Below are 87,776 nucleotides of genomic sequence, written 5' to 3' on the forward strand. Positions count from 1 at the left end.
GGAAATAGATAAAAACTATTCACCAACTGATTTTGAAGATGATGTGTTTAATGTTCTCAAGGATATTTTTCCTAACGCTGATAAATGGGGAAGTAGTATGACAGGAAAAGAAGTGCCTGAGGGTATCTTCACTATTAACTATAATGTTCACGGCCCCGCTGAAAACAGAGAAAAATATGTTTACTCATATGATTGTAAATTAAATAAAAACCATAAAGGATATGATTTAGCAAAGGATGAACAAAGAAAAGCCTTTGACTATGTGGAAATGCTAAATCAAGTATCACATATTACCAGATATAGTACGAAAAAACAATTGAGCTCACATATCTTTATATCAAATAATTTTAATGAAAATAATTTCCATACAATGTCAGAATACTTTTATAAAAAACTTCCTATAGGTTACGATACTAGACCTATATTCTTACCAGTAGATGTTTTGGTATATTTCCATTCTGAATATAGAAAGAATTATTTTAGATTACGTAATTCACGAAATACCTTTATGCAGTTGGTTCATAAAGCATTAATAACAGATAAAATGGTGATTGATAAATATACTGTCGATGATATAATCTCTGAATCGCTTGATGAAGATCTTGCGGATTTCAAAGATATTAACATAATAAAAGTAAAGAAAGGTGTATTAGACAAAATAAAGAAGAGGGGATAGATAATGGGTTACTACATTAATTCCTCCGCAGTTGAAGATTTTGAAAATATTTTTATCGAAAGTATTAAAGATTCTATTCTTCAAATGGTTAATAAAAGCTTTTTACTGAAAAATCAACATCGCGAATTAAGTATTTCTTTTTATGAACACTACATTGTATTAATGAAAATTGAAAATAATACAGTCCTAGAACTAACCAGGATTAGTTATGAATACTTTATTCCGGACATGTTTCTAAGTGAAGTTTCAACCTTTCCCAACTTACCGCCAAGGTTAAAAAGATATAAAAACATGGGGGATTGCCGGTTTAGAAATGAAATAAAGGACTCATTAAAAGACGGCAAAATTATTGTTCAAAACAACAAAGTGCTTTGGCCAGACTATGGCATTATATTAAGAATTAGCCCTAATATTGCACTTGAAGGTATTGAAAATTAATTAAAACAGTTAAAGTTTTCTATCCATTTATATGTTAGTAAAATAACGTATAAATTAAAGCTCTCACTATTGTGGGAGCTTTTTATAAAAGATGAGATCAAAAGCATTACCAGTATCAAGAAGTTCCATTTCCAAATGGACCCTACTCTAATTAAAAAGTTTATAATAAACATTTGCACTAAGCACGCACTTTAAACCATATACTCATTACCCTTCAAAGCTATTATGAAGGGTAATATGAATGACAAAATTGGAACCGTTTCTACAAACATATTATTCCTTCCAAATCCTATCTTTCCATTCAAAGCCTCTATCGTGATCCCCATACAAATAACTACTCAAATATAAACAACCACTTGAAGGGAAACGAATGTTCGTGTATAATTAATGAAAACAAACGTTCTGTGGAGGAGGTTTAATTATGAAAAGATTATTCCTAAGCTCCATCGATAATAAGGAGAAAATCATAATCTTTTACATTGATAGTAAAAATAATGTTACGCAACGATATGTTCGTGTGATTAGCATGAATGATGATTCTGTCATCGCTTATTGTCTTTGGCGAAAAAAGATAAGAACCTTTAAATTAGAAAACATCCTTTCAGCTGGACCAATCAGAAAGAAGGTAGGCGCGTAGTATGACTGTAAATGATCGCGGAAATATCAAATGGACCGCAATGATGATGCCGGAGCATCACCAATTGCTACATCAAATGTGGGCGCAACAGGAACGTGAGGAAAAACCAGAACTTGATGAACAACAAGTGGAAGAGATAAATATGAAGCTGCAAGTCGCAATACACAACGATCTATTTGTTATTATTAAATACTTTAGTAATCACAATTTTAAGACAATTAGAGGTAAGCTTGAAAAAGTAGTATCACCACAGAACTATTTAGTGCTACGTGATGGAACTAAAATACAGTTAGACAATATTATTGATTTACAAATTGATTAAAGCCCCTCAAAGTGAGAGGCTTTTTTAATGTATTACTTATCGTAATTCTCATAATACTTTCTTAACATAGGATCCTTTCTATCAAGATATTCAAATGTGTCTTGTTCACTTTGTGTAGCTAATGGGTATATGATTCTTCTCCCGTCAAAATAAGGTTGAAATTCCTCTTTTTCTTTTTCCAATTAAATCACTCCTTAATTATCTTAGTATTATAATTCGATAATTTATAGGAGTAACCCTGCATTAAAAAGGAGAATTCAAGTTTTTCCTGAATTGGTTATTTTTTGATTGATTATAGTTGATTTTAGGAAAGTTTTCCTAGAAAGATGCCCAAACATATAAAAAATCCCCACTATAAAAAAGCGGAGATAAGTAGTGTTATTCTTTCTTGAATAGATCATCTACTTTACAGTTTAATATTTCTGCAAGTTTAAACGCATTCTCCAGTGACGGTTTACTATGGCCATTAATCCACCTCGATAAAACTGTCTGGCTGACTCCCATTCTTTCAGCTACTTCTTTTTTATTCATTTCTTTTTTTGCAATCCATAAGTTTATATAACTTTTCATTTTATCATCACCTAATATGTATATTCTTTGTAGTAATATAAAAACCCTTCATACTTTTAGTTAAAATATTTGAACTAATTTGTAATCAAGACAAACATACCCACATATGATTTATTAAACAGCTTCAAAAATTGCAATTCACTATTCATCACTTCGCTCTGTCATGTTCATTTGTATGTTAAGAAATATTTGCTTGTTTACATCTATCAAACTACTGATATAACAACAACGGAATATACCAAACAGAATACCAGGCCGGAAGTTTAAAAGGAAGTGAGAACGGAATATAGAACGGAAGGGAGGTCGGAAGGAATTGAAACTTGTTATTGGATCTAAAGTTCCTGATTGGTGGATTGACCCTAAGCCAAGAACAATAGATCAGTGGTGGAATGGGTTAGAGTGGCAAGATCATGTGCCGAAAGCAGAAATGTTGTATTTCAATGGATGCAATAGTGATAGTCTCACACAAGAGCTAATTTGTAATGCAGATGTATTAGCTTGGAGAATATCAGATTTAATTGGAATTGAATCGTTATATAAAATGGCAGCACATTCTGGAGAGAAGATGCGATTGGGGTTTGTGAATGAGTATAACAACATTGTGGAGTTGGTGAGTTCATGGACGTTATATTAGGTGGCGGAATTGCTGCAGTAACCATGTATGCATCTGCTAGATGGAATCCAACTGTAAGTGAAAAAAAGAAGATCATTCAGACATTAATCAATATTGGTTTTACAGTTAAAGACCAGGGACCAAAGCTATTTAAAATTAATAAAAAAGAGTACTGGATTGACTACATCTATAATGTACCGTTTGGAAAGATTGATGATGAGGACACACAACCCATTCTTGAAAAGACCTTGGGTAAACCGGTTAAAGTTCATTTTAAACAAAAATTATTTATTCGAGTGTATAATGATCAACTTCAAAAGAAAGTTCAATACAAAGATTTCCCAGCACTGGAAGGTTGGAGTATACCTGTTGGTAAAACTCAGGAGGAAATACTTTATCATGACTTTGATGAGATACCTCATTTAACAATTGCTGGAGCAACTAGGTGGGGAAAAACCGTATTTATGAAAGCAATGATCACACACTTAATCGAAAATCATCCTGACGATGTAGAGTTTTATATTCTTGATTTAAAAAGCGGTCTTGCTTTCCATAGGTACAATAATTTAAAACAAGTAAAGGTAGTAGCTGATGATTATAAAAGTTCAGCTGCAGCCCTAAAAGAAGTTGAAAGAGATATAAAGAAAACTATGCAGGAATTTAAACCTAAGTATTATGAGAACATTACTGAAACAGATATACCAATACGTAAATTTATTATCATTGATGAAGCTGGCGAGTTAATGCCTGATAAAAGTATGAGTGAGGCAGACAAAGAACATGCAAGAACCTGTAGAAGGATAATGAGCCACATAGCGCGAGTTTCTGGTGGGTTAGGCTATCGAATGATATTCGGTACACAATACCCAACTAAGGAAGTTATGGATAATCAGATAAAAGCAAATGCTTCAGCAAAAATATCTTTCAGACTCCAAACAGGTGTTCAATCGAAAGTGGCCATTGATGAGACTGGTGCAGAAAAGTTAGAGTACCCAGGTAGAGCGATTTATAAAACTGTTGATAATCATATTGTGCAAACACCATTCATTAGCAATGCAGAAATGTGGAAGAGACTAAGGAGGTATGAAGAAAAGAATGTTGCAGCAAGAGAGGAGACTGAAAAGAGAGGAACAGATACTATCAGCTTTGGAGAGTCTAACATATTCCACTAGGGAACAACTACAGGCTATTGAACAATTAGGGGGTGAGCGAAACGCCAGAAGGATATTGCTTGAGATGGAACAGAAAAAGCTAATTAATAGTGTTCGATATGATAAAAAGATTTATTATCTTTCCAATAAGGGGAGTGACCGAATAGGTAAAGGTGGTGTGAATTTAAAACGGTCATGGATCCAACACACATTAATGAGAAATGATTTATTCATTCTATTAGAACAGCCAAGCGATTGGAAAAAAGAATTTCCCGTAAAACGTAATGGAGAAACCTATCTTATACCAGATGCAATGTTTAAACAACATGAGATATATCACTTTGTAGAAATTGATAATACCCAAACAATGAAAACTAATCTTGAAAAAATTAAAAAATATAAGGATCTATTTAAGGATATAGAAAAACAATTTAAGCATAAGCCTGTGTTAATTTGGTATTCCCTGTCTCCGATACGAAAGGAAAAGTTAAGGGATGTATGCAAGAAGTCTGGTATTAATTTCAAAATATATTAAGGGGAGATTGCAATGGAAAAGATTTGGAAGGTTACTGAGACATTAATAAAGGTGATTGATGAAGAGGAAAACGCTGAAAGGAAAATACGTTTAATTGGTGTAGTAAAAGAACTGAAAAGTATCCATCAGAGTTGTATGGATGAATTAGTCGAGGTGATAGAATGAGTTATTTAACAGTAGCTGGGTTGTTGTGGGCTATTGTCGCAACCGAAAGAGCCTTTTATTATCGCTTTGAATGGCAATATAAAGAATGCGATTACTGCGAAAAGATTTCATAAAAGAAGGAATTCGACAATAAATGTAGAATAAATATAGTAAAAAGATACTAGGGGGAAGAATGTTGAATAAAATCGCATCAGCTATCAAAGTAATAGGGTGGCTAGCTATAGTAGGTGGAATTGTATTAGGAATTAATGCAGCAAGTTTTGAAGATTCTTTTTGGGTATTTGTAATTCATGCGCTATACGGAATTGGAATAGCCATTTTAGTATTTGGATTTGCAGAGATAATTAATTTGCTTCAAAAGAAAAGAGAATATGTGGAAATGCAGCATGATGTTTTAAAAGATATTCGATACGAATTAAAGTTAATAAAGGAAAATACTAAAAGAGCAGATTAATTTCTGCTCTGCATAATTTAAGTATTCATTTTCCGTTACTTGTGGTGCAGGAAAAACTGAAATGCTTTTCCAGGGTATAGAAGCGGGCCTTAAGTTAGGAAAACGAATATGTATTGCAACTCCACGAGCAGATGTTGTCCGTGAGCTAAAGCCCCGAATTCAAGATGCTTTTGAAGATGTTCCTATCCAAGCCCTTTATGGTGGAAGTGAAGATAAAGAGGGACCCTCCCAGTTAATTATTGCAACAACCCATCAACTACTTCGTTTTTATAATACCTTTGACATTGTAATTATTGATGAAATAGATGCTTTTCCATACCACAATGATGAATCCCTTCCATTCGCAGTGAATCGAGCAAAAAAAGAAAAGAACACAACAATCTATCTAACAGCAACACCAAGACAAGATTTGCGTCTACGAATAGCATTAAAACAACTTCCTCATATATTTGTCCCTGTTCGTTATCATGGAAATCCTTTGCCCGTTCCAACTTTAAGAATAAGTTACACGCTTAAGAAGTCTTTGAAGGAGAAAAAAATTCCGAAATCTTTACTTGAGTGGCTTGTGGAAAGAAAAAACAAAAAAAGACAACTACTTATTTTCGTCCCATCTATTAAATTAGCAGAGGAATTTAAAACCAATCTGCAAAAAGACCCTACTGCTCATCTAGGGAATATTGTTTCCGTGCATTCAGAAGATGAACAGAGAGTCGAGAAGATTAATCAGTTTAGAAAAAAGGAAATTAATGTCTTAGTAACAACGACCATATTAGAACGAGGGGTGACATTCCCATCTGTTGATGTTGTGGTGTTAGATGCGGGACATGCTGTATTTGATGAAGCAGCATTAGTTCAAATTGCTGGACGTGCAGGGCGAAGTGCGGATGATCCAACTGGAGAAGTTATTTTTCTTCATGATGGAAAAACAGAGGCAATGATTCGAGCAACACAATCCATAAGAATAATGAACAGAAGAGGAGGTTTTTAGTCGTGAACTGCCTCTGGTGTCACGAAGAAGTTTTATTGGAAGTTAATTGGACCACGATTACACTTCCAGCAAAAGCTAAACGTATCTGTGATAAGTGTGAGAACAGTCTAAAGGAACTTTCTGGAAATCGATGCCAACGATGTAGTCGCGAGGCCGATACGGAAATTTGTGATGACTGTATTTGGTGGGGGAATTATCATCATGGGGAGGATGTAATTGATTATAATTACTCCGTCTTTCCTTATAATGCGCATATGCAAGATATTATTGCAAAATGGAAATATCGTGGAGATTATCAGCTTGGACATCTATTCGAAAACCAATTTATTAATCACTTCTACAAAAAGTTCAACTGGATAAAAGAAGTTATAGCAGTACCGATTCCCTTGAGTAGTGAGAGATTGCAAGAGAGATGTTTTAACCAAGCTGAGATGCTTTGCTCCTTTTTACCAATTCAATCAATGGATATGTTAACCCGTGTTCATGGAGAAAAACAATCAAAAAAAACACGGAAAGAAAGAATCTCCTCTGAAAACCCTTTTTATCTAGTGCAAAAACTAAACAAACCTGTTATTCTTGTCGATGATATATATACAACGGGTACTACTTTACGTCATGCAGCTAGGCTGTTAAAAACAGCTGGTTGTCCTAATGTTTATACGTACACATTAGTTCGTGGATAATTTGGTATGATAAGATAATGTAGTAAGGAGATAATCAGATGGCAGAATTAGCAAATTGCTCACAATGTGGAAAAGTTTATGTGAAAGATTTAAAAGATATTTGTCGTGATTGTTATAAGAAGGAAGAAGCAGCTTTTAAGATTGTATATGAATTTTTAAAACAACAGAAAAATAGGGAAGCTACTTTAATTGAAGTTGTGGAAGCAACAGGGATTGAAGAAACAGTAATTACCAAATTTATTAAGGAAAAAAGATTACGTACATCCATGTTTCCAAAACTTGGGTATCCATGTGAACGTTGTGGCGATATGATTGTATCAGGGAAATTATGTATGAAATGTTCGGAAGAGATAAGGAATGACTTATTTCAATTTGAAGCAATTGAAAAGGTCGTAGAACGGAATAAAGAAACAAAGAAAAGTCCTGAAGTTTATTATACAATTGATAAACATCGTAGATAATGCTTTAGATTTGATAAAACAAACCGATAATATAGTTAAAGACATGTTCGATGTATGATTGTTTGAAAAATGATGGGGTGATGTAATGAAGGTTAATGGACCAAATCAAACTAATTTTAATCCATATAAAAACCAAATCCAAAAACAGATGGAAATGAAAAAAGTCGGGAAGCAACAAGACCAATTAGAAATTTCATCTGAAGCAATGAAATTGCAAGAAAATATAAAAGTAAATGCGAAGCGAGAAGCTTACGTCGAAGAAATTAAGAACCGTGTTGAATCTGGCCAATATGAAATTAATTATGAGAAGACTGCACATAAAATGATCGATTTTTGGTCGAAACAATAAGAGGAGGACGGCATCTGTGTCCGTACAATCAATTATTGAAAAATTAGACAGTTTAACTAACATTCATCATCAGCTATTAGCACTTTCTGAAGAGAAAACGAAAGTCGTAAAAAATGGTAATGTACAAGGATTGCAAGCTATTTTAGTGAAAGAACGTAAACTAGTCCAACAATTAGAACAGCTTGAGGAAAGCCGTCAAAAAGAAGTGGTAGAATGGTTTTCTAATCAAAGAGTATCCATAGATGATGCGACTGTAACAAATATGTTGAATCAGCTTAGTGATGATAATGAAAAGAAAAAACTTGAAGATAGTGTAATACGGTTAACCGAATCAGTGGTGAAATTAAAACAACAAGAACAATTGAATATTGCATTGATTCAACAATCGATGCAATTTGTTCAACTGTCCATCGATTTGATGAGTCCTACATTAAAGAATATGAACTATGGCAAAACCAATGATCAACCATCCTTGAATCGTTCAGTATTCGATTCAAAAGCATAATCAAACTGTTATGAAGGAGAAATACAATGAGTACATTCCACGGATTGGAAATGGCGAAACGTGCGCTATTTACACAACAATCAGCTTTATATACAACTGGTCATAATATTTCAAATGCAAATACGGAGGGTTATACAAGACAACGCGTCAATTTTGAAACGCTACCAGCCTACCCAAATGGTGCACGAAATCGCCCTCAAATTCCAGGACAACTTGGACAAGGTGTTCAAGCTGGTTCTGTGGAACGTATTCGTGATAGCTTCCTAGATTTACAGTATCGAGCAGAAAATAGTAAATCTAGCTATTGGGAAACGATGTCAAATTCGCTTTATCGTATGGAGAGCCTAATAAATGAACCTTCAAAAAGTGGTTTATCTAATACGATGGATCAGTTTTGGCAGTCTTTACAAGATCTATCTGTAAGCCCTGAAAATAGTGGAGCAAGATCTGTTGTTGTTCAGCGAGGGATTGCGGTTGCAGATACATTTAATTATTTACGAGAAAACTTGCAGAAAATGCAAAATGATGTTGGTACTCAAATTGATGTCACGATTGACAGTGCTAACTCATACTTAACTCAGATCAATCGAATTAATAATCAAATTAAAGAAGTTGAACCACATGGATACTTGGCAAATGACTTATATGATGAACGTGACCGACTAATCGATCAATTATCTGGTATTATGAATATCAAGGTTCATCGCGTAGAAAGTTCTGAGAGTGCGCCAGATATTGCTGCTGGATTAACTGACATAGAGCTTGTCCAAGATAATGGAAAGTCCTATGAACCTAAAGTTTATTTGTTACAAGCTAACCAGGAGCCGGCTGAAATTAGTATAAGTGAAGACAATGAAATAATGATTGATGGAACAATTTTTACTGGGAAATTTCCAAGCGGATCGTTACAAGCACTTATTGATGTCCATGGTGGTGGAAATGCAGCAGATGGTGACACGGTTTCATTTGAGCAAATGATTAAAGACCTTGATAACATGGCAAAAACTTTAGTAGATAAGTTTAATACCCAACATAGAAACGGACAAGATTTCAATCAAAACGGGGGCTTAGACTTCTTCCAATATAGTGATGGTGTCATGACCGTTAACGAATTAATTGTGGAGGATTCAAACCTAGTTGCTGCCAGTTTGACTGGTAGTAAAGGTGATGGTGATAACGCTCTTGAACTTGGGAAAATATTTGATACTATTTTTTCGGATGATCCTGCGATTGGTAATGGAAACTCTGTTAAAGGTTTCTATGAAGGGATGATTGGAAGTCTTGGTGTTGCTGCCCAAGAAGCAAACCGTATGGCAGCCAATACTGCAGCACTAAAATCTCAAGTTGAGACACAACGTATGTCTACAAGCTCTGTATCACTAGATGAAGAAATGACAAATATGATAAAATTCCAACATGCTTATAATGCTGCCGCAAGAAATCTGACAGCAATGGATGAAATCTTAGACCGTATTATTAATAATTTAGGAATAGTAGGAAGGTAGGAAATATATATGCGCGTAACACAATCGATGTTATCGAACAATATGCTACGTAATTTATCCAATAGTTATTCCAACATGGGTACTTATATGGAACAGCTAACAACTGGAAAAAAAATTAATCGACCTTCTGATGATCCCGTTGTTGCTGTTAAAGGGATGGATTATCGTAGTCAGTTAATCGAAGTGGAACAATATAAACGAAATACAGGTGAAGTGCACAATTGGATGGATAACTCTGATGATGCACTGGATCAAGCAACAAAAGCGTTGCAACGTTTACGTGAATTAGCTGTGCAAGCTAGTAATGATACGTATGACATAGAAGAACGTAAAAATATCATGGAAGAAGTAGAACAACTTAAAAGCCATTTAATCGATATTTCAAATACGAAAGTTAATGGGAAATATATCTTTAATGGGAATAATACAGATACTAAACCTGTAGCTGATGGCAATTTTCCAACAAACGTAACGGATGTTAACATTGAAGTTTCAAATGGTATTAAGATAAAAGTAAACGTTGATTCTGAGGAAATATTTGGCTCAGATGCATTTGGAAAAATTGATACATTTATTGCTGCACTGGAATCAGGAGACCAAGCTGAAATCGAAGGAAGTATTGGTCTTCTCGATGAAAATATTGATAATGTATTAAATGCTCGTGCAGATCTTGGTGCGAGAATGAATCGTCTTGATTTAATTGAAAACCGTTTAGGTTCACAAGAAATCTCCGCAACAAAAATGATGTCAGACAATGAAGATATTGATTACGAAAAAGTAATTACTAATCTAATTACTCAGGAAAGTATTCATCGTGCAGCACTTTCTGCAGGTTCAAGAATTATTCAACCGACATTACTTGATTTTCTACGGTAAAAAATTGCCCTAGCCCGAATAAGGGGTTAGGGTTTTATTCTTTTTAGTAGTTAGGGAAGTATAAAAAACTTTCCGCACGTATAAGAAAAACTAACACATTCGCTTGGGACTGAGCGAATGCGAGTTTTTCTAATAGGATTAGGAGGATTTAGCATGGAGTTACCACAAATACGAATGCAATCACAAATGGCAAAGATTAGTATGGCTACACAACCTGCACGGCAAGAAATACATCAACCAAAAGCAGATTTGTCCATTCAACAGCCACATGCAACGATAACTATGCAAACAACTCCTTCGAGACTAACAATTGATCAATCCCAAGCATGGGAAGATATGAATCTAATAGGTGTACTTAGATCAACCGAGAAACTAGCGCAAGAAGGAAAACAAGCTGCAAGTGAGGGAACTGGTAGAAGGGCATCTCAAGGAACAGAACTTATGAAAATTGAAAACAAGGGGAATCCTTTAGTAAGTCAAGCATTTCAAAATGCTCATGAACCGCCGAAATCTCTTGGGATAAAGTTTATCCCATCACTAAATGCGGTTAAAATTAATTACGAACCATCTAAGTTAGATATTAATGTGACGCCAAATAAACCGATTATTGAATCTAATGTAAACAAACCAGAAATAAATTATATCCCAGGTTCTGTTGATATTTCATTAGAACAACATCAAAGTTTAGAAATTGACTTTGTAAATTTATTTACTAATTAGGAAAGGGTGACATACATGAATATACAAACAAAATATGTAGGTGAAGTAGAGATTAATGAAAAACAAATTATTCAATTCCCATCTGGCTTGCCTGGGTTTATAGAAGAAAAAGAATTTGTGTTACTAGATATACCCGGTAATCCTGTTTTTCAATTTCTTCAGTCGGTAAAATCTGAGGAGTTAGCCTTCGTAGTTGCCAGTCCGTATCATTTTTATAAGGATTACAGCTTTAAAATAGATGATGCCACTATTGAGGCATTACAAATACAGAGTGAAAAAGATGTCATGGTATTAACTATTGTGACATTAAAGGATCCGTTCGATTCTAGTACAATCAATCTAAAAGCTCCTTTGATAATTAACCCAAATAAATTGTTCGGAAAACAATACATACTTAATTCCGATGAGTATGAGAGTAAAGCTTTCATTCAACCTACTTCTGTGCGGAAAGGGGTATAGCCATGTTAGTACTTACAAGAAAACTTAATGAGGCTATTCAAATTGGTGATGATATCGAAATTAAGGTGTTGGCAATTGAAGGGGATCAAATTAAATTAGGAATTGGAGCTCCAAAGTCGGTTGATATTTATCGTAAAGAAATTTATTTAGACATACAAAATCAAAATAATGAAGCGGCAAACATGTCGGTAGATTTATTAAAATTACTACATCCAAAAAGTGAATAACAAATGAGGTAAAGATTTAACTTTTTCCTCTTTCTATCCGATATAAAAGAAAAAGTTTACGAGGAGTTGCATGGGGATGCGCGTAGAATCTGTTTCGGTTACACCACAACCCTTGCAATACAGTGACAATAGTAGACCTACAACTGAGACTAAACCTGTAATGCAAGAAAATCTTATGATGAAGCAAAATCAAGAACCAACTGGTAATGAAATTAAGACGGCAGTAAATAAATTAAATGATTTTATTGAACCACTAAGAACAAATCTTAAGTTCGAATTACATGATGAGCTTGACGAATATTATGTTACAGTCGTTGATCCAAATACAAATGAGGTTATAAAGGAAATTCCATCTAAGAAGATCCTAGATATGTACGCGGCAATGGGAGAGTACATGGGGTTCTTAGTGGACAAGAAGATATAAAAGAGGTGTTTTAAAATGGTAATGCGTATTGGTGGTTTGGCATCTGGTATCAACACAGATGAAATTATTCAAAAATTAATGACAGCAGAAAGAATGCCATTAGACCGTATGGAACAAGACCGTACATTATTAGAATGGCAACGTGATGGTTATCGAGACATCTATCAAAAACTCTATGAGATGGATAATGATTTAATTTTAGATATGAAGATGAGTAGTACGTATAAGTCGAAAATGGTAAGTTCTTCGAATGAGGGTGCCGTAACGGCTACTGCTACTTCTAGTGCTCTGAATGGTTCTTATAATATTGAAGTAACAAAGCTGGCAACATCTGCAATAAAAGTTGGAGGTTCGATTTCATTTGATCCTAATACACCATTAGACGAACTTGATCCTCAGGTAGCGCTAGGAATTGCTACTTTTCAAACCTATGATGAGTCAAAAGGTGAAATGGTTCAACATGAGGTATCAATTGATGCTGGTGATACGTTAAATGACGTTCTAAAGGAAATAAATGGTGATAAGAGTAATAATGTAAGAGCCTTCTATGATGAACAGTCGAAGAAAGTTATTTTTGAAACTACAAGGACTGGAAATTTTAATGAAGGTGAAGAAATAATATTTGATAGTGATTTTTTTAATAATACATTGAACTTTAATGGAGTAACTGAAAACGGTGGAACTGATGCAGTGTTTAAGTATAATGGCGTAGATTTTACATCAAAGTCTAACACTTATACATTGGGTGGAGTTTCTTTTGATTTTAAGAATGTTACTGAGGCTGGACAAAGTGTTAGCTTAACCGTTAACAACGACGTAGATGCTGCATTCGACTCTATCATGAAGTTTGTCGACAAATATAATGAGATTGTCGAACTAATTAACGATTCACAAAATGAAAAACGATATCGTGATTATAAGCCACTTACGGAGTCCCAAAAAAAGGAGATGGAGGATAGAGAAATCGAGCTTTGGGAAGAAAAAGCTAAAAGCGGTATTCTCCGAGGCGATTCCATTCTAACTGGTGGTTTATTTGATTTACGACAAACATGGTATTCTAATGTTGACACTGGTGGAGATATAAAAACTTTAACACAAATAGGTATTTCAACAACAGCAGACTATATGAATGGTGGAAAGCTTAAAGTTGATGAGGAAGCACTGAAGGAAGCATTACGAGAAAATCCAGATGAAGTACACAAACTATTTTCGAATGCTACGGAATCAAAAAGTGATTCAAGTCGTGGATTAATTAATAGACTGGAAGATTCTGTTGAATCCATGATGAAAAAAGTTGAAGAACGTGCCGGTAAAACGACAAGTACACTGGATAATTATACACTAGGAAAAAGAATAAAGGATTTAGATACAAGAATTTCAAATTTTGAGGATAGATTGATAGGCATTGAAACTCGCTATTGGAACCAATTTAATGCGATGGAACAAGCAATATCACGATTAAATAACCAATCTTCACAACTTCTTTCGCAGTTTGGCTAAATGTAATCCAATTATTCTATAAAGGAGTTTTACCTTATGGCTTTAAATAAACCATATCAAGCATACCAAAATAATGCTGTTAATACTGCATCTGGCGGTGAATTAACGCTAATGCTTTATAATGGGTGTAATAAGTTTATCAAACAAGCAATTCGAGATATTCAAGAGAAAAATATGGAAGCAAAAAATACAAATATCCAAAAAGCTCAAGCGATCATTCAAGAGCTAATGATTACATTAGATCTGGAAGTGGAGATTTCCAAGCATATAATGCCATTGTATGACTATATGAATCGTCGTTTAATGGAAGCAAACTTAAAGAATGATATAGAGATTTTAGCGGAAGTACAAGGTTTTGTGGTGGATTTTCGAGATACTTGGAAGCAAGTAATTCTAAAAACAAGACAAAAACAATATGCTCAAGGTGAACACGTCTAATGAATCGAGTACAGCCAGTATTTGAGATTACTGAGAAAATGGAACAAATCCTTCGAGAAAATATTTCAAGTAATAATCGCCAGCGTATTGTGGAAGAAATCGATGCATTATTAATCCAAAGAGAAAAGTATATGGAAAATATCTCTGAACCTTACACAAATGAAGAATTAGAATTAGGTAAAAAGTTACTACCAATCAATCAGTATATTCAGCAAAAAATGAATCTATTATTTACTGAATTAAAAATAGAAATGAAGCAAATGAAGAAACAAAAGAATTCAAATCGTAAATATACAAATCCATATGAAAATGTCCAAACCGTTGATGGGATGTTTATGGATAAACGAAAATAGTAAAAAGGGATGTCCTAATAAATAGGAACATCCCTTTTGTAAATATATTGTTAATCCATTGTAAAGCCCTCTGTATCATGCGGTATCAGTGTTTTCTCTGCTTTTAGACAAATAAATTTAATAAATTATCATTGTTTATGCAGGATTTTTATAGGGAAACATAGTATACTATATATAAAGATAGATAAAGGAGGACACTTTAATGAAATTCAACATTCGTGGTGAGAATCTAAAGGTTACAGAAGCAATTAGAGAGTACGTAGAAAAGAAGATTGGTAAACTCGAAAAATACTTTGAGAGCCCAATAACCTCAGATGTACATGTGAATTTAAGTGTCTATAATGGTAAGCAGCGTATCGAGGTAACGATACCAATGTCAGGTCTTTTATTACGCGCTGAGGAAGAACATGCAGATTTGTATGCAGCAATTGACTTAGTCGTAGACAAATTAGAAAGACAGATTAGAAAATATAAAACAAAAGTTAATCGTAAACCTCGTCAAAATAATTTACCTAGGTTCGTAACAACGAATGTAGCGGTAGATTTAGACGAAGAATCTGATGATATAGAAATTGTAAGAACAAAACAATTTGAACTAAAACCAATGGACTCCGAAGAAGCAGTATTACAAATGGACATGTTAGGCCATGCATTCTTTGTCTTTGAAAATGCAGTATCCGGTGATACTAACGTTGTTTACCGTCGTAAAGATGGAAAATATGGTTTAATTGAACCAAAATAATAAAGTGTAATGAATTAAATGCTACCGGCGATCTCATAAATGGGGTCGCCTTTGACTTTTCAATATGTAGTTGATAATATTCAGCGCATTTATGTAGTTGGCATATAGAATTAAGTAGTGTTATTATTTAATATATAATTAAGTAAATAGTATAGTTATAAGTATAAAGAAAATGGATAGTGAACCTATTATCATACCTGTATACATAAGTATGTAAGAGGTGAGGATTAAAGATAATCCTCAATATTTCACTATTGGATCCGAGGAGCGTAAAGATGGCAGGTTTTCTTAAGAAATTATTCGATAGTAATAAAAAAGATTTAAACCGGGCACAAAGCACTGTGGAACAGATAGAATCAATGGAACCAGATATTGAAAAATTAACGGATGAACAGTTAAGAGAAAAAACGGCAGAGTTTAAATCCCGCTATGCAAATGGGGAAAGCTTGGATGATTTACTGGTTGAAGCTTATGCAGTTGTGCGCGAAGCATCTAAAAGGGTGTTAGGTATGCGTCCATTCCCAGTACAGTTAATGGGAGCTATCGTTCTTCATGGCGGTAATATTGCAGAAATGAAAACAGGGGAAGGTAAAACATTAGCTTCCACCATGCCTGCATATTTAAATGCCCTTGCAGGTGAGGGTGTACATGTAATTACCGTTAACGAATACTTAGCAGACCGTGATTCTAAAGAAATGGGAAAATTATTTGAATTCTTAGGTCTAACGGTTGGATTAAATACGAACGGGATGTCTAAGGATGAAAAGCGTGAGGCTTATCAAGCGGATATTACATATGGCACGAATAATGAATTCGGTTTTGATTACTTGCGTGACAACATGGTTCTGTACAAGGAACAAATGGTTCAACGACCTTTAAACTTTGCAATTATTGATGAGGTTGACTCTATTTTAATTGACGAAGCGAGAACACCATTAATTATCTCTGGTTCTGCACAAAAGTCAGCTTCATTATATACCCAAGCAAATTCATTTGTAACGACATTAAAACGTGAAGCAGACTATACCTATGATGAAAAAACAAAAGGTGTACAGTTAACGGAAGAGGGAATCAATAAGGCTGAAAAGTATTTCAACATCGAGAACCTTTTTGATTTAGATCATGTTACATTGACACATCATATTGGTCAGGCATTACGTGCACAGGTTTCCATGCATCGTGATACCGATTATGTGGTAGAAGAAGGAGAAGTTGTCATCGTTGACCAATTTACTGGACGTTTGATGAAAGGCCGTCGTTACAGTGATGGTTTACACCAAGCGATTGAAGCTAAGGAAGGCTTGAAAATCCAGAATGAAAGCATGACACTTGCTTCGATTACATTCCAAAATTTATTCCGTATGTATAAAAAACTTGCCGGTATGACAGGTACTGCGAAGACCGAAGAAGAAGAATTCCGTAGCATTTATAATATGAATGTTGTCGTCATTCCAACTAATAATCCGATTGCTCGTGATGATCAACCAGATAAAATCTACAGCACTGTTAATGGGAAGTTTAAAGCGGTTGTTGAAGATATTAAGGAACGTAATAATTTAGGGCAGCCTGTATTAGTTGGTACAGTAGCGGTTGAAACATCAGAATTAATTTCCCAGTATTTGAAAAAAGCTGGAGTTAAGCATGATGTATTAAACGCTAAAAATCACTACCGTGAAGCTGAAATTATTGAACACGCTGGTCAAAAAGGTGCTGTAACTATTGCAACGAACATGGCTGGACGTGGTACAGACATTAAGCTTGGCGAAGGAGTTCTTGAACTTGGTGGTTTAGCAGTAATAGGTACCGAACGTCATGAATCAAGACGTATCGATAACCAGTTACGTGGACGTTCAGGACGTCAAGGTGACCCGGGTATGTCCCAATTCTATCTATCGATGGAAGATGAATTAATGCGTCGTTTTGGCTCTGACAATTTAAAAGCCATGATGGAAAAAATGGGAATGGATGATTCGCAACCAATCGTAAATAAATTTGTTTCACGTGCAGTTGAATCTGCTCAAAAACGTGTAGAAGGAAATAACTATGATGCACGTAAGAATGTTTTAGCATATGATGATGTATTACGTGAACAGCGTGAAATTATTTATAAACAGCGATTTGAAGTAATTGATGCAGAGGGTAACGAACTTCGCGTAATAATAGAAAATATGATTAACTCCACACTTCAACGTGTTATTAGTACACATACACAAGATGATGATGAGGATAAGTGGGACCTACAGGCCATTGTGGACTATGTTAATGGAAACTTGTTAGAACAAGATTCTTTATCTGCAGATAACCTAAAAGGAAAAGAAACAGAGGAAATACAAGAGCTCGTTATCGAAAAAGTTCGAGTGAAGTATAATGAAAAAGAAGAAGAACTTTCTGAAGAGCAAATGCGTGAATTTGAAAAAGTTATCCTGTTAAGAACAGTTGATACAAAATGGATGGACCATATTGATCAAATGGATCAACTTCGTCAAGGTATCCATTTACGTGCCTATGGACAAAATGATCCTTTACGTGAGTATCAATTTGAAGGGTTTGCGATGTTTGAAGGCATGGTTGAGAATATCGAGGAGGAAGTTTCCAGGTATATCATGAAAGCGCAAATTCGCGATAACTTAAAACGTCAAGAAGTAGTGAAGAATACACAAGCTGTTTCTGGTGGCGGAGAAGAAAAGAAAAAGGTTCGTAAACCGTATGTGAAGAAGGAAACGGTTGGTAGAAATGATCCTTGTCCATGTGGTAGTGGCAAGAAATATAAGAATTGTCATGGACAGTAATGGTTAATATAACACTCCCAGCATGCTGGGAGTGTTTTCATGCGGGTGTGTCTGGTTTTTGAGTTGCTATAAGTTTCTGCAAATATATTTATGCAAGTCACATAAGAAAGCTTGCGCACTGGTCAGGAAGATACTCGTGCTATCCATATAATCAAATTAAAATTTATAATAATACTTAGAGGTGACATGATGGAATTTAGTGAAATTAGACATGAATTAGATAATATGAATAACCGCATTGCGGAATTTAGGGGGTCTCTTTGACTTAGATTCCAAGAAAGCTCGTATTCAGGAATTAGAGCATGATATGACAGCTCCTGGGTTCTGGGATGACCAAAACGGTGCGCAAACCGTTATTAATGAAGCGAATGGCTTAAAAGGGTTTGTAAATAGCTTTGATGAAATTTTTACTCGTCATGAGGATTTAGAAGTAACCTATGAACTGGCTAAAGAAGAAAATGATGCAGAGCTACTAGTTGATTTAGAAAATGAACTTGATTCATTAAAGAAAGTAATTAATGATTTTGAGTTACAAATGTTATTGAGTGAACCATATGATGCAAATAATGCAATGTTAGAATTACACCCTGGTGCAGGTGGTACGGAGTCACAAGATTGGGCAAGTATGTTACTTCGAATGTACCAACGCTGGGCAGATCAACATGATTTTTCCTGTGAAACACTCGACTACTTACCAGGTGAAGAAGCTGGCGTGAAAAGTGTTACATTATTAATAAAAGGACATAATGCTTATGGGTATTTAAAAGCAGAAAAGGGTGTTCATCGGTTAGTTCGTATATCACCATTTGATTCATCTGGCCGTAGACACACGTCCTTTGTATCCTGTGATGTGACTCCAGAAATGTCGGATGATGTAGATATTGAAATTCGAAGTGAAGATATTAAAGTCGACACATATCGTGCAAGCGGTGCTGGTGGACAGCACGTCAATACGACTGACTCTGCCGTACGAATTACGCACATCCCTACAAGTATTGTAGTTACATGCCAAAATGAACGTTCTCAAATTAAGAACAGAGAAGCAGCTATGAAGATGTTAAAATCAAAACTTTATCAATTAGAAATCGAAAAGCAACAACAAGAGCTAGCAGCACTTCGTGGAGAACAAAAAGAAATCGGTTGGGGAAGTCAAATACGATCCTATGTATTCCATCCATATTCTATGGTAAAAGATCACCGTACAAATGTTGAAATTGGGAATACAGGCTCAGTTATGGATGGTGAAATAGATCCATTCATCGACGCTTATTTACGCTCACAACTATAATGCAAATGAATCAAAATACCCGTGCCAATAATGGTTGCGGGTATTTTTTGATGAAAGGGTGAAAATCTTCCTCTGAATACGGAGAATAAGAGTGGTTCATACATCATTTCATGCAGAGATTCCGGTTGAAATGAACAATGAAACTCCCATTATTTTGCAATTCACTCCAATATGTTTAACCTTGTCCTCAATTGGGAAAAGCTATAGAAGAATTACTAATTTTGTCAAAAAGTGCCACAAAACTAGTTAACTCTTCATGTTTAGCCAGAATATGGCAACTTTGTGACTGGTATATTTATTTTTATAGGATATACTAAAAATTGAAAAGTAATTCTAAAATTGGATTGGGGGATTTTCTCAATGAAAAAATGGTTAGTAGCTATGCTATTCGGATCTGCATTAGTACTAGGTGCTTGTGGTGGAGACGATGGCGATGACAATGGTGCAACAAGTGATACAGGTAATGAGAGTGGCGAAACAGCTTCAGCAGTAGAAGATGTATATGAATCAAGCTGTGCAGCGTGTCACGGTGCTGACTTATCTGGTGGTGCAGGTCCAAATCTTGCAGCAATTGGAGCAGACTATTCTGTTGATGAGCTAAAAGACATTATTGCAAATGGAACTGACGGTAATATGCCGGCATTCAGTGGTAAACTATCTGATGATGAAATTCAACAATTAGCAGATTGGTTAGGCGCTAAAAAATAATTAAGAGTTAAAAGGCTTAAACTGAGTTAATCAGTTTAAGCCTTTTTTATTTTGTGAAAACAAAAATACAACCTAACCCAATAGGGAAAATGGTATATTATATGAGACTTAATTCCTATATTTCCTTGGATTTCGCCATATTTCAACAAGATTCTACAACATTTTTACCTTTGAAATATAAATGTAATAAATTTATGTCTAAAAAAGTTGTTGAAAGATGGTATAATGGTTAAGAATCTCGAGCAAAATAAGTCTTTTTGACTAATTTTATGTAAAGGTGATTAAATATGATTTTAATGAATGACATATATAAAACATATGGAAATGGTGTAACAGCCCTGAATGGTATTAATGTTGAAATTGAACAAGGTGAATTTGTTTATATTGTCGGACCAAGTGGTGCCGGCAAATCATCGTTTATTAAATTAATGTACCGTGAAATTAAACCTACACGTGGATCCCTACTTATCAATAATAAGGATATTAGTGAAATAAAAGAAAAAGACGTTCCTTTGCTACGTAGAAATATTGGAGTTATCTTTCAAGACTTCCGCCTTCTACCAAAGCTATCAGTCTATGAGAATGTTGCCTTTGCTCTTGAAGTAATTGAAGAGTCTCCACGTAATATTCGTAAACGTGTTATGGATGTATTGGATTTAGTAGGACTGAAAAATAAATCACGTTTTTTTCCTAATGAGCTTTCTGGTGGTGAACAGCAACGTGTATCTATTGCACGTGCCATTGTAAACCGTCCTAAAATTGTTATTGCCGATGAGCCAACTGGTAACCTGGATCCAGATACATCATGGGAGATTATGCGTGTTTTTGAAGAGATTAATAATAGTGGGACAACCATTATTATGGCTACCCACAGTAAAGAAATCGTAAACACAATTAAAAAGCGCGTAATTGCAATTGAGGATGGCTTAATTGTAAGAGATGAACAGCGAGGTGATTACGGTTATGAAAGCTAGAACAATAAAAAGACATTTACGGGAAGGTCTAAAAAACATTGTACGTAATGGTTGGATGACTGTAGCATCAGTTGGTGCAGTAACCATGACATTACTGCTTGTTGGTGCTTTCCTTGGGTTAATACTGAACTTAAATCATATGGCAGAGAAAATTGAGGATGATGTCGTTATAAAAGTTCTCATTGATTTAGCTGCAAATGATGAAGATGTTATTGCACTTGGGAAGGATTTAGAGAAAGTTTCCGGTGTTGAAACGGTTATTTTTTCATCTAAAGATGAAGAGTTAAATAGCTTAATAGATAGCATGGGTGAAGGTGGAGAAGTTTGGGAGTTGTATGAACAAGAAAACCCATTAAACCACGCTTATATAATAAAAGCGACAGATCCACATAATACAGAGGCTATTGCTGCAGAAGTTAAGAAACTAAACGCTGTTGATTCTGTTTCCTTTGGTCAGGAAGTTGCTCAAAACTTATTCAAGTTTACGGATTATGCAAGAACAGTTGGGATTATTCTGATAGCTGGTCTCGTATTAACAGCGATTTTCCTAATTTCAAATACGATTAAATTAACGATTATGGCAAGAAGTACAGAGATTGGAATTATGAAATTAGTAGGTGCAACTAATAGTTTCATCCGTGGGCCGTTCTTTGTTGAAGGTTTATTATTAGGAGTACTTGGCTCAATTATCCCAATTACAGTTGTATTAGCAGGCTATAAAATAATTGAAACTAGTGTTGGTGGTATTTCCTCCATTGGTTTCGTGGAAATGCTTCCGTTCAACCCGTTTGCATGGCAGCTAGCAGGTATTATTCTAATTGTTGGTGCTGGTATCGGAATTTGGGGTAGTTTGATGAGTGTTCGTAAATTCTTAAAAGTATAAAGACAATTCATGAACTAGTACTATATGCCCACTTGCTTTTTTGATAAAAAGGCATTAGGGAATTTAGTACTAGTTACATAGTTGAAAGAGATAGATTACCAGATTACTTGGAGGGCAGGGGAAATAATGAAGAAAAAGATTGGAATATGTTTTTTAGTTGCCCTAACGGCATTCGGAACGGTCTCCTTTGATTGGAACATTGTTTCTGCTCAAACAGAAGATGAGATTAAAAAGGAAATCAAGGACTTAGAAAAAGAACAATTGCAACTAGGTGAGGAAAAGGAAGATATTCAAAATAATAAAAGTGAAACAGAAGAAAAGATTGAAGAGAATTTAAATGAACAAGCTTCTGTTCAAAGTCAGATTGATTCACTTGATCAAAAGTTAAATGATACAAAGGCAACTATCACTGCTAAACAAGGGGAAATAGATGCAACAAATAAAGAAATTGAAGAATTAACTTCTAAAATTGAGGACTTAAAAAATGAAATTAAGCAGTTAAAAGAAGAAATAGAAGTATTGCTTGAACGTATTGCTGAACGTGAAGAATTACTTTCGGAACGTCTACGAACCATTCAAAGAAGTGGTGGGGCAATGAGATACCTAGAAGTACTTCTTGGTTCAAAAAGCTTCTCTGACTTTATTTCTAGAACGGCAGCAGTTAATATTATGATGGATCAGGATAAGGCAATCCTTGAATCTTTAGCAAATGATAAAAAAGAAGTAGAGAACAAGAAATCAACTGTCGAAAGTAATAAAAAAGATGTTGAGTCAAAACGTCAAGAAGTCGAAGATAATAAAGTAGCTTTAGAAGGACAGAAGAATGAATTAGTTGCACTTGAAAAACAATTAGATGAGCAAATGGCAGAAAGACAGATTTTACTTGCTAAGCTTGAGGAAGAACATCATCATTTAGAGCAATATGTCATTACATTAGAAGATGAGCAACGATTCCTAGCACAACAAGAAGAAGCTGCAAAGAAAGCTCAGCAAATAGCAGAACAGCAATTAGCGGCATTAGCGCAAAAGAATGAAAGTTCAAATTCGAATAATAATGCAAGTAGTCCAAATGCTGGAACAGGTAAATTTATTTGGCCAGCTTCTGGATCAAGAACATCTAATTTTGGTTGGAGAGTACATCCTATATACTTTACGAAGAACTATCATGGTGGAGTAGATATAGGTGCTCCAAAAGGTACCCCAATCTATTCATCCGGTGCTGGGGTTGGAGTAGTTAGTACAGCAGAATATCACAGTTCCTACGGTAACCATGTCATGGTTGTAAATATTATAGATGGTCAAACATACGTGACCAATTATGCTCATATGTCCAGTATTGCTGTTAGTCCGGGTCAACAAGTTGAACAAGGACAAGTAATTGGCTATGTCGGTTCAACCGGTGATTCTACTGGTCCACACCTTCATTTTGAAATTCATCTAAATCGTTATGTTGGTGTAAATCCTAATACTACAAATGCAGTAAACCCAGTAAATTATTTACCATAAATAATGAAGACATTACATAAAGTTATGTAATGTCTTTTTTAGTGGACAAATAACTTTATCATCATAAAATGAAAAAAGTTTGGCGTCATTAACCATTTTCCTATATGATAATAGAATAAGTAGTTTGACTCTTAACAAAAAGTTTGTGTTTACTAAATTTATTAGTGTTTAAGATAGCTACCTTACATATAACTATTACTGGGGTGATAAAATGAAGTTGAATAAAATACATATTGTACTTATCTTGGTTGGTGCATTACTTCTCGGATTCATTGGTGCTTATGCTGGGGTTTCTATTGCAACTCCTGATCAAGCAGAGCAAAACGTAGCAGATAATAGTAATAAAGAGAAAAATCAAACGAACCAACAAGATGATGAACAAAATACGCAAGTACCTGCTGAATGGCAGAAAGTTGCACAAGCGTACAATATTATTAAAGAAAATTACTTAGAAGGCGCCGAGGAACAACAGTTAATTGCAGGTGCGATTGAAGGGATGCTAGCTACATTAGGTGATCCGTATAGCACATACATGGACCTTGAGACGATGGAAAGCTTTAATGAGCAAATTGAGGCATCTTTTGAAGGTATTGGTGCTGAAGTAAGTATGGTTAATGGATTAGTAACCATTGTTGCCCCAATAAAGGATTCCCCAGCAGAGAAGGTAGGTCTTAGACCAAATGACCAAGTTCTTGAAGTAGATGGTGAGACTCTGGAAGGCCTTAACTTGAACGAAGCGGTAGCGTTAATTCGTGGGGAAAAAGGTTCTGAAGTAGTGTTAACAATCCTACGAGCGGGAACTGCTGAGCCATTTGAGGTTTCTATCACTCGTGATACGATTCCAATTGAAACCGTCTATTCTGAAATGAAAACCCAGGAAGGTAAGAAAACGGGTGTAATTGAGATTACTAATTTTGCCGAAACAACTTCAAAGGATTTTAATACACAGCTAAAAGCATTAGAAGATGAAGGAATGGAAGGCTTAGTTATTGATGTTCGTGGTAATCCAGGTGGTTTATTGAATTCAGTAGAGGAAATACTAATGAATTTTATTCCGAAAGATAAACCATATATTCAAATTGAAGATCAAAAAGGAAATAAACAACCATATTTTACAAAGCTGAAAGAGAAAAAAGATTATCCAATTACTGTCTTAGTGGATGAAGGTAGTGCTTCAGCTTCAGAAATTCTTGCTGTAGCAATGAAGGAAGTTGGCTATGAAGTTGTAGGACATACAACCTTTGGAAAAGGTACCGTGCAGCAAGCTGTTCCATTAGGAGATGGTAGTACGATTAAACTAACTTTCTTTAAGTGGTTGTCTCCAGAAGGTAATTGGGTACATGATGACGGAGTTGAACCGACAGTCGCTATAGACCAACCAAAATACTTCTACACAAACCCAGTACAAATTGAAGAACCATTAGAGTATGATAATACTGGAACTAATGTAGAGAATATCCAACTAATGCTGGAGGGTCTAGGATATACCATAGATCGAACCGATGGGTATTTTGATAAAGTAACGGAAGAAGCAGTAAAAGCTTTTCAGGATGCTAATGATTTAGAAATGACTGGAAAAGTGGATCAAGATACTGTTGGAATGCTGGAAGCAAAATTAATTGAAAAAATTCGTAGTGGTGAAGATGATCTACAAATGGACCGAGCATTAGAAGTGGTCTATCAATAATAGTAGAAAGGAATCCAGATATGGGTTCCTTTTCTGCTTTTGACTATTTAAAACAACAGAGAAAATCAATAATAATTGAGATTTTTCCTTTATCTAAAAGAACCACGATGCTTTTAAAATTGTTTTTATGAAAAAGCAGGAAAAAAATCGACAAATGACGAATATATAAGGTTATAATTAGTTTTGATGGGATTGTAGTTGGAAGGTGATTATGAATGTTACAAGATTGGTTAATTGAAGTAGCAAAAGGGATTGGAAAGCTGTTTCTAAATCCGCTTTTCTATTGGGCAATTATTTTCATCATTTTAGTTGGTATAAAAAGAATCAAACTAGAAAGAAAATATTTTGGCACAAAGGTATTTGATGTGTTATCAGAGTGGAAAGATACTTGGGGATTCTCAGTAATAATAGGTATCTTTTACTCTATAGTAGTAGTAGGAATCGGTATGGTTATCTCGTATGAAGCAATTATTATATTGAGTATCGTTACTATTTTGCTAACCTTAACATTCCGTTTTACTATGCTTTCTCCAAGTTATACGATTGGGATTACGATAATTATTTTATTGCTATCACCATTATTATCAGAATATCTTCCAGTTCAAGGAGAGATAAATTTATCAACACTTGCCATATTACTAGCATTATTTTTATTTGTGGAAGCCCACTTTCTTAGTAGAATTAGGCAAAATGAAACATATCCTTCATTAATTGCAGGGGATAGAGGTAGTTGGATAGGAAGACATTGGATTAAAAAGTTCTCCATTATTCCTTTATTTACATTAGTTCCATCGGGTTTAATAGAACCTTTTGCTGCCTATTGGCCATTCCTTTCTGTTGGCGGTGAAGAATATGCATTAGTTCTTATTCCATTTGTTTTAGGTTTTGAATTTCCTGTACGAGGTAGCATGCCATATGAAGTTGCCAATCGAAAAGCAATAAACCTCTTAGGACTAGCTGTTATTGTTTTGGCTATAGCAATTGGAAGTATTTTTATGCCATGGCTAGTAATCATTACTGTAGTAATTGCTATTTTTGGCAGAGAATTTATTAATTATCGATTCCGGATTGCGGATCATGCAAGAAGTCCATTTTTTAATCATACGAATGAAGGATTAAAAGTACTAAGTGTTATCCCTGGTTCACCAGCAGACAGATTGAATATATTAATTGGGGAAACGATTACAAAGGTAAATGGTCAGAAAATACATAGTGAAGATGAATTGTATGAAGCACTTCAACAAACAGGGTCATTCTTTAAAGTGGATTTACTCGATAATAATGGAGAAATTCGATTTATCCAAAGTGCCTTGTATGAAGGGGATCATCATGAACTAGGGCTAATTTTTACCCGTGAACCATATAGAAAAATTAAATAATTAACAGCAAATCCGTATCACAATGGTGGTGCGGATTTTTTATTATGGTTTTATTGAAGGAAAGTATGCGGAAACTTGTTTTAGGATTATGATAATGTTCTATACATCTAACTGGCTTCAAAATAACTTATAACGAGGTCCTATACTTCATTTTAGCCAAATGTATGCTTCAAAATGATGAATAGCGAGTTCCTATACGTCATTTCAGCTAAATGTATGCTTCAAAATGATGAATAGCGAGTTCCTATACGTCATTTCAACCAAATGTCTGCTTCCAAATGATGTATAACAAGGTCTTATACGTCATTTCAACCAAATGTCTGCTTCCAAATGATGTATAACGAGGTCTTATACGTCATTTCAACCAAATGTCTGCTTCCAAATGATGTATAACGAGGTCTTATACGTCATTTCAACCAAATATCTACTTCAAAATGATGTATAACGAGGTCCTATACGTCATTTCAGGCAAATATCTGCTTCAAAATGATGTATAGCAATGTATTTCCTAATGTAGTTACCGCACAATTATACAAACTACAAAGTAATCACATCTAAGTATTAGCAAGAAAAGAATAGCTCGGGCTAAGTTCGCTAATATTTTTCCGTTTTTCATGCAAACTAATAGTGCAATTATTTTCGGAAGGAAGATTATATGGATGAAAAGTTATTTATTAGGGGTATGGACTACATTTGATCCAGTATATTATTCATTTTCTAGATTGAGGTATGTTAAAGATTTTGAAAAAAATCGTACATTATTCCGTGTTAGACTTACTAGATACAAAGGAAGAACTACTGTATTAAAGGATGGAACGGTTATTCATAAAAATGACTTACTTCTAAAAATCCACCTTCATAATGTAAAAATTATGAATGAGTTGTATGCAGTGACAAGTGATACAAAACGTGCAGTTTATATTTATCATATGATAAAACGGTCAATGCCAATGCTTGCTGAGTATGTGAAAAAACATGAACGCTTTAATGATATTAAAGGGATTATCGGTATAACGAGCCTTTATAAAGGATCCAAACGCCTTGGGTTTGATAATATTACAATACAAAATGCAGTTTACCGGACTTATAAACGATGGACTTTTTCTCCAATTAATTATATTGCTAGCTCATCCAGACAGGAAGATCCAAAGTATTTATTTATGTCGAAGGATGAGCTAGTTAATAGATATGGTTGCTGAGAATTATATTGCTATATCGTGAAAGGTGATTTCGGGGCGACTTCCAACCCGAATATTGACCCCTGTTTGGCCTAACCCCTCGCTAATATAAAAGGGTGAATTATTATGTGAATGTAATCCTTTAATCATATTAAGACGTGGGAGTTTTCCCATTTTTACAAGGTGAAAAGCCTTTGGATAGCGGATTTGTCCTCCATGGAAATGACCGGCTAATAAATAATCAAACGGATAATCGTCCATATGAAGCACGATATTTGGGTCATGTGTTAGTACAATGTTTATACCCTCTTTAATTTGTTGATAGGATTTCTTAAGGTCACTTCGATTTGTACTGTAATCGTCAATACCAATAATATTTATATTTTGATTATTTACTTCAATGGTATGGCTAGTATTCTGCATTACCATACAATCATATTGTGTTAACAGTTCCGTTAATCTAGTTAAATTTGCATCGCGTAAAACATAATCATGATTACCTAGGACAGCGTAAATACCATGTTTAGGCTTCATTTTTTGGAATACTTCAAGATAAGCTTCTAACTTTGGAATGGTTCGTTTTCGGTCAAGAAAGTCACCAGTTAAAGCAATCATATCAGGATTTTCATTTTCAAGTTTTTTTGCTAGTTCTTCAGGTGTTATTGAAATATTTTCAAGGTGTAAGTCAGATAAGTGTAGGATAGATAGGCTAGATTGTTTGATTTGTTGTTTAGAAGAGATTTGGATTTTGTTAATTTGAACGTCCTTTGTGTTTTGATTTGCTTTATATATGAGAAAGCTAATTAGTATTAGCATAATAGCAAAAATGATATACATCTTTTAAATTCCTCCCCGTAAAGGATTATATCATGCCTAAAGCTTCCTAAGCATTGGTAAATGAAGGGATTATATTGAAGGTGATGGGGTGAGAAATTGAATACCGAACAAAATGATGAAGCACTTTTTCTACCATTTATGCAAATTCCTACGGGCCATCATCATGTTGCTGATGCAGTAATGGAAGAATTACAACGAACTGTCAAAAGAATGAGTTGTGACAAAGTGGATATTCTTTCTTATAGTTATGGAAAAATAGAAAAACTCGTATCTGCGACCTATATAAATTGGATTAAAGTGATGCCAAAAGCATATGACTTCCTTTATAATACTTTAGCCGTTAAAAACCAAACAAAGCGTTCTAGACAATTATTGTACGAGGCAATGTTTACATCATTTTTTATGAAGTTAATTAAGGAAAATAACCCTAGTATTGTGTTTTGTACCCATTGCCTTCCCTCCAATATTGCAAGTATTTTAAAAGAAAAAGGAAAGCTGCAAGCAATTACCGTTAATGTCTACACGGATTATTTCATTAATAGAGTATGGGGGATAAGGGGAATCGACTACCATTTTGTCCCTTCGATTAGGGTAAAACAGTTTTTAGAGAAATTAGGGGTGGAAAAGGAAAGAATCTTTTTGACTGGCATCCCGGTACATCCTGTTTTTCGAAAACAATCGGAAAGAACACGTAATACACAACTTCGGGTTTTAGTAACGGGGGGAAGTTTAGGTGTTGGGGCCATTGAAAAAATAATTCCACCTAATCCAGAGATAAGATATAAGGTTCTCTGTGGACAAAATAAAAAACTTTTATATAAGCTGAACTCACTAAAAAATCCACTTATTGAACCCGTCGCTTATGTAACAAAAAAAGAAGATATAAATAAACTATACAATGAAGTAGATGCAGTCATTACAAAGCCAGGAGGAGTTACTGTAAGTGAATGTTTAATGAAACGAATACCAATCTTCACCACAAACGCCCTCCCAGGCCAAGAAAAAATAAACGAAATGGAATTATTACAATTAGGAGTAGCCAACCCACTTGACCCATTCAAAAATATCGAACATCAAGTAATAAATTTTTTCCAGAGTAAAGAAAAGCAAGAACAATATTATAAAAACCTAAATGTGTATCATACTCATTTAGATAAAAAATCATTAGCAGATATATTGTTAGAGCTTTGCAATTAAATACATAAATACAACTGCACATAGAGGCAGTTGTTTTCTTTGTTTTAACTGTTTTTTAATAGAAGGTAAATACTGCATGAAAATGAATAGTAACAACTGTTAACATTTAATTAGCTAAATTCTTGAACACAAAGCAAAAAATAGTTACTATGTAATTATACAAAAAACGAATGTTAGTTCGTATTTATGTTAAACTAGTGGTATATTATGGTACACTATAAAAGTAGGTTTTTAGGATGGAGGGAAGGCTATGGAAAATAATACGTTTGAACTGGTTTCAAATTATGAACCGCGTGGAGATCAGCCTAAAGCAATTGAAGAATTAGTCGAAAAAATACTTACTGGACAACGACACCAAACATTACTAGGTGCCACTGGTACAGGTAAGACCTTTACAGTTTCGAATGTTGTAAAGGAAATTAACCGGCCAACATTGGTTATTGCCCACAACAAAACTTTGGCAGGTCAATTATATAGTGAGTTTAAAGAATTCTTCCCGAATAATGCAGTAGAATATTTTGTCAGTTATTATGATTATTACCAGCCAGAGGCATATGTCCCTTCCACCGACACATTTATAGAAAAAGATGCGAGTATTAATGATGAAATAGATAAGTTACGACATTCGGCAACATCGGCATTGTTTGAACGGAATGATGTATTAATCGTTGCGAGTGTATCTTGTATATATGGTTTAGGTAACCCAGAAGAATACGGTGCACAAGTGTTGTCACTAAGAATGGGAATGGAAAAAGATCGTGACCAACTATTACGTGATTTAGTTGATATTCAATATGCACGTAATGATATTGATTTTCAACGTGGTACTTTTCGAGTTCGTGGGGATTCGGTTGAAATTATTCCTGCATCTCGTGAAGAACATTGTATTCGTGTTGAGTTTTTCGGAGATGAAATAGATAGAATTCGAGAAGTGGATGCTTTAACTGGAGAGATTATCGGTGATCGTGATCATGTTGCTATTTTCCCAGCTTCCCACTTCGTAACCCGTGAAGAAAAAATGAAACTAGCAATTGCAAATATAGAAAAAGAGTTAGAAGAACGATTAGAAGAGCTTCGTAGTAACAATAAATTACTAGAAGCGCAACGTTTGGAACAAAGAACTAATTATGATCTAGAAATGATGAAAGAGATGGGATTTTGCTCTGGAATCGAAAACTATTCTAGACATTTAACATTAAGAGAATCTGGTGCAACACCATATACATTAATAGACTATTTTCCAAAAGATTTCCTCGTAGTTGTGGATGAGTCCCATGTTACATTACCACAAATTCGTGGAATGTATAATGGGGACCAAGCAAGAAAACAAGTCCTTGTGGATCATGGCTTCCGATTGCCATCTGCACTGGATAATAGACCACTTAAGTTTGATGAATTTGATGAAAAAGTTCACCAGATTATCTTTGTATCTGCAACCCCGGGCCCGTACGAGTTGGAGCACACCCCAGTTATGACCGAGCAAATCATTCGTCCAACTGGCTTACTGGATCCTATTGTTGAAGTTCGTCCGATCGAAGGTCAAATTGATGATTTAATTGGTGAAATTAATGCACGGACTGAGAAGAATGAACGTGTCCTTGTTACCACATTAACGAAGAAAATGTCTGAGGATTTAACCGATTACTTGAAAGAAATAGGGATGAAGGTTGCTTATCTTCATAGTGAAATTAAAACGCTGGAGCGAATTGAAATTATTCGAGACCTACGGGTTGGAAAATATGATGTTCTTATTGGGATTAACTTACTACGTGAAGGGCTTGATATACCAGAGGTTTCACTTGTTACCATACTTGATGCAGACAAGGAAGGATTTCTACGTTCCGAGCGCTCTTTAATTCAGACGATGGGGCGTGCAGCTCGTAATGCGAATGGTCGAGTTATCATGTATGCAGATAAAATAACCGATTCTATGCAAAAAGCCATTGAGGAAACAGAACGACGTCGTGAGAAACAAATAGCTTATAATAAAGAACATAATATTACACCTCAAACGATTCAGAAAAAAGTTCGTGATGTCATACGCGCAACTGTTGCTGCAGAAGATAAAGTGGAGTACCAAGAAAAGGCAAAGAGTTTGTCAAAATTAACGAAGAAAGAACGAGAAAAGGTTCTTCAAAATATCGAAAACGAAATGAAGGAAGCTGCAAAAGCGCTTGATTTTGAAAAAGCGGCAGAACTTCGTGATATCCTGTTTGAACTTAAAGCGGAAGGATGACCTGCATGCCAAGTAAAGAGATTAATATAAAAGGTGCTAGGGCACATAATTTAAAAAATATCGATATATCCATCCCAAAAAATAAGCTAGTAGTTGTAACTGGGCTTTCCGGTTCAGGGAAATCCTCGTTAGCATTTGATACGATCTACGCGGAAGGTCAAAGACGTTATGTGGAGTCGTTATCTGCGTACGCTCGCCAATTTCTAGGTAATATGGATAAGCCTGATGTAGATACCATAGATGGATTATCCCCTGCGATTGCCATTGACCAGAAGACAACAAGTAGGAACCCGCGTTCAACGGTTGGAACTGTGACAGAAATATATGATTACTTACGATTATTATATGCTAGAATTGGGCATCCAGTATGCCCTACTCATGGTATTGAAATATCATCTCAAACGGTTCAGCAGATGGTTGATCGGGTCATGGATTATCCGGAACGTACGAAGATGCAACTACTTGCTCCCGTGATTTCTGGTAAAAAGGGAGAGCATGTAAAAGTTTTAGAAAACCTTAAAAAAGAAGGCTTTGTTCGTATTCGTGTGGATAATGAGATGCGCGAGGTTTCCGAAGAAATTAAATTAGAGAAAAATAAAAAACATACGATTGAAGTAGTGGTAGACCGTGTGATGGTTAAGCATGGGATAGAAGGACGTTTAAGTGACTCCCTTGAGACAGCATTAAGACTTGGTGAAGGAAGAGTAATAGTTGACGTAATCGGAGAAGAGGAGTTGGTTTTCAGTGAAAACCATTCTTGTCCTATTTGTGGATTTTCCATTGGTGAACTTGAACCACGATTGTTTTCCTTCAATAGTCCATTTGGAGCTTGTCCTAGCTGTGATGGCCTAGGAACTAATTTAGTAGTTGATGTTGACTTAGTTATTCCGGATTGGGATAAGACCTTAAATGAACATGCTATTACAGCATGGGAGCCTGTGAGTTCACAATATTACCCACAGCTTTTGAAAGCTGTTTGTGATCATTATCAAATTGATATGGATATCCCGGTGAAGGATATTCCTAAAGAACAAATGGACAAAATCCTCTTTGGTAGTGGAAAAGATAAAATTCATTTTTACTATAAGAGTGAATTCGGGCAAACTCGTGATAGCATGATCAATTTCGAAGGTGTACTAAATAATATTGCTCGTCGTTATAAGGAGTCCTCATCTGACTATATTCGTGAGAGCTTAGAAAAATATATGCGGAATAAAAACTGTCCGACATGTAAAGGACATCGTTTGAAAGAAGAAGCTTTAGCGGTAAAAGTTAATGATATGCACATTAGTAGCATTACAGATTTTTCTATTACAGAAGCAATGACCTTCTTCCAACAATTAAACCTTAGTGAAAAAGAAAAACAGATTGCTAAGTTGTTAATTAAGGAAATTAATAATCGACTTGAATTTTTAAATAACGTTGGACTGGATTATCTAACCCTATCTCGAACAGCGGGCACATTATCTGGCGGAGAGGCACAACGTATTCGCTTAGCAACACAAATTGGTTCAGCATTAACAGGAGTTCTTTATGTTCTAGATGAACCTTCTATCGGACTCCACCAACGTGATAATGATAAGCTGATTGGAACCCTAAAAGAAATGCGTGATCTAGATAACTCTCTTATTGTTGTAGAACATGATGAGGACACGATGCTAGCAGCAGATTGGTTAATCGATATTGGTCCTGGTGCTGGTGAACATGGTGGACAAATCATCGCGAGTGGAACACCTGAGGAAGTAATGAAAAATAAGAAATCCTTAACAGGTCAATACTTAGCTGGTAAAAAATATATACCTATTCCGGCTGAACGGAGAAAGCACGATAAGAGATATATAGAAGTTATTGGGGCAAAGGCAAATAATTTAAAGAATGTATCCGTTAAAATTCCAGTTGGTTTATTTAATGTCGTTACAGGTGTGTCAGGATCAGGAAAAAGCTCACTCGTTAATGAGATTATTTATAAAACACTTTCCAGAGATTTAAACCGAAGTAAGCAAATACCGGGTCAACATAAGGAACTTAGAGGACTAGAGCATCTGGAAAAAGTAATCAATATCGATCAATCTCCAATTGGACGTACACCAAGATCAAACCCTGCAACGTATACAGGAGTGTTTGATGATGTTCGTGATGTATATGCTTCTACCAATGAGGCAAAGGTACGTGGCTATAAAAAAGGACGTTTTAGTTTTAATGTAAAAGGTGGACGTTGTGAAGCTTGTAAAGGTGACGGAATCATTAAAATAGAAATGCACTTTTTACCGGATGTATATGTGCCTTGTGAAGTATGCCATGGTCAACGATACAATCGAGAGACATTGGAAGTGAAATATAAAGGTAAGAGCATTGCAGAAGTATTAAATATGACGATTGAAGAAGCATTAGAGTTTTTTGCAAACATACCAAAAATTAAGCGAAAGATTCAAACCATTGTGGATGTTGGATTAGGGTATGTAAAGCTTGGTCAACCTGCAACAACATTGTCAGGTGGAGAAGCACAGCGTGTGAAGCTTGCTAGCGAATTACATCGTCGTACTAATGGTAAAACGATGTACATTTTAGATGAACCTACAACCGGTCTTCATGTGGATGATATCAGTCGGTTATTGAAAGTTCTTCAGCGCCTCGTTGATAATGGGGATACGGTTCTAATTATTGAACATAATCTTGATGTAATTAAAACAGCTGACCATATCATTGATATTGGACCAGAAGGCGGTGCACGTGGCGGTCAAATCATTGCAACTGGGACTCCTGAAAAGATTTCTGAACAAGTAAACTCTTATACTGGAAGATACTTAAAGCCAGTTTTAGAACGGGATTCTAAAAGGCAAACAGAAGCATTGAAGAAAAAAGAAGAAGTTATTTCGAAATAATAGTAGTGGAGGATGTCTTAGAAGTTAGCGAACTTTTAAGACATCTTTCTTATTAATGAAGGATTATTACTTGGAAAATTTAACTTTGATTCTGAGCTTAATTTTTTGACGAACAGTAGCTGATTCGGTAATGTAAAAATAGAAATGTTAGGAGGAAGACGCATGAAACCAATCGAGCTTGATAAAGTCCAAGAAAAACTTGAAAGCTTTATAGATAAAGATGTTTATGTACATTTAGAAACAACAAATGGTGCATACGCAAGTCATGTAAATGAAAAGGCATATAATGTAGGAGTTTATATACGAAATGCAAAGGTTCGTTTTAATCAAGCAAAAATAGTAGGAGACGGAAAATCCTATCGTGCTGGTTTGAAAATGGAAATTGGCTGGATTTATGCGGAGGGATTAACGGACTGGGAAATTTTCGAAGGTGAGAAGCTTTTGATGGCTGGTCATGACCGAGAAGGTCGATTAATGGTTGCATTGCAAATTAGTGAAACACCATTTAACTATTAATATACATTCGAATGAGGTGAACAAAATGGAAAAGCATGTTGTTGTTATATATCCACATCCAGATGATGAATCATTTGGTGCTGCAGGAACGATAGCAAAATTTCGTGAGCAAGGTGTGCCTGTCACTTATCTTTGTGGGACATTAGGGGAGATGGGCCGTAACATGGGTAACCCAACCTTTGCTAATCGTGAAACACTACCGGAAATTAGAAAGAAAGAATTAATTGATGCATGTAATGTTCTCGATATGGAATTACGAATGCTTGGATACCGTGATAAAACACTAGAATATGAGGACCGAACTGAAGTAGCGGAACTTTTAAAAGGTATCATAGAAGAAATTGACCCAAGCTTAGTGATAACTCATTATCCAGAACATGCTGTTCATCCTGATCATGATGCACTAGGATCAGCAGCTGTTGAAGCTGTTCAATTAATGGATCCAAAAAAACGTCCAACTGTATGGGCACAAGCAATTACCAATACCCATATAGAGGATCTTGGAAATCCTGATATAGTGAATGATGTTCGGGATAACTTTGATAAAAAAATGGATGCGATACTTTGCCATCAGTCACAGGCAAATGGTGTTATCCGTAGCTGGAACCAAAGTGAAGACATGGATAACGATTTAAAAGAAGAAGCAATGAAACGTTTAGGCTTTGAATCTTTTTATATCTGGAAGTATTGAAATTAACCCCGCACTAATGAGTGTGGGGCTTTTTTGATGAACTGCGTATATATTTCTTTTTCGGGAAACGTTGTCCAATAGAACCGTTCTAAAAGACAAAGTTAGCGTATTTCGTCAAAGTCAGTCTAATAGCCCTCGTCTAAAGGACAGAGTTCGCGTATTTCCGTAAACTTAGTCTAATAGAACCCGTTTAAAGGACAGAGTTAGCGTATTTCCGTAAACTTAGTCTAATAGAACCCGTTTAAAGGACAGAGTTAGCGTATTTCCGTAAACTTAGTCTAATAGAACCGTTCTAAAGGACAGAGTTAGCGTATTTCCGTAAACTTAGTCTAATAGAACCGTTCTAAAGGACAGAGTTAGCGCATTTCCGTAAACTTAGTCTAATAAACAAATCAATTAGAAATTATCGCGAATTAAATAGGTATTATCTTCACCCTATATTAATACATTTTAAAATAAGACAACCTCAAGAAGGAGATTTTATATAAATGTCGAATAAACTATAGTGAAACAATTAAGAGGGGTGGTGAACACTTTGTTATTACGGGCAGTTTTATCGATTGTTTTAAACGCAATTGCACTTATTGTTGTTGCGCAACTTTTTGATAAGTTTCATATAGAAGGATTTAGTACAGCACTTTTAGCAGCATTGATTCTAGGTGTTCTAAATATTTTTGTTAAGCCAATTCTTATTATTTTTACGTTACCATTTACGATTTTTACTTTGGGATTGTTCTTATTTGTTATTAATGCGGTAACATTAATGATTACACAAGGTGTTATAGGGGAGGACTTTGTCATTGATGGTTTTGGTACAGCGTTACTTGCAGCAGTTATTCTTTCTATCCTGAATTTGTTGTTAAATAGACTAGTAAAGGATACACTAACTTCGAAATAAAGTTGTTGAACCATAGTGTTTTAGTTTGAAAAAATCCAAATTACAAAGCCATTTCACTAGAATTCGTGCAGATCGAATTCTTCTTTTTTTATCCGCTTTGTATTTTTTATATTTTATTAAAGTAATGTATTCTAACGGAGAAATTCAACTCCGGTTATTCTGGTTTATGCACAATATCCAACAACTAACAAATCGCACGTAAATTTTTCTAAAATTATCCTTCTTCGAATAAATTGGCCCCGAACATACGTAAGAACTATTCAATTTCCCTGATTTCTAAGTACATCTTTTTTCCTTCCAACTATTAAAATATGCTACAATGGGAAACAGTTAGGATTGGTAATGGAGGAAGGTTAAATGACAACAATCGTACGTACCAAAGAACTATTAGAGAACTTTAATTTAGATTTAATCGCTGGTGAAGAAGGTATTTATAGGGAGATTACAACGAGTGATATTTCCCGTCCAGGAATAGAAATGACAGGTTATTTTAAATATTATCCAAAAGAAAGACTTCAGTTAATTGGTAGAACCGAGATGACTTACTTTCTTGATTTAAGTCCGGAAAAACAAATGGCAAGAATGACAGACCTTTGTACAGATGTAACACCTGGAATTGTGATTACAAGAGGAATGGCCATACCACAAGTGATGATTGATGCAGCTAATAATTCAGGTGTACCAATTCTTCATTCTCCAAGAAAAACGACTAGAGTGATTAGTAGGCTTACGAACTATTTAGAAGCAAAGTTTGCTCCATTTACTGCTATCCACGGTGTACTTGTAGATATTTATGGAGTTGGTGTGTTAATTACTGGTCAGAGTGGTGTTGGTAAAAGTGAAACAGCACTTGAACTTGTAAAAAGAGGGCATCGACTTGTTGCTGATGATAGTGTGGAAATTCGCCAAGAGGATTATGACACACTTATTGGAAATTCACCACCACTAATTGAGCATTTATTGGAAATTCGTGGATTAGGAATCATCAATGTTATGACATTATTTGGTGCAGGAGCAGTTCGAAGTCATAAGAAAATCTCAATGATTATCAATTTGGAAATCTGGGATGCAAAAAAGCAATATGACCGTTTAGGATTAGATGAAGATAAAATGAAAATTATGGATGTTGATCTTCCGAAGGCAACTATTCCAGTACGGCCAGGTAGAAACTTGGCTGTTATCATAGAAGTTGCTGCAATGAATTTCCGTCTAAAACGAATGGGAGTCAATGCAGCAGAAGAGTTTTCTGAACGATTAAGTAATATGATTATTCAAGATAAAGAATTGGAATAGGAGAGTGAGTTTATGAGTTGCGCTGCGCCATCGCTAGATCGGGTATTTTTACAAATTGGTTCTTTACCGATTTATTGGTATGGAGTCATTATTGCTGCTGGGGCATTTTTAGGACTTTACATAGCAATGAAAGAGTCTGATCGATTAGGAGTAAATAAAGATCTAATTGTGGATTTGGTAGTATTCGCAATCCCAATTTCCATTATTTTTGCACGAATTTATTATGTTGCTTTTGAATGGGATCGTTATGCGGGCGGCCCTTGGTGGAAAGTGTTTGCAGTTTGGGAAGGTGGAATTGCAATTCACGGAGCTTTAATCGGTGCGGTTTTAACTGCAGTTGTGTTTACTAAAGTTAAAAAAATACCATTCTGGCAGCTGGCTGATATTCTTGCACCAAGCTTAATACTAGGACAAGCAATTGGGCGTTGGGGAAACTTCATGAACCAAGAGGCTCATGGTGGGCCAATTACAAATCAAAATGTTATCGATACGCATTATAATATACTACCTGATTTTATTATGAATCAAATGTGTATTGAGGGTACATATTATTATCCGACGTTCCTTTATGAGTCGTTGTGGAATATATTGGTTCTAATTTTATTGTTATGGTTACGTCGTAAAAATCCAATTCGTGGTACTGTATTCCTGACGTATTTAGCTACTTATTCTGTTGGACGTTTCTTTATTGAAGGAATGCGTACGGATAGTCTATATATTATTGGAAATCTACGTACAGCGCAATTCATTTCTGTAGTATTATTTGTTGGAGCTATTATTCTAATCATCTATCGCTATAAAACAGTTAAAAAGCGATATGAGGATATAGATTCTAAGAAAAATATCGGCAAGAAAAATACCGGCAAGAAAAACAATACAAAAAAGAAAAAATAGCATCAATTGGAAAGAGGTAAACACTATATGTCTGGTATTTTAAAACGTGGACTGATGCAAGGACTCCAAACGACCTGGACATTAGGGAAAGTCATTTTTCCAATCACATTAATTGTTACAATTCTTCAATATACACCTGTTCTACCTTGGGTTATTGAGAAAGTTAGTCCGTTAATGGGGATTATCGGTTTGTCTGGAGAAGCGGCGGTACCAATTGTTTTAGGAAATGTCTTAAATCTCTATGCTGGTATCGCAGCTATTATTTCATTTGATTTTACTGTGAAAGAAGTATTTATTATGGCGATTATGCTTTCTTTCTCTCATAATTTATTTATTGAGTCAGCCGTAGCATCAAAGGTTGGAATCAAATGGTGGATAATTGTTGGTGTCCGTGTTGGACTTGCTCTTATTGCTGCTACTATAATCAACTTGGTTTGGAATGGTGGAAGTGAAATGGCCCAATACGGTTTCATTTCACAGGAACAAGCTACCATTTCTGGTTGGGCTGATATTACTGTAAACGGATTACAAACAGCGATTATTGCCGTCATCCAACTTGCTGTTATCGTTATTCCGTTAATGGTAATTATGCAATTTTTACGGGAAAAAGGTTGGCTCGCAAAGCTTTCTAATGGCTTTGCACCAGTAACGAAGATATTAGGTATGGAAAAAAATACATCCATGACATTAGTGGCAGGCCTTACAATTGGCCTTGCCTATGGTGCAGGATTAATGATTCAAGCAATAAAGGAAGATGACGTTTCTAAACGAGATATGACTTTAGCGCTGATCTTTCTTGTTTCCTGCCACGCTGTCGTAGAGGATACACTTATTTTTATTCCATTAGGTATCCCGGTTTGGCCACTGCTAATCATTCGATTAATAACAGCCTTCCTGTTAACAATGGTTATTTCATTCCTGTGGAAAAGAGAGGAACAAGGTAAAAGAAAGGGAACAACAAATGACTATTCAAACAATACTATTCGATCTTGACGGGACATTAATTGATACGAATAAATTAATTAATGAATCTTTTTATCATACATTTAAACAATTTGGACTTGAATTTACTCATGATGAAGTTATCTCTTTCAATGGGCCACCACTAAGAGATACATTTGAAAAAATTGATTTAGATAAAGCGGAAGCGATGATTACAACTTACCGTGAGCATAATTTAGAACATCATGATGATTATGTGAAAGCTTTTCCTAATGTGAAGGAAACATTAAAGGAATTGAAGAATCGTGGAATTCAGTTGGGAATCGTTACAACAAAGATGCGCGGAACCGCAATAAGAGGTATGAAGCTAACAGGAATTTATGAGTATTTTGATACTATTATTGCACTGGATGATATTTCAAATCCTAAGCCACATCCAGAACCAGTTTTACGGGCAATGAAGAATATCCATGCAAATCCAGAGACAACGTTAATGGTGGGGGATAATCATCATGACATTGAATCTGGACAAAATGCAGAAGTTAAAACTGCTGGAGTTGCCTGGTCCCTAAAGGGAGAAGACGTTTTACAAAAATATAAACCAACTTACATGTTACACGATATGAAGGATTTACTTGAAATCATTGGGGTGTAGATTATGAGAAACACGGAGCGCCATCCGGTCAAAGGTGCAAATTCACTTTGGCAAATATATAAAACCGTATCATTTTGGAAGGTTGTTAAAAACTTTATCATCATCCAAATTGCCAGGTATACTCCTTTCCTAGGTGTGAAAAATTGGTTATATCGATTTTTTTTACGTATGAAAATAGGAAAGAAAACTGCTTTTGCTTTAATGGTCATGCCTGATACGATGTTTCCTGAAAAAATCACCGTTGGAAATAATTCGGTTATTGGCTATAATACCACTATCCTAGCTCATGAATACTTGATTAAGGAATACCGTCTAGGTGAGGTTTTTATTGGTGATGAAGTAATGATTGGAGCAAATAGTACGATTCTTCCTGGAGTTACCATTGGGGACGGCGCAATAGTTTCAGCTGGCACGCTCGTACATAAAGATGTCCCTCCAGGTGCCTTTGTCGGTGGAAATCCGATGCAGCTCATCTACACACAAGAAGAAATGAAAAAAAGAGAACAACAAAATATCCCAGATTAAATGTAGAAACCACTACTATGCTAGAGTCTTTTCTTTTGATTATGAAAGTGTTAAAGCAGAATTAGTGGTGTGGTAGTTCAAAATCAAACAAAAGGTAAGTAACATGAAATATATGCGGGGCAGAAGGATATGATTATTTCTTATATGCAGAAGACATTTAATTGGAATGAAGAGCAATTATTAAGCTATACATTGGAATTAAATAATTTAGTAAAGAAAGCAGTAATGCTAGTAGAATAAGTTATAATTGTAACTAAGGACCTTCCCTGGAAATGTAATAATTTCCAGGGAAGGTCTTTGTCCATTTAATCTAGATGTTGTGTGAATAAGGTGTATAATTCTCGTATTAATTATGGTATACTTTGTTTCGATATGTGAAAAAATAGGGGGATATGCATGCAACAAGTAGAAAACAAGGAAAAAACAGCAAAAAAAACTAATAATGTTATCCCTTTTATCCCTACTGGTGATTTTTATTTTGCGAAAGGTGTCGAAGCTTTTCGTAAAAGAAAGTTTGATATTTCATTAAAGTGGTTAACAAAAGCTGTTGAAACTGCACCAGATAACCCGTTATATCAATGTCAAATGTCAATTATCTATACAGAGACAGGTGCTTTTCATAAAGCAAATCAAATATTGACGAATGTATTGCAAGCTACAGGCGATCAATATGTAGATTGTTATTATTTACTTGCCAATAATTATGCCCATTTGGGTTTGTTAAGTGATGCGAAAAAGTTTGCCGTTTCCTATCTGGATAAAGAGCCAGAGGGTGATTTTAGTGATGATGCTAAAACTCTATTGGATCTTATTGAAATAGATGATGATTTCGATGATGAAGATTGGGAGCTTGAAGAAGAGGATGAACTTCTTGTTTATCAAGAGACTGTCTTTCATCATTTAGAAAATAAAGAGTGGGATAAAGCTTTAGCTTTATTAGAGGAAATGATATTAGTATTTCCAGAACATAAAATAGCTCACCATGAATATACACATGCGCTATTCTTTTCTGGCAGACAAGAGGAAGCAATTGAAAAAGAGATAGAATTGTTGAAGGATGACCCAAATAATTTATTTAGCCATACAAATTTAGCATTATTTTACTATGAGACAAATGCAACTAAAGAATACGAAACTCATATAAGAGCATTACTAAATATATATCCTATCCACGAACAGCAAAAGCTACGTATTGCAGTTACATTAGCAAGAACGGGCTTTTTCAATGAAGCATATGCACGATTTCGAATGCTTGATAAAACTATCGTAAAAAGCCATATGTCTTATTATCATTGGTTTAGTATGACTGCTTATCGATTAGGTGAACCTTCGAAAGCGTTAAGCTTATGGGAAGAAGGTTGCCGCAGACATCCAAACTTATCCAATGAACCAGGTCCTTGGAATTAGTAAGCAGATAATTAGACGGAATTTCATAAATCTTATACCCTTTAAGTAGATAGTACTAATTAGCAGATAGGAAAGTAAAAAACTTTCCCACCTGCATAAGAAAAACTAACCAGTTCGCTACTAGAGTGAAGGTGAGTTTTTCTAAATATAGAAAGGGGCGTTTATAGATGTCCGAAGAAAAAATTTATGATGTAATTATTGCTGGTGCGGGACCTGCTGGTATGACGGCAGCAGTTTATGCCTCACGAGCTAATCTTGATACGTTAATGATTGAACGTGGTATCCCAGGTGGACAAATGGCGAACACGGAAGATGTAGAGAATTATCCGGGGTACGATCATATACTTGGACCGGACTTATCCAATAAAATGTTTGACCATGCGAAAAAGTTTGGTGCAGAATACGCTTATGGTGATATAAAGGGTGTCGAGGACCGTGGTGACTATAAGTTAGTTAAAGCTGGGTCTAAGGAATATAAAACAAGAACGATTATTATTACAACAGGTGCCCAATACAAAAAGTTAGGTATCCCAGGCGAGGAAGAATTAGGTGGCCGAGGAGTTTCCTATTGTGCAGTATGTGATGGTGCATTCTTTAAAGAGAAAGAATTAATGGTCATTGGTGGTGGGGACTCCGCAGTTGAAGAGGGAGTTTACTTAACTAAATTCGCTAGCAAAGTAACAATTGTTCACCGTCGTGATGAGTTACGTGCTCAAAAGATTCTTCAACAACGAGCATTTGATAATGAAAAAGTTGATTTCATTTGGGATACAACAGTTGAAAAAATCAATGGTACTGACGGTAAAGTAAGTAGCTTAACCTTAAAGGATGTCAATACCGGTGAAGAATACGATAAGTCAGCGGATGGTGTATTTGTTTATATTGGAATGGTGCCATTAAGTGAGCCTTTCCAATCACTTGGAATCACAAATGATGAAGGCTATATCGAAACAGATGCCAATATGGAAACAAATGTCCCTGGAGTTTTTGCAGCAGGAGATATCCGCGACAAAAAGCTAAGACAAATTGTAACTGCAACTGGTGACGGAGCTATTGCCGCAGAAGCAGCACAAGCTTATATAGAAGAACTTAAAGATAAAACAAAAGCAACAAATTAAAAAAGTTGGCAAAGTAAAAACAACTTAACGTTGCTGTAACACGCACGAAATATAAATGCGATACAATGAAGTTAACTAATTGACCCCCTTTTTAATAGATAGATTAGTTATTGGCGCAGATCAGATGATCTGCGTATTTTTTTGTTTTGAGCAGACATCGTCCGAACTGTCGAAACATCGTCCGTTTAAGGGAAACATCGTCCAAAATGCCGAAACATCGCCCCGTTTGAGGAAAACATCATCCAAAATCCGTAAACATCGCCCCGTTTGACACAAACATCGTCCAAAATCCAGAAACATCACCCTTTCCGCCATAAAACGAACTAAAAAAGGTAAAATAATCATTTTATTGTGGCATTAAATGGCTTACATGTATAATAGATATAGTATTGTAAACAAAACTATCTTACGAGATGTAGTTCATGATATAATAAAATCTTTAGAACGTTAAGAGGTGATACGATTGACAAATGTAGAACAAGAAACAAAAATGGTAATTATTACAGGAATGTCTGGTGCTGGTAAAACTGTTGCAATCCAAAGTTTTGAAGACCTGGGGTATTATTGTGTAGATAATTTACCACCTGCATTACTTCCTAAATTTCTAGAGTTAATGCGAGATTCAACAAATAATATTCATAAAGTAGCACTCGTCATGGATCTTCGTGGGCGAGAATTTTTTGATTCCTTATTTGAGGCACTTGATTTACTAAGTGAGGAAGAATGGTTAGATGAACATATTTTATTCCTGGATGCCAATGATGAAAAACTTGTAACGAGATATAAAGAAACAAGAAGATCTCACCCATTAGCAATCGGTGATTTACCTCTAAAAGGAATAAAACAAGAGAGAAAAATTTTGGATGAAATGCGTGGACGTGCTAATAAAATAATTGATACGTCAATTTTGAAACCTCGTGAATTACGCGAAAAGATTCTCAAGTATTACTCTGAAGAAAAACAAGAAATATTCTCTGTAAATATGGTTTCATTTGGATTTAAATATGGAATTCCGATTGATGCAGATTTAGTGTTTGATGTTCGATTTCTACCAAATCCGCATTATGTTGCCCATTTACAGCCATTAACAGGCTTGAATCCTGATGTCTCCTCCTATGTATATAAATGGTCTGAAACTCAAAAGTTCCAGGAGAAAGTGTTGGATTTATTACAATTCATGCTTCCTCAGTATAAGAAGGAAGGAAAATCACAGCTTGTTGTTGCAATAGGGTGTACGGGAGGGCAACATCGCTCCGTTGCATTAGCTGAGTATTTTGCCAAGAAATTAGCTGGAAATTATATAACTCATGTGACACATCGTGACATTAACAAAAGAAAGGGCCATTAATAAATGACAGAACAGAATCTACCAAGGATTGTGGTTATTGGTGGGGGAACTGGAATGCCAGTTCTTTTGCGTGGCCTCAAAAATTTACCAATTAAATTAACAGCGCTTGTTACCGTTGCGGATGATGGTGGAAGTACAGGAAGAATTAGACAAGATATGGCAATTCCTGCACCAGGAGATATCCGAAATGTAATTGCAGCCTTATCCGAGGTTGAACCAATGCTTGTCCAATTATTTCAACATCGCTTTGCAGATGGAAATGATTTATCCGGACATTCGATGGGGAACTTACTCTTAGCTGCAATGACATCTATCACGGGAGATTTTTATACGGGAATAAAGGAGATTTCCAGAGTTCTAAATGTAAAAGGGAAAATCTACCCTATTTCTAATGAGAATATTTCACTTTGTGCGGAAATGGTTGACGGTTCCATTGTGCATGGGGAATCTAATATTCCGCTTCAAGGGAAACAAATAAAACGGGTATTATTAGACCCAGAGGATGTAAAACCTCTTCCAAATGCCATTAGAGCTATTGAAAAAGCAGATTTAATTGTCATATCACCAGGTAGTTTGTTTACAAGCATTATGCCAAACCTAATTATTCCACATATGGATGAAGCTTTACGTCATGCAAAAGCAAAAATTGTTTATGTATGTAATGTGATGACTCAAGATGGGGAAACTACTGGTTTCTCTGCGAGTGATCATGTGCAAGCAATTATTAACCATGTTGGACAACAGGTAGTTGATGCTGTTGTAGTAAATAATAAAAAAATTGACCCTAAAATTAAGGATGTTTATGCTCACGAGAATGCGGAACCGGTTGTTTACGATACGGACAAATTATTAGAAATGGGCTTAGAAATTATCGAGGGCGATATTATTAATGATTTCAAAACAACCATTCGTCATGATACAAATAAAATTGCTAAGCTTTTATTTTCATTGATCGAAAAATAAAGGTAAAGGAGGGGAAAAAATGTCCTTTGCTTCTGAGATAAAAAAAGAGTTAACATCTGCTGATATCGATGGATGTTGTGCCAATGCTGAACTGTCTGCTTTGATTCGAATGAATGGTACTGTTTCTATGTCACAATTAAAATACAGCTTAGATGTACAGACAGAGAATGCAGCCATAGCTAGACGTATTTATATGCTAATAAAAGCAGGTTTTTCGTCTATACCAGTTGAATTATTAGTGCGTAAGAAGATGAAGCTAAAGAAAAATAATGTGTATATTGTACGATTAAAGGAAGATGTACACGAGATGTTGACGGAACTTGGTATTATGAAGGACTCCTATACATTAATACGAGATATTTCGGATCACTACCTAGAAAAAGAATGTTGTAAGCGAGCTTACTTGCGAGGAGCATTTCTAGCGGGTGGTTCTGTTAATAACCCAGAGACCTCTTCCTACCATCTAGAAATCTCCAATACTAATGAGGAGCATAATGAGGCACTGTGTAAGCTTTTGAATTCTTTTGGTTTGCGTGCCAGAGTACTAGAACGGAAAAACGGCTATATTGTGTATATAAAAGAAGCGGAAAAAATTACTGAATTTTTAAGTGTAATTGGGGCAAACATTGCATTGTTTAAATTTGAAGACGTCCGAATTGTCCGGGATATGCGTAACTCGGTCAATAGGTTGGTAAATTGTGAAACAGCCAATTTAAATAAGACAATTGGTGCAGCTATTCGTCAGATTGAAAATATAAAGCTGATTGAAAGAACCGTCGGACTTGAAGCTTTACCAGAAAAACTGCGTGAAGTTGCCACACTGAGAGTACAACATGAAGATGTTTCCTTGAAAGAACTTGGTGAACTTGTTTCTAGTGGTCAAATTTCAAAATCTGGAATTAATCATCGACTTAAGAAAATTGATGAATTTGCAGAAAAAATAAAATTAGGTGAAAATTTGTCTTAACTTCAATTGTTATTTAAAATATTCATGATATAATTAACTATCATGAATATTTTTTTATTTAATAAGTATTATTAATGGAGTGCAAATTACGAAGCGTGCTCTGTTAAATACTTATTTTATAATTCGATAAAAATGTCACCGCTTACTTTGGGGAGGATGAAGAGAGAATGGTTGAGAGGTTTGTTACAGTTGAGATTGAGACAGGGTTACAGGCTAGACCTGCTGCACAGTTTGTTCAGGAGGCAAATCGTTATGCTGCACATTTGTTTTTAGAAAAAAAGGGAAAACGAGTGAATGCAAAAAGTATTATGGGCCTAATGAGCTTGGCTATCACTACTGGGGAAACTATTAAACTAATAGCTGACGGATCTGATGAGGAGATAGCATTAAACCATTTGGTTTCATTTATTACTAAAAAGTGATTTATTTATTTGATTATGTGAAAAAGATAACATTATAAAATAGGTTACTAACATGAGTAGAGGGTGAGTCCTAATGGAATCACCCTCGTTGCTTAAACTATTCTGGTTTACGTTCTAATACTTTATCGATTAAACCATACTCCACAGCACCAGCAGCTGTCATGAAGTTATCACGTTCCGTATCACGGTTGATTACTTCAATCGGTTGACCAGTACGTTCAGAAAGAATTTGGTTTAGGTTTTCTCTCATTTGTAAAATACGTTTAGCATGAATTTCAATGTCTGTAGCTTGACCTTGTGTTCCACCTAGTGGTTGGTGAATCATTACTTCACTATTAGGTAACGCATAACGTTTACCTTTTTCACCGGCAGCTAAAAGGAATGCTCCCATAGATGCTGCCATACCAGTACAAATAGTTGAAACATCCGATTTAATGAAATTCATTGTGTCATAAATTGCCATTCCAGCAGTAATAGATCCACCTGGTGAGTTAATGTATAGGGAAATATCTTTCCCAGGATCTTCAGCTTCTAGGAAAAGTAATTGTGCAACGATTGAGTTTGCAACATTATCGTCAATTGCACTTCCTAACATAATGATTCTGTCTTTTAAAAGTCTAGAATAAATATCATATGCGCGTTCACCACGGTTTGTTTGTTCAATAACTGTAGGTATTAAATTCAATGGAAATTCCTCCTTAAAATCTATTTCTAACCATTATCCAAACTTTGGATATTTTCATCATATACTAATGGTCAATGAAGGTCAAACAAAAACGTTCGACGAATATTGCGGGCCTGTATATGTAATAAAAATCACACTCTACATCATGCCCGTTAGGTAAAGGTTATAAACCTTTTCAGCTAAAAATACTTGTTTAATAAGTAGTCAGGGGTTATAATAGCGTATGTGTCGATTGGAACTTCGACTAACTTTATATTTGCGCCCATAGCTCAGTTGGATAGAGCACTGGTTTCCGGTACCAGGTTTGTCGGGGGTTCGAATCCCTCTGGGCGCGTCATAACCCTAGCTATTTGGCTAGGGTTTTTTCTTTCTTCATGGAGATTTAATCCATGTTCTCGTTGTAACGTGGGATTAATCTGAGCTATACATCAATCAGTTATAATAATACAATAAATTGCCCTCGACAAAACCATCGACTATACTATAATCGTAAATAACATTCGAGAAGGTGACGAACTTATGGAAAAAGTATTATTCTACACCAAAGAAATTTGCTCTCTATGCGATGATGCAGAGGCTTTGTTGGAAATGTTCCAAAACGATTACGAATTCGAAATTGAAAAACGTGATATTTACACGAATGATGAATGGCTAGAAGAATATCAACTTCTCATTCCGTTAATTGAAGTAAAAGGTATCCAATTAGATTGTGAGCATGTGGATTATTTTACGTTGGAAAAGACGCTAAAAGAGAATCTACCTTCAAGAAAAAAATAAGTCATTTTTGTTTGTATATATTTCTTAATATGATAAGATAATAATGTACATAGTTTCTATGTGTATTTTTTTGGGACATGTGGGACACATTATGAACATGTGGGACATTTTTTGCCCCTGATGTTGAAGGAGAAATATCATGAGAGCATTAATCGACTTACAAAAAAAGCTAATACCAGATTTATTAGATGTGATGCAGACAAGATATTCTCTATTACACAGTGTGAACCTTTATCAACCTATTGGAAGAAGGGGGATAGCTGAAAGTAGTAATCTAACAGAAAGACAAGTTCGAAGTGAGATTGACTTTCTTCAAGGACAAGGATTGATAGAAGTTACTACAAAGGGCATGCTTATTACAGAGCAAGGAAAAGTTACCCTTGAGCAGTTGTCTCGATTTATGAGTGAAATTAGTGGGTTACATGTTTTAGAAAAGCAAATTAAGGAAACATTACAAATAGATAATGTAATTGTTGTTCCTGGCAACAGTGATGAGGGTGACTGGGTTAAGCAAGAAATGGGAAAAGCCTGTGTAGCTTATCTTAGAAAAATTATTATGCCAAGCGCAACCATTGCTGTAACAGGCGGAACAACGATGGCTTCTGTTGCAAGTGTAATGACACCATTTGATAGAGAAGATAACTATTTATTTGTACCTGCCCGTGGTGGTATTGGAGAAAAAGTGGAAAATCAGGCCAATACAATTGCGGCACAAATGTCCCTCAAAGCACAAGGAAACTATCGATTACTATATGTACCAGATCCACTAAGTGAAACGTCGTATCAGAACATGATTCAAGAACCTTCGATAATAGAAGTGCTACAATTAATTAGAAACTCTGATATTGTGTTACATGGAATTGGTGATGCCTTAACAATGGCTGACCGCCGGAAAACTCCGGAAGAGATTAGGACAAAGTTACTTGAAAACAAAGCCGTTAGTGAGGCATTTGGTTATTATTTTGATCAACAAGGTAATGTCGTTCATAAGGTTCGAACAGTAGGATTACAGCTAGAGGATTTGAAGAAAAGGAAATATGTGATTACTGTTGCTGGAGGCAAATCAAAGGCAAAAGCAATTGAATCGTATTTCAAGCATGCAAAGAGTAATATGCTGATCACAGATGAGGCAGCAGCAGAACAGATTTTAAGGGATTTTTCCCTTTAAATATAGCAATACAATATAGATTTATTAGGAGGAATATATAATGACAGTAAAAGTTGGTATTAATGGATTTGGACGTATTGGACGTAACGTATTCCGTCAAGCACTTAAAAGAGATGATGTTGAAATCGTAGCAGTTAACGATTTAACAGATGCAAACATGCTTGCACACTTATTGAAATATGACTCTGTACATGGTGTATTAGAAGAAGAAATCTCTGTAAATGGAAATAATATTGTAGTTGCTGGTAAAGAAATTCAAGTTCTTGCTGAACGTGACCCAGCTAATCTACCATGGGGAGATCTTGGTGTAGAAGTAGTAGTAGAATCTACTGGACGTTTCGTTGATCGCGATTCATCTCAAAAACATATTGATGCTGGTGCTAAAAAAGTAATTATCTCTGCACCTGCTAACAACGAAGATTTAACAATCGTAATGGGTGTTAATGAAGAACAATACGATCCAAGTAATCACCATATCGTATCCAATGCATCTTGTACGACAAACTGTTTAGCACCATTTGCAAAAGTGCTTAATGATAACTTTGGAATTAAACGTGGTTTAATGACAACTGTTCATGCTTATACGAACGACCAACAAATTCTTGACTTACCACATAAAGACTACCGTCGTGCACGTGCTGCAGCTGAAAACATTATTCCTACAACAACTGGTGCTGCTAAAGCAGTTGCTCTAGTTTTACCAGAGTTAAAAGGAAAATTAAATGGTATGGCTGTTCGTGTACCTGTTCCAGATGGTTCTATGGTAGACTTAGTTGCAGAATTAGATAAAGAAGTTACAGCTGAAGAAGTTAACCAAGCATTCAAAAATGCTGCTGAAAACGAACTTAAAGGTGTATTTGAATACAGTGAAGCTCCACTAGTATCTAGTGATATTGTTGGAAACACACATTCTTCTATCCTTGATGGTCTTTCAACTATGGTTATGGAAGGTAACCTGGTTAAAGTTCTTTCTTGGTATGACAACGAAATGGGTTACTCTACTCGTGTAGTTGACTTAGCTTCATACATGGGACAAAAAGGACTATAAGAACACAAGTTTAGATATTAACAGAAAAGGTGGAGATAATATATTCTCCTCCTTTTCCGTGTTTATTCTTCCTATTCCCCGATTAATGAATGGAGTCTAGGGAAACCTAAAAAGTAATGCTTACATAAATTTTGGGAGGAAATCCAAATGAATAAAAAAACAGTAAAAGACCTTGATTTAAAAGGAAAAAAGGTATTTTGTCGTGTTGATTTTAACGTCCCAATGAAAGATGGAGAAGTAACAGATGATACTAGAATAAGAGCTGCCTTACCTACTATTCAGTATTTATCAGAGCAAGGGGCAAAAGTAATTCTTGCAAGTCATCTTGGTCGTCCTAAAGGGCAAGCTGTTGATGAATTACGACTTGATCCTGTTGCTAAAAAATTAAGTGATTTAATTGGGAAAGAAGTTGTAAAAACGGACTCTGTTTATGGTGCAGAGGTTGATGAAGCTATTTCTAAATTAAATGACGGTGATTTACTACTAATTGAAAATGTTCGATTTGAAGCTGGAGAAGAGAAAAATGATCCGGCACTTGCTGAGGCATTTGCAAACATGGCTGATTTTTATGTGAATGATGCATTTGGAGCAGCACACCGTGCACATGCTTCGACAGCGGGTATTGCTGAAAAACTTCCATCTGCTTCTGGTTTCTTGATGGAAAAGGAACTTTCTGTGTTAGGAAAAGCACTTGAAGATCCTGAACGTCCATTCACAGCGATCATCGGTGGAGCAAAGGTAAAAGATAAAATTGGTGTTATTGATCATTTATTAGATAAAGTTGATAATCTTATCATTGGTGGCGGGCTAGCTTACACATTTGTTAAAGCACAAGGCCACGAAATTGGTAAGTCACTTTTAGAAGAAGATAAAATCGATTTAGCAAAAGAATTTATGAAAAAAGCACAAGAAAAAGGCGTTCAATTCGTATTACCAGAAGATGTTGTTGTTGCAGATGATTTCTCTGAGGATGCAAATAGAAAAGTTGTTGCTATTTCTGAAATTCCTTCTGACTGGGAAGCACTTGATATCGGACCGAAAACAAGTGAAAAATATGCTCAAATCGTAAAAGACTCTAAGCTTGTAATTTGGAATGGACCAATGGGTGTGTTTGAATTAAATGCATTTGCTAATGGTACGAAAGCTGTTGCTAAAGCACTTGCTGAAACAGAAGGGTACACAGTTATTGGTGGCGGTGATTCTGCTGCAGCAGTTGAGAAGTTTGATTTAGCAGACAAGATGGACCACGTCTCTACTGGTGGTGGAGCTTCCTTAGAATTTATGGAAGGTAAAGAGTTACCGGGTGTTGCGGCACTTAGCGATAAATAAGACCGAATAATTTATAGAGGTGATACCATGCGTAAAAATATAATTGCTGGAAACTGGAAAATGAATAAAACACTATCAGAAGCAACTCAGTTTGTTGAAGATGTGGTTAACAAGATTCCAGAAAGTGATAAAGTGGAAGCAATTGTTTGTGCCCCATTTCCTTACCTTGCTTCTTTAGTTGAGAAAACAAAGGGAACAAACTTAAAAGTAAGTGCACAAAACATGCATTTTGAAGAAAATGGAGCGTTTACTGGTGAAGTAAGTCCAGTCATGTTAAAAGACTTAGGTGTAACACATGTAGTAATTGGTCACTCCGAACGTCGTGAATATTTTGCTGAGACAGATGAAACAGTTAACAAAAAAGTTCATGCTTCATTTAACCATGGATTAACTCCAATCGTTTGTGTTGGTGAAACACTAGAGCAACGTGAAGCAAATGAAACTAAAGCATTAGTTGGTTCTCAAGTGGAAAAAGCAATTGCAGGATTATCCAATGAACAGATTGTAAATACTATTATTGCTTATGAGCCTATTTGGGCAATCGGTACAGGAAAAACAGCTTCAAGTGAAGATGCAAATGAAGTATGTGCTCATATTCGCCAAGTGGTTAAAGAAGCAACAGATGAAGCGACTTCAGAAGCTGTTATTATTCAATACGGTGGAAGTGTAAAACCTTCTAATGTAGATGAATTGCTAGCACAATCTGACATTGATGGAGCACTAGTTGGCGGTGCAAGTCTGGAAGCTGAATCATTTCTTGCGCTTGTGGAGGCTGGAGCAAAATGAGTCAAGATAAATTAGCTGCGTTAATCATTTTGGATGGCTTTGCTATTCGAGATGAAGTAAAAGGTAACGCGGTAAAACAAGCGAATAAACCTAATTTTGAACGCTTTTGGAATGCTTTTCCCCATAATGAGCTAAAGGCTAGTGGGGAGGCGGTTGGTTTACCTGAAGGACAAATGGGCAACTCTGAGGTAGGTCATTTGAATATTGGTGCTGGTCGTGTTGTATATCAAAGCTTAACAAGAGTTAACCTGTCCATTCGCGAAGGTGATTTCTTTGAAAAGAAAGCATTTTTAAAATCAATGAATAGTGCAAAGTCCAAAAACAAGGCACTTCATATTTTTGGCTTGTTATCCGATGGCGGTGTTCATAGTCATATTGAACATTTATTTGCATTACTAAAGTTAGCAAAAGATCAAGGTCTAGAAAAAGTTTATGTTCATGCATTTTTAGATGGTCGTGATGTTGGACCCCAAACAGCAAAAGGCTATATAGAGGCTACAGAGTCTAAAATGCAGGAATTAGGAGTAGGGAAAATTGCTACCGTATCTGGTCGTTATTACTCGATGGACCGTGATAAGCGTTGGGATCGTGTGCAAAAATCCTATAATGCAATGGTATATGGTGAAGGACCAACATATAGGCATGCATTGGATGTTGTAGAAGATTCATATGCAAACGGCATTTTCGACGAGTTCGTTATTCCTTCTGTCATTATAGACGAAGATGGTGAGGCAATTGGAAAAGTAGAGGATGAAGATTCTATTATCTTCTATAACTTCCGACCGGATCGTGCCATTCAGATATCTCGTACTTTTGCTAATGAGGACTTCCATGATTTTGACCGTGGTCCAAATGTGCCGAAGAACCTAGATTTTGTGATGCTAACACAATTTAGTGAATCAGTAGACGGATTTGTTGCATATGAACCAGCAAACCTGGATAATACAATTGGAGAAGTTCTTTCTCAACATAATATGAAACAATTACGTATTGCTGAAACTGAAAAATATCCTCATGTTACGTTCTTCATGAGTGGTGGTCGTGAGAAGGAGTTTCCTGGTGAAAAACGGATTCTAATTGACTCACCAAAGGTTGCAACTTACGATCTGAAACCAGAAATGAGTGCTTATGAAGTAACAGATGCATTACTTGCGGAGCTTGATAAAGGTGAGATTAACGCGGTTATCTTAAACTTTGCAAATCCAGACATGGTTGGTCACTCAGGAATGCTTGAACCAACGATTAAAGCAATTGAAGTGGTTGATGAATGTCTTGGAAAAGTAGTGGATAAAATAACCGAGTTGGGCGGACATGCAATTATTACTGCCGATCATGGAAACTCTGATGAAGTTATAACACTTGACGGACAACCAATGACAGCTCATACAACAAATCCAGTTCCAGTAATCGTAACAAAAGATGGTGTAGATCTACGTGATGGCGGAAAATTAGCTGATTTAGCACCGACATTACTTGATTTATTAAATATTGAAAAACCAAAAGAAATGACAGGAACGTCATTAATTAAAAAGTAAAAAGGAGAGAATATTATGCCATACATTACAGACGTATATGCACGCGAAGTATTAGACTCACGCGGTAACCCAACAGTAGAAGTAGAAGTTTACACAGAATCAGGTGCTTTTGGTAAAGCAATGGTTCCTAGTGGAGCATCAACTGGAGAATATGAAGCAGTTGAACTTCGTGACGGAGACAAAGGCCGTTACCTAGGAAAAGGTGTTGAAAAAGCAGTTCATAATGTAAATGAAATTATTGCACCAGAACTTCTTGGACTTGACGTAACTCGTCAAAATATCATTGATGCTTTAATGATTGAACTTGATGGAACTGAAAATAAAGGTAAATTAGGTGCTAACGCAATTCTTGGCGTTTCTATGGCAGTAGCACATGCTGCAGCAAACTTCCTTGAAGTACCTTTATACAACTACCTAGGTGGATTCAATGGTAAAACTCTTCCAACACCAATGATGAACATTGTTAATGGTGGAGAACACGCTGATAACAACGTGGACATTCAAGAATTTATGATTATGCCAGTTGCAGCTCCTACATTTAAAGAAGCGCTACGTACTGGTGCGGAGATTTTCCATTCATTGAAAAAGGTATTAGGTTCAAAAGGTTTAAATACTGCAGTTGGTGATGAAGGTGGATTCGCACCTAACCTTGGTTCTAACGAAGAAGCACTTCAAACAATTGTAGAGGCTATCGAAGCTGCTGGTTACAAGCCTGGTGAAGAAGTTAAATTAGCAATGGATGTTGCTTCTTCTGAATTCTACGAAGATGGTAAGTATGTTCTTAAAGGTGAAGGTGTAACACGTACTTCTGAAGAAATGGTAGATTGGTACGAAGAAATGGTTAACAAATATCCAATCATCTCTATTGAAGATGGCTTAGATGAGAACGACTGGGAAGGTCATAAGCTTCTGACAGATCGTCTAGGCAAAAAAGTTCAACTTGTTGGGGATGACTTATTCGTTACAAATACGAAGAAACTTGCACAAGGTATTGAACAAGGTGTAGGAAACTCTATCCTTATTAAAGTAAACCAAATCGGTACATTAACGGAAACATTTGATGCAATTGAAATGGCGAAACGTGCTGGATATACAGCAGTAATCTCTCACCGTTCAGGTGAAACAGAAGATGCAACAATCGCTGATATCGCTGTTGCAACAAATGCTGGTCAAATTAAAACAGGTGCACCATCACGTACTGACCGCGTAGCGAAGTATAACCAATTACTACGCATTGAAGATGAACTAGCTGGCATGGGTGAATATGCTGGACTGAATGCATTTTATAACTTGAAGAAATAAATAAGAACATTTAAGAAGGCTGCCTTTGATGGGCAGTCTTTTTTTTATTAGGGAATTTTTTTAGTGACAATTTGTTATTAGAGGAAGATTAAGTTGCTGAACTACCTACTATGAACGATTCTAAAGGACAGGGTTCCATGAAAATCGAGAACTTAGTCTAATAGAACAGTTCTAAAGGACAGAGTTTCAGGAAAATCGAGAACTTAGTCTAATAGAACGGTTCTAAAGGACAGAGTTTCAGGAAAAGCGAGAACTTAGTCTAATAGAACGGTTCTAAAGGACAGAGTTTCAGGAAAAGCGAGAACTTAGTCTAATAGAACGGTTCTAAAGGACAGAATCCAAGGGAAAATGGAGAAATCAGTCTAATAGAACGGTTCTAAACGATAGACATCCAAGGAAACCGTGTACTCTGTTCTTTATGGGTACTCATGGGAAGAATTCATTAAACCAACTCCATTTTTTGCCAAATTAAATATTTTGTCACAGGACAATACTATCTAGAAATAACCTATAAAGATAAGTAAATCCTGAAAGGAAGAGACAAGGTGGTTAAAAAGGTATTACTTTTTGGTGATATAGGGATTGATGACATAATCGCGTTAATATATGGCTATCAAAGTGAAGAAATTGAAATTGTGGGTATTGTTACGGATTATGGGAATATTCCTAGAGAAAATGCGCTTAAAACTGTACGATATTTGAACGAGGAGGTTTTTCCTTCTGAAGAAGCTCAGAGTACAGTGTTAATTGCTGGCGCAGAAAATCCAATGACGGCCGAACCTGTTGAATTTTTCCCTCAAATACATGGCGAATATGGAATGGGTCCTATAGTCCCTGAGAACGTTGAAGATGGCCTTACATTGGAAAACTTTTTTACCATCATTGATATTATTAATCAATATGATGGGGAATTGTATATTGTAAATATAGGTAGATTAACCTCTCTTGCTACAATGTTTTTACTCTATCCAGAGACGATGAAAAAGATTAAAGGCATTTATGTGATGGGAGGTGCATTCTGGGTTCCTGGGAATGCTACAGCAGTATCAGAGGCGAATTTTCATGGTGATCCAGTTGCGGCACAAATTGTTCTTACGTACTCTGATAAGGTTACCATTATACCTCTAAATGTTACGCAGAATGCCATTGTAACACCAGAAATGGTAGATTATATTGATCAGGTTGGGCCTATTGATATAGTTAAACCAATGATTGATTATTACTATGATTTTTACAAAGAACGTGATCCTTCCGTACAAGGTAGCCCACTCCATGATGTTTTAACATTAATGGCAGTTAACAATGGGGATATGTTTACGTACGAGGAATATCCAGTTCATATTGTGCAGGCGACTAGAGGTACAGAACGTGGGCAAAGTATTGCAGATATTCGTCCTTTTGGAAATCTGGAAGAAGAAACAGATAAAGAGATTAAGAGGCATAGAATTGCTTTTGATTTTGATTATAGGCGGTTTTTTAGGGATTTCATGACAACCATGTCAGGACAACGATTCAAGTCAAAATAGGGTACTGAATGTTCAGTGCTCTTTTTTGTAGATAGGAAAAATATAAAAACTTTACGCTGACATAAGAAACACATTTACTAAAGGAAGCGGGATGCGAGTTTTTCTAATGTTATAATAAGTGAAAAAGGTAATAGAGAGGGATAGCATTGTTACATACGATAAAAGAAAGAAGAAGTATCCATACATTTCAAGAAAAAGAAGTTGGTTTAGAAATATTAAAGGAGATTTTCACCTATGGTTCCTATGCCCCCACACATTATATGAAGGAGCCTTGGCAAATTAAATTGTACCAAGGTAATGGGAAGGAATCTCTCATTGCAGCCATTATGAATAGTTACCAAAGAATCGGAATGATTAAGAATGATCAAGAACCAAAAACAATAAAAATGATAGAGTCAATGAAAAATTTTCTTCGTGCTATTCCACACCATGCCGTTATCTATTTTGAAAAAGAAGATGACCCTGTTCGTTACGAAGAGGAATATGCTGCGGTATGTGCATTCATTCAAAACGCACAACTCGCAGCTTGGGAATTCAATGTAGGAATGCTTTGGACCATTACTCCGTACATGCATGATTCTGATTTTTATGAAGAAATAGGACTTGATCCCGCGTCAATGAAAATCGCAGCAGTCATGCAAATTGGCTATCCAAAAAAGGTTCCGCAATATAAGGTGAGGACACCAATTGAAGAAAAAATAGAGATTATTGATAAATAAACGTATATCAAAAAAACGAGGATGCTCTTTGAACATCCTCGTTTGAACATTTATTCTGTTTTTTCTTTCACAAAAGCTTCGACTTCTTCTGCTGTAGACATAGATAATAGCTTGTCTTTATAAGAAGCCATTTCTTTCTTAGAAATACCTTTAAGTTGTGTACGAGCTGGTAAAATTGAAGTCGCACTCATACTGAATTCATCAAGACCTAGACCAAGTAGGATTGGAATTGCAATTGGATCTCCGGCCATCTCTCCACACATTCCTGCCCATTTACCTTCACTATGTGCGGCTTCAATCACATTATTAACTAGATTCAAGATTGCTGGATGATATGGTTGATACAAGTATGATACTTGTTCATTCATACGGTCTGCAGCCATTGTATATTGAATTAGGTCATTTGTTCCGATACTAAAGAAATCAACTTCTTTTGCAAACTGTTTAGCGATTACTGCAGTTGAAGGGATTTCAACCATGATACCGACTTCAATGCTATCAGAAACTTTATGGCCTTCTTTCTTCAAGTTTTCTTTTTCATCTAAAAGAATTTCTTTTGCTTTACGGAATTCTTCTAGCGTTGCAATCATTGGGAACATGATTTTAAGATTTCCATATACACTTGCACGAAGTAAAGCGCGAAGCTGTGGACGGAATACATGTTCATTATCTAAACAGAAACGAATTGCTCTAAATCCTAAGAATGGGTTCATTTCTTTTGGTAGATCAAGATACGGAAGCTCCTTATCTCCACCAACATCAAGTGTACGAACGACAACAGGCTTGTCTCCCATTTGTTCTAAAACAGATTTATAAGCTTCATATTGTTCTTCCTCAGAAGGTAGTTCGTTTTTACCCATATAAAGGAATTCCGTACGGTAAAGACCAACACCTTCACCACCGTTATTGATTACACCAGTAACATCATCTGGCGTACCAATATTAGCTACAAGCTCAACTTGTTCACCATCCGAAGTAAAAGTAGGCTCGTCTTTTAATTCAGCCCAAAGCGCCTGCTGTTTAGCGAATTTCTCTTGTTTTTCTTTATATTCTTTTACTTGTTCATCAGTCGGGTTGATGATCACATTTCCATCAATACCATCAATAATGACGATATCATCTTGAGATACCGTTTTTGTTACTTCCTTTGTACCTACAACCGCTGGAATTTCTAGTGATCTAGCCATGATAGCAGAGTGAGAAGTACGTCCTCCGATATCAGTAGCAAAACCTTTTACGAATTGGCGGTTTAATTGTGCAGTATCTGATGGTGTTAAGTCATTTGCAATAACAATAACTTCTTCATCAATTAATGCTGGATTCGGGAATGAAACCCCTAGTAAATGTGCTAGAACACGTTTTGTAACATCACGAATATCTGCTGCACGTTCACGCATATATTCATTTTCCATGCTCTCAAACATTTGAATGAACATATTTGCAACATCTTCAAGTGCTGCCTCTGCTGATTGTTTCTCATTTTGAATTTTATCTTTAATTGGATTAATTAGTTCAGGATCACCTAAAACTAGTAAATGAGCAGAGAAAATTTCTGCATGCTCTGCACCTAATTCTTTTAGTGTGTGTTCCTTAATCTTTTCAAGCTCTTGCTTTGAAATTACAAGTGCATCGTCTAAGCGTTTTACTTCACTATCCGGATTATCAATCGTTTTCTTTGTATATGATAAATCAGGTGTAACAAGCTGATAAGCTTTTGCAATTGCAATACCAGAAGATGCTGCAATACCTTGGATGTTTGTCATAAGAAAGTACCAACCCTTCAAAAATTTTTCCTTTTCTCTACTATGTTAACCGTTACACATAAGGGATTCAAGCGATAAATCTTTATTCAACAAATTATTCAATTTGGAAGCGTTTCACCTTCCATTTTTGGTAAATTACGCAAAATCCATTGTAGCATTCCGTCATAAACTTCACTTTTATTTGTTTCATTTAATACTTCATGTCGTGCACCTTCGAAAAGTACAGTTATAATATTCTGTATTCCTTGCCGTTCGTATAAGGAGGCGGTTTTCCATATTCCTTTTCCATAATTACCAACCGGATCTTCCTCGCCGCTAATAAATAGTATTGGCAAATCCTTTCTGATTCTTGCATTTAGTTTAGGGTTATGAATATAACTAATCCCTGTCATTAAATCGAAGAAAAAGCTAGCAGTTGGAATATAACCAGAATACCGATCCTGCATATAGTCTTTTACAATTTGATCGTCACGTGAAATCCAATCAAATGGCGTTTTTGGATCTTGTACTTTACGGTTAAATGCCCCGAAAGCAAGTTTATTCATAAGTGGTGATTTTTCCTTTGGGTTCAGTTTTGATGCTAATAATTTACCTAAAGTGGTTGTTAATTTTGGATAAAACCCTGTGCCAGATAGGATTACTCCTTGAATGACATCACTATATTCTTGTATGTAGTTCCTTGCTAAAAAGGACCCCATACTATGTCCAAGTAAGAAAATGGGGACATCTGGATATTCCTCACTAATTATTTTGGTAATGGAAAATAAATCATCTCTTGTTTTTTCAAACCCATTCTGTTCGGATAAATACCCCATGAGTCCTTGTTTTTGTCCTGTTTTACCATGTCCACGATGATCATTACCATATACAAAAATATCATGTGTTACCAAGAAGTCGGCAAACCCGTGGTAACGCTGAAAATGTTCTACCATCCCATGTGCAATTTGAACAATTGCCCTTGGTTTCTTCCCGGGATCATGCCACTTCTCAACATAAATCTCAACATCGTCTACCGATTCTAACCAAAATGTAGATTTCAAAATCACCACTCCTATATTTTTCTGCTCGAATACACTACGATTTAACGCTTCCTATGCTTATGCGTGTCTCGCAGTTTCTACCTTACCTTGAGGTTATTTAAGATACACTGTATATAATTGTATGAGTTTGTGTCTTTTTGTAACGCTTTGAAGTAGGTTTACCTGGTGCAGGGGAATTAATGGGCACTTAAATATGACTTATTTGGATATATGTTACTCTAATAATAGAGGATAGAATACAGAAATGCTATTCTTCATAGAGTAAATAATACTAAATTATAAGAAATAGCTTGATAAAGTATTCAAAATTATGCTAAAGTATGTATAGTTAACTGTCTCATATGTTCAGGAGGTGTCATGGAAACATGGCTGGTTTTGTAAATGTACTATTGGTGCTAGATGCAATCATTATGATTATTCTTGTTCTTTTACAAAGTGGTAAAAGTGCTGGTCTATCAGGAGCTATCTCCGGTGGGGCAGAGCAATTATTTGGAAAGCAGAAGGCTAGAGGTATTGACCTTGTACTTCACAGATCAACTGTTGTAGCTGGTGTTCTATTCTTCGTATTAGCTTTCTTAAGTGCTTACGTATTACAATAGTTAATATCAAACCCTTATCACTAGAGTGGTAAGGGTTTTTTCCTTTAATTAAGTGTACTTTGTGGTATAAAGGGTAAAGTATAGATAGAGAAGGAGTAATATAAATGAAAGTTATTCAACCAAAGCCATTTACTTTCGAGGCAGGACCAAGAGCTGTATTGTTATTACATGGTTTTACTGGTCATACAGCGGATGTGCGTATGCTTGGTCGCTTTTTAGAGAAAAAAGGATATACAAGCCATGCACCGATTTATCGTGGTCATGGACTACCACCAGAGGATTTAATCGTTACTAGACCCGATGAGTGGTGGGAGGATGTACTAAAAGCTTATCAACATTTAAAAGATTTAGGTTATGAAGAAATTGCAGTATGTGGATTATCACTAGGTGGCGTACTCAGTTTGAAACTAGCTTTTTCTGAAAATGTTAAAGCAGTAATACCGATGTGTGCACCAATGTTTTTTGATAATGAACAACAATTAACTTCAGGATTCAAGGTGTTTTCAAAAGAATATAAGCAACTAGAAGGAAAAGACGAAGAAACGATTAAAACGGAACTAGAATACATAATGAATCATTCCAAAGAAATGTTTATGGAACTAGGGAAACTAATCCGAGAAGTTCAAAATGATGTCGACATGATATACACGCCAACACTGGTTGTGCAGGCTAGATTAGATAAAATGATTAATACCGAAAGTGCTACCTATATATATGAGAATGTAGAAGCAGATCGCAAGGAAATAAAATGGTACGAAAAATCTGGCCATGTTATTACAATTGATAAAGAAAAAGAGAAACTACATGAAGATATTTTTGCGTTTTTGGAGTCGCTAGATTGGAAAGAATGAGATATGACTATTGGTAATAGAAAGAGGGTGCAAGTATGAGTGAACAAATGGTTGAAAAAGTGCGTGAATTCTTTAAAACGCATGATTCTAAGCCACTTGCTGTGGAGGAGTTAGAAGAAATTCTTGAAATAACGGATGTAGTGGAATTTAAAGAATTAGTCAAAGCACTAAATGAATTAGAAGATAACGGTGAACTGGTGCGTACAAGAAAAAATCGATTTGGTCTGCCGGAAAAAATGAACTTAATACGCGGCAGAATTCAGATGCATGCTAAGGGATTTGCGTTTCTTATTCCAGATGATGAAAATGAAAACGATATTTATATTCATCATTCAGACCTAGCATCGGCAATGAATAATGACCGGGTGCTCGTCAGAATAGAAAAACAAGATATGGCTGGAAATCGTCCGGAGGGTACTGTTATCCGAATTTTAGAGCGTGCTGTTGCGGAGGTTGTTGGTACGTTTGAAAATAACAAAGCGTTTGGATTTGTTATAGCTGATGATAAGCGAATTCCAAATGATATTTTTATTCCAAAAGGAAAAATGAATGGCGCAATAGATGGTCATAAGGTTATTGCACGGATTACGAAATATCCGGAACATCGTATGAGTGCTGAAGGAGAAATTATTCAGATACTTGGTCATAAGAATGATCCTGGCATTGATATCATCTCGATTATTTATAAGCATGGAATTAAAATGGACTTTCCTGCAGAGGTGCTTGATCAAGCCGTGAATACCCCAGATGAAATAAATCCATCCGAACTTGAGAATAGACGGGATTTACGTGATGAAGTTATTGTTACCATTGACGGTGCTGATGCGAAAGACCTTGATGATGCTGTGACCGTAAAAAAACTCGATAACGGTAATTATAAGCTGGGTGTTTATATTGCTGATGTTAGTTATTATGTTACAGAAGGTTCACCAATTGATAAAGAAGCCTTTGAACGTGGGACAAGTGTTTATTTAGTTGATCGTGTAATCCCGATGATTCCACATCGTTTGTCAAATGGAATTTGTTCTTTAAACCCTAAAGTGGACCGATTAACATTGGGCTGTGAAATGGAGATTGATTCGACAGGTAAAGTTGTTAACCATGAAATATTCCAAAGTGTTATTAATACTACGGAAAGAATGACTTACAGTGATGTGAATCGTATTTTAGTTGATAAAGATGAAGAACTTCGAGATAAGTATAAGCCACTTGTACCAATGTTTGAACAGATGGAAAAGTTAGCTTCAATCTTGCGTGGTAAACGTATGGGACGTGGTGCAATTGATTTTGATTTTAAAGAAGCGAAAGTATTAGTGGACGATGAAGGCAAAGCAGTTGATGTTGTGATACGCGAGCGTTCCGTTGGGGAGCGTTTAATTGAAGAGTTTATGCTTTGTGCTAATGAAACGATTGCGGAGCACTTCCATTGGATGGATGTTCCATTTATTCACCGCATCCATGAGGACCCAGATCAAAGTAAGCTTCAGCATTTCTTTGAATTTCTAGGTGGGCTTGGCTATAAGGTTAAAGGAACAGCTAATGAAATCCACCCACAAAGCTTGCAAAAAGTCCTAGAAGATGCTGAAGGTGCACCGGAAGAAATGATTATCTCGAAGTTAATGCTTCGTTCAATGAAGCAAGCAAAATATGATCCACAAAGTGTCGGGCATTTTGGACTTGCAACAGAGTTTTATACACATTTTACATCACCAATACGACGTTATCCAGATTTAATCGTCCACCGATTGATTCGAACTTATTTAATTGAGGGAACACTGGATAGAAAAACAGTTGGTGCTTGGAAAGAAAGACTACCGGAAATTGCTCGACATACCTCGGAAAAAGAACGTACTGCAGTTGATGCGGAACGTGATACAGATGATTTGAAAAAAGCGGAATACATGCAAGATAAAATTGGTGAAGAATTCATTGGTGTTATCAGTTCTGTGACAAGCTTCGGATTATTTGTAGAGCTTGAAAATACGATCGAAGGCCTCGTTCATGTTAGTTACTTGACGGATGATTATTATCATTTTGACGAGCGCCATTATGCAATGATTGGTGAGCGTACTGGGAAAGTGTATCGTATAGGTCAAGAAGTTAAAGTTCGAGTAACTGCTGTTAATATGGATGAGCATGCCATCGACTTTGAAATTGTTGGTGGTGGAAAAAAAGGCAGTAAAAAGGATTTTAGTCAATTGGAAAAACAAAACAATGGAAAACGACAAAATAGAGGTAATGCTAGTAAAGGTTCCACAAAGTCAAAGAAACCGAAAACAAGGAAAAGAAAATAGGCGCATGCCCTATGTAAAGTGCATAGACTAATTCTGTCTCAACAAACAGGATTAGTCTATTTTTATATATTTGAATATTTTTATATAAATTTCAAATATTATTATTGCACATTTTTAGCTTATCGAATATTATATACCTATAACTAAAATGTTTCCTTAGGGAAACATTGATTGGGTAGTACAACTTTGAGAGGGAGATTGTAAAATGTCACATGACGTATTACTGGCATTTTTATTTACGTTAATGGCTGGATTGGCTACGGGAATAGGAAGTTTACTAGCATTTTTTGCAAAGACAACAAATACTAAATTTTTATCATTTGCTTTAGGTTTTTCAGCTGGGGTGATGATATATGTTTCGATGGTTGAGATATTTGTTAAAGCACAAGATTCCCTAGTAGCCGAATTAGGTACAAAGGGTGGCCAGTGGGTAACAGTTAGTGCATTCTTCGGTGGAATGCTCTTGATTGCATTAATTGATCGCTTTGTTCCATCGGGATCAAATCCACATGAACTTAAAAAAGTAGAGGAAATGAAAACAAGTAAAGTAGTAACTCAAAATCCGGATCTACTAAAAATGGGGGTCTTTACAGCCCTTGCCATCGGGATTCACAACTTTCCAGAGGGTATAGCAACTTTTATCTCTGCGATACAGGATCCTGCTTTAGGATTTGCAATTGCTATCGCTATAGCGATTCACAATATCCCAGAGGGAATTGCTGTTGCTGTTCCAATCTATTATGCGACGAATGATAAAAAGAAGGCTTTTAAATTCTCATTCTTATCTGGACTTGCAGAACCAGTCGGAGCTATCGTTGCATTTTTGATATTGATGCCATTTTTAAATGATTTAATGTTTGGTGTGATTTTTGCAGGAGTTGCAGGGATTATGGTATTTATCTCACTGGATGAACTATTACCGGCAGCTAAAAAGTATGATGAGGCACATGTATCTATTTATGGATTAATTAGTGGAATGGCTTTGATGGCGTTGAGTTTGTTGTTATTGCCTTAGTCGCCTACAAATAACCCAAAAGTTAGTCTAAACTAGCTTCTGGGTTATTTGTAGGTATTAGTGGTGGAAAATGCCTATACGTCATTTTGAATAGGGATTTACGGGAAATGAAGTATAAGGGTCTTTTAAACATCCTTTCAACCCTAGATAATAGTAAAGTAAAGTCCAAGCTATCATTCTTATTGGAATCCTAGAAGATTATTTGGTAAAATTAAAGTCACGGAAGTTTTAGGAGGGCGAACTAATGCCTAAAGGTGAAGGTAAACTAATTGCACAAAATAAAAAAGCGTCACATGACTATTTTATAGAAGATACCTACGAAGCGGGAATCGTTTTACAGGGGACTGAAATTAAATCTCTACGTGCGGGACGAGTGAATTTAAAGGATTCTCACGCAAGAATTGATAGACGTGGTGAAGTTCAATTAATCAATTTACATATCTCTGAATACGAGCAAGGAAATCGATTTAATCATGATCCAACGAGAACAAGAAAGCTATTACTTCATCGTAAACAAATTGATAAATTAATTGGTTTAACACAGCAAGAAGGATATGCACTTGTTCCTTTAAAAATTTATATCAAAAATGGATTTGCCAAAGTTCTAATTGGTTTAGGAAAAGGGAAAAAGAAATTCGACAAGCGTGAGGATTTAAAGAAAAAACAAGTGAAACGCGATATCGACCGTGCAATAAAAGATTATAACAGATAAGGATAAACCATCAGCTAGAATGATTTTTTTGGCTGGTGGTTTTATTTTACATTAAGGGGAGACTTATATGGGGAATTCTTTTATGTTAAATTGTCGTGAGGAAGTATTAAATCTTACAAAGCAATTAGTTTCGATTCGTAGCATCGTCAACACGGAAGGGGAAAGCGTTATTGCGCACTCTTTGTATACGATGATTGCTTCCTATCCCTATTTTCAGGCAAATCCAGAACATGTTGTCATAGAAAAAACGGTTGATGATGACAGGGAACGTTATAATGTGTTGGCCTATGTAAAGGGAACAAAGGGAAAAAGCAATCGTACAGCCATTATTATGGGGCATATGGATACAGTTGGCGTTGATGATTTTAACCAACAGGAAGACTATGCATTCATGCCTGATGAGTGGATGGAATTATTAACGAGTGAAGAAATTCCTCATTCCATTCAACAGCAATTATATCCAGAAGAATGGTTGTTTGGTCGTGGAGCATTGGATATGAAAAGTGGGGTTGCCAGTAACTTATTCTTGTTAAAGTACTTCTCTGAACATCCAGAGAAGTTGGATGGTAATCTTGTTTTCATTTCGGAATGTGACGAAGAGGATGGCTCTCATGGCATTCTTTCTGCTCTTAGTACATTAAAGAAGTGGAAAGATGAGCATGGTTTTGATTATGTTGCAGCTATAAATGCTGATTTTGTTGCCCCATTATATGAAGGTGATCCGAATCGTTATATTTATAAAGGAACGGTTGGTAAACTACTACCAGCTTTTTATATTGCAGGAGCAGAAACACATGTAGGTGCCGCTTTTGAGGGATTAGATCCGAACTTTATTGCAGCTGAATTAACCAGACAGATTAGTTATAACCCGGATCTTTGTAATCTAGCTCTCGGAGAATACACATTACCTCCAGTAGCATTAAAGCAAATGGATTTGAAAACAGAGTATACGGTTCAAACAGCATTAGGGGCACATGTTTACTATAACTTTTTCATACATTCCTGGACGCCAAAAGAGGCACTAGAACGATTAAAGAAACAAGCAGAAGTTGCTTTCCAGCAAGCACTGGAATCATTTGAAAATAGCTATAAGGCATATAGTAATCTGTCGGGAGAAAAGTACAGTGGTATACCATGGAAATCCCGAGTTATTACGTATGAAGAAATGGACAAAATGTTGTTCGAAGCCCATGGAGATGCTTATGTGGATTCAATGAATCAGTTTAAGAAAGACTTACTTCATGATGACTCTCTCGACATTCGCATGTTTGCATTACGTGTAGTAGAACAAGCATGGAAGTGGATGGAAGTTAAGGACCCGACTATTATACTTTTCTATTCATCCTTATATTACCCGCGAATTGAATTATCCGGTGAAACATACAATGAACAAGTCTTAATTACTGCCTTAGATGAAGCGGTAGATAAGATTCAGTCTGTGTACGAAAAACCAATTAAGGTAAAAAACTTCTTTCCATTTATTTCGGATATGAGCTTTATGTCTTTAAGTGATGATGAAGCGGCAATTCAAGCGGTTAAGGATAATAATCCTGCTTGGGGAACGAAGCATTATGTTGATTATGATGCAGTTAGAGAAATAAATGTTCCAGTTATTAATATTGGCCCATACGGAATGGATGCACATAAGAAGCTAGAAAGAGTAGAAATTGATTATTCTATGGAAATCGTGCCGAATATGACGAAGCTTGTGATTGAAAAGGTTCTTAGTAAATAGAGATTAGTCAACTGGAAAACGCTTGTGGCTTTGGGAAAACCTCCCACGGTAGAGACCTTGAAATTGTATCGTATTATGTTATAATGAATTATGTCGCCAATGAGCGATCAACAATTTAATAATAATTTGTGCTCGTATTTATCCCAGAGCGTTTTCCTTTTATGGGGACGTTACGGATTCGACAGGGGTAGGTCGAGCTCAGGTTGCGCGTCGAGGTTACGGCTCGTAAAACGTTAAACGCCTAATAACTGGCAAAGAAAACAATTACTCTTTAGCAGCTGCGTAAGCACTACTAAAGGATCCTTCCTACTCTCGCCTGTGGGGTAGTTTTTGAAGGGTCTCAACTTAAGCAGGCTATCCTGTCATCCGCCGTCTGAGGATGATTTGGGAACTCAATCAGACTAGCTACTCGAAAGCCTGTTGGTAGGCTGCAGAGTTAGCGAATGATAATATACCAACTACACGTGTAGAAGCCTGAGTGTCGTTACCTTTGGACGTGGGTTCGATTCCCACCGTCTCCACCAATACATATGTTGGTGGTTTCTTTGTTTATAAATAGATTATTTTTTTAACATTGATTCCCAAAAATCGTAGTATGTTTAAAATGGAAGAACTTTAATAAAGAATTGGGTTTTCTGATTAGGTTTTAGACTTCGCGTCCATTTGAATAATCATCTCGAGTGGAATAGTCATATCCGTATGGGTACGTGGATTGAAAAAAGATATAGTCAGTGCCATGACGAAAGCATGGAAGAGCACGTCCCACCGTCTCCACCAATACATATGTTGGTGGTTTTTTTGTTTGCATTTTTTAATGGTCTTTAATCGATATTTTCACTTCACATAAATGTTTTCCAAATTAATGTACATAATAAAATGCAAACTGATGTACTTTTAATTTGTGCCTATGTTATCCTATAAATCTTATAAACTTACTGGGGGTTAACAAGATGAAAAAAATGTTATTAAGCATTTTCGTTTTAATACTTTTATCCTTATTAGCAGCTTGTGGTGCAGATAATAAGGAAGGAAATAATGAAGAAACTAATGATCAAGACCATACAGCAAATCTATATGATGAAGTAATGGAAAAAGGTGTCCTAACCGTAGGAACTGAGGGAACATATACACCATTCACTTTCCATAATGAGGCTGGTGACCTTACAGGATATGATGTGGAGGTTATTCGAGAGGTTGCCAATCGAATGGGTATTGAGATTGAATTTATGGAAACCCAATGGGACTCCATGTTTGCAGGATTAAATTCTGGGCGTTTTGATTTAATTGCCAATCAAGTTGGAATTAATGAGGATCGCCTTGCAAATTACGATTTCTCCGTACCATACACACATTCTTCTGCAGTGGTAGTGGTCCCACAGGAAAATAATGATATTACCTCATTTGAGGACTTAGAAGGGAAAAATTCCGCACAATCTTTAACAAGCAATTACGGAAATATTGCTGAAGAGAGTGGAGCAAATTTAATAGGGGTTGAAGGGCTTGCCCAAGCGATTGAATTAATAAAACAAGGCCGTGCAGATGTTACCATAAATGATAAGCTTGCGATATTAGAGTATGTGAAACAACAAGGTGAAAAAGGAATTAAAATAGTGGATGAATCTGATGACGTTTCAGATATGGCATTCGTATTCAATAAAGGTAATGAACAACTAGTTGAGGCTATTAATGAACAATTAGAAGCAATGAAGGAAGATGGCACGTTAGCTGAAATTTCCAAAGAATGGTTTGGTGAAGATGTATCATCTAAATAGTATTATTTACGCCACCATTTCATACCAAGATATGGGAGCATGGGATTTGTTTTTAAATTCCCTTCTCCCTATGTTTTTAGGTGCAATTAAATATACCATCCCATTGACATTAATTTCGTTTGTTTTAGGTCTTTTGGTAGCATTACTAACAGCTATGATGCGCTTATCGAAATCTAGAATAGTCCGTACACCAGCTGTCATATATGTTTCGGCAATTAGAGGAACCCCATTATTGGTTCAATTATTTATTATATTCTATGGGCTACCCTCAATTGGACTGACGATAGATCCCTTTCCGAGTGCCATTATTGCATTTACACTTAATGTAGGTGCCTACGCATCAGAAATTATTCGGGCATCCATCCAATCAATTCCAATAGGCCAATGGGAAGCAGGATTTACAATTGGGATGACAAAATCAACTGCTTTGAGAAGAATTATTCTTCCTCAGGCTACGAGGGTTTCCATTCCCCCATTATCCAATAGTTTTATTAGTTTAGTGAAGGACACTTCCTTAGCATCATTAATATTGGTTGCTGAGCTATTTCGTCAAGCACAAGAAATTGCAGCAAGAACCTTTGATTTTCTGTTACTTTATGCTGAAGCTGGTCTTATCTATTGGGTTATATGTTTTGTTCTATCCTTATTCCAAAATAAATTGGAAAAACGTTATGATCGCTATGTAGCAAAATAAAGAGGTGAACTGCTGATGTTTTTATCTGTAAAAGGTTTAGCAAAATCATTTGGTAATAACGAGGTTCTAAAAAATATTGATGTTGAAATCAAAGAAGGTAGTGTACTTTCCATTATCGGACCTTCTGGATCTGGAAAAACAACACTACTACGTTGCTTAAATGCGTTAGAACAACCCGATAAAGGGATTTTTTCATTTAGTGATGGTTTAATAATAAATTTTGATAATAAATTAACAAAGAAAGAAATATTACAACTAAGGAGAAAATCCGGTATGGTATTCCAGTCATACAACCTTTTCCCACATAAGACTGCATTGGAAAATGTTATTGAGGGACCGGTAATCGTACAAAAAAGGAATAAGGCAGAGGTTGAAGAACTTGCTCGGGAATTACTTAGAAAAGTTGGTTTAGAAGATAAAATGAATTTATATCCACACCAATTATCAGGTGGACAACAGCAACGGGTTGGTATCGCTCGAGCGCTTGCAATGGAACCACAACTCATGTTATTTGATGAACCTACATCGGCACTTGATCCAGAGTTAATTGGAGAAGTGTTAAGGGTAATAAAAGATTTAGCAAAAGAAAATTGGACAATGGTAATTGTCACCCATGAAATCCAGTTTGCCAGTGAAGTATCGGATCATGTCATCTTTATGGATGGTGGATACATTGTTGAACAAGGAAAACCCGAGGAAGTTCTAAAGCATCCAAAAGAAGAAAGAACCAAACAGTTCTTGGATAGAATATTAAACCCTGCATAAATAGTAAAAAGCTGATAATGTAATTTCCAAATATAATTGTTGAGAAAGACTTAACTACCGAGGTTAAGTCTTTTTTTTATAGAATATTCTAGTCAAGGACCATTGTTATTACCTTGTTAAACTGAGAGTAAAAAAGCTGAACATAATTTATTGACAAAGATTAAAAAACATCATATTTTTACATTGAATTAATAATACATTAATTAATAGTATGTTATTCTAGTTTAAGTTTCTATCAGAATTGGATTTACCAATTGACAAATTACCATGTCACTATTATAATTGTAATTAATTAAGAATATATTAATTAAGAATAAAAATTAACTCAGTGTATTATCTGTTTATTTTTTTGTTGAAAATTATCTCGAATTCGAGGTAAAGGGAATTTAAAGATATGTATAGACTGAATCATTATAGAAACGCTTGAGAAGATTATAAGTAGAGGTATCAGACCGAAATGTGGGTTTATTCAATCTATACCATTTTATTTGAATGAAGAGGAGAGAAACAAATTGAAAAAAACAGAAGGAATTCACCATATAACTGCAATAGTAGGACATCCACAGGAAAATGTAGATTTTTATGCAGGCATTTTAGGACTTCGTTTAGTGAAAAAGACGGTGAACTTTGATGATCCAGGTACCTACCATCTTTATTTCGGTAATGATGGAGGAAGACCAGGAAGTATCATTACATTCTTCCCGTGGGCAAATGCCTATCAAGGAAAAATTGGTGGAGGTCAAGTTGGAGTAACAACTTATGCGATTCCCACTGGAAAAATAGGTTACTGGGAAAACCGATTAGAAAAATTTAATATCCAATTTACTAGAGCAGAACGATTTGGAGAAACGTATTTACAATTTGAAGACTTCCACGGATTAAAGTTAGAGCTAGTAGAACGTGTGGATGGTGAAGTAAACAATTGGACATTTGGTGATGTAACCCCTGATGTAGCAATTATGGGGTTCGGCGGGGCGATTTTATATTCTGTAGATCCCGAACGAACAGCTGTGACACTTCAAGATGTGATGGGACTTGAAAAGATTGGCGAAGAAGGAGATATTGTTCGCTTTAAGTCGTTTGGTGACATTGGAAATATCATTGATATCAAGAAATCAGCGATGGAACGTGGACAAATGGGAGTAGGAACTGTTCACCATATTGCTTGGAGGGCAAAGGATGATGAGGATCATGTAGATTGGCAACGTTTTGTAGCGGATAATGACTATGGTGTAACAGCTGTGAGAGATAGAAATTACTTTAATGCGATTTATTTCAGGGAGCATGGTGAAATACTGTTTGAAATTGCGACAGATCCACCAGGTTTTGCACATGACGAGTCTTATGAGACAATGGGCCAAGAATTGAAATTGCCTGAGCAATATGAACAATACCGGGAAAGACTTACTAATTCATTGATTCCGATTAAGATTAGAGAATTAGATTAGGAGGGAAATCATTGCTGTCCTTTGATCCGAAAACGAATACGGAGAGAGAAAATTATAAACTATTAATAGGAACCATTATCCCTAGACCAATTGCATTTGTCACAAGTACGACTGAGGATGGAACGATTAATGGAGCACCATTTAGTTATTTTAATATTGTTTCTTCTAATCCCCCGATGATTTCTTTAGGTCTTCAACGAAAAGAGGGGAAAATGAAAGATACAGCAAGAAATATTCTTAATCAAAAGGAGTTTGTTGTTCATATAGTTGATGAAACCAATGTAGAGGCAATTAATATAACTGCTGCATCGTTGCCTGCTAATCAGAGTGAAGTGGAAAAGGCAAATCTAAGTCTGATACCGAGTGAAAGTATCTCGGTACCTGGAATAACGGAAGCCAAAGTCCGATTTGAATGTACATTAGAGCATGTGGTAGAGTTGGGCGAAGATGGAACTATCGGTGTGGATCTTGTCATTGGTAAAATCTCAAGATTTCATATTGATGAAGAAATATATGAATCAGGCAGAATAAATTCAGATAAACTTGCCGCTGTAAGCCGTCTTGCAGGTTCTAATTATGCTAAGATAGGGGAAAAATTTTCGATTGAACGACCGAAATAAGATTAGTATTATAGGTAACAAAAAAGTTATGGCTTTAGTTTCGTCAAAAAACTAAAATATTTGGAGGAATAAATAATGAATCAATTAAAAGGTGTACACCACGTAACAGCAATTACAAGTAGTGCAGAAAAGAACTATGAATTTTTCACGTATGTTTTAGGTATGCGTTTAGTTAAAAAGACCGTAAATCAAGATGACATTCAAACCTATCATTTATTCTTTGCAGATGATAAAGGTAGTGCAGGTACGGACATGACGTTCTTTGATTTTCCTGGCATTCCAAAAGGTGTCCATGGTACGGACGAAATATCTAAAACTTCATTCCGTGTGCCTACAGATGAAGCATTAGACTATTGGGTAAAACGATTCAACCGCCTTGATATTAAACATCAAGAGATAAAAGAACAATTTGGTAAGAAAACACTATCTTTCGAGGATTTTGATGAGCAACAATATCAATTAATCTCTGATGAAAATAATGAAGGTGTTCAGTCTGGTACACCTTGGCAAAATGGGCCAATACCTTTAGAGTATGCTATTACAGGCTTAGGTCCAGTATTCGTTCGTGTCTCTAATTTTGATTATATGAAGGCAGTATTGGAACAGGTCTTCCTATTTAATGAAATTGCTAAAGAAGATTCATTCCATCTTTTTGAAATGGGTGAAGGAGGAAATGGCGCTCAAGTGGTTGTAGAATATAACACAGTTCTTCCGCGGGGCAGACAAGGATTTGGAACTGTTCATCACGCAGCGTTCCGAGTAGAGGACCGTGCGGAACTTGAAGCATGGATGGAGCATTATGCATCATTCCGTGTCCCTAATTCTGGATATGTAGATCGTTATTTCTTTGCATCTTTATATGCAAACATTGCTCCAGGAGTCCTTTTTGAATTAGCTACAGATGGTCCTGGATTTATGGGAGATGAGCCGTACGAAACTTTAGGAGAAAAACTTTCGTTGCCTCCTTTCTTTGAAGATAAACGTGATGAAATTGAAAAACTAGTTCGGCCAATCGACACAGTTAGAAGTACAAAAGAGATCGTTAAGGAATATGAAGACTAATTTAATATTACAAGGAGCAATCCTTCATCATCTAATGAATTAAAAATGGAGGAATAATCATGTATCAAATCCCAGGACATCATCACATTTCAATGATTACAAAAAACGCAAGTCAAAATAATCACTTTTATAAACAAGTACTTGGTTTACGTCGTGTAAAAATCACCGTTAACCAAGATGATCCATCGATGTATCACTTGTTTTATGGGGATAAAACAGGTAGCCCTGGTACTGAATTAACATTCTTTGAGATTCCTTTAGTAGGAAAAACGTATCACGGGACGAACGCTATTACAAGAATTGGATTACTTGTACCATCAGAAGAAAGTCTCCATTATTGGAAAAAGAGATTTGAAAAGCTTGGTGTCACTCATAGTGAAATCACCATGTATACCGACCGTCTTGCCTTAAAATTTGAGGATCCTGATGGACTTCGTCTGGTTCTTCTTGTTTCAAATGGGGATAAGGTGAGCCACTGGGAAACATGGGGAAAATCTGAGGTCCCTTCAGAACATCAGATTCAGGGAATGGGTCCTGTGGAAATGACTGTACGTAGATTGGAAAAGATCGCAAATACACTTACGGACATGTTCGGATATACAGAAGTTAGCCGAAGTGAAAGAGAAGCTATTTTTCAGTCGGTCAAAGGAGAAGCATTTGGTGAAATTGTCGTGAAATATATGGATGGTCCTACAGAAAAACCAGGTCGTGGTAGTATACATCATCTAGCAATTCGGGTGAAAAACGATGAGGAACTGAAGTATTGGGATGAAAAAGTGAAACAAAGAGGCTTCCACTCATCAGGAATTGTTGACCGCTACTACTTTAAAAGTTTATATTTCCGTGAATCAAACGGGATTCTCTTTGAAATTGCCACGGATGGACCAGGATTTATGATTGATGGTGATGTAGAGCATTTAGGAGAGAAGCTTGAATTACCACCGTTTTTAGAGGAAAGGCGCGGGGAAATTGAAAGTAAACTAAGTCGGATTGAAGATTAATAACTCAAATCGATAGAACACTACAAAATAATAGTTGTTTATTAAAACAAATAAAATGTGGAGGAATTCTTTTCTCCACATTTTATTTTTCGTTAAAAGTTTTGCAAATATTCCTAAACATGATATCATAATGATATAGAGTTGGTATTATAAAATAAAAGGTGGGATAAATGATGAATGGAATGAAAGAAAAAAATGCTTGGGTTATGAATGGTTATCTTGGAATATTAGTCATTGCATTATTAATTGCTGGTACAGTATTTAGTATAATCGAGCAACAGTTCATTCTTGCTGGAATGCTTATTGTTATAGTGATTGTACTGGGGTCAGGAATAACTATGATCCAACCAAATCAATCGGTGGTTGTTATTTTTCTTGGAAGATATATGGGGACAATTCGTCGTGAAGGTATCGTGCTAACTGTCCCATTTTCGGTAAGAAAAACGATTTCACTTCGGGTTAGGAATTTTAACAGTAACAGATTGAAAGTAAATGATGTAAATGGAAATCCAATCGAAATTGCTGCAGTAATTGTTTTTAAAGTAATTGATGCAGCAAAAGCAGTTTTTGATGTGGATCGTTATGAACAATTTGTAGAAATCCAAAGTGAAACTGCTATTCGTGCTGTAGCCACAAAGTACCCGTATGATAACTTTGAAGAGGATGAGTTAACATTAAGGGGAAATGCAGAGGAAGTATCTACGGAATTAACGACAGAATTACAAGATAGATTGAAGGTTGCAGGGGTGGAGGTCATCGAAGCGAGATTAACCCATTTGGCTTATTCTACTGAAATTGCCCAAGCAATGCTTCAAAGACAACAGGCTAGCGCAATTATTTCTGCACGTAAACAGATTGTTGATGGTGCTGTGGGAATGGTTCAAGATGCAATTGAACGCATTGAAAGAGAAGGTATTGTCGAATTAGATGATGAGAGGCGTGTTGCTATGATTAATAACCTTCTGGTATCGATTGTATCTGATCATGGTACACAGCCAGTTGTGAATACGGGATCACTTTACCAATAAAGAAGGGATTAAATGGCTAAGAAAAAGAACTTCCCATTACGTATCGATCCAAAACTATATGAGACTCTAGAAGTTTGGGCAACAGATGAATTTCGTAGTGTTAATAGTCATATAGAATATTTGCTTAGAGAATCTGTGAAAAAGGCGGGTAGGTTACCGAGTAAACAGGATAAAGGTGAAGCGGAGGAGTAAATAGTTTCTATCATCGAATAGGCATATGCCTATTTGGATTGTATATTCTGTTTTGAGTTTAATAGGTAATTATATTTCAACATTAGGACCCATTGGATTAGTTTCAGTGGGTCTTAAATAATTATTAGTGTATAAGCAAAAAATAAAAACTAATTTATCTTATATTGATTGGTGCAATCCATACTTTTATAATAAACTTAGAGAATACTGTATTGCTAGTATATATTTTTTTAGGAGAGCAGAACAATGGATATACAAGACTTAAAGAAATTACAACAAAAAGTAACTCTTCTAAGAGCAGAAGGGAAATATAAAGAAACAATAGAAGAATCACATATGCTTCTTAGCTTAGGTAAGGAGTTTAATGATTATAAATCGATGTTAACTGCGCATATCAATAATGCAGCTTCCTTCTACAGTATTGGTGCGATGGAAGATGCTTTTCAAAGTATTGAGGCATATGAGGAAATATGCAGCAAATATGGAGATGAAGCGGACACATTGAATTTATATAATGTGTTATTTTTGCTTTATGAATACAACAAAGAATATGGTAAGGCGAAAGAAACGCTTACTAAAACTATTAAACTTGGAAAGAAAATAGAAAAATATAATATTATCAGTAATGCACATAGTAATTATAGCCATGTTAGTATACTTGAGGCTGACTTTGAAGAGGCACTAGAAATGTCTTTGGCGGGTCTTGAAATGGCAAAGCTACATAAACCGAAAAGTCGAATACTTGAGGTAAGGGTAACATTAAATATTGCTCAGTCATATATTGGTTTAGGAAATCTGGAAGAGGCTAAGAACATTATCGATGAAATAATACAAGATCCTATTTTAGATTCATTCATAAGGGAAAAAACGCAAAGTTATATGTTACAGGGAAATTGGTTTGCAAAACAGGAATTGTATAGAGAAGCATTTGGTTCTTTAACAAGAGCCAAAGAATTAGTTGAAAGTTATAATGATATTTACCTTTTAAAGACAATCCAAGAAGAAAGAAGTAAATTATGTGAGCAAATGAATAATATACCATTAGGATATCAAGTCCAAAAGGAATATATTTCGTTGCTAAATGAAATTAATAATCGTGAATTAGCTTTAACAGCCCTGAAATTAGATATAAAACATAGCTTGTCTGCTATGAAAAAGAAGGCATCAACTGATTACTTAACAGGCTTATTCAACCGGGACTATTTAGAAACAACTACCGATGATTGGCTTAAACAGGCTTCTAAGACTGGTGAAGGTATCACATGTATTGTGTTTGATATTGATTCCTTTAAATCCATTAATGACGAATATGGACATCTTTTTGGAGATGAAGTTATTAAACATGTAAGTAAAACATGCTCATCTATTATGATTGATGACGATATAATTGGCCGATATGGCGGAGATGAATTTGTTGTTGTTTTACGAGACTCACTAGTCGAAAAAGGTAAGCTAAAGGCAGAACAGATCCAAGATTCAGTTAGAAGTATGCAAATTTCCAAGAATGGAAAAGTTATTCCATTATCCTTGAGTATAGGGGTAGCAGATAATTCAGGTGGAAAAGCGATGAGATTTCATGATTTATTTCATGCTGCTGATGAAGGATTATACAAAGCTAAAAAGAACGGCAAAAATCAGGTTATTATTTCACAATAATAAACAGGAAAGAATCACTCAGCGAGACATGAGTGATTCTTTTGTTGTTGTATAAATGCCTGAAAAAAATTAGTTATTATTGGTATTATTATCTTGTTGGTTAACGTTATTATTATTTCTCATACCATTGTTCCCCATTGGATGACCATTCATCATTCCCTGTGAATTTCCCTCTGTAACACCAGATTCATTTAGATAGGTCATAACGCTGGTTAATGAAAATTCAACTGATGTGGAACCTTGTCCATAGTTAGCATGTTGATAGAGACCATCTGTATTGTCACCAGTTAATACGCCGCCAGAATGGAATGTGTACGTTTGATCTAATTCTAAATCCGATGTGCTAATGACGATAGATTGGAAATCCTTTTCAGGTGTAATGGCCAGAACTTCCTCACCTTTCTCTTTCGTTACAAATACTGCTGTATTCGCTTTTTGAAATTCTGAAAAGGTCATCATGATGGCGCTTTGACTAGATTCCTCAGAAATACCTTGGGCCATTCCACTGCTTCCGGAAGCTATTAGTGTACCACCTTCAACGATAAAGGAACTATTGTAATCAAGTGGGGCATTTCCATTATTAGTCGGTCCATACACTATAACGGTTCCACCTGTCATTTTTGCTGAAGTGTTAGAATCTAGACCATCACCGTTAGCATTGATATACAAATAACCACCTTTTATTAATAATTGGCCTTCTTCAGTTGGTTCTTCTGTTTCATTGGTGCTTTCATCTTCTGATGCTGTCTTAGTATTATTTTGATTCTCGGCTGTTCCTGGAGGACTCATATTTCCAAAACTACCTGGCATAGCAAACTCATCACTACCACCATTTACATTGACACCATCATCTTCGGCAACGATATGATAGGAACCATCAGCTACTGTTATATTGATTCCTTCTATTCCTTCTAAACTTTTATCAATGGTTACTTCCCCACCATTTAACATGACATCCCCATCACCATGAATTCCATCATCGCCAGTTGAGATGTTAATCGTTCCACCCGAAATCGTTATGTCTTGGTTACTATGGATGGCATCATCAAAAGAGTCAATCTTCCATTTACCACCAAGTAGGTAAAGGTCTGTTCTGGCTTTTACCCCTTTTGTACTTATCGTTTCTTCATCTGTATTTTGAGTGCCTTGCTCCTCACTACTTTCTAATTCATCATCCTGATTAGATGGATCCGAAGTAGGTTCTCCGTTTTGTGGAGGTTCACCATTGGAAGGTGGAGTTGGTTGTGTTTGTCCATTTATGTTGTCCATTCCACCAGGTGGTGTAGGTGGAGTATTGTTTTGATTATCGGTTGTTCCCTCAGCAGTTGTATCATTACCTGGAGGCATACCAGGTCCACGCATAGTCCCGTTTTCTTGAATTTGTTTCTGTATATCTGGATATTCTTGTAAAATAGATTGAATTTCTTCCATCGATTCAGCTTCTTTTAATTGTGTTCTAACATCATCTGGTATCTCGATTCCATCTAATAAAGATTCTACTAGAGAGGTCATATCTCTTGGATTAGAATCGTTTTGAGCATTAGGTCTCATACCACCGCCCATAGAACTTTCTTGGTTTGTGATAGTTTCAGGACTGCCGCCACCAGCTATAATGGAATATTCACCATCAACTGAGGCTAACGTTTTTTCAGCTTGTATTCCATCACCATCAGCTTCAATCCTGTAATTTCCGCTTTCTAATACAATATTTCCTTTTGATTCATCAGCATCATTGGTTGATTTTAAGCCATCTCCACCGGCATTAATAGTAATTGTGGCTTCTTTTATGGCTAACAAATCTCTGCCAATAATACCATCATCTATAGCGGTGATATTAAATGTACCCCCAGTAATTTTTAAATCATCATTACTTTTTATGGCATCATTATAATTTCCATCTACCGTTAAGGAGCCAGAACCATTGATAGTGAGGTCGTCTTTACTATAAATGGTTGCAGACGGTTCATCTGTTGAATCATTCTCAAATACATATTCGGATCCGTCAGTTAGCTTGTTTTCCGTATTTTCTTCAAGGGAAATGATGGTTTTATCTGCTTGTTTAATAAAAATTGGAGCACTTGTTGATGAGTTAATCGATGCACCATTTAAAACTAAGCGAACATCTCCTGAGTCCTCTGCATCCACAATGATTTGCCCATCATTAAGTGTACCATTTACTACATATGTTCCAGTTGTTCTAATTAAAATTTGATTATCTTCTACTACGGCACCATCATCACCATCGATGGTTACCGTTTGTCCTTCTAAATTAATATAAGTAAAATTATCCTCCTGCCAATTTGTATAGTAGTCATTGTCTTTATAGGTAACTAGGTTGCTAATAATATCCTCTTCGATATCAGTGACTGCATTAGCGTTATTGCTACAGCCACTGATTAGTAATGAGGTAGTTAGTACTATTGGAAAGAGATACTTCAATTTTTTCTTACACATATCATTCATCCTTTATTTGAAAATATGAAAGGGACTATGCAGTGAAATTACCGTCATAACTTAACATTACTGCAGAGTGTATTCCTTTTAAATCACTAAGATCGGTAACGATTGCTGAATTATTATCTTTCACCCTTATTTCATATGTTGCTTCGATTTCATGACCTTGCATAATAGATTTAGATTTTAGAGAAAATTTCTTTGCGGTTTCATTAATAATTCGTTCAATTTCTTCACTAGAAATCTCTCTATTATATTTCACTACTAATAGATATGGATTTTCTACTTTGATTTTGTTTGAGAATAAAATAATGACTAATCCTATGGCAATTGACCCGGTAACAGCCAGTAAAATGAACCCGGCGCCACAAAGAATCCCGACGATAAGTGACCAGAATAAATAGATTAAATCCATTGGGTCTTTAATTGGCGTACGAAAACGAACAATTGATAATGCACCAACCATACCAAGTGATAAAAGAACATTTTGACTGATACCCATAATTACAAGGGAGGTTGCCATAGTCAGGATAATCAATGATATATTAAACGAGTGCGAGTAAATAACGCCATTAAATGTTTTCTTATAAACCATGTAAATTACTAAACCAAGTAATAATGCAAACCCGATACTTAACAAAGAATCTGTTAAAGAAAAGGAAGTTGTTTTTTCTAAAAAGCTAGATTTAAAAATATCTGAAAAAGTTGTTGTGTCCATTTATTTCTCTCCTAATTTGTTTTTTTTTTAGACTATTTTTTCAATGATTGTTGTTATTTACACAATTTATATAGACTGTGCGGTAACTAATAATTTTTGATAGCGCATCGTACCCGCTCCGGAAATACACCTCGCTTTCCATGGGCGGCTGGTGAGCCTCCTCGCGCTTCACACTGCGGGGTCTCACCTATGCCTATCTTCCCATAGGAAAAGGAAAGCTTCTTAGTGAAACATCGCACGCAGAAAAAGTGGTTTTCTTTTTCAAGGAGTCTCCGTGTATTTCCGGAGCTGATATGGCTTTAATTTGATTAATAGTGATTTTTAATGAAAATATGTGATAAAACAATTTTTATTTTGAAAGCCAATACTAGCGTAGGCAGAATACGGAGACTCCTCGAAAATAAAAACCGATTTTCTTCGTGCGATGCCTTGCTGACGAAGCCTTCCTTGTCCTACGGGAATAGCACGTGTCCGAAGACCCCGCAGCGGCGACTTTTCCGCGAGGAGGCTGAGGCCGTGCCCGTGGAAAGCGGAGTATTCTGCCGGACCGGTAGCATAGCACTTTACCCACTCTCTTCTCATTAGAGTGAGGAAAGTTGATATTAGTTACCGCACATTTTCTATCATTAACGCAAATATAAAGTAACTACCATTACGAATCAGCTATAATTCTAATTCAATTTATTGATAAATTGTTTTAACCATACATCCTACTCAATTGGTATTTAGAGTAAGCTTCCTGTCTGGTGTCAGACAGTTGGAGTAGAAGCTTGATGACTTCAGGAATATATTCATCATATTTGACTTCTAGTATCACAAGCTCAGGCTCTAAGACATCAACCATTGGCAAATGTTTCTGAAACATATCCGTATTTTGTAAGCTGGATTGAACCTTCATATCAAATGTGACTCTCACATTGCCGAACGGATAGATAAATGCTTCTCGCTCATAATCAACTACGGTTTGCGGTTTTAGCTGATGATTAATCATTTCGGAATATAAATCTCGGATAAGCTCCCGTTCATCATTTTCCATCCACTGAATATCACCTATTCTCATCTTTTCATATTCTTTTCTGGCAATCGTACATTTTGACTTGAATGTTAGGTTGTTTCGTTTGCTTTTTCTTTCAAGATTAACGAGACTGTCACGTAGTCCATAAATACGTACCCGATATTTATCACGATTTAAATAGCCTTCTTTTTTCTCATTTAAAATTTTGTTGTCAAAGTTATCAAAGTAAGTGGAACGGATGAAGTATTTTCCATCTGGACCAGCATTAGGATCTGTCTTCATCACGTGAAGTAATTTATGACGCATCACATAATACTCTGCTTTAGAAATAGCATGCTTCAATTCTTTTCGTCCACTGGGGTTGAAAGATGTTTGAATCGGCATCTATTGGAACCTCCTTAAAATGTCTTGAATGTTGTTGTTCCTTTGAACAATTCCAAGTATAGGTTGGAAATAAGTCAAGCATATGTCAAAGAAAGTTTTTCTATGTAATTATTTGCAGATAACTTTTTACTTCTTATTAAATACTGACATTTTGTTGACTTAATTCTGTGTGATAATCTTAAAGAAAAACTAGAAAAGATTATTTTGGGCTTTGACCATACTGGAGGTATTTATAAATGAAAGTTTTAGTAGTGGAAGACGAATTTGCGATTAGTAAAGTGTTAAAGGCGTACTTACAAAAGGTAGGATATGATGTCATTCAAGTTTATGATGGTAATGATGCGCTAGAGAAATTTCAAGAGTTTTACCCAGATCTTGTATTATTAGACGTTATGCTGCCCAATAAAGATGGCTGGGAAATTCTAAAAGAAATAAGGGCAGTAAGTAATTGTCCTGTTATTATGCTGACCGCTCTCGGTGATGTGAATTATCGTTTGGAGGGATTGGCTATTGGAGCAGATGATTATATACCGAAGCCATTTGTCGCTGATGAGGTCGTTGCCCGTGTAAAGGCTGTCCTAAGGCGAACAAAGTCAGATAATGATAATCCAGTTAAACGGTTTGGGAAGTTAGAAATAAATATAAAAGCACATCAAGTGTTGGTAGATGGAAAAGATATCACATTAACACCACGTGATTTATCAGTTTTATTATTTTTAGCTGAAAATCCGAATCAAACGTTTACCCGAGAGCAACTTATTGAACATATTTGGGGCTGGGATTATGATGGAAGCGACCGTGCAGTTGACCTTGCCATTAAGCGAATCCGTAAGTCATTACAAGGATGGCCAAGTTCAGAAGGTGAAATTAAAACGCTTCGGGGATTGGGGTATCAATTAAGTGTTTATAAAAAATAAGGAAATCAAATCACAACATAGGAATAAACAAGTTTCACTAAGAAGGTATTGGACAAGCAGATACCTACTTACTTTATTTATGGGACTCATTGTAATTGCTATTATTTCCGCGCTTTGGATTCGCCATACTACATTAGAAAACCGGTTAGAACTAATGTCGCTACTTGCAGAAAATACGGCGGATCGATTAGTTGAGACAAATGATCAGGCAATGGGTCCACCAGAATTCTTTCATGATAGGAAAATGAAAACTGAATTAGAGATTGATCCCATTACGTATATAGTGGATTCTGATGGAAAAGTCATTTCAAGTAACCGGCGCTCAGGCCCAATAGAACAGCAATTGAACCCAAACTTATTGGAAAGCGAAGAAGCATTCCAACAACTAACGATTGGGAATCAAGCATTCTATGTTGTGAAATCACCAATTGAAATAGAGGATGCAATCATCGGCTGGGTTATCATGGTTGAATCAAAAGACGTATTAACCCATGTCAATCAGGAGTATACGCAATTAGCCATCATGATTATTAGTCTAGCATTACTCGGCTGGGCGGCTATTTATGTATTGTCTAATCGTCTTGCAAAACCGATTAAAGAGGTAGCGGAAGCAGCTAAACTAGTGGCTGATGGTAACTATCAAATCGATATAACAAATAAAAATAAAGAAAAAGAGGTATATGAATTAATCCACTCTTTTAAAGAAATGGCGAATAAATTGGAAAGACTTGAATCCCTAAGAACAGAGCTTCTGGCAGGAGTAACTCATGAATTAAAGACGCCGGTAACATCGATAAGTGGCTTATTACAAGCTTTAAAGGATGAAGTTGTAACAGGAGATGAAGCAAAAGAATTTCTTACTATTTCCATAAATGAAACGGAAAAAATGAAAACAATGGTTGAGGACCTATTGGCATTCAATCAATTTGCAACGAATGATGTTCCGGTTCGGAATGAAATTCATGAAATAAATGAAGTAGTAGAAGATGCAATTTACGGTTGGGAAGTCTCACAATTGGATGAAAAATTGGCTATCCAACTTGATACGTTATCCCATTCGGTAAATATAGCGATTGACCAAATTCGCTTTCAACAAATCATGACGAATCTACTAAACAATGCAAAACAAGCTACAGGTGAAAAAGGGGAAGTACTCATTACCATGTCAGAGAATGAAACAGAAGTTATTATTGATGTAGCCGACAATGGAAGCGGAATTCCGGAAGAAGAACAGCCATTTATCTTTGAACGATTTTTCCGTGGTGAAAAAAAGAAATATAAAGTTAGAGGACTGGGACTTGGTTTAGCATTAAGTAAAATGATTTCACAAGCACTCGGTGGGGATTTAATCCTACTTAAGAGTACAATTATAGGAACTACTTTTAGAATAACTTTATCTAAAAATAACAGCTGAAAACAGCTGTTATTTTTTTGTTGTAGCTATATTCCTATGAAGGTGCCAATAACTTAAGTTCTGACATTTTCCTGACATAATGGCCGGGTAAACTTGGTTTTGTAAAGAGAAATAATATAAATCTTTGGAGGTATCGATATGTTAGAAGAACAAAATAAGCAAGTTAGAGATTTTCAAACGGAAAATAACAATAGAAAAAATTCAGTACTAAAAGGGTTTATGATAACAGTGGCAGCAGGTATGGTTGGATCATTCCTTACACTGACAATAGCACCGCAAATTGGACAAGTAATGGACAATGAAGAAACAGTAGCAACTATTCAAGAAACTAATTCATCAGATACTGCGGTAAATGTTCAACAAGTATCTACATCTACCGCTTCACTGGCTGATATAATTGAACAATCTTCTAAAGCGATTGTTGGAATAACAAATATTCAAATTGGCGGGTCGAATTCATATCCCGGATTTTATCAGAATCAAGGTGCGAGTAGCCAAGAAGTAGAAAGTGGTACAGGTTCAGGTGTTGTTTATAAGGTGACAGATGACGCCATGTATATTGTGACTAATAATCATGTAATAGAAGATGCAACTAAAATTCAAGTAAGTTTATATAATGAAGAGGTTATGACAGCGGAGCTAGTAGGGACGGATTCATTATCAGATATTGCTGTATTAAAAGTCAATGGTAATTATGATATAACACCACTATCATTTGGTGACTCAGATAATTTAAGGGCAGGAGATGAAGTTATTGCAATAGGTAACCCACTAGGACTTGATTTTTATGGAACTGTTACACAAGGGATAATAAGTGCTGTGAATAGGAATATTGCCGTTTCAACAAGTGCTGGTATTTGGGAAATGGATGTTATCCAGACGGATGCTGCGATCAATCCAGGTAATAGTGGCGGTGCTTTAATCAATACTTACGGGGAACTTATTGGAATTAATAGTATGAAGATTGCCGATGATGACGTAGAAGGTTTAGGGTTTGCTATTCCAAGTAATAAAGTAGAAAATATCATTGAAGAATTAACAGAAAATGGTCAAGTTGTCCGTCCATATCTTGGTTTATCAATGGCCAATTTGTCTGAGGTCCCACAATTTAATCCAAATCAAATTACTGATAATCATTCGGAAGGAGTTATCATTACCGATATAGATGAAACAGGACCTTCGGCAAGAGCGGGCTTAATATCTGGTGATGTAATTGTTTCTATAAACGGAGAAAAAGTTACAGATGCTGATGACCTTCGTAAGTATTTGTACTCCGAGTTATCTGTTGGAGATAGTGTGAAAATGGAATATTATCGTCAAGGGGAGTTGGAAAGTATACTGGTAACATTAGGTAGTAGCCAACAATAACCTTTTACTATTACAATAAACTGCATATAGTTTGATTTAGTATCTAAGGATTTGTCTATATGACAAATCTTTTTCTTGTGCGTGTGGCAGCACGCTTCACTATAGGGTGAAAGTCCCGAATACGACCGCCGTTCAGTCGGTAAGTATTAGCTAACAGACAGTGCGGAGACCGTGAGGAGCCGTGCGGAGGGTCTGAAGGCAAACCCCTGACCAGAGCCAGTATCCCATGTTGGCATGAGAGTAGGGTGACTGTGCAAGAAAACAGGAAGTCCCAATAACTGACGTAGCTCGAAATGTTAAGAGGGCTGGGCTAGGGGGAAAGGAAGCGATGTGACCCACAGAGGTCTCCCTTTGTCCGACCAGATAGGTATTGTGTTTCAAGGAGGTAATCTGAGAAAGCAAGATGCGAG

General features: G+C 35.9%; 87 protein-coding genes, 1 tRNA gene, 1 other RNA gene and 1 pseudogene (1 of these 90 cut by a window edge). 81 read left to right on the forward strand and 9 right to left on the reverse strand.

Annotated elements, in window-relative coordinates; all coding sequences use genetic code 11:
* From K332_RS0119415 to K332_RS22965, 4 genes are all read left to right on the forward strand, one after another.
* On the forward strand, positions 1–676 hold the end of the coding sequence (locus K332_RS0119415) for a hypothetical protein (protein ID WP_245604773.1). The gene continues 1,934 nt to the left of window position 1, outside the view; 676 of the gene's 2,610 nt are visible here — the last part of the coding sequence; the start codon falls outside the window, past its left edge; it ends in the stop codon at positions 674–676.
* A 3-nt stretch (positions 677–679) separates the two neighbouring features.
* Positions 680–1,114, forward strand: a complete 435-nt coding sequence (locus K332_RS0119420) for a hypothetical protein (protein WP_026908967.1) — start codon at positions 680–682, stop codon at positions 1,112–1,114.
* A gap of 421 nt (positions 1,115–1,535) precedes the next feature.
* The gene (locus K332_RS0119425; protein WP_026908968.1) at positions 1,536–1,751 is read left to right on the forward strand and encodes a hypothetical protein; all 216 of its coding nucleotides are present in this window, start codon (positions 1,536–1,538) and stop codon (positions 1,749–1,751) included.
* Position 1,752: 1 nt separating this feature from the next.
* Complete coding sequence (locus tag K332_RS22965; RefSeq protein WP_051359546.1) at positions 1,753–2,073, forward strand: YolD-like family protein; 321 nt, start codon at positions 1,753–1,755, stop codon at positions 2,071–2,073.
* A 32-nt stretch (positions 2,074–2,105) separates the two neighbouring features.
* On the opposite strand, the gene K332_RS24070 is transcribed toward K332_RS22965, so the two are convergent.
* Both K332_RS24070 and K332_RS0119440 read right to left on the reverse strand, forming a co-directional pair.
* Positions 2,106–2,255 carry a hypothetical protein gene (locus tag K332_RS24070; protein ID WP_156914239.1) on the reverse strand — a complete coding sequence of 50 codons (150 nt, stop codon included), beginning with the start codon at positions 2,253–2,255 and terminating at the stop codon, positions 2,106–2,108.
* Positions 2,256–2,451: 196 nt separating this feature from the next.
* Complete coding sequence (locus K332_RS0119440) at positions 2,452–2,643, reverse strand: helix-turn-helix transcriptional regulator (RefSeq protein ID WP_026908969.1); 192 nt, start codon at positions 2,641–2,643, stop codon at positions 2,452–2,454.
* A 313-nt stretch (positions 2,644–2,956) separates the two neighbouring features.
* Between K332_RS0119440 and K332_RS0119445 the strand changes: the two genes are divergently transcribed.
* The 30 genes and pseudogenes from K332_RS0119445 (at position 2,957) to K332_RS0119585 (ending at position 28,204) form a co-directional block, all read left to right on the forward strand.
* The gene (locus K332_RS0119445; protein WP_026908970.1) at positions 2,957–3,277 is read left to right on the forward strand and encodes a hypothetical protein; all 321 of its coding nucleotides are present in this window, start codon (positions 2,957–2,959) and stop codon (positions 3,275–3,277) included.
* Complete coding sequence (locus K332_RS0119450; protein WP_036689395.1) at positions 3,262–4,428, forward strand: FtsK/SpoIIIE domain-containing protein; 1,167 nt, start codon at positions 3,262–3,264, stop codon at positions 4,426–4,428. Before K332_RS0119445 ends, K332_RS0119450 begins: the two co-directional genes overlap by 16 nt.
* Positions 4,352–4,942 (forward strand): replication-relaxation family protein, encoded by a 591-nt coding sequence (locus K332_RS0119455; protein ID WP_026908972.1) that lies wholly within the window; start codon positions 4,352–4,354, stop codon positions 4,940–4,942. The genes K332_RS0119450 and K332_RS0119455 overlap by 77 nt, the downstream gene beginning before the upstream one ends.
* A 12-nt stretch (positions 4,943–4,954) precedes the next feature.
* A complete protein-coding gene (locus K332_RS24075) occupies positions 4,955–5,107 on the forward strand; it encodes a hypothetical protein (RefSeq protein WP_156914240.1) in 153 nt (50 codons plus the stop codon).
* A 175-nt stretch (positions 5,108–5,282) separates the two neighbouring features.
* Entirely contained in the window at positions 5,283–5,561 is a 279-nt protein-coding gene (locus K332_RS0119465; RefSeq protein ID WP_026908973.1) for a hypothetical protein, read from the forward strand.
* Between the two features lie 37 nt (positions 5,562–5,598).
* Positions 5,599–5,961 (forward strand): annotated as a pseudogene (locus K332_RS24745) (DEAD/DEAH box helicase family protein); the annotation flags it as partial.
* A 123-nt stretch (positions 5,962–6,084) separates the two neighbouring features.
* Positions 6,085–6,549 carry a helicase-related protein gene (locus K332_RS24750; RefSeq protein ID WP_281170937.1) on the forward strand — a complete coding sequence of 155 codons (465 nt, stop codon included), beginning with the start codon at positions 6,085–6,087 and terminating at the stop codon, positions 6,547–6,549.
* A 2-nt stretch (positions 6,550–6,551) separates the two neighbouring features.
* Positions 6,552–7,232 (forward strand): ComFC family protein, encoded by a 681-nt coding sequence (locus K332_RS0119475; RefSeq protein WP_026908974.1) that lies wholly within the window; start codon positions 6,552–6,554, stop codon positions 7,230–7,232.
* A 38-nt stretch (positions 7,233–7,270) separates the two neighbouring features.
* Positions 7,271–7,693 (forward strand): TIGR03826 family flagellar region protein, encoded by a 423-nt coding sequence (locus K332_RS0119480; RefSeq protein ID WP_026908975.1) that lies wholly within the window; start codon positions 7,271–7,273, stop codon positions 7,691–7,693.
* 85 nt (positions 7,694–7,778) lie between these two features.
* Positions 7,779–8,042, forward strand: a complete 264-nt coding sequence (gene flgM / locus K332_RS0119485; protein ID WP_026908976.1) for a flagellar biosynthesis anti-sigma factor FlgM — start codon at positions 7,779–7,781, stop codon at positions 8,040–8,042.
* A 16-nt stretch (positions 8,043–8,058) separates the two neighbouring features.
* Entirely contained in the window at positions 8,059–8,547 is a 489-nt protein-coding gene (locus tag K332_RS0119490) for a flagellar protein FlgN (protein WP_026908977.1), read from the forward strand.
* A 26-nt stretch (positions 8,548–8,573) separates the two neighbouring features.
* Entirely contained in the window at positions 8,574–10,052 is a 1,479-nt protein-coding gene (gene flgK / locus K332_RS0119495) for a flagellar hook-associated protein FlgK (RefSeq protein ID WP_026908978.1), read from the forward strand.
* A 9-nt stretch (positions 10,053–10,061) separates the two neighbouring features.
* Positions 10,062–10,928 carry a flagellar hook-associated protein FlgL gene (gene flgL, locus K332_RS0119500; RefSeq protein ID WP_026908979.1) on the forward strand — a complete coding sequence of 289 codons (867 nt, stop codon included), beginning with the start codon at positions 10,062–10,064 and terminating at the stop codon, positions 10,926–10,928.
* Positions 10,929–11,081: 153 nt separating this feature from the next.
* The gene (locus K332_RS0119505; protein ID WP_026908980.1) at positions 11,082–11,648 is read left to right on the forward strand and encodes a DUF6470 family protein; all 567 of its coding nucleotides are present in this window, start codon (positions 11,082–11,084) and stop codon (positions 11,646–11,648) included.
* Between the two features lie 15 nt (positions 11,649–11,663).
* Complete coding sequence (fliW, locus tag K332_RS0119510) at positions 11,664–12,107, forward strand: flagellar assembly protein FliW (protein WP_026908981.1); 444 nt, start codon at positions 11,664–11,666, stop codon at positions 12,105–12,107.
* A 2-nt stretch (positions 12,108–12,109) separates the two neighbouring features.
* Positions 12,110–12,334, forward strand: a complete 225-nt coding sequence (csrA, locus tag K332_RS0119515; protein WP_026908982.1) for a carbon storage regulator CsrA — start codon at positions 12,110–12,112, stop codon at positions 12,332–12,334.
* 76 nt (positions 12,335–12,410) lie between these two features.
* Complete coding sequence (gene flaG, locus K332_RS0119520; RefSeq protein WP_026908983.1) at positions 12,411–12,758, forward strand: flagellar protein FlaG; 348 nt, start codon at positions 12,411–12,413, stop codon at positions 12,756–12,758.
* 15 nt (positions 12,759–12,773) lie between these two features.
* A complete protein-coding gene (locus tag K332_RS0119525) occupies positions 12,774–14,258 on the forward strand; it encodes a flagellar hook-associated protein 2 (RefSeq protein ID WP_036689398.1) in 1,485 nt (494 codons plus the stop codon).
* A gap of 36 nt (positions 14,259–14,294) precedes the next feature.
* Complete coding sequence (gene fliS, locus K332_RS0119530; protein WP_026908985.1) at positions 14,295–14,696, forward strand: flagellar export chaperone FliS; 402 nt, start codon at positions 14,295–14,297, stop codon at positions 14,694–14,696.
* The gene (gene fliT / locus K332_RS0119535; protein ID WP_026908986.1) at positions 14,696–15,049 is read left to right on the forward strand and encodes a flagellar protein FliT; all 354 of its coding nucleotides are present in this window, start codon (positions 14,696–14,698) and stop codon (positions 15,047–15,049) included. Before fliS ends, fliT begins: the two co-directional genes overlap by 1 nt.
* Positions 15,050–15,251: 202 nt before the next feature.
* Complete coding sequence (hpf, locus tag K332_RS0119540; protein ID WP_026908987.1) at positions 15,252–15,791, forward strand: ribosome hibernation-promoting factor, HPF/YfiA family; 540 nt, start codon at positions 15,252–15,254, stop codon at positions 15,789–15,791.
* 275 nt (positions 15,792–16,066) lie between these two features.
* Complete coding sequence (gene secA / locus K332_RS0119545) at positions 16,067–18,580, forward strand: preprotein translocase subunit SecA (RefSeq protein WP_026908988.1); 2,514 nt, start codon at positions 16,067–16,069, stop codon at positions 18,578–18,580.
* Positions 18,581–18,769: 189 nt separating this feature from the next.
* Positions 18,770–19,868, forward strand: a protein-coding gene (gene prfB / locus K332_RS0119550) for a peptide chain release factor 2 (protein WP_245604775.1) whose coding sequence is annotated in 2 segments (ribosomal slippage) — positions 18,770–18,832 and positions 18,834–19,868 — 1,098 coding nt in all. Because the reading frame shifts where the segments join, the coding sequence is not laid out codon by codon here.
* Positions 19,869–20,228: 360 nt separating this feature from the next.
* Positions 20,229–20,576 carry a cytochrome c551 gene (cccB, locus tag K332_RS0119555; protein ID WP_026908990.1) on the forward strand — a complete coding sequence of 116 codons (348 nt, stop codon included), beginning with the start codon at positions 20,229–20,231 and terminating at the stop codon, positions 20,574–20,576.
* A 287-nt stretch (positions 20,577–20,863) separates the two neighbouring features.
* Positions 20,864–21,550 (forward strand): cell division ATP-binding protein FtsE, encoded by a 687-nt coding sequence (gene ftsE, locus K332_RS0119560; RefSeq protein ID WP_026908991.1) that lies wholly within the window; start codon positions 20,864–20,866, stop codon positions 21,548–21,550.
* Positions 21,540–22,433 (forward strand): permease-like cell division protein FtsX, encoded by an 894-nt coding sequence (gene ftsX, locus K332_RS0119565; protein ID WP_026908992.1) that lies wholly within the window; start codon positions 21,540–21,542, stop codon positions 22,431–22,433. The genes ftsE and ftsX overlap by 11 nt, the downstream gene beginning before the upstream one ends.
* Before the next feature lie 126 nt (positions 22,434–22,559).
* Positions 22,560–23,939: a murein hydrolase activator EnvC family protein gene (locus K332_RS0119570; RefSeq protein WP_026908993.1), complete on the forward strand. Its 1,380-nt coding sequence runs from the start codon at positions 22,560–22,562 to the stop codon at positions 23,937–23,939.
* A 211-nt stretch (positions 23,940–24,150) separates the two neighbouring features.
* A complete protein-coding gene (locus tag K332_RS0119575) occupies positions 24,151–25,626 on the forward strand; it encodes a S41 family peptidase (RefSeq protein WP_026908994.1) in 1,476 nt (491 codons plus the stop codon).
* A 215-nt stretch (positions 25,627–25,841) separates the two neighbouring features.
* Positions 25,842–27,005, forward strand: coding sequence for a PDZ domain-containing protein (locus K332_RS0119580; RefSeq protein WP_026908995.1), 1,164 nt, complete (start codon positions 25,842–25,844; stop codon positions 27,003–27,005).
* Between the two features lie 659 nt (positions 27,006–27,664).
* Entirely contained in the window at positions 27,665–28,204 is a 540-nt protein-coding gene (locus K332_RS0119585) for a YkoP family protein (protein WP_026908996.1), read from the forward strand.
* Between the two features lie 3 nt (positions 28,205–28,207).
* On the opposite strand, the gene K332_RS0119590 is transcribed toward K332_RS0119585, so the two are convergent.
* Positions 28,208–29,020, reverse strand: a complete 813-nt coding sequence (locus K332_RS0119590) for a metallophosphoesterase (protein ID WP_026908997.1) — start codon at positions 29,018–29,020, stop codon at positions 28,208–28,210.
* 96 nt (positions 29,021–29,116) lie between these two features.
* Here K332_RS0119590 and K332_RS0119595 point away from each other — a divergent pair, with 96 nt between their 5' ends.
* The 17 genes from K332_RS0119595 to K332_RS0119680 all read left to right on the forward strand — a co-directional run bounded on the left by K332_RS0119595 (position 29,117) and on the right by K332_RS0119680 (position 47,974).
* Positions 29,117–30,217 (forward strand): MGDG synthase family glycosyltransferase, encoded by a 1,101-nt coding sequence (locus K332_RS0119595; protein WP_026908998.1) that lies wholly within the window; start codon positions 29,117–29,119, stop codon positions 30,215–30,217.
* 250 nt (positions 30,218–30,467) lie between these two features.
* Positions 30,468–32,453, forward strand: coding sequence for an excinuclease ABC subunit UvrB (gene uvrB / locus K332_RS0119600; protein WP_026908999.1), 1,986 nt, complete (start codon positions 30,468–30,470; stop codon positions 32,451–32,453).
* A 5-nt stretch (positions 32,454–32,458) separates the two neighbouring features.
* Positions 32,459–35,335, forward strand: coding sequence for an excinuclease ABC subunit UvrA (uvrA, locus tag K332_RS0119605; protein ID WP_026909000.1), 2,877 nt, complete (start codon positions 32,459–32,461; stop codon positions 35,333–35,335).
* A 162-nt stretch (positions 35,336–35,497) separates the two neighbouring features.
* Positions 35,498–35,851: a YojF family protein gene (locus tag K332_RS0119610; RefSeq protein ID WP_026909001.1), complete on the forward strand. Its 354-nt coding sequence runs from the start codon at positions 35,498–35,500 to the stop codon at positions 35,849–35,851.
* A gap of 25 nt (positions 35,852–35,876) precedes the next feature.
* Positions 35,877–36,542 (forward strand): bacillithiol biosynthesis deacetylase BshB2, encoded by a 666-nt coding sequence (gene bshB2 / locus K332_RS0119615; protein WP_026909002.1) that lies wholly within the window; start codon positions 35,877–35,879, stop codon positions 36,540–36,542.
* A 535-nt stretch (positions 36,543–37,077) separates the two neighbouring features.
* Positions 37,078–37,440, forward strand: a complete 363-nt coding sequence (locus tag K332_RS0119620; RefSeq protein ID WP_026909003.1) for a phage holin family protein — start codon at positions 37,078–37,080, stop codon at positions 37,438–37,440.
* 357 nt (positions 37,441–37,797) lie between these two features.
* Positions 37,798–38,733 (forward strand): HPr(Ser) kinase/phosphatase, encoded by a 936-nt coding sequence (gene hprK / locus K332_RS0119625; protein WP_026909004.1) that lies wholly within the window; start codon positions 37,798–37,800, stop codon positions 38,731–38,733.
* Between the two features lie 12 nt (positions 38,734–38,745).
* Complete coding sequence (gene lgt, locus K332_RS0119630; RefSeq protein ID WP_026909005.1) at positions 38,746–39,627, forward strand: prolipoprotein diacylglyceryl transferase; 882 nt, start codon at positions 38,746–38,748, stop codon at positions 39,625–39,627.
* A 27-nt stretch (positions 39,628–39,654) separates the two neighbouring features.
* Positions 39,655–40,620: a nucleoside recognition domain-containing protein gene (locus K332_RS0119635; protein WP_026909006.1), complete on the forward strand. Its 966-nt coding sequence runs from the start codon at positions 39,655–39,657 to the stop codon at positions 40,618–40,620.
* On the forward strand, positions 40,589–41,224 hold the full coding sequence (gene ppaX / locus K332_RS0119640) for a pyrophosphatase PpaX (protein WP_026909007.1): 636 nt from the start codon (positions 40,589–40,591) through the stop codon (positions 41,222–41,224). Before K332_RS0119635 ends, ppaX begins: the two co-directional genes overlap by 32 nt.
* Positions 41,225–41,227: 3 nt before the next feature.
* Positions 41,228–41,749: an acyltransferase gene (locus K332_RS0119645; protein WP_026909008.1), complete on the forward strand. Its 522-nt coding sequence runs from the start codon at positions 41,228–41,230 to the stop codon at positions 41,747–41,749.
* 396 nt (positions 41,750–42,145) lie between these two features.
* The gene (locus tag K332_RS0119655) at positions 42,146–43,156 is read left to right on the forward strand and encodes a tetratricopeptide repeat protein (RefSeq protein ID WP_026909009.1); all 1,011 of its coding nucleotides are present in this window, start codon (positions 42,146–42,148) and stop codon (positions 43,154–43,156) included.
* 167 nt (positions 43,157–43,323) lie between these two features.
* The gene (trxB, locus tag K332_RS0119660) at positions 43,324–44,274 is read left to right on the forward strand and encodes a thioredoxin-disulfide reductase (protein WP_026909010.1); all 951 of its coding nucleotides are present in this window, start codon (positions 43,324–43,326) and stop codon (positions 44,272–44,274) included.
* A 490-nt stretch (positions 44,275–44,764) separates the two neighbouring features.
* Complete coding sequence (rapZ, locus tag K332_RS0119665) at positions 44,765–45,622, forward strand: RNase adapter RapZ (protein ID WP_036689456.1); 858 nt, start codon at positions 44,765–44,767, stop codon at positions 45,620–45,622.
* 3 nt (positions 45,623–45,625) lie between these two features.
* A complete protein-coding gene (locus K332_RS0119670) occupies positions 45,626–46,585 on the forward strand; it encodes a gluconeogenesis factor YvcK family protein (RefSeq protein ID WP_026909012.1) in 960 nt (319 codons plus the stop codon).
* 19 nt (positions 46,586–46,604) lie between these two features.
* Positions 46,605–47,552 carry a DNA-binding protein WhiA gene (gene whiA / locus K332_RS0119675; protein WP_026909013.1) on the forward strand — a complete coding sequence of 316 codons (948 nt, stop codon included), beginning with the start codon at positions 46,605–46,607 and terminating at the stop codon, positions 47,550–47,552.
* 167 nt (positions 47,553–47,719) lie between these two features.
* Positions 47,720–47,974, forward strand: a complete 255-nt coding sequence (locus K332_RS0119680; protein ID WP_026909014.1) for an HPr family phosphocarrier protein — start codon at positions 47,720–47,722, stop codon at positions 47,972–47,974.
* Between the two features lie 97 nt (positions 47,975–48,071).
* On the opposite strand, the gene clpP is transcribed toward K332_RS0119680, so the two are convergent.
* Positions 48,072–48,659: an ATP-dependent Clp endopeptidase proteolytic subunit ClpP gene (gene clpP, locus K332_RS0119685; RefSeq protein ID WP_026909015.1), complete on the reverse strand. Its 588-nt coding sequence runs from the start codon at positions 48,657–48,659 to the stop codon at positions 48,072–48,074.
* A gap of 258 nt (positions 48,660–48,917) precedes the next feature.
* Here clpP and K332_RS0119690 point away from each other — a divergent pair.
* The 10 genes from K332_RS0119690 (at position 48,918) to K332_RS0119735 (ending at position 58,849) form a co-directional block, all read left to right on the forward strand.
* A tRNA-Arg gene (locus K332_RS0119690) sits at positions 48,918–48,993 on the forward strand.
* A 185-nt stretch (positions 48,994–49,178) separates the two neighbouring features.
* Positions 49,179–49,436, forward strand: coding sequence for a glutaredoxin family protein (locus K332_RS0119695; RefSeq protein ID WP_026909016.1), 258 nt, complete (start codon positions 49,179–49,181; stop codon positions 49,434–49,436).
* 139 nt (positions 49,437–49,575) lie between these two features.
* A complete protein-coding gene (locus K332_RS0119700) occupies positions 49,576–50,604 on the forward strand; it encodes a sugar-binding transcriptional regulator (RefSeq protein ID WP_026909017.1) in 1,029 nt (342 codons plus the stop codon).
* Between the two features lie 40 nt (positions 50,605–50,644).
* The gene (gap, locus tag K332_RS0119705) at positions 50,645–51,652 is read left to right on the forward strand and encodes a type I glyceraldehyde-3-phosphate dehydrogenase (protein ID WP_026909018.1); all 1,008 of its coding nucleotides are present in this window, start codon (positions 50,645–50,647) and stop codon (positions 51,650–51,652) included.
* Positions 51,653–51,799: 147 nt separating this feature from the next.
* Positions 51,800–52,981, forward strand: a complete 1,182-nt coding sequence (locus K332_RS0119710; protein ID WP_026909019.1) for a phosphoglycerate kinase — start codon at positions 51,800–51,802, stop codon at positions 52,979–52,981.
* Positions 52,982–53,008: 27 nt separating this feature from the next.
* Positions 53,009–53,767, forward strand: a complete 759-nt coding sequence (gene tpiA / locus K332_RS0119715) for a triose-phosphate isomerase (RefSeq protein WP_026909020.1) — start codon at positions 53,009–53,011, stop codon at positions 53,765–53,767.
* The gene (gene gpmI, locus K332_RS0119720; RefSeq protein WP_026909021.1) at positions 53,764–55,302 is read left to right on the forward strand and encodes a 2,3-bisphosphoglycerate-independent phosphoglycerate mutase; all 1,539 of its coding nucleotides are present in this window, start codon (positions 53,764–53,766) and stop codon (positions 55,300–55,302) included. The genes tpiA and gpmI overlap by 4 nt, the downstream gene beginning before the upstream one ends.
* A 15-nt stretch (positions 55,303–55,317) precedes the next feature.
* Positions 55,318–56,604: a phosphopyruvate hydratase gene (eno, locus tag K332_RS0119725; protein ID WP_026909022.1), complete on the forward strand. Its 1,287-nt coding sequence runs from the start codon at positions 55,318–55,320 to the stop codon at positions 56,602–56,604.
* Positions 56,605–57,149: 545 nt separating this feature from the next.
* Positions 57,150–58,130, forward strand: a complete 981-nt coding sequence (locus K332_RS0119730) for a nucleoside hydrolase (protein ID WP_026909023.1) — start codon at positions 57,150–57,152, stop codon at positions 58,128–58,130.
* A 146-nt stretch (positions 58,131–58,276) separates the two neighbouring features.
* Positions 58,277–58,849 carry a nitroreductase family protein gene (locus tag K332_RS0119735; RefSeq protein ID WP_051359548.1) on the forward strand — a complete coding sequence of 191 codons (573 nt, stop codon included), beginning with the start codon at positions 58,277–58,279 and terminating at the stop codon, positions 58,847–58,849.
* Positions 58,850–58,899: 50 nt separating this feature from the next.
* Here the strand turns inward: K332_RS0119735 and ptsP are convergent, their stop codons facing one another.
* Entirely contained in the window at positions 58,900–60,612 is a 1,713-nt protein-coding gene (gene ptsP / locus K332_RS0119740) for a phosphoenolpyruvate--protein phosphotransferase (RefSeq protein ID WP_026909025.1), read from the reverse strand.
* A 98-nt stretch (positions 60,613–60,710) separates the two neighbouring features.
* Positions 60,711–61,658, reverse strand: a complete 948-nt coding sequence (locus K332_RS0119745; RefSeq protein ID WP_342665479.1) for an alpha/beta hydrolase — start codon at positions 61,656–61,658, stop codon at positions 60,711–60,713.
* A 359-nt stretch (positions 61,659–62,017) separates the two neighbouring features.
* On the opposite strand from K332_RS0119745, the gene secG reads away from it, so the two are divergent.
* The 17 genes from secG to K332_RS0119825 all read left to right on the forward strand — a co-directional run bounded on the left by secG (position 62,018) and on the right by K332_RS0119825 (position 79,096).
* The gene (secG, locus tag K332_RS0119750) at positions 62,018–62,251 is read left to right on the forward strand and encodes a preprotein translocase subunit SecG (protein WP_026909027.1); all 234 of its coding nucleotides are present in this window, start codon (positions 62,018–62,020) and stop codon (positions 62,249–62,251) included.
* A 104-nt stretch (positions 62,252–62,355) separates the two neighbouring features.
* Positions 62,356–63,102, forward strand: coding sequence for an alpha/beta hydrolase (locus K332_RS0119755; RefSeq protein ID WP_026909028.1), 747 nt, complete (start codon positions 62,356–62,358; stop codon positions 63,100–63,102).
* Between the two features lie 35 nt (positions 63,103–63,137).
* Positions 63,138–65,396 carry a ribonuclease R gene (gene rnr, locus K332_RS22975; protein ID WP_036689403.1) on the forward strand — a complete coding sequence of 753 codons (2,259 nt, stop codon included), beginning with the start codon at positions 63,138–63,140 and terminating at the stop codon, positions 65,394–65,396.
* A gap of 205 nt (positions 65,397–65,601) precedes the next feature.
* A complete protein-coding gene (gene zupT / locus K332_RS0119765; RefSeq protein ID WP_026909029.1) occupies positions 65,602–66,411 on the forward strand; it encodes a zinc transporter ZupT in 810 nt (269 codons plus the stop codon).
* Between the two features lie 244 nt (positions 66,412–66,655).
* Positions 66,656–67,123, forward strand: a complete 468-nt coding sequence (smpB, locus tag K332_RS0119770; RefSeq protein ID WP_026909030.1) for an SsrA-binding protein SmpB — start codon at positions 66,656–66,658, stop codon at positions 67,121–67,123.
* An 82-nt stretch (positions 67,124–67,205) separates the two neighbouring features.
* Entirely contained in the window at positions 67,206–68,858 is a 1,653-nt protein-coding gene (locus tag K332_RS0119775) for a M20/M25/M40 family metallo-hydrolase (RefSeq protein WP_026909031.1), read from the forward strand.
* 163 nt (positions 68,859–69,021) lie between these two features.
* Positions 69,022–69,382, forward strand: a transfer-messenger RNA (tmRNA) gene (gene ssrA / locus K332_RS23795).
* A 426-nt stretch (positions 69,383–69,808) separates the two neighbouring features.
* Positions 69,809–70,630, forward strand: a complete 822-nt coding sequence (locus K332_RS0119780; protein WP_026909032.1) for an amino acid ABC transporter substrate-binding protein — start codon at positions 69,809–69,811, stop codon at positions 70,628–70,630.
* Between the two features lie 31 nt (positions 70,631–70,661).
* Positions 70,662–71,324: an amino acid ABC transporter permease gene (locus K332_RS0119785; protein WP_051359553.1), complete on the forward strand. Its 663-nt coding sequence runs from the start codon at positions 70,662–70,664 to the stop codon at positions 71,322–71,324.
* A gap of 15 nt (positions 71,325–71,339) precedes the next feature.
* Positions 71,340–72,089, forward strand: coding sequence for an amino acid ABC transporter ATP-binding protein (locus K332_RS0119790; RefSeq protein WP_026909034.1), 750 nt, complete (start codon positions 71,340–71,342; stop codon positions 72,087–72,089).
* A 512-nt stretch (positions 72,090–72,601) separates the two neighbouring features.
* On the forward strand, positions 72,602–73,537 hold the full coding sequence (locus tag K332_RS0119795; RefSeq protein WP_026909035.1) for a ring-cleaving dioxygenase: 936 nt from the start codon (positions 72,602–72,604) through the stop codon (positions 73,535–73,537).
* Between the two features lie 11 nt (positions 73,538–73,548).
* Entirely contained in the window at positions 73,549–74,157 is a 609-nt protein-coding gene (locus K332_RS0119800) for a flavin reductase family protein (protein ID WP_026909036.1), read from the forward strand.
* A gap of 75 nt (positions 74,158–74,232) precedes the next feature.
* A complete protein-coding gene (locus K332_RS0119805; RefSeq protein ID WP_026909037.1) occupies positions 74,233–75,219 on the forward strand; it encodes a ring-cleaving dioxygenase in 987 nt (328 codons plus the stop codon).
* 59 nt (positions 75,220–75,278) lie between these two features.
* Positions 75,279–76,220, forward strand: a complete 942-nt coding sequence (locus K332_RS0119810; RefSeq protein ID WP_026909038.1) for a ring-cleaving dioxygenase — start codon at positions 75,279–75,281, stop codon at positions 76,218–76,220.
* Positions 76,221–76,402: 182 nt separating this feature from the next.
* Positions 76,403–77,248, forward strand: coding sequence for an SPFH domain-containing protein (locus K332_RS0119815; RefSeq protein WP_026909039.1), 846 nt, complete (start codon positions 76,403–76,405; stop codon positions 77,246–77,248).
* 12 nt (positions 77,249–77,260) lie between these two features.
* Positions 77,261–77,440: a type II toxin-antitoxin system antitoxin gene (locus K332_RS0119820; protein ID WP_026909040.1), complete on the forward strand. Its 180-nt coding sequence runs from the start codon at positions 77,261–77,263 to the stop codon at positions 77,438–77,440.
* Positions 77,441–77,686: 246 nt separating this feature from the next.
* On the forward strand, positions 77,687–79,096 hold the full coding sequence (locus K332_RS0119825; RefSeq protein ID WP_026909041.1) for a tetratricopeptide repeat-containing diguanylate cyclase: 1,410 nt from the start codon (positions 77,687–77,689) through the stop codon (positions 79,094–79,096).
* Positions 79,097–79,165: 69 nt separating this feature from the next.
* Here the strand turns inward: K332_RS0119825 and K332_RS22980 are convergent, their stop codons facing one another.
* The 3 genes from K332_RS22980 to K332_RS0119840 all read right to left on the reverse strand — a co-directional run bounded on the left by K332_RS22980 (position 79,166) and on the right by K332_RS0119840 (position 83,667).
* Positions 79,166–81,550, reverse strand: a complete 2,385-nt coding sequence (locus K332_RS22980; RefSeq protein ID WP_036689405.1) for a carbohydrate-binding domain-containing protein — start codon at positions 81,548–81,550, stop codon at positions 79,166–79,168.
* A gap of 34 nt (positions 81,551–81,584) precedes the next feature.
* The gene (locus tag K332_RS0119835; protein ID WP_026909042.1) at positions 81,585–82,268 is read right to left on the reverse strand and encodes a DUF4956 domain-containing protein; all 684 of its coding nucleotides are present in this window, start codon (positions 82,266–82,268) and stop codon (positions 81,585–81,587) included.
* Between the two features lie 697 nt (positions 82,269–82,965).
* Positions 82,966–83,667 carry a polyphosphate polymerase domain-containing protein gene (locus tag K332_RS0119840; protein WP_026909043.1) on the reverse strand — a complete coding sequence of 234 codons (702 nt, stop codon included), beginning with the start codon at positions 83,665–83,667 and terminating at the stop codon, positions 82,966–82,968.
* A gap of 236 nt (positions 83,668–83,903) precedes the next feature.
* Between K332_RS0119840 and K332_RS0119845 the strand changes: the two genes are divergently transcribed.
* The 3 genes from K332_RS0119845 to K332_RS0119855 all read left to right on the forward strand — a co-directional run bounded on the left by K332_RS0119845 (position 83,904) and on the right by K332_RS0119855 (position 87,366).
* Positions 83,904–84,584, forward strand: coding sequence for a response regulator transcription factor (locus tag K332_RS0119845; protein ID WP_026909044.1), 681 nt, complete (start codon positions 83,904–83,906; stop codon positions 84,582–84,584).
* On the forward strand, positions 84,568–85,998 hold the full coding sequence (locus tag K332_RS0119850; RefSeq protein ID WP_245604778.1) for a HAMP domain-containing sensor histidine kinase: 1,431 nt from the start codon (positions 84,568–84,570) through the stop codon (positions 85,996–85,998). Before K332_RS0119845 ends, K332_RS0119850 begins: the two co-directional genes overlap by 17 nt.
* Before the next feature lie 138 nt (positions 85,999–86,136).
* On the forward strand, positions 86,137–87,366 hold the full coding sequence (locus K332_RS0119855; RefSeq protein ID WP_036689407.1) for a S1C family serine protease: 1,230 nt from the start codon (positions 86,137–86,139) through the stop codon (positions 87,364–87,366).
* The last annotated feature ends 410 nt before the right edge of the window (positions 87,367–87,776 follow it).

This window comes from Paucisalibacillus globulus DSM 18846 (assembly GCF_000482485.1).
Taxonomy (GTDB): domain Bacteria; phylum Bacillota; class Bacilli; order Bacillales; family Amphibacillaceae; genus Ornithinibacillus; species Ornithinibacillus globulus.

What these genes read in the sequence shown, in the direction of transcription:
- K332_RS0119480 (WP_026908975.1), top strand. Translation starts at nt 7,271, where the DNA reads ATGGCAGAATTAGCAAATTGCTCACAATGTGGAAAAGTTTATGTGAAA.
- fliS (WP_026908985.1), top strand. Translation starts at nt 14,295, where the DNA reads ATGGCTTTAAATAAACCATATCAAGCATACCAAAATAATGCTGTTAAT.
- whiA (WP_026909013.1), top strand. Translation starts at nt 46,605, where the DNA reads ATGTCCTTTGCTTCTGAGATAAAAAAAGAGTTAACATCTGCTGATATC.
- gap (WP_026909018.1), top strand. Translation starts at nt 50,645, where the DNA reads ATGACAGTAAAAGTTGGTATTAATGGATTTGGACGTATTGGACGTAAC.
- K332_RS0119785 (WP_051359553.1), top strand. Translation starts at nt 70,662, where the DNA reads ATGGGAGCATGGGATTTGTTTTTAAATTCCCTTCTCCCTATGTTTTTA.
- K332_RS0119780 (WP_026909032.1), top strand. Translation starts at nt 69,809, where the DNA reads ATGAAAAAAATGTTATTAAGCATTTTCGTTTTAATACTTTTATCCTTA.
- uvrA (WP_026909000.1), top strand. Translation starts at nt 32,459, where the DNA reads ATGCCAAGTAAAGAGATTAATATAAAAGGTGCTAGGGCACATAATTTA.
- K332_RS0119635 (WP_026909006.1), top strand. Translation starts at nt 39,655, where the DNA reads ATGTCTGGTATTTTAAAACGTGGACTGATGCAAGGACTCCAAACGACC.
- K332_RS24075 (WP_156914240.1), top strand. Translation starts at nt 4,955, where the DNA reads ATGGAAAAGATTTGGAAGGTTACTGAGACATTAATAAAGGTGATTGAT.
- tpiA (WP_026909020.1), top strand. Translation starts at nt 53,009, where the DNA reads ATGCGTAAAAATATAATTGCTGGAAACTGGAAAATGAATAAAACACTA.
- csrA (WP_026908982.1), top strand. Translation starts at nt 12,110, where the DNA reads ATGTTAGTACTTACAAGAAAACTTAATGAGGCTATTCAAATTGGTGAT.
- eno (WP_026909022.1), top strand. Translation starts at nt 55,318, where the DNA reads ATGCCATACATTACAGACGTATATGCACGCGAAGTATTAGACTCACGC.
- hpf (WP_026908987.1), top strand. Translation starts at nt 15,252, where the DNA reads ATGAAATTCAACATTCGTGGTGAGAATCTAAAGGTTACAGAAGCAATT.
- K332_RS0119575 (WP_026908994.1), top strand. Translation starts at nt 24,151, where the DNA reads ATGAAGTTGAATAAAATACATATTGTACTTATCTTGGTTGGTGCATTA.
- K332_RS0119655 (WP_026909009.1), top strand. Translation starts at nt 42,146, where the DNA reads ATGCAACAAGTAGAAAACAAGGAAAAAACAGCAAAAAAAACTAATAAT.
- K332_RS0119845 (WP_026909044.1), top strand. Translation starts at nt 83,904, where the DNA reads ATGAAAGTTTTAGTAGTGGAAGACGAATTTGCGATTAGTAAAGTGTTA.
- ftsX (WP_026908992.1), top strand. Translation starts at nt 21,540, where the DNA reads ATGAAAGCTAGAACAATAAAAAGACATTTACGGGAAGGTCTAAAAAAC.
- K332_RS0119775 (WP_026909031.1), top strand. Translation starts at nt 67,206, where the DNA reads ATGTTAAATTGTCGTGAGGAAGTATTAAATCTTACAAAGCAATTAGTT.
- cccB (WP_026908990.1), top strand. Translation starts at nt 20,229, where the DNA reads ATGAAAAAATGGTTAGTAGCTATGCTATTCGGATCTGCATTAGTACTA.
- K332_RS0119645 (WP_026909008.1), top strand. Translation starts at nt 41,228, where the DNA reads ATGAGAAACACGGAGCGCCATCCGGTCAAAGGTGCAAATTCACTTTGG.
- K332_RS0119820 (WP_026909040.1), top strand. Translation starts at nt 77,261, where the DNA reads ATGGCTAAGAAAAAGAACTTCCCATTACGTATCGATCCAAAACTATAT.
- fliT (WP_026908986.1), top strand. Translation starts at nt 14,696, where the DNA reads ATGAATCGAGTACAGCCAGTATTTGAGATTACTGAGAAAATGGAACAA.
- K332_RS0119450 (WP_036689395.1), top strand. Translation starts at nt 3,262, where the DNA reads ATGGACGTTATATTAGGTGGCGGAATTGCTGCAGTAACCATGTATGCA.
- ppaX (WP_026909007.1), top strand. Translation starts at nt 40,589, where the DNA reads ATGACTATTCAAACAATACTATTCGATCTTGACGGGACATTAATTGAT.
- secG (WP_026909027.1), top strand. Translation starts at nt 62,018, where the DNA reads ATGGCTGGTTTTGTAAATGTACTATTGGTGCTAGATGCAATCATTATG.
- ftsE (WP_026908991.1), top strand. Translation starts at nt 20,864, where the DNA reads ATGATTTTAATGAATGACATATATAAAACATATGGAAATGGTGTAACA.
- K332_RS0119440 (WP_026908969.1), bottom strand. Translation starts at nt 2,643, where the DNA reads ATGAAAAGTTATATAAACTTATGGATTGCAAAAAAAGAAATGAATAAA.
- K332_RS0119810 (WP_026909038.1), top strand. Translation starts at nt 75,279, where the DNA reads ATGTATCAAATCCCAGGACATCATCACATTTCAATGATTACAAAAAAC.
- K332_RS0119585 (WP_026908996.1), top strand. Translation starts at nt 27,665, where the DNA reads ATGAAAAGTTATTTATTAGGGGTATGGACTACATTTGATCCAGTATAT.
- K332_RS0119680 (WP_026909014.1), top strand. Translation starts at nt 47,720, where the DNA reads ATGGTTGAGAGGTTTGTTACAGTTGAGATTGAGACAGGGTTACAGGCT.
- ptsP (WP_026909025.1), bottom strand. Translation starts at nt 60,612, where the DNA reads ATGACAAACATCCAAGGTATTGCAGCATCTTCTGGTATTGCAATTGCA.
- K332_RS0119710 (WP_026909019.1), top strand. Translation starts at nt 51,800, where the DNA reads ATGAATAAAAAAACAGTAAAAGACCTTGATTTAAAAGGAAAAAAGGTA.
- K332_RS0119570 (WP_026908993.1), top strand. Translation starts at nt 22,560, where the DNA reads ATGAAGAAAAAGATTGGAATATGTTTTTTAGTTGCCCTAACGGCATTC.
- K332_RS0119825 (WP_026909041.1), top strand. Translation starts at nt 77,687, where the DNA reads ATGGATATACAAGACTTAAAGAAATTACAACAAAAAGTAACTCTTCTA.
- rapZ (WP_036689456.1), top strand. Translation starts at nt 44,765, where the DNA reads ATGGTAATTATTACAGGAATGTCTGGTGCTGGTAAAACTGTTGCAATC.
- K332_RS0119700 (WP_026909017.1), top strand. Translation starts at nt 49,576, where the DNA reads ATGAGAGCATTAATCGACTTACAAAAAAAGCTAATACCAGATTTATTA.
- K332_RS22965 (WP_051359546.1), top strand. Translation starts at nt 1,753, where the DNA reads ATGACTGTAAATGATCGCGGAAATATCAAATGGACCGCAATGATGATG.
- trxB (WP_026909010.1), top strand. Translation starts at nt 43,324, where the DNA reads ATGTCCGAAGAAAAAATTTATGATGTAATTATTGCTGGTGCGGGACCT.
- gpmI (WP_026909021.1), top strand. Translation starts at nt 53,764, where the DNA reads ATGAGTCAAGATAAATTAGCTGCGTTAATCATTTTGGATGGCTTTGCT.
- uvrB (WP_026908999.1), top strand. Translation starts at nt 30,468, where the DNA reads ATGGAAAATAATACGTTTGAACTGGTTTCAAATTATGAACCGCGTGGA.
- K332_RS0119835 (WP_026909042.1), bottom strand. Translation starts at nt 82,268, where the DNA reads ATGGACACAACAACTTTTTCAGATATTTTTAAATCTAGCTTTTTAGAA.
- K332_RS0119670 (WP_026909012.1), top strand. Translation starts at nt 45,626, where the DNA reads ATGACAGAACAGAATCTACCAAGGATTGTGGTTATTGGTGGGGGAACT.
- flaG (WP_026908983.1), top strand. Translation starts at nt 12,411, where the DNA reads ATGCGCGTAGAATCTGTTTCGGTTACACCACAACCCTTGCAATACAGT.
- K332_RS0119580 (WP_026908995.1), top strand. Translation starts at nt 25,842, where the DNA reads ATGTTACAAGATTGGTTAATTGAAGTAGCAAAAGGGATTGGAAAGCTG.
- K332_RS0119420 (WP_026908967.1), top strand. Translation starts at nt 680, where the DNA reads ATGGGTTACTACATTAATTCCTCCGCAGTTGAAGATTTTGAAAATATT.
- K332_RS0119805 (WP_026909037.1), top strand. Translation starts at nt 74,233, where the DNA reads ATGAATCAATTAAAAGGTGTACACCACGTAACAGCAATTACAAGTAGT.
- hprK (WP_026909004.1), top strand. Translation starts at nt 37,798, where the DNA reads ATGACAACAATCGTACGTACCAAAGAACTATTAGAGAACTTTAATTTA.
- K332_RS0119505 (WP_026908980.1), top strand. Translation starts at nt 11,082, where the DNA reads ATGGAGTTACCACAAATACGAATGCAATCACAAATGGCAAAGATTAGT.
- K332_RS0119455 (WP_026908972.1), top strand. Translation starts at nt 4,352, where the DNA reads ATGTTGCAGCAAGAGAGGAGACTGAAAAGAGAGGAACAGATACTATCA.
- K332_RS0119840 (WP_026909043.1), bottom strand. Translation starts at nt 83,667, where the DNA reads ATGCCGATTCAAACATCTTTCAACCCCAGTGGACGAAAAGAATTGAAG.
- K332_RS0119790 (WP_026909034.1), top strand. Translation starts at nt 71,340, where the DNA reads ATGTTTTTATCTGTAAAAGGTTTAGCAAAATCATTTGGTAATAACGAG.
- bshB2 (WP_026909002.1), top strand. Translation starts at nt 35,877, where the DNA reads ATGGAAAAGCATGTTGTTGTTATATATCCACATCCAGATGATGAATCA.
- K332_RS0119425 (WP_026908968.1), top strand. Translation starts at nt 1,536, where the DNA reads ATGAAAAGATTATTCCTAAGCTCCATCGATAATAAGGAGAAAATCATA.
- flgL (WP_026908979.1), top strand. Translation starts at nt 10,062, where the DNA reads ATGCGCGTAACACAATCGATGTTATCGAACAATATGCTACGTAATTTA.
- secA (WP_026908988.1), top strand. Translation starts at nt 16,067, where the DNA reads ATGGCAGGTTTTCTTAAGAAATTATTCGATAGTAATAAAAAAGATTTA.
- K332_RS0119815 (WP_026909039.1), top strand. Translation starts at nt 76,403, where the DNA reads ATGAAAGAAAAAAATGCTTGGGTTATGAATGGTTATCTTGGAATATTA.
- rnr (WP_036689403.1), top strand. Translation starts at nt 63,138, where the DNA reads ATGAGTGAACAAATGGTTGAAAAAGTGCGTGAATTCTTTAAAACGCAT.
- smpB (WP_026909030.1), top strand. Translation starts at nt 66,656, where the DNA reads ATGCCTAAAGGTGAAGGTAAACTAATTGCACAAAATAAAAAAGCGTCA.
- fliW (WP_026908981.1), top strand. Translation starts at nt 11,664, where the DNA reads ATGAATATACAAACAAAATATGTAGGTGAAGTAGAGATTAATGAAAAA.
- K332_RS0119755 (WP_026909028.1), top strand. Translation starts at nt 62,356, where the DNA reads ATGAAAGTTATTCAACCAAAGCCATTTACTTTCGAGGCAGGACCAAGA.
- zupT (WP_026909029.1), top strand. Translation starts at nt 65,602, where the DNA reads ATGTCACATGACGTATTACTGGCATTTTTATTTACGTTAATGGCTGGA.
- K332_RS0119525 (WP_036689398.1), top strand. Translation starts at nt 12,774, where the DNA reads ATGGTAATGCGTATTGGTGGTTTGGCATCTGGTATCAACACAGATGAA.
- lgt (WP_026909005.1), top strand. Translation starts at nt 38,746, where the DNA reads ATGAGTTGCGCTGCGCCATCGCTAGATCGGGTATTTTTACAAATTGGT.
- K332_RS0119855 (WP_036689407.1), top strand. Translation starts at nt 86,137, where the DNA reads ATGTTAGAAGAACAAAATAAGCAAGTTAGAGATTTTCAAACGGAAAAT.
- K332_RS0119590 (WP_026908997.1), bottom strand. Translation starts at nt 29,020, where the DNA reads ATGTATATCATTTTTGCTATTATGCTAATACTAATTAGCTTTCTCATA.
- flgK (WP_026908978.1), top strand. Translation starts at nt 8,574, where the DNA reads ATGAGTACATTCCACGGATTGGAAATGGCGAAACGTGCGCTATTTACA.
- K332_RS0119610 (WP_026909001.1), top strand. Translation starts at nt 35,498, where the DNA reads ATGAAACCAATCGAGCTTGATAAAGTCCAAGAAAAACTTGAAAGCTTT.
- K332_RS22980 (WP_036689405.1), bottom strand. Translation starts at nt 81,550, where the DNA reads ATGTGTAAGAAAAAATTGAAGTATCTCTTTCCAATAGTACTAACTACC.
- flgM (WP_026908976.1), top strand. Translation starts at nt 7,779, where the DNA reads ATGAAGGTTAATGGACCAAATCAAACTAATTTTAATCCATATAAAAAC.
- K332_RS0119695 (WP_026909016.1), top strand. Translation starts at nt 49,179, where the DNA reads ATGGAAAAAGTATTATTCTACACCAAAGAAATTTGCTCTCTATGCGAT.